The following is a 111,648-nucleotide window of genomic DNA, read 5'->3' as shown; positions in this document are numbered from 1 at the left end:
CGCGCGGACCGACCTCGCCGGCGCCAAGTCGTTGTGCAAGATCCTGCGGACGACGGGCCTCACCGTCCCGCTCCTTGTCATCCTCACCGAAGGCGGCCTCAGCGCGGTCAGTGCCGACTGGGGCGTCGACGACGTCCTCGTCGAGATGGCCGGTCCCGCCGAGATCGACGCCCGTATCCGGCTCGCCATCGGTCGGCAGGCGCTCGAGCAGACGACCACCAAGATCCAGACGTCTGGCGTCGTCATCGACGAGGCGAGCTATTCGGCGAAGGTGCAGGGAAAACCGCTCGACCTGACCTACAAGGAGTTCGAACTCCTCCGGTTCCTCGCCGCCCACCCGTCGCGCGTCTTCACGCGGGAACAACTGCTCAGCGAGGTCTGGGGTTACGACTACTTCGGAGGAACCCGGACGGTGGACGTGCACGTGCGGCGGCTCCGCGCGAAACTCGGCGAACTCGAGCAGCTCATCGGAACAGTGCGCAACGTCGGGTACCGGTTCAACGTCTACGAGGACGACAATGCGCAAGCCGATCCTGCGCGTCCGTGACATCACGGATGCCGCGCCTCGTGCCGCATTCGATCGTCTCATCCGTCGAGCAGTCGCCGGCGACGGGGCGTCCCCGTTCAACGACCAGGCACTGATCGACGCCGAAGCCGGCTCCCGCTCCCTTCTCCTCGCGATTGCTCCACCGGAATCGCCGAGCGCCGCCGAGCTCCTCGTCGGAGCGGCCCTGATCGGTCACGGGGAGCTCGAGTTCGTCGTCGACCCCGAGTGGCGCGGCACCGGTGTCGGCTCGGCGATGCTCAAGGAGATCCTCGCGAACGCTCCCCCCGGCCTGCTGGCCTGGGCCCACGGAGACCACCCGGCGTCCCGGGCCCTCGCCGACCGTTTCGGTTTCGAGAGGATTCGAACGCTTCTCCAGTTGCGGATGCCACTGGAGGCGGCCGCCGCGACTCCGGTGCGCTCCGCGGACATCACGTCGTTCACTCCGGGGACCGACGACGCCGAGTGGGTCGAGCTCAACGCCCGGGTTTTCGCAAGTCACCCGGAACAGGGCCGGATCACCATCGACGACCTCAGGGCCCGCCAGGCCGAGCCATGGTTCGACGCCGGCGACTTCCTGATCGCCCGCGACGGGAGCGGTCGAATGCTCGGCTACAACTGGCTGAAGATCGACGGCGACCACGGCGAGATCTACGTGATCGGCGTCGGCGAACCGGGCCTGGGCCTCGGACGGGCCCTCATGCACGCCGGCCTCGACCGGATGCGACAGCGCGGCGTGCGCACGGCATCGCTCTATGTCGAGGCAGACAATGAGCCGGCCGTCTCCCTCTACCGCTCGCTCGGCTTCACCGACCACACGATCGATGTGCAGTACCGCGGCCGGCTCGCTGTCTGAATTTTCCGCTCGATTCAGGCGAGAAGTCCCCGATTGTTCACCGGCACGGGCCGAACGCCCGGGCCCACCGTGACACGATGCGTGACAAGATGTTGGGATGGAAACTGAGAGCATCGCGCACGACTCCGGACTCGGTGGCGACGACGACGATTTCGACCCGGTTTTCGAGCGGGACGATCCGGCGCTTCCTGAGGGCCGCTACCTCGACCGCGAGGTGAGCTGGCTGGCATTCAACCAGCGTGTGCTCGAACTCGCCGAGGACCCGACCGTCCCGACTCTCGAGCGCGCCAACTTCCTCGCGATCTTCGCCTCCAACCTGGACGAGTTCTTCATGGTCCGCGTGGCCGGGCTCAAACGCCGGGTTCTGACCGGGCTCGCCGTTCCGACGAACGTCGGACGAGCGCCGACCGATGTGCTCGGCGACATCTCCGACAAGGCCCATGAACTGCAGGCGCGTCATGCCCGGGCCTGGTCGGAGCTCGTCAAACCAGATCTCACCGCCGCAGGGGTGAACGTCGTCACCTGGGACTCGCTCAACGAGAAGGATCGCGAACGCCTGCGGGGCTACTTCGGGCAGCAGATCTTTCCCGTGCTCATGCCGCTGGCCGTCGACCCGGCACACCCGTTCCCCTATATTTCAGGCCTCTCGCTCAACCTCGCGGTGCGGGTGCGCAACTCCAAGACCGGCCGGCAGGAGTTCGCGCGGCTCAAGGTTCCGCAGATGCTGCCCCGGTTCGTGTCGGTCGACCCGTCGGCGTCCCTCGACTCGGTGAGGTACATCCCGCTCGAAGATCTCATCGCGAACCATCTCGGCGACCTCTTCCCGGGCATGGAGATCATCGAACACCACGTCTTCCGGGTCACACGGAACGAAGACGTGGAGATCGAGGAGGATGAGACCGAGAACCTCATCCAGGCGCTGGAGAAGGAACTCCTCCGTCGCCGGTTCGGTCCGCCCATCCGGCTCGAGATCACCGAGGACATGGATGACGTGACCCTCGACCTGCTCGTGCGCGAACTCGACGTCACCGATCAGGAGGTGTACCGGCTCCCGGCACCACTCGACCTCGGCGGCCTGTTCAGCCTGTCGGGAATCGACCGCCCCGACCTGCGCTACCCGCCGCGGGTGCCCACGACGGTCGTTCAGTTCCAGCCGGTGGAGCCGAATGCGAAGCCCGACATCTTCCGCGCCATCTCGCAGCAGGACGTTCTCGTCCACCACCCGTACGAATCCTTCGCCACGAGCGTGCAGGCGTTCCTCGAACAGGCCGCAGCGGACCCGCAGGTGCTCGCCATCAAGCAGACCCTCTACCGGACCTCCGGCGACTCACCCATCGTCGAGGCACTCATCGATGCGGCAGAGGCCGGCAAACAGGTTCTCGCCCTCGTCGAAATCAAGGCACGGTTCGACGAACAGGCCAACATCACCTGGGCTCGCAAGCTCGAGAAAGCCGGCGTGCACGTCGTCTACGGCCTGGTCGGGCTCAAAACGCACTGCAAGCTCGCCCTCGTCATCCGCGAGGAAAAGGGAACACTCAAGCACTACAGCCACATCGGAACCGGCAACTACAACCCCAAGACGAGCCGGATCTACGAGGACCTCGGCCTGTTCACCGCGGACGCCCAGGTCGGCAAGGACCTGACCCGGCTGTTCAACGAACTCTCGGGCTACGCCATCGAGAAGAAGTTCAAGCGGCTTCTCGTGGCGCCGCTTCACCTGCGCAAGGGACTGCTCAAGCACATCGACCAGGAACGCAGGAACGCCGAGGCAGGCAAGCCGAGCGGCATCCGGATCAAGGTAAACTCGATGGTGGACGAAGCCATCATCGACGGACTCTACCGGGCCAGCCAGGCCGGGGTGCCCATCGACATCTGGGTGCGCGGCATCTGCGGCCTCAAGCCCGGCCAGGAGGGCATGAGCGAGACCATCCGCGTGCGCTCCATCCTCGGCCGTTTCCTCGAGCACTCGCGAATCTTCTCGTTCGTCAATGACGGAGACCCGCACGTCTTCATCGGCAGCGCCGACATGATGCACCGCAACCTCGACCGTCGGGTTGAAGCGCTGGTGCGACTCGTCGCCCCCGCGCACCTCACCGAGATCAGCAGCCTCTTCGACGTTGCCATGGACGACAACACGTCGACCTGGCACCTGAACGCCGATGGGGACTGGGAGCGTCACTCGACCGACGACTCCGGTGTGCCCCTCGTCGACATCCAGGATCGGCTCATGCTCAAGACGAGTCTCCGGCGCCGACCGAGGGCTCGACGGTGACGACTGCTGTGTATGCCGCAGGCGCAGTGTGCTGGCGGCGAATCGACGGCAAGGTCCACATTCTCGTCATCCACCGCACGAAGTACGCGGATGTCACCCTGCCCAAGGGAAAAGTCGACCCGGGAGAATCGCTGCCGCAGACCGCCGTGCGCGAGATCCTCGAGGAGACCGGCCTGGCCGTGGTGCTCGGCGTGCCGCTCGGGATCTCCCGTTACCCGCTGACGAGCGGCAGGGAAAAAATCGTGCATTACTGGTCGGCGGAGGTTCACGACGGCGCCGTGCACTCGTCGACCTTCGTACCGAACGGCGAAGTCGCCGCCCTTGAGTGGGTCACCCCGCGCAAGGCGCGCACGTACCTGACCCATCCCCCCGACGTCGAGATTCTCGACACCTTCGCGAAGCTGCTCGAAGAGGGTGTCAGCTCCACCTTCGCGATCATCGCCCTGCGTCACGGCAAGGCCCTCCAGGCATCAGCGTGGGCCGGAACGGATTCCTCCCGTCCGCTGACCGCCCGGGGTGTCGAACAGGCGACGAGCATCGTGCCCACCCTGCAGGCGTTCGGTGTCCGGCGGATCGTCTCGAGCACCGCCGTCCGGTGCGTGACGACGGCGGCCCCGCTCGCGGCGGCATCCGGTCTCGACCTGCGCAAGACCGACCTGATCAGCCAGAACGCCTGGGAACGGGGCGAAGCGGATGTGCGTAAGGTCGTCGGCAAGAGGGTCAAGTCGCGCAAGACCGCTGTGCTCTGCAGCCATGGGCCGGTGCTTCCGGAGATCCTGCGCGAAATCGCGCTCGCCACCGGCAGCCTCTCCGGCTCCTACCTGTCCAGCGCCGCCGACCTGGCGACCGGCGCCTTCAGCGTCGTCCACCTCTCAGCGACGAATCCAAGCTCAGGGATCATCTCGATTGAGACCCACGAACCCCGGGCCTGAGCCGCTTCTCCAACGACTCGTCGGATGCCGTTAACCTCCCGTTCACCATTCTGAGGGACTCTCGTTAAGCCGGATGCCTAACGTACTTCGTGGGCCTGCACCGGTCCGTCCCGAGATCACAATGAATGGACACAATTCCGTGAAGTTCACCACGTTCGGCCGCGTCGCGGCCGTTGCCGCACTGGCCGCACTCACCCTGACCTCCTGCGCAGCAAACGAAGGACCGGCAGCAGGAGGCAGCGACGGCGAGAGCGGACTCACCGGCACCCTCGTCGGTGGCGGCGCATCCTCGCAGCAGTCCGCCCAGGAGGCCTGGGTCGCCGCATTCCAGGGCATGCACCCCGACGTCACCGTCGAGTACGACCCCGCCGGTTCCGGTGCAGGGCGCGACACGTTCACCGCGGGCGGCAGCGCGTTCGCCGGCTCCGACCGTGCGTTCAAGGACGAGGAACTCGCCGAAGACAACTTCGCCGCCTGCGTCCCCGGTACCGGCATCGTCGAGCTCCCCGCCTACATCTCGCCGATCGCCGTCATCTTCAACGTCGACGGCGTCGACACCCTCGACCTCGACGCAGCAACCGTCGCCGGTATTTTCGCCGGCAGCATCACCAACTGGAACGACGAGGCCATCGTCTCCCAGAACCCCGACGCCGAGCTGCCTGACCTGGCGATCACCGCCGTCCACCGCGCTGACGACTCGGGTACCACCGAGAACTTCACCGAGTACCTGCACGCAACAGCTCCCGATGTCTGGACGAACGAAGCCGATGGCGTGTGGCCTGACGGCCTGACTCCGGAATCGGCATCGCAGACCTCCGGCATGATCGACGCCGTGACCTCGGGCACCGGAACCATCGGCTACGCCGATGCCTCGCGCGCCGGTGAGCTCGGCACCGTGTCGATCAAGGTCGGCGAGGAGTACGTTCCGTACTCCGCTGAAGCCGCCGCCGCGATCGTCGACGCGTCACCTGCGGCCGAAGGCCGTGGCGAGGCTGACCTCGCTATCGAGCTCGACCGTACGTCGACCGAAGCCGGTGTCTACCCGATCGTCCTGATCAGCTACCTCATCGGTTGCACCGAGTACGAAGACGCTGAATCGGCTGAGCTCGTCAAGGAGTACTTCAGCTATGTTGTGAGTGAAGAGGGGCAGAAGGTCAGTGCGGATGCCGCCGGCTCCGCCCCGATCTCCTCGACCATCGCCGAGAAGTCTGCGGCAGCGATCGAACTCATCAAGTAACACCTCCGATGACCCCGGTTGCCGCCTGAGAAGGCCGCAACCGGGGTCACACCGGTTGCGGCCCTCTGGCCGCCCGTCCACCTCGACCCCCAGGGGGAACCCAGCAGATGTCGTCGCCAGCGGTTGTTCGTACCGAAAGCGCCCCACCCCCCAAACCCGTCCAGCGCCTCGGCGACCGGGTCTTCTCGGGAAGCGCGCTCACCGCGGGCGCACTGATCCTCGCCACCCTCGCCGCCGTCGCCGCCTTCCTCATCGTCCAGAGCGAGCCGGCATTCACGCGGGACCCCGAGGACATCTCCATTTTCACCTCCGGTGAGACCTTCTGGACCTACGTCGGACCCCTCATCTTCGGCACGCTGTGGTCGTCCGCGCTTGCCCTCGTCATGGCCGTGCCTGTCGCCATCGGCATCGCCCTCTTCATCTCGCACTACGCCCCGCGCAAGCTGGCACAGGGCCTCGGTTACGTCGTCGACCTGCTCGCGGCCGTTCCTTCCGTCGTTTTCGGCCTCTGGGGCGCCAACACCCTGGCGCCGCTCGTCCAGCCGTTCTATGCCTGGCTCACCGAGAACTTCGGCTGGTTTCCGCTCTTCGCTCCGCCCGCCTCAGGCACCGGTCGCACGATCCTCACGGCCTCCGTCGTGCTCGCCGTGATGATCCTCCCGATCATCACCGCGCTCTGCCGCGAAGTGTTCCTCCAGACCCCCGTGCTGCACGAAGAAGCGGCACTCGCCCTCGGTGCGACGCGCTGGGAGATGATCCGCATGGCTGTGCTGCCGTTCGGCCGCGCCGGTATCGTGTCTGCCGCCATGCTCGGTCTCGGTCGGGCCCTCGGCGAGACGATGGCCGTTGCGATGGTGCTCTCGTCGTCCAACGCCATCACCTTCGCCGTCCTGACCTCGTCGAACCCGAGCACCATCGCCGCGAACATCGCGCTCAGCTTTCCCGAGGCGTACGGGCTCAACGTCAACGTCCTCATCGCCACCGGCCTGATGTTGTTCGCCATCACCCTCGTGGTGAATGCGATCGCGCGCTACATCATCAACCGCCGCAAGGAATTCTCGGGAGCGAACTAATGGCATCGACAACAACTGCCCCGCCCCGCGTCTCCGGCTCCGGCCCGGGCTCACGCCCGAACCCGAGCGGCGGGCCCGGCGCCATGCCGAACGTCTACGCGAGCGGCCGCCTCGGCAAATCCGCCCCGTGGATCGTTCTCGGTGCCTCGCTCCTCGTGAGCGTCGCGGTCTTCGCGCTGCTCCAGGCGGCATCCGGCGGCGGCTTCAACGTCGCTGGGGCGATCGTCCTCACCGGCATCCTCAACGGCGTGGCCATCTACCTGGTCGCGCTGCTCGTCGAAGGCGTACGCCAGGCCAAGGACCGTCTGGTCACCACCCTCGTGTGCAGCGCGTTCATCATCGCGCTGGCACCGCTGGTCTCCCTCTTCATCACCGTTCTCTCCCGCGGAACGGCACGGTTCGATATCCAGCTGTTCACCGAGTCGATGCGGAACGTCGTCGGCGAGGGCGGCGGGGTGCTGCACGCCATCGTCGGAACCCTCATCATGACCGGAATCGCGGCGCTCATCTCGGTCCCGATCGGCCTGCTCACCTCGATCTACCTCGTGGAATACGGTCGCGGGGCGCTCGCCCGGGCGATCACCTTCTTCGTCGACGTGATGACCGGCATCCCGTCGATCGTCGCCGGCCTGTTCGCCTACGCTCTCTTCGCCCTCTTCTTCGGGCCCGGCATCCGGCTCGGGATCGCGGGAGCCGTGGCGCTCAGCGTGTTGATGATTCCCGTGGTGGTCCGCTCGAGCGAAGAGATGCTGCGCCTCGTCCCCAACGAACTGCGCGAAGCCGCATTCGCCCTCGGAGTTCCGAAGTGGCTCACCATCCTCAAGGTGGTCCTGCCGACCTCGATCGCGGGTATCACCACCGGTGTCATGCTCGCCGTCGCCCGCGTGATCGGTGAGACCGCCCCGCTGCTCGTCGCCGCCGGGTTCACGTCGAACATGAACTACAACCCGTTCGAAGGTCGCATGCAGAGCCTCCCCGTCTTCGTCTACAGCTCCTACGTGAGCCAGGGCACGGACGCTCAGGCGTACCTCGACCGGGCCTGGGCAGCCGCCCTCACCCTCATCCTCATCGTGATGGCACTCAACCTCATCGCGAGACTCATCGCCCGCGCCTTCTCCCCCAAGCTCGGCCGCTAGCACCAAAGGAAACCATGTCCAAGCGCATCGAAGTCAAAGACCTCAACGTCTACTACAGCAAGTTCCTCGCGGTCGAAGGCGTCTCCCTCACGATCGAGCCGAGAAGCGTCACGGCGTTCATCGGACCGTCCGGCTGTGGAAAGTCCACGTTCATCCGCACCCTCAACCGCATGCACGAGGTCATCCCCGGCGCACGCGTCGAGGGCGAAGTCCTCGTCGACGGCGACAACCTCTACGGACCAGGTGTCGACCCGGTGCTCGTTCGCCGCAACATCGGCATGGTGTTCCAGCGGCCGAACCCATTCCCCACGATGTCCATCCGTGAGAACGTCCTCGCCGGCGTATCGCTGAACAACCGCCGCATGTCGAAGTCGACAGCCGACGACCTGGTCGAGAAGTCCCTGCAGGGAGCGAACCTCTGGAAAGAGGTCAAGGACCGCCTCGACAAGCCCGGTTCGAGCCTCTCCGGTGGTCAGCAGCAGCGGCTCTGCATCGCCCGCGCCATCGCCGTCTCGCCGGACGTGCTGCTGATGGACGAGCCGTGTTCGGCGCTGGACCCGATTTCGACGCTCGCGATCGAGGACCTCATCGAGGAGCTCAAGAACGAGTACACCATCGTGATCGTCACCCACAACATGCAGCAGGCCTCGCGGGTCTCGGACCGCACGGCGTTCTTCAACATCGCCGGAACCGGCAAGCCCGGCAAGCTGATCGAATACGACGATACGAACACCATCTTCACTCAGCCGAGCGTGCAGGCGACTGAGGACTACGTCTCGGGCCGGTTCGGATAGCATCCGCGGTTCGAGTTCGGCCGAGGGGCAGACGAAAAGCAGGAGATCCGGTTCGGATCTCCTGCTTTCGTGGTTTACGGGCTACGTGCGGACGACGATGAGCGGGTCGGTTGTGGGCTGCTCGGAGCCACCCTCGGGCTCGATGGTCACACCGACGGCGTCACCGGCCGCCATGGAACCGTCGAGGACCCGCCAGCTGTCGCCAGAACCTGTCGTGTTGAACGTGCCCGCAGAGACGGGGCCGTCCTCACCGATGTACCAGAGCTCGTAGATCTGTTCGTCGGTGAGCGACGCCAGGCCGTCGACGATGAGCACGGACTTGCCGAGCTCACCCGACCAGACGAGGGTGGCGACGACACGCTGGTCGTCGTTCACGTTGGTGAGCCTGACCGTCTCGCGCTGGGCATCGGGCTGGGCGTTGATGTGCGCGAGCTGAAGGGCCTCCGGCAGTCCGTTGCCGTTGTTGAGGGCGGTGGTCAGCCCGTTGACGCCGAGCAGGACAGCGACGAGCGCCGCGGCTGCAACGCCGGCCGCGATCGGCTGGGTGTACCAGCGCCGGGTGGCCTTGCGCTGGGCGGTGCCCGTCGAGGGGCGGGCGGTCGCGGCTTTGGTGGTGGGGGCTGCGGGGAGCGAGGTCGGCCGGACGGGCTGTGACCTGGGGGCGCCTTCGGCGGTCGCTGCGACCGGGGCGGGCGCTGGCGTCTGGCCAGCGGCATCCGGCGTCTCGACCCGGGGAAGCTGGGGCGAGAGCGCGATGGCGTCGAGCACGCTGGCGCGGAGGGCAGGAGACGGCTCGACGGGTTCGGCGTCGAACCCGAGCAGGGCGGCCGCCTGTTCGAGACTGTCGGCCTCACGGCGGGCGTCGGCGGACGACGCCAGGTGGCGCTCGTATTCGGCCTTCTCCTCGGCGTTCAGCGCGTTGAGGGCGTACGCTCCTGCCAGCTCTGCCGGGTCACGGTCTTCCGTCATGATGTCACCCCCATCTCGTCTCGTAGTTTGATCATCCCGTCCCGGAGACGGGTTTTGACGGTTCCGAGAGGAACCGACAGGATGTCGGCTACCTCGCTTTGGCTGTATCCGCCGTAGTAAGCCAGCGACACTGCCTGCCGCTGGATCTCGGTGAGGTTCGCCATGGCCCGGCTCACCCTCTCGTGTTCGATGGAGATCTCGGCAGATTCGGCGACCGAGTCGAATGCGGTCGGGAAATCCCGGATGCCGATTCGCACGTCGCGGTCACGCCCTGCCTGAGAGGCGCGGACCCGGTCGATCGCCCGGCGGTGGGCGATGGTCAGTATCCAGGAGGCGGCTGCTCCCCTGCCCGGTTCGAACCGGGTGGCGTTCTGCCAGATCTCCAGGAACACCTCCTGGGCTACTTCTTCGGACTGTGCCTGGTCGAGGAGCACCTTGCGGATCAACCCGAGCACGCGGGGGGCGACGAGGTCGTACATCGACGCGAAGGCCTGCTGGTCGCCTGTGGCGACACGGCCGAGCAGGTCGTCGAGCGTGAACGGGACAGCGGAAACGTCGCTCTCGGTGCCGGGTGCATTTTCCACAAGAACTAGCATGTCAGGTTAGCCGCCGATGCGCTGACGACGCTCGGGCGGGCGACGGTGTGTTACCGACGCCCGCCCGTGCGATCGTGAGTCGTTACTCGATGTCCTGGTCTTCAGCGATCGCCCCGGCGATGGCCGTTGCGGTCATCGGCATGTGGCCCGCTGCGTCCTTCAGGAGCGTGTAGTAGTTCGGGTCGCCGGCGATGTCAGCGTCGATCGCTGCGATCAGCGAGGTGGCGTGCATTCCGAGCGCCTCTTCGACGGCGTCAGCGGGGAGGGTCGGGACGACCGAGTTCAGCAGTTCCCCGAAGCTCGCCGCATAGGCGGTGAGGTCGGCAACAGCCGTGTCGGACATGGCCTGGTCACCGGTCGCCTCGCCGAGCGTGTAGTTGACGAAGAAGCCGATGTGCTCGCGCCAGGACTCGAGGAACGGCTCCTCGGCTTCCGGGTACACCGATCCGACTGCTGCTGCAATCTCCACCGAGTTGGCGTCGAGCGCGGCGACCGCACCCGCGGTCTTGGCTTCGGTCAGGTCGCCGCCTGCGGCGAGCGCTGAATGAATCGCTGCCCCGGCCAGGTAGACGTGGTCGCTGAACAGGGCGGTGAGCCCGGCTCGGAGACCGGCGCCGTCGCTGTTGACGGTGTCGACCATCTCGGTGCTCGCGGCGGCTTTGTCGTCGGTCGCCATGGAGCCGCTTGCGGCTCCCATGCTGCAGCCGGACAGGAGCAGGGTTGCGGCGAGCGCTGCGCCGACGAGGGTTGTTGCCTTTTTCATGACGTTCTCCTTGGAATGTGCCCTGGTGGGCGGGGTGGAACGGGGTGGTTGGATTCGATCGCCAGCGTCGGCGATCATCCCTCTTCGACAACCACGGTGGCGTTCATGCCGTCGTGGATGTCGCAGAAGTAGTGGTAGGTCCCGGCGGACTCGAAGGTGTACGAAAACGTGCCACCCTCTTCGCCGAGCCTTTCGTCGAACAGACCGTCGGCGGCTTCGCTTCCGCGGAGGCCGGTGGTCGCGTCGACGTCGGAGAAGGTCCCACTCGTGATCGTGTGGGTGATGGGTTCTCCGTTGACCCAGGTGACCGTGTCTCCGGCCGAGACGGTGAGTGTCTCTGGCATGAAGTTGAGGCTCACCAGGGTGACGTCGCTGTCGACAGCCACCTGGCTGCTGGTCGACGCGCGTGGCTCCGTGGGCGCCTCCGCCGAAGCGCAGCCGGTGAGGCTGAGCCCGAGGAGCACGAACGCCGCCGGAAGGGCGAGGCGGGTGCTGGAGCGGTGCGTCGAAGTCATGTAAGCGATTCGGCACGGACGGCGAACCGGTTTGCTTCGGATGTCCGATCCCAGCGAACTGCCAGACTTCCGGTCCCGGCAGTGTTCGCACCATCGATCGGGCCCAAAGGGCGACCCGCCGGATCGATCGGGCCCGAAGGGCGACTCCGCCGCCGGCGCAACGACCCTCTCGGACCACTCGGCGGCCGTCGGACCGCAACCGAGGGGTGAGTTGGCCCAGAGCGTCGTTAAATGAAAGGAGCCGGGCCGCAGAACGCCTCTCGGCGGAAGGCCGCTCGCAGCGGCAAAAATTGGAGCCCGGGGTTATGCGGCCCGGCCTGAATCAGTGTAACAAGTCACCGGCGCAGATGTTCCCTGTTCTCGGGCCGCGAACATCCGCGCAGTGCGGCGCTCCCTCGGCGGACGCTCACGGAGCTCGCACCGCCCCCGCGCGGGTCGATTCGGCTCCCGCGGGAGAAAGAGACCCCGCGCACCGCAAAAACACCCGCGCGGCGGTCGTGGGAGCTACCGGTGCGGCGCGGCGAGGCGGAGCCCGCCCTCGACGATGCGCGGGTCGATTCGGCTCCCGCGGGAGAAAGAGACCCCGCGCACCGCAAAAACACCCGCGCGGCGGTCGTGGGAGTTACCGGTGCGGCGCGTAGACGCGCAGGCCGCCCTCGACGATGCGCACGGTCGAGAGGTAGCCGCCCTGTGGCATCCCGCTGTCGCCCACCTCGCGCTGCACTTCTCCGTCGTGCGCGAAGCCGGGCGCCTGGCCTTCGCGAGGGAGCACGGCGGTGACCAGGTTCTGCGTCGTGAAGGATTCCACCGTCGAGCCGGCGGGCAGCAACCCGAGCCGGGTCAGGATGGCGCTGGTCCGCCGCCCGAAAGACAGCGCGGCGACGGCATGGGCACGGCTCCTGGCGTGAAGGATGCGGACGTCGAGCAGCCCGTCGTCGAGGCGCCGGCGCTGAATCGGGGCAGGAACGAGGGCATGGTTGCGGTTGATGCCGACGAACAGCGACCATACTCGAATCGGCCGACCGTCCAGGACGAGGTCGACGGGTTCTGCCCTGCCGAGCACCCGGATGGCCGACACGATCCCGGACACCCACTTGCCGAGGATGCTCTCCCGCTCTTCACGTTCGGCCACGAAATCCGGGTAGAGACCGACGGATGCCGCGTTGAGCACGGTTTCCGGTTCTCCGGTCCCGAGACTCAGTTCGCCCACGTCGACGAGAAGCCCCTCCCCCGCGGCGAGCGCCCCGACAGCATCCTCAATCGACTCCACTCCCGCGGTGCGGGCGAAGTGGTTGAAGGTGCCGCCCGGTACGAGGAGGAGGGGCATCCCGGCCTCCCGCGCGACGTGCGCCACCGTGGCGGCTGTGCCGTCACCGCTGCAGACGCCGAGGATGTGGGGACGCGGCTCGGCCGCAAGCGCCGCGCGCACCACCGCCGTGACGTCCTCCCCGTCTGCGAGCAGATGAATCCGGGCGTCTGGCAGCAGCCGGGCGAGGATGGGCGCCGGGTCCGGCCGGGTGACTACCGCCTTGCCTGAAGACGGATTACGCACGAGGAAGACGCCGTCGCCGGTCGGCGCGGCGGGAAGGGGAATCTGCGTGCCTCCGTGGCGCTCCGTCGTGCGGCGCGGCACCGGGAGCAGCAGCCGGCCGAGGAGCGCGACCCCCGCGCCGATCGCGATGCCACCGAGCACGTCGGAGAGCCAGTGTGCGCCGGTATGCAGCCGGCTATAGGCGACGGCACCGGCGACCGGAGCGGTGACAGCCCCGATCCGCGGTGATTCGAGGGCGACACCGGTCGCGAAGGCCGCGGCGCTGGCGGAATGACCAGACGGAAACGACCCCGACTCGGGATGCCTCGCCAGGCGGCGTCCGACCGGGATGTCCTTCAGGAGTGGCCTGTCCCCGCCGAAGACCTGCTTGCCGACGAGGTTGGCGATCGCGCTGGCGACGGTCAGCGATGCCACCCCGCGCAGCGCGGCCCGGTAGCGGGTCAGCACCAGGAGAACGGCTGCCGCCGTGAACCACAGGACTCCACGGTCGGCGGAGTGGGACAGCCGCACGAAACTCCGGTCGAGAAGCGGATGCACGTGCCGCGCGTTGATGCGTCGCCCGGCGGAAGCATCCATCCGCCGCACCCACGCCGGCAGGACGGCGACGCGCCGGAGCAGAAGGAAGGGGTGTGCCATTCGGCTCGGGCTCATAACGCAACAGTAGTGAGCGGAACGATCAGGCGGCAGGGTCAGTCGAGCGACTCGTGGCGCCAGAGTCTCGCACAACTGGTCAGCTCGTGGGCCAGCGTGGACAGCCGAAGTGCGCGGGTGGTGAGTTCGGCCGAGCGGGCCGGCTCGGCGGCATCCGCGTCATCGGCGACGCTGGCACTGCCAGCCGCCGACACCCGGCAGAACGCTGCGGCCCTCTCGAGGGCCACCGCGAAGTCGCCTTCGAAAAGGCCGCGGAGGATCTGATCGGCGAGGGTGATGATCTCATCGGGGCCGGTCGGCATCGATGCTCCGGCCACGACCGGGTCGATGGTGCCGATGATCTCGCTCCCGCGCTGGAACAGGAAGCTTGACTCGTGGGGGTCCTCGCGGATCATGAGCCGCAGCAGGTAGATCCGCCACAGTGCGCCCGGCAGGCTGCGCGGTGTCGCCCGGGACCACAGCTCGGCGATGGTGTCGATGCCGTGTTCGTCGGTGAAGGCGATGAGCCGTTCCACCACATCGGGGTCGGGGTCTGTGCGCACCCGGGCCAGCAGCGCCATCGCGGTTTCATGGGCGATGCGGCTCGACTCGGCGGGGTCCATGCCACCCTCGAAGGTCTCGAAGATCTTGCCGGGGAATTTTGTGGGTTTGTGGAAGTCCTCAGCCATGTTCCTCCCCCTCTCGCAATGGGCAACGGTTAACGGTACTCCGCGCTCGATGCGTGTGGTGGTCACATCGTCCAGCTGGAACCGGTAGATTAAGTGTGTTGGGGCCTCTAGCTCAGTTGGTAGAGCATCGGACTTTTAATCCGCGGGTCGCCGGTTCGAGCCCGGCGGGGCCCACCCATATCTCTGGCCGCGATCAGGTCGCCGTTCCCGGCACCACGTGGACACAGCAGTAGCCGTCCGTTCGCGGCTCGAACTCGACGCGGCGATCCCGCTCCCCCGCGCCCTCGGCGGCGCCGCGCAGCAACGCCGCATTGGCACCGCAGATCGTCTGGGTGTGGTTTTGCGCCAGACGGTGGAACGGGCAGTTGCTGAGCAGCAATCCGTCCGCCTCGTCGTCGACCGGTTCGTAACCCGTCGATTCGAGGACGGCGTCGAGGCTGCCTTCCGCTGCCCCGAGTGCCCGGCCGACGTCGGTGGACACGCGCTCGAGCGCCTCACGCACGGGCTGGCCGGTGCGGTCCGATTCCTCGATTGCGGAACTGAGCAGCTCGGCGGCGAGATCGTAGTGGCGTTCGGGAACCGACACGGAGACCTCGGCATCCGTCGGCCGGTACAGCTTCGCCGGGCGCCCGGCGCCTGGCCCCGTCTTGCCGCTGCGTCGCAGGAACTCCGTCTCGAGCAGACCGCTTTCCACCAGTCGCTCGAGGTGAAACGCCGCCGTGCCGCGTGGAATGTCGAGCGCGGATGCTGCCTCGTCGCGCCCGACAGCGCCTGCGCTGCGCGAGACGAACTCGTAGAGGGCGCGTCGGATCGGATCGCTGATGGAGGCGACGGCGGCCAGCTGCTCCGCCCGGGTTCGAGTGGTCATGAGAACATTCTATTCTAAAATAGTGGATCTTGACAAAAGAAATCTGCGGTCCTACGATCAGGGAAAGAGCCGCCGCAGTCGCGCCACAGGAGGTACCGATGTCTGAGGCAGAGAAGTTCATGATCGTGGGAGCCGGACTCACCGGTGCGACAGCGGCGAAGACGCTGCGCGAAGAGGGCTTCCAGGGTCGGATCCAACTGGTCGGCAGGGAACGACACAAGCCATACATCCGCCCGCCGCTGTCCAAGGAGTTCCTGGCGGGTTCGGCCACGCGTGAATCCGCTGACGTCGAGGAGGCCGAGTGGTACCGGGACCACGACGTCGACCTTCTCCTCGGGACCGACGCTGTCGCCATCGACCCGTCTGCTCACCGCGTCGAGCTCGCCGGACGCGGTCCTGTCGGCTACGACACCCTCCTCCTGGCCACCGGCTCCACTCCCCGCCGGCTGGACCTGCCGGGCGCGGATCTTCCCGAGGTGCACTACCTCCGCACCGTCGACCAGGCCGACACCCTCCGCTCCCTCCTCGCCGACGGCGACAAGCGACTGGTCCTGGTCGGATCAGGATGGATCGGGATGGAGGTCGCCTCGGTCGCCAGGACCCTTGGGAACGACGTCACCGTCCTGGAACGCGATCCGATCCCGCTCGCGAACGCCCTGGGCGATGAACTCGGGCAGATGTTCGCCGACCTCCACACCGAGCACGGCGTCCGCCTCCGCCCGTCGGTTCAGGTGGCCGGGATCACCGGACAGAACGGGCATGTCAGCGGCGTGCGCCTCGACGACGGTGAGACCGTCCCGGCTGATCTCGTGCTCATCGGCGTCGGGGCCCTCCCGAATGTCGAGCTGGCGCAGGCCGCCGGGCTCGCCGTCGACAACGGCGTGCTCGTCGACGCGTCCCTCCGCTCAAGCGACCCCCACATCTACGCGGCCGGGGACATCGCGAACGCGATGCATCCTCGAATCGGCCTTCGGCTGCGGAGTGAACACTGGGCGAATGCACTTCACGGCGGGGCGGCTGCCGCACGCTCGATGCTCGGACAGCCCGTCTCCTACGACGGCGTCCCCTACTTCTACACCGACCAGTTCGACCTCGGAATGGAATACTCCGGCTATGGCCCGCTCACCCGTGGCGCCACCGTCGTCTACCGGGGCGACCGGCAGAGGCGCACCTTCATCTCCTTCTGGGTAGCCGAGAACAGGGTCGTCGCCGGCATGAACGTCAACGTCTGGGATGTCAATGAGGCCGTGCAGGGCATCATCCGTCGCGGCAACCCAGTCGACGCCGCCCGGCTCGCTGACGAAACCGTCCCGTTGGAGGAGTTGTGACTCCGGCCGCCTCGACGGGCACCGCGCCGTCGCCGACCGCCGCGCTGTCTGCCCAGGGCGTGAGCATCTGGCTCGACGACCTCTCGAGGGGCCGCATCCTCTCAGGTGGCCTCGAGACGCTCCTCGCCGGGCGGAACGTTGTCGGGATCACCACGAACCCGACGATCTTCGCCAGCGCGGTGTCGACCGGGCACGCGTATGACGCTCAGCTGGCATCCCTCGCCGCCTCGGGGACGTCTTCGTCGGATGCCGTGTTCGCGATCACCACGGCGGACGTCGCCCACGCCGCCGACCTGCTGCGCCCGATCCACGACGCGACGACGGGCCTCGACGGCTGGGTGTCCATCGAGGTTTCCGCGGCGTCGGCGCACGACAGCCACGCCACGATCGAGGAGGCGGAACGGCTCACGGCGGCGATCGCCCGACCGAACGTGTTCGTGAAGATTCCCGCCACGCGTGCGGGCCTCGACGCGATCAGCACCGCCATCGCGCGCGGCATCAGCATCAACGTCACTCTGATCTTCAGCCTCGAGCGGTACCGGGCGGTGATCGACGCCTACCTGAGCGGGCTGGAACAGGCGCATGCCGCCGGCGTCGACCTGCGCGGCATCCGATCGGTGGCGTCGTTCTTCGTCTCCCGGGTCGACACGGAGGTCGACAAGAGGCTCGACGCGATCGGGTCGGATGCCGCACGCTCGCTGAGAGGAAAAGCGGGCGTGGCGAACGCGCGGCTGGCGTACGAAATCTACGAGCAGGCGTTCTCGACTGAGCGGGCGCAACGCCTGGCGGCCCTCGGCGCGCACCCGCAGCGGCCGCTCTGGGCGTCGACCGGGGTCAAGGATCCCGCGCTCCGCGACACCTACTACGTGGAGGAACTCGTCGCTCCGGGCGTCGTCAACACGATGCCGGAGCGGACCCTGCAGGCGACGTTCGACCACGGCGAGATCCGCGGCAACACCGTCGCGGGAACTTATGAACAATCCCGGCGGATTCTCGCGGCGGTCGCCGATCTGGGCATCTCGTTCGACGAGGTGACCCTCGGCCTGGAGAACGCGGGCGTCGCCGCCTTCGCCGCCTCGGGCGAACAGCTCACCGACACGGTCGCGAAAGCGCTCGCGGCGAGTTCGAAGACCGGAGCGTGACCCATGCCCATATTCCCGGCGACCGCACGGCAGGGCTCGGTCACGTTCGAGGTGGAGACGCTCGTGCCCACCGAGTACGGGCCGCTCCGGTTCCGCGCCTATCGGGACGACGACACCGGCACTGAGCATCTCGCCATCGTCTCTGGGGATCCCGCCGGCTCCGCCGCCGTCGTGCGGGTCCACTCCGAGTGCCTCACCGGTGAGGTCTTCGGCTCGCACAAGTGCGAATGCGGTCCTCAACTCGAGGTGGCGCTGGCGCTCATCGCCGAGTTCGGCGGTGTCGTGATCTACTTGCGGGGCCATGAGGGCCGGGGAATCGGCCTCGTCGCGAAACTCCGGGCCTACCGGTTGCAGGAATCGGGGCTCGACACGCTCGACGCCAACCTCGCGCTCGGCCTCGCCGCCGATTCGCGGGAGTACAGCGCCGCTGCCGCGATCCTCACTGACCTGAACGTGAGGTCGGTGCGGCTTCTGACCAACAATCCCGACAAGATCGCGCAGCTGACGGCGTCCGGGATCTCCGTCGCCGAACGGCTCCCGCTCCTCGTCGGGGAGCGCCCGGCGAACCGCGACTACCTCCGCGCGAAGCGTGACCGGATGGGGCACCTGCTGGCTGCCGAGCTGTAACGGTGCGGGGTAGTCTGGGCGGATGCTGACCGCCGGAGTTGATCTCGCCGCGGAGAGCAAGGGCACGGCACTCGCGGTTCTCGACTGGCGGGTGCCAGGTGCCACTCTTGTGGAACTCCGTCTGGGCGTCGACGACACCGTGATCGCCGGGATGGCAGGCGGCGTCGACAAGCTCGGCATCGACTGCGCGCTCGGCTGGCCGGACGAGTTCGTCAGCTTCATTGCCGAGCACGCGAGCCGGAACGTCGGCCCTTTCCGGATCGACGGCGGTATGGACTGGCGCCGCACCCTCGCCTACCGGGAGACGGACCGGGAGGTACGTCGGCTGACCGGTCGCTGGCCGCTCAGCGTCTCCACGGACCGGCTGGGCCTCACCGCCATGCGCTGCGCGGGGCTCCTCGCGCGGCTCCAGGAGGCGGGTGTCGACGTGGATCGCGCCGGCTCAGGAACCGTCGTCGAAGTCTATCCGGGCGCTTCCCTCCGGCTGTGGGGATTCGGAACGACCGGCTACCGCAGGGAGGCAGAGAGCCGTGCCGTGCTCCTGCAGGCGATCCTCGACGAGGCTCCGTGGCTGGATATCGGAGGGTTCGCGGGACAGATGATCGCGTCAGCCGATGCGTTCGACGCTGTCGTCGCCGCGCTCGCTGCGCGGAATGCCGCAGTGGGTGCTTACGATCCGCCGGCTCCCGCGGTCAGCGAGCGAGCGGGTCGTGAGGGCTGGATCGCCCTGCCCAATGGTCGCCTGAACGACCTCGTGAACGAAACGCTCTAACGCCTGGCGAGGACGTGCGCGGGAATGCCGAACGACAACGCCACCGAGAGGATGCCCACGAAGAAGATGATGGCCTGGAAGCTTTCGACGGTGAACGCGAAATAGAACAGGAACATGCCAGCCAGGAACAGCGCGAAGGAGAGGACGAAAGCCATGCGGCCAGTCTATCCAAATTCGGTGAGCTGATGGCCAGCACAGTCCTGCCGTCTGCGGGCGTGTTCGCAGCCCTGTGCCAGAGTGGATCCGTGACCCTCAAACACAGCCTCCTCGCCCTGGTTGTCGCGCTGATCTGGGGACTCAACTTCGTGATCATCGACGAAGGACTCGCCGGCGTACCGCCGCTCGTGTTCGTGGCGATGCGATTCGTGCTCGTGGCGATTCCTGCTGTGTTCTTTCTCCGTCCTCCTGCGATCGGGTGGCGGAACATCCTCGCCGTCGGGGTGTTCCTCAGCCTCGGCCAGTTCTGCCTGCTGTATCTCGCGCTGCACCTCGGCATGCCCGCCGGCCTGGCCTCGCTTCTCCTGCAGACCCAGGTTCTTCTGACCATCCTCATTTCGGCGGGCCTCCTCGGCGAACGCCCGACCCGCCGTCAGCTCATCGGTGTGCTCGTCGGCACCGCCGGTCTCGGCATCGTGGTCGGCGGCCACAGCGTCACCGCACCGTGGGTGCCGCTCGTGATCACGCTCGGTGCCGCGCTGTCGTGGGCGATCGGCAACGTGCTCAGCCGTCGCGCGAAGGCGGCATCCGGGCTGTCCCTCGTGGTCTGGTCTGCGCTCGTCGTCCCGATTCCGAGTTTCGCACTTGCTCTGGTCCTCGACGGCCCCGACACCGTGTTCGGCGCGCTGTCGCAGCTGTCGCTCGTCGCGATCCTCAGCACGGTGTACACGGCGGTCGCCGCATCGCTCATCGGTTACGGAATCTGGAACACGCTCATGGCGCGTTACCCGACGAGCGCCGTCGTTCCGTACACCCTTCTCGTCCCGGTGATCGGCGTCGCCGCCGCCTGGCTGGTGCAGGGCGAAGTGCCGACCGTCAGCGAGATCCTCGGCGGATCGATCATGCTCGCCGGACTGGCCACGGCCGTCCTCCGGCGGGAGCGCCGGTCACTGGAAGTCCCTGGATCGGGTCCGGGCGCTGAGCGAGAGAGGCTCGAGCCGGTCGGCTAACAGGTTGACGATGCCCTCAGGGGATCGCTCCAGGATGCCACGGACGATCATCGCCGGCGCCTCCCGTGCTGTTCTCCGGTAGCGTCCCCACACGCCGACACTGCAGATCACATTGACAAGCCCTGTCTCGTCCTCGAGGTTCACGAACGTGATCCCGCTCGCCGTCGCGGGGCGTTGCCGGTGGGTCACGACACCGCCGACCTCGATGCGCCGCCCTGACTCGGTGGTCTTGAGCTGCTCGGCGCTCTTCACCCCTCTCTCGGCGAGCATGGGCCGAACGTACCGGATCGGATGGTCGTCGGGGGTGACCCCGGTCGACCACAGGTCGTTGATGACCTGCTCCTCTCCGGTGAGCATCGCGAACAGCGGCGGCTGCACGGTGAGGTGGCTGCCCTGCAACTGGTCGGGACGTTCCTGAGACGCCTGCTCGGCGTCCCACAGCGCGCCGCGCCTCGAGAGTCCGAAGGAATCGAAGGCCCCTGCAGCCGCCAGCGCTTCGAGCTGGGCGGAGGTGAGGCCGACCCGACGGGCGAGGTCGCGCATGTCGCGGTAGTCGCCGCCGCTCTGTCTCTCGGCCACGATCTGCTCGGCTTTGCGGGCACCGATCGAGGTGACTTCGGCGAGTCCGAGCCGCACAGCGTACTGCCCGTCACGTCGGTGGTCGGCGGGGTCGAACGGCGCCGTGCGGTCGTAGGCCTGAACCGGGGGCTGGGAGTAGTCGAGGCAGGCGTCGAGGCCGGTTGCTGAGCTTGTCGAAGTGCGATCAGCGGGGTGGGATGCGAGCGGGGCGAGCCCCGCCTCCACCCCGGAGAGCTGGATGTCCGGGCGGAGTGTTTCGACGCCGTGCCGCGTGGCATCCGCGACGAGGGACTGCGGCGAGTAGAAACCCATCGGCTGCGCGCGGAGCAGCGCGGCCAGGAAGGCTGCCGGGTAGTGCAGCCGCATCCACGCGCTGGCGTAGACGAGCAGGGCGAAGCTGATCGAGTGGCTCTCGGCGAAACCGAAGTTCGCGAATGCCTGGATCTTCATATAGATGGTGTCAGCGTCCTCGCCGGTGATGCCGTTGGTGGCCATGCCCTCGTAGAGCTTGGCTTTGAGCGACTCGATCTTCTCCTGCCCGCGTTTGGACCCCATCGCCCGGCGCAGCAGGTCGGCGTCTTCACCGGTGCAGCCGCCGACCACCATGGCCATCTGCATGAGCTGCTCCTGGAACAACGGCACCCCGAGGGTGCGCTTGAGCACCGGTTCGAGGTCGGGGTGCAGGTAGGTGATCGGCTCCCCTCCTGTGCGCCGGCGGATGTACGGGTGTACCGCCCCGCCCTGGATCGGCCCCGGCCGCACCATCGCGATCTGGATCACGAGGTCGTAGAAGCGCCGCGGCTGCAGCCGGGGCAGCATGCCCATCTGCGCCCGGCTCTCGACCTGGAACACCCCGACGGTGTCTGCGCGGCAGAGCTGGTCATAGACGGCCTGTTCCTCCTTCGGCATGGACTGCAGGTCCCACCGTTCGCCGCAGTGCTCGGCGGCGAGGTCGAAGGAGTACTGCAGCGCGGCGAGCATGCCGAGCCCGAGCAGGTCGAACTTGACGAGGCCCATCCAGGCGCAGTCGTCCTTGTCCCACTGCAGCACCGTCCGCCCGTCCATCCGCGCATGCTCGATGGGGCATACTTCACCGACGGGACGGTCGGTGAGCACCATGCCGCCGGAGTGGATGCCGAGGTGGCGCGGGAAGGTGAGTACCTGCTGGGCGAGGTCCACCACCGGCTGGGGGATGTCGTGGTCGTCGCTCGAGGTGATCGCTCCCCAGCGTTCCACCTGCTTCGACCAGGCGTCCTGCTGGCCCGGGCTGTGGCCGAGCGCCTTGGCCATGTCACGCACGGCGAACTTCGGACGGTAGGTGATGACGTTCGCCACCTGGGCGGCGTTGAACCGCCCGTACTTCTCGTAGACGTGCTGGATCACCTCCTCACGCCGGTCGGAGTCGAAGTCGACGTCGATGTCGGGTTCCTCGTCGCGCATGCTCGAGAGGAACCGTTCGAACGGCAGGCCGTAGGCGATCGAGTCGACCGCGGTGATGTCGAGCAGATAGCAGACCGCCGAGTTCGCCGCTGACCCCCGGCCCTGGCAGAGGATGCCACGGCTGCGGGCGAACTGCACGATCTCGTGGACGATGAGGAAGTAGCCGGGAAAGTCCTTCTGCTCGATCACGTCGAGTTCCCGTTCGATCCGTTCGGTGACCGTTGAGTCTGCGCCCGGGTACCGCCGTGCGGCGCCCTGCCAGGTGAGCTCCCTCAGCCAGCTCATCGGTGTGTGGCCCTCCGGGACCTCCTGGAGAGGAAGCCCTGGTTTCACGCTGCGCAGCCGGAACGCCAGCTCGTCGGCGATCTCAACGGTACGCGCGACGGCACCCGGGTAGCGGGCGAACCGGCGTGCCATCTCGGCGCCGCTCCGCAGGTGCGCCGCTCCGGATGCCGGCAGCCAGCCGTCGAGGTCGTCGAGGCTCCGCCGCGCCCTCACCGCGGCGAGCGCCGACGCGAGCGGATGCTGTGCCGGCGTCGCGTAGTGAGCCCCGGTCGTCGCGACGACCGGCAACCCGAGGCCGGCGGCGACGGCCGCGAGGGTGTCGTTGGCCGTGGTGTCCTCCGGGTTGCCGTGGTCGACGAGTTCCACGACGACGTTGCCCTTCCCGAACAGCCGGACGAGTTCGGTGAGTTCGCGGCGGGCACCAGCAGCGCCCTCAGCGACGAGCGCCTTCCGGACCGCCCCCTTACGGCATCCGCTCAGCACCAGCCAGGTGCCGTCCGCGGCGGAAGCCAGGTCGGCGATGTCGTAGCAGGGCTTGCCCTTCTCGGCACCGTGCGCCAGATGCGCGGCGGTGATCGCCCCGGCGAGCCGGTGGTAGCCTTCCTCGCGCCGGGCGAGGACGACGAGGTGGGTGCCCTCCGGGTCGGGTTCGCCGTTCTGCGGTTTGCTCAGGCCGAGCGACAGTTCGGCGCCGAAAATGGTGCGGAGTCCGGGGTGCGCCTCGGCCGCCTCGGCCAGCCGGACGATGCCGTACAGCCCGTCGTGGTCGGTGAGGGCGAGCCCGTCGAGTCCCAGCCGCGCCGCCTCCTCGACGAGCTTCTCGGGTGAGGACGCGCCGTCGAGGAAACTGAAGTTGGAGTGGGCGTGCAGTTCGACGTACGGCACGGCCTCTGCCACGGGTTCCGGGAGACCAGCGGGAACGTAAGCCAGCCGCTTGCGCGACCAGGCCGGGCTGTCGCCGCCATCCGCCCCCGGCGGTGGGGAGCCGGGACGGCTGGCATCCGAGAGCGTGCGTTCGAATTCGGACCACGGTACCGGCGGGTTATGCCAGCCCATCGGCCTGTCCTTCCGTGTGATTCTCAGTCATAGCGGGCCTCCGCCCACCAGCCGGAGTCGTCGAGCACGAGCAGCCAGGCTCCTCCGGCCTCATCGACGAGCTGGAACCGGTTCAGCCGTCGGCCGCCGGCATCCCACCAGCGTTCGGTGACCGGCCACGGCCCTGCCCAGGCGGAGACCGCGCCGGGGGTGCCGCCGGGCCCGGCGAACCGCACAGGCACCGCGGAGAGTTCGCCGCGGTCGTCGACGGCGACCTCTGCCCCGCCGGCGCCCGAGACGACGACCCGCTGGCGTTCGGGAAACACGGTCGCCGGCGGCGGCCCCGGCAGCCGGCCGGGCCACGGCAGCGCCTGCGAGGCGCGAACGGATGCCTCCCCTCCTGGCGGCAGGTCACCCCACGGCACGAGAACCCGCCGGTCGGCAGGCTGTCGCCCCCCGGCGATGCGGGCGGTGAGCACCCCGGTGTGGCCGACCATGCTCTGCACCCGGGACAGGCCGGAGTGGATACGCTCATCGGTCGCTCCGCCGTACAGCCCCGCTTCGTGGTTGCCGGCGGGGTCGACGCTCTCCGGTTCCACCCGGAGTTTCGCGATGGCGCTGTTGAGCCCGCTCTCGGCGAGGCCCGCCCCCTGCACCTGCCAGCGCACCCGGTCGAGAACGTCGCCGGCGGTGAACCAGCGCGGGTGCAGCCAGGTGCGGGACCGGGAGTCTCCGCTTTCGGTGGACACGTCGATCCGGATGGCGGTCGCCACGAGCGATGACGCCTGCAGGCGCGCCACGAACTCTTCAGCGGCGGTGCGGAACGCGAACGCGACCTGGTCGACCCGGTCGAGCGGCGGCTCGAATTCCACGACGCTCGAGTGATCGGCGGGTGGCACCCGTGCGTCGACATCGCTCGGGTCGAATCCGGAGGCGAGCCGGTGGGCGAGCACTCCGTCCGGCCCGAACCGGTCGCGGACCTGCATTTCGTCGAGCTGGGCGAAGTCGCCGAGGGTACGGATGCCGAGCCTCCGCAGCAGGGTGGCCAGGCCAGGCCGCTCGAGCAGTTCGACACCGAACGGGGCGAGGAACTCCGGGGAGCGTCCGGCGGGAACGATGCGGATGGCATCCGGGGTCGACGCGTGCCCTTTCGCGGCCTGCTCGGCGGCGAACGGGCCGTCGGCGATACCGACCCTGGCCCCCGCGACCCCCACCCCGGCCAGGGTGTCGAGGAGCGCCTGGGCGGCCTGCCGCTCTCCGCCGTAGTACCGGCTCGGGCCGCGAGCCCGCATCACGCAGGTGCCCGGCCGGGAGAGCTGCACACCCGGGACGATCTGCTCCACGGCCGCGATGACCGGTTCGAACACCCGATGGTCGAGCACCGGGTCGTACGGTACAGCGACCAGGTCGGTGCAGCGGGACTGTGCCTCCCGCACCCGGAGACCGCGACGGACCCCATCGCCGCGGGCCGCCGCTGAGCAGGCGAACACCTCGCCGCGTTCGATCAGGGCGAGCGGGGTGCCCGGTGGGAGGCCGAGTTCCGCGGCAGCGGCGGTGGTCGGCCAGTCCGGGCACCAGAGCAGGAGGGTCCGCACCGGTGTCGACGCAGACGCCGCTGTTGACGCAGACGCCGCTGGTGAAGCAGGCGCTGTCATGAGACGGCCGCCTCGTCGAATCGCTCGGCGGGTACCGGGCGGGCGTGCACGCCGGCCAGCCCGGCCGGGCGGATGACCTGTTCGGTGTCTGGCAGCCACAGTTGCTTGCGCCGCGGTTTGCCGGTGAGGGTGCGCCCGGTGACCGACACCGTGACCCGGCGGGCGGCCAGGTAACCGGCCCCGTCACCGAGTCCCATCCACCGGTCGTCGGACACCCGCAACGTCGCCTCGCTCTGCGGCCACTCGCCGAGGGCGACCAGGGTGGAGCCGCGCTGGCGCAGCCGGGAACCGAGCCGCGCCACCTCGGCGGCGGAGAGGGATGCCGGCGGGCGGGCGAGCACGACGGTGACGACGTCGGCGAGGGCGGCGGTGACCTGCAGCCACTGCTCCCCCGGGTCGGGCACGAGCACGAGCCGGTCAAGGTCGATGCCCGCCGCTGCCGCGGCTTCGACGCCGAGGGCGGGCAGGCCGACGACGCCGCACCAGGCCCCCGCCGCGCTGGGTCCGGCAAGGAGGGCGAGGGCCAGGCTCGTCGACTCGTGCACCGAATAGGCGGCGCCGGCCCGCAGCACACCGCCCGGCAGCAGTTCGGCGATTCCCGGGGATGTCGGAAGCCCATGCGAATCTATCCGGGTCCGTTGCATCCCCCGGATGCGCGCCTGCAACTCCGCGACCTGGCTCGCGGCTGTCGGCGCAGGAGCGCCGGAAAAAACCGGAGGTCGATGAGTAGCAACGGACAGGGACATGCGTTAATGGTCGAACACATGTTCGATTAAGTCAATCGGGTGACACACCCCGGGAGAGTCGCCCGACGAAGCTTTGCTGCGGCGGTCCTCGGTCACCGTGCGATACTGAAAAACCGACAGCGAACCGGCAGGAATGCCCCGAAAGCAGACAGATGTCCGACAGGACCGGCACCCCAGAAACGACTTCGACGGTCGACCATGCGCGGATTTCCTGGGTCGAGGGCGGATCGCCGCGGTCGGCGCTCTGGCGCTCAGAAAGCGGCTGGCCCGCCCCGGTGAACGTCGTGCTCGGCGACGACGACCTGACCGCCGAGAAGGCGTTCCGGCTCGCCTCCACCGGAACAGCGATGCTCTGGACCGGGGACTTCCACAACGCCCGCCAGCTGCTCAGCGCCATGGGCCGGCGCCTGGCCGACTCCCCCCGGCCGAAAAACGACAACATCACCGCGGCGTTCCACCGCACGCGCGACGACGCCCTCCGCCGGGCGACGATCCTCGGGATGCTCCTCGTCCCGCTCGAGGCGAACGGCACCGTTCCCCTCCGCCGCGCCCCCGACATCCGCCTCGCCGCCGCGCACGCCTGGGGTTCTCTCGACGAGGCATCCGTCCTCTCCCTGCGCGAACTGCTCGGCGTGATCGGCGCCGAGGAATGGCGCGCGACGGGGATTCCCGTGCCGGCACTCGGTGCGCGGATCCACCCGCACTACGGCGTCTTCTCCCCCGTCCGCGGCGAGTACCTCGACCTCGTGGCGACCGCTCCTCTGCCGCAGGATGCCACGACCGCGTTCGACATCGGAACCGGAACCGGCGTGCTGTCGGCGATCCTGGCCTCGCGTGGCATCCGGTCGGTCACCGCCACTGACATGGATAAGCGGGCGATCGCCTGCGCGCGCGAGAATCTTGAGGCCCTCGGCTTCGCGGATACCGTCACCGTGGTCGACGCCGACCTGTTCCCGGAGGGCCGCGCCGACATCGTCGCATGCAACCCGCCGTGGATCCCGGCGACTCCGAGGACCGCCACCGACTTCGCCGTCTACGACGAGGGCGGGCGGATGCTCGCCGGCTTCCTCTCCGGGCTGGCCGGGCACCTCACCCCGGGCGGTGAGGGCTGGCTCGTGATCTCAGACATCGCTGAACGACTCGGCCTCCGCTCCCGCGGCGACCTGCTCGACGCCATCGACGACGCCGGACTCAGCGTGATCGGCCGGATGGATACCCGGCCGACCCACGCTCGGGCAACCGACGCCGCCGATCCGCTGTATGCGGCGCGAGCCGCCGAAGTCACCTCGCTCTGGCGGCTCCGCGTCGCTTAACCCCTGACCGGCTCGAACCCGTCGGCGCGCACGCCCCAGCTGGCTTCCCAGGTGTCGCCGGGCGCGAGCCACCTGAGGCCCTGGCCGGAGTTGAAGGCGTCGGCCGGCGCCGTCATCGGCTCGATGGCCACGGCTTTCGACTGGCCGGGGTACTCCTCTGTGGTGAACACCTGCCAGTACGCGAAGTTCTCGTCACCCCAGACCGTCACGGAGCGGCCATCGGGCGCCGACACGGAGTGCTCCGAGACCCCGTCGCGCAGGACGGCACCGCCGAAACCGTCGTCGAGCGTGAGGTCGCGGAGCAGCACACCGCCGCGCAGGTCGTAGGGGGTGTCGTCCACCGGAACCTCGGCCGTTGGCAATTGCCTGTCGTCGACCTGAATGTGGGTCGTGACGTTCACGGTGACCGTGAGCTCTTCGGGTTCGACGTCGCCGATGGTGAAGAACGGGTGGGCGCCGATCGCGACCGGCGCGGCGGCATCCGATCGGTTGGTGATCGCATGGGTCACCTCCATGCCCGCGTCGACGAGGCGGTAGGTGACGGCGGTTTCGAGAAGGAACGGGTATCCGTTCTGCGGGAACACCTTCGCCTCGAGCCGCAGGGTCGACTCGGTGCGGGCGGCGACGGAATAGGGGCTGAAGCGCAGCAGGCCGTGGCTGGCATTGTTCTTCGCCGGCTCGGTGATCGCGAGCTGTTGCGTCTGGCCGTCGAGCGTCCAGCGACCGTCGCGGATGCGGTTCGGCCACGGCACGAGGACCATCCCGCTTCCCCAGGGCCGCTTCGTGCCGGCGTCGTAGGGCGGGACGATATCGACCCCGTACACGCTCAGCCGGCGGATGCCCGCGGCCACCTGGGTGATCGTCGCCGAGACGACGCCGGACGGCGTCTCCAGGCTGAGGTCGAATTGTTCACCGGTTACTGGGTGCATGGGCATCTGGGCTCCTCCCCGGTCCAACGTGGAAGACACGTCCTCACCGAGCGTAGCGCCTGGGCATGCCGCCGGCGACGGCTAGCCGAAATGCGACGCGGGGAGAAGAATCGGCAGGATTCATTCACGTTCAAGGAGGAAAGCATGAGCTCAGTTGCCCGTATCACCACGATCAGCGCCCGTTCGGAGACCAGTTTCGACGACGCCGTCGCTGTCGGCGTCGCGCGCGCCAGCGAGACCCTGCGCCACGTGTCAGGCGCGTGGATCAAGGACCAGAAGGTCGAAGTGCAGGACGGCAAGATCACCGTATGGCACGTCGTCCTCGAGGTGACGTTCGTCCTCGAATGACCGTTACGCGGTGAGGACCTCGACGCCGGCCGCCGAGAGATCGGCGACCAGCGTCGGGTCCGCTCCGACACTCGTCAGGATCAGGTCGACCTCGTCGAGGGACGCGATGGTGCCCAGGCTGACCCGGCCGAGCTTCGACGCGTCCGCCACGACGATCACGGTCTCGGCGGCGGCGGCCATGAGCTGCTTCACCTCCGCTTCGGGCAGGTTCACGTTCGTGATGCCGTGGCGAACGTCCACCCCGTTGCATCCGAGGATCGCCACGTCGGCGTGCACCTGATCGAGCACCGCTCGCGCAAGCGGCTGCACGAGCGAATGCTGCAACGGCCGGAGCGCGCCGCCGGTCACGATCACCGTGAACCGCGGGATCTCTGACTCCAGCTCGAGCGCAATGTTCAGGCCGTTGGTGATGACGACGATGTCTTCGAGGTCGGCGCGCTCCTTGAGCGCCTGCGCGACCGCGAGCGTCGTCGTTCCGACGTCGAGCAGAATGCTTTGACCCGAGCTGACGAGCGAGGCGGCGAGCCTGCCGATGGCCTGTTTGTCAGGGGCGGACGCCTCCAGCGACTCCTCGAAGCTCGCTTCGCGGGCGGGCGCCTCCCGCGGAACGGCTCCTCCGTGGACCCGGCGGATGACCTTGTCGTCGCCGAGGGCGGCGAGGTCGCTGCGAACGGTGACCTCGCTCACGCCGAAGACCTCCGAAAGTTCGGCGACCCGCACGAAGCCACGCCCGCCGATGAGGTCGGCCATCCGCTCGCGCCTCACGATGGCCGGCACGACGTCGTCGTCGATACCAGGGGTCGGGTCGCGGAGAGAAGCCATACGGGTCAGTTTCATTTACTTTCAATTGCTTGTCAATCGGTCGAGCAATGCCTAGAATCGTTTGCGTATGTGAAACCTACCGGAAAGGCGCTCCGCTCAAATGTCCCTGATCTCCACGCAAACGGATGTGCTCGCCGACGGGCGCGAGATCCTCTACTTCGACGACGCGGACACGACGCTCGGAGCCGAGCGGTCCGCCGACACCCGTGATCTTCCCGACCGGCCCGCGACGGCATCCATGCGCCAGGACCCGCTCACCGGTGAGTGGATCTCGATCGCGTCCGCCCGGCAGAGCCGGGCGTTCCTGCCCCCGGCACACCTCGATCCGCTCGCCCCGCAGACTCCGACGAACCCGTCAGAGGTGCCGAGCAACTATGACGTGGCCGTGTTCGAGAACCGCTCCCCCTCGTTCGGCCCCCTGCTCGAGGACGACAACGCGCCGCGCGGTCTCGACGACCTCGCCGAGGTCGGCATCGGCCGCACCCGCACGTCCGTCGGCCGGTGCGAAGTGGTCTGTTTCAGCCCCGAGCACGAGGGCTCGTTCGGCTCGCTCAGCCGCTCCCGCGCCCGCACGGTCATCGAGGCATGGGCATCCCGCACCGCCGCGTTGAGCGCCCTCCCCGGCATCCAGCAGGTCTTCCCGTTCGAGAACCGCGGCGTCGAAATCGGCGTGACCCTGCTGCACCCGCACGGGCAGATCTACTCCTACCCGTACGTGACGCCGCGCACGACGCGGCTGCTGGCATCCATCGAGAGCTACGGCCCGACCCTCTTCGCCGACGTCCTTGCCAGCGAGCAGTCCGGCGACCGCGTCGTCCTGCAGGGCGAGCACTGGACAGCGTTCGTGCCCTTCGCCGCGCGCTGGCCGATCGAGGTGCACATGCTCCCCCACCGCCACGTGCCCGACTTCAACGCCACCACTGACGAGGAGCGCGACGAGCTCGCCGCGCTGTACCTGCGCCTGCTGCGCGGGATCGACGCGCTCTACGACACTCCCACGCCGTACATCGCCGCCTGGCACCAGGCCCCCGTCGCGACCGGACGCGACGACATCCGCCTGATGCTGCAACTCACGTCTCCGCGTCGTGCGGCTGACAAACTGAAGTACCTGGCCGGATCCGAGGCAGCGATGGGCGCGTGGATCGGCGACATCCCGCCCGAGCAGACCGCGGAACGCGTGCGCGAGGCCATCGCCCGTGCCGACAAGGAGAACCCCGTATGAGCGAGCTGAGCACCCGGGCACGAGCGGGTTTCACCGAGCGGTTCACCCGTGAGCCGGCCGGCGTCTGGCGCGCACCCGGTCGCGTCAACCTCATCGGCGAACACACCGACTACAACGACGGCTTCGTCTTCCCGTTCGCCATCGACAGGTCGACCGTGGTCGCCCTGGCGCCCCGCGAGGATCGCATCATCCAGGTGACCACCGCGTACACCGACGACATCGTGCGGATCGGCCTCGACGAGGTCACCCCTGCTGCCCTCGCCGGCTGGTCGGCTTATCCGCTCGGCGTCGTCTGGGCGCTCGGGGAGTTCGGAGCCGACCTCACGGCTGTGCCCGGTTTCGACGCCCACATCGACTCGGATGTGCCGATCGGCGCCGGGCTGTCGTCGTCAGCGGCCATCGAGTGCGCCGTGTCCGTCGCCCTGACCGAGGTGTGGGGGCTCGGGCTCGACCGCCAGACCCTCGCCCGCGTCGGCCAGCTCGCCGAGAACAAGGCGGTCGGGGCGCCGACAGGCATCATGGACCAGTCCGCGTCCCTGCTCGGAATGAAGGACGCCGCGGTCTTCCTCGACTGCCGCAGCCTCGACGCCGAGGTCATCCCGCTCGGCTTCGAAGCCGCCGGGCTCGTTCTTCTCGTCATCAACACTCATGTCTCCCACGCGCACGCCACTGGCGGGTACGCCGACCGGCGGGCGTCATGCGAACGCGGAGCACGCGAGATGGGTGTCTCCTCGCTCCGTGACCTCGATGTCGACGACCTTGATCGGGCAGCCCGAACGCTCGATGACGTGACCTTCCGGCGCATCCGTCACATCCTCACCGAGAACCAACGCGTGCTCGATACGGTCCGTACGCTGCGTCTCGAGGGCCCCGAGGCCATCGGTGCGTTGCTCACCGCCTCACACCTGTCGATGCGGGACGACTTCGAGATCTCGGTGCCCGAGCTCGACCTTGCCGTCGACACCGCGCTCGCCGCCGGCGCGATCGGTGCCCGGATGACCGGGGGCGGCTTCGGCGGCGCCGCCATCGCGCTCGTGCGGGTGGCTGAGCTCTCTGCGGTGTCGGATGCCGTTCTGGCTGCGTTCGCGGCGCAGAACTTCACCACGCCCGACCTGTTCACAGTGACGGCGGCCGACGGAGCGTCCGGCGCCGATTAGGTGCGCCCTCAACAGGACGATCCGCCAGGATGTGACGCCCAACAGGAGAAAACGCCCGCTTCGGGACCTGTGATCCTGTTGAGCGTCCAGCTATTCGGGCTCCACCGCCGTCGGTGTTCCGCCCGTGAGGCGAACCAGTTCGTCGAAGCTCGTCGGGAACACCGTGTGCGGGTGCCCCGCCGCTGCCCACACCTCCGGGTAGGCGGCGAGCGCGGTGTCGACGAAGGTGCGCACCGGCGCCGGATGCCCGACGGGCGCCACGCCCCCGATCACCTGGCCGGTCGCGGCCCGCACCGTCGCGGCATCCGCTCGTTTGAGCCTGCCGCCGAGCTGCTCCCCGAGCCAGCCCGTGTCGACGCGGTGCGCCCCGGAGGTGAGGACGAGCACCGGTTCACCGTCGAGGGTGAAGACGAGCGAGTTCGCGATCGCACCGACGTCGACGCCGAGCGCTTCGGCGGCGTGCACCGCCGTCGGCGTGGCATCGTCGAACCAGCGCACGTCTCCGCCGACCCCGCCCGCACGGAGTTCGGACAGGACGCGGTCGACAGAGGGATGGTTTGCGGCGTTCTCGCTCATGCGGGAAGCCTAGCGACCCTCATGCAACACCGAGAAGGGCGGAGCGAGACTACGGGTTCAGGCGCTCCGCCGTGTCCACCACGTTCGTGAGCAGTTGCACCCGGGTCATCGGGCCGATCCCGCCGGGGTTCGGTGAGATCCACGCGGCGATCTCGGCCGCCGCCGGGTCAACGTCGCCGACGACCCTGCTCTTGCCGGTCTCCGGGTCGGTTTCGCGGCTCACACCGACGTCGAGCACGATCGCGCCCGGCTTCACCGCGGATGCCTTCACGATCCCCGGAACGCCGGCCGCCGCCACGATCACGTCGGCGGTGCGCAGCAGGTCGTCGAGTCCGGTGGTTCCGGTGTGGGTGAGCGTGACCGTCGCATTGAACTCGCGCCGGGTCAGCAGCGGGCCGATCGCGCGGCCGACGGTGACACCCCGCCCGACGACGACGACGTGCTTGCCGGCGAGCTCGATCCCATGCCGCTGCATCAGTTCGATGGCTCCGCGCGGGGTGCACGGCAGCGGGGTGGAGATGGGCCGGTTGACGTTGAGGATGAGCCGCCCGAGGTTCGTCGGGTGCAGACCGTCAGCATCCTTCTCCGGGTCGACCCGCTCGAGGATCGCGTCGGTGTCGAGGTGGGCGGGCAACGGCAGCTGCACAATGTAGCCCGTGCAGGAGTCGTCGGCGTTGAGCTCGTCGAGGACTGCCTCGAGCTCCTCCTGGCTGATCGACTCGGGCAGGTCGCGGCGGATCGACTCGATGCCGACCTCGGCGCAGTCCCTGTGCTTGCCGGCGACGTACCACTGCGAACCCGAGTCTGAGCCGACGAGGACGGTGCCGAGACCCGGCACGATGCCGCGTTCGCGCAGGGCGGAGACCCGTTCCTTCAACTCCGCCTTGATGACGGATGCGACGGCTTTGCCATCGAGGATCTGTGCGGTCACTGCGCGAGGCCGGGGTACAGCGGGAAGGCGTCGGTGAGCGTCTTCACGCGGGTGCGCAGCCCGGCGATGTCAGCGCCCGGCTTGAGGGCCGTCGCGATGACGTCGGCGACCTCGGTGAACTCGGCGTCGTCGAAGCCGCGCGTGGCAAGCGCAGGCGTTCCGATACGCAGGCCCGAGGTGACCATCGGCGGGCGCGGGTCGAACGGCACCGAGTTGCGGTTCACCGTGATGCCGACCTCGTGGAGGGCGTCCTCGGCCTGCTGGCCGTTGACCTCGGAGTTGCGGAGGTCGGCGAGGACGAGGTGCACGTCGGTTCCGCCGGTGAGCACGTCGACGCCAGCGGCGCGGGAGTCGTCGGCGGTGAGCCGTTCGGCGAGAAGGCGGGCGCCGCGCAGGGTGCGCTCCTGGCGGTCCTTGAACTCCGGCTGAGCGGCGAGGAGGAACGCCGTCGCCTTGGCGGCGATGACGTGCATGAGCGGCCCGCCCTGCTGGCCGGGGAACACGTTCGAGTTGAGCTTCTTGGCAAGGTCCATGTCGCGGCTGAGGATGAACCCGGATCGCGGGCCGGCGAGGGTCTTGTGCACCGTCGACGACACGACGTCGGCGAACGGCACCGGTGACGGGTGCAGCCCGGCGGCGACGAGACCGGCGAAGTGCGCCATGTCGACCCAGAGCTTCGCGCCGACCTCGTCGGCGATGGCACGGAACGCCGCAAAGTCGAGCTGACGCGGGTAGGCGGACCAGCCGGCGATGATGACCTGCGGCTTGTGCTCGAGGGCCTTCTCGCGCACGACGTTCATGTCGACGAGGAAGGTTTCCGGGTCGACGCCGTAGGAGACGGCGTTGTAGAGCTTGCCCGAGAAGTTGAGCTTCATGCCATGCGTGAGGTGGCCACCGTGGGCGAGTTCGAGGCCGAGGATGGTGTCGCCGGGGGTGGCGATGGCCGAGAGCACCGCGGCGTTCGCTGTGGCACCCGAGTGCGGCTGCACGTTGGCGTATGCGGCGCCGAAGAGGCTCTTGGCGCGCTCGATGGCGAGCGACTCGGCCACGTCGACGTACTCGCAGCCGCCGTAGTACCGGCGTCCCGGGTAACCCTCGGCGTACTTGTTGGTGAGCACACTGCCCTGGGACTGGAGGATCGACACGGGGACGAAGTTCTCACTGGCGATCATCTCGAGGTAGTCGCGCTGGCGACCGAGTTCCTGGTCGAGGACGGCGGCGATCTCGGGGTCGACCTCGGAGAGGGGCGCGTTGAACGTTGAGGACAAAAGGGGCTCCTTAGACAGCGGCGGACAAAATGTCAGGTAATCCGTATCAACCCAGGCGTTCGGCCGAATCCGTGTCAGTCGCTCCCTGATGGTGACCATCCGAGACGGGATTTCCTCCCGCCTGCACGCCAGTTACGACAGACCGATCATAGCAGCGGTCGGGATCGGGTCCACTTTCCGGCATTCGCCCGGTCGGCTGGCGGAGCGGATGCCACGGCGAGCGCCGCCCGAAAATTCCCGCTTGTTCAGTGCTGAAAAGCGATTCACACTGTTAGTGACCCCCAAATTGGGAGCCAGCTTGTGGAGGAGTTGGTAGGAATGAAGAAATGGACGCGGTGGCAAGACTGGGCAGTTGTCGCCCTTGGCTTGTACACAGCTCTATCGGTTCTGTGGACCACCCAGGCCGGGTCGTCCATGCCGATCCTGATCACTTTGGGCGTTCTGCTCGCCGCGGCCGGAGTGTGGAGCCTGGCGATGCCTGGCCTCGTCACGATGGAATGGATTCACATCGTCATCGGCGCCCTGCTGGTGATCTCGCCATGGGTCGGTGGCTACGCCTCGCAGATGGGAGTCGCATGGACGTCATGGATCTGCGGCGCCCTGGCGATCGTGGTGGGCGCCCTGGCGATCCAGCCGGCCCGGGAGGCTCACCGGAGCCAGGTAGCCCACTGATCGGAACACCACCTCCGCATCACGGCTGGTGAGAACGTCCCCTGCTCGGCCGGCCGCTGATGCGGAGGCGCTGTGGCTTCCCGACGTTCGCAGGGGTCCCATCCGGTGTCGGCGCATGCTTTGATGGTGGCTGAAACCGACCGAGAGAAGCCCGGATGACAACGCCGATTCTTCCCCTGCCCGCCGACGTGCAGGTCCACGCCAGCGCGCCGCCGTTCGTCCTTCTGGTGTCGTCACGAATTCTGGCGACGGATGCCGCGGCATCCGTCGCCGACTCTCTGGCGCGGATCCTGCGGCCGTCGACCGGGTACCCGCTGCCGGTGGTGAGTTCCGTCGATGGCGAGACGGCCGGCCCGGCCGACATCGCACTGCACCTCGACCTCGCCGATCGCCTGGACCTCGGCGCAGAGGGGTATTCCCTCACCACATCCGAGGCCGGTGCGACCATCACCGCGACGACCCCCGCCGGCCTGTTCTACGGCATCCAGACCCTGCGCCAGCTGTTCCCCGCCGACGTCGAGAAGCACTCGGTGCAGAGCGCCGCGTGGCAGACCGTCGCCGCGACGATCACCGATCGCCCCCGCTTCGCCTGGCGTGGCGCCATGCTCGACGTGGCACGACACTTCTTCGACGTCGCCGCCGTGACCCGGTTCATCGATGAGATCGTGCTGTTCAAGATCAACGTGCTGCACCTGCACCTGACCGATGACCAGGGCTGGCGGATCTCGATCGCCGGCAGGCCTGAGCTCACCGGTGTCGGCGCCTCGACCGCGGTCGGTGGTGGCCCCGGGGGGTTCTACACCGAAGAGGATTACGCCCGGATCGTCCGGTACGCGACGGAGCGGTTCGTCACCGTCGTCCCCGAGATCGACATACCCGGCCACACCCATGCCGCCCTCACCGCCTGCCCCGAACTCAACCCCGACGGGCAGGCGCCGAAGCCGTACACCGGGATCGACGTCGGCTTCTCCAGCCTCGATGTGCACGCGGATGCCACCTGGCAGTTCCTCGACGACGTCTTCCGTTCGGTTGCTGCCCAGACTCCCGGCCCGTACCTGCACATCGGCGGCGACGAATCGCACACGACACCACCCGACGACTTTCCCGGCTTCATCGCCCGGGCCACTGCGCTCGTTGCGGCGCACGGCAAGACGCCCATCGCCTGGCATGAGGCGGGTCGCACGACCGAACTCGCCCCGGGCACGATCGGGCAGTACTGGGACTATGTCACGCCAAGGGCAAACGCCGCCCAGCTGGCCGAATCATTCGTCGAGCAGGGCGGCTCGATCATCCTGTCCCCGGCCGATGTCGCATATCTCGACATCACCTACGACGCGTCCACGCCGATCGGGCAGGCCTGGGCGGGCGGGCCGACGAGCGTGCGTGCGGCGTACGACTGGGAGCCCACCGGGATCCTCCCCGGCGTCGCCGAGGAACGCATCCTCGGCGTCGAGGCGCCGCTGTGGACCGAGACCGTGTCCACGCCCGCCGACATCGACTACCTGGCGTTTCCGCGGTTGGCGGCAATCGCCGAGATCGGCTGGTCCGCCCGGGCAGGCTCGACCGAGCGCGACTGGGCGGGGTTCTCGACCCGGCTCGCGGCCTGGTACCCGCGCTTCCGGGCCCTCGGCATCCGCGCGTGGCGGGAGGGCGACCCGTATCCGGCACCGGCTCCCGGTTCTGGCAGTGCGGGGCAAACTCTGTGATGATCGGAACTGATCGTCGCGCGCACGGTCCCGTACCTGTCCGCCAAAACCTCCGGCCGCAGCGCCAACGAACGCACAGCCGACGAACACAGGAGCAGAATCGATGACCGAATCGCCCGGTGCCTGGATGGACGAAGAACTTCGGAGCCAGCCGGAGGTGTGGGCACGAGCCGCCGAGCTGACCGCCGAACGCGCCCTGCTCCCCGACGCCGGCCAGCGCGTCGCCGTGGTCGGCTGCGGCACCTCCTGGTTCATGGCCCAGTCCTACGCGGCGCTCCGCGAAGCATCCGGACAGGGCACGACAGACGCGTTCGCGGCATCCGAAGCGTTCCTCGACCGCGACTACGACGCCGTCGTCGCGATCACCCGGTCAGGCACCACGTCGGAGGTGCTCGAACTGCTCACCGGGGTGAAAGGCCGCATCCGCACGATCGGTATCGTCGGCGACCTGTCCAGCCCGCTCGTCGACCTCGCCGACGACGTCGTCGGCTTGCCGTTCGCCGACGAGAGAAGCGTCGTGCAGACCCGGTTCGCCACCACCGCGCTCACGTTCCTCCGCGCCTCCACCGGCGCCGACGTCTCCGGCTCGATCCGGGATGCCGAGACGGCGCTCGCCGAGGACCTCCCGGAAGACCTGGCCACCGCGGACCAGGTCACCTTCCTCGGCCGCGGCTGGACCGTCGGCATCGCCCACGAGGCGGCGCTGAAGATGCGCGAGTCCTGCCAGGCCTGGACAGAGTCGTACCCTGCCATGGAGTACCGGCACGGGCCGCTCGCGATTGCCGCGCCCGGCCGCGCTGTCTGGATGTTCGGCGACGCCCCGGCGGGCCTCGCCGCGGACGTCGCCGGCACGGGGGCCCGGTTCGAGGACTCAGCCCTCGACCCTCTGGCCGACCTCGTTCGTGCCCACCGGGTCGCCCTGGAGCGTTCGCTGCGCGCCGGCCTCAACCCCGACGTGCCGCGCAACCTGAGCCGATCCGTCATCCTCGACGCATGACACCCGACCCGATCCTCGGGGACGGTACCCCCGTCCTCGCCTTCGACGTCGGCGGCACCGACATCAAAGCGGGACTCTTCGACGAACGCGGCGCGCTCCGCGACGTGGTCCGTGCCCCCACCCCGTACAGCACGGATGGCAGCGGCGACGCAGTGCTCGCGCAACTCGCCGTCCTCGCCGACGGGTTCGCCGCGCGGCATCCGGCCATCACCCCCCGGGCCGCGGGGCTCATCGTGCCCGGCCTCGTCGACGACGAGAGCGGAGTCGGCGTGTACGCCGAGAACCTGGGCTGGCGGAATGTGCCGTTCCGGGATGCCGCTTCGGCGGTTCTCGGGCTGCCTGTCGCGTTCACCCACGATGTCCGCGCCGCCGGAACCGCCGAGTACCGGCTCGGCGCCGCCGGGAACTACCGCAACGTGCTCGTCGTCGTCATCGGAACCGGAATCGCCAGCGCCATCTTCCTCGACGGCCGGCCGTACTCCGCGTCGGGATTCGCCGGCGAGATCGGTCATTCCGTGGTCGACGTGGGCGGGGTTCCGTGCGCCTGCGGCGGCACTGGCTGTCTCGAGGCGATCGCCTCCGCGGGTGCGATCACCCGGCTGTACAACCGGGCAGCCCCGGTTCCCGTCGCGGGCGCCCGTGAGGTGCTCGACCTCGCCCGGGCAGGCGACGCCGTCGCGGCATCCGTCTGGAACACCGCCACCGACGCGCTCGGCCTCGCCCTCTCCCAGGCCGTCGCCTTGCTGGCGCCGGAGGCGATCGTGCTCGGCGGAGGGCTCGCGCAGGCCGGCGACGCCCTCTTCGCCCCGGTCGAGAAGCGGATGACCTCGTTCCTCACCTTTCACCGCAAGCCCGTGCTCCTCCCGGCAACCGTCGGCGAGAACGCCGGACTCGTCGGTGCGGCTCTCGGCGCCCGCGATCGGTTAGCCGGAGGGCCGGCATGATCCTCACCGTCACGCCGAATCCGGCACTCGACAGCACCGTCACCCTCGACCGGATCGACCTGGGCGAGACCCACCGCGTGACGCCGGCCGTCACCCGCGCCGGGGGCAAGGGCATCAACGTCGCCCGGGTGCTGCGACAGAAGGGTTTCGACACGCTCGCCGTCGCACCGGTCGGCGCCGACGATCTCGCTGAGTTCGAACACGATCTCGGCGGCATCCCGTCCGTTCTCCTCCCCGTTCCCGGTCCCGCCCGCCGGTCGACGGCGATCGTCGAGCGAGGCGGACGAACGACGGTGTTCAACGAATCCGGCAGGACGGTACCCGCCGTCACCTGGGCGCGGGTTGCGGATGCCGTCCGGTCGCGACTCGCGCAGACCGGCTGCCTCGTCGTGTCCGGCAGCATTCCCCCGGCAGCACCGGAGTCGCTCGTGGCCGACCTGCTCGCGCTCGCCTCTGGCGCCGGGATTCCCACGATCGCCGACGCATCGGGCGCGTACCTGCTCAGCGCCGCAGCGGCCGGGGCGACCCTGCTCAAACCGAACCAGCGTGAACTGGCCGAAGCGACCGGGGAGCGCGACCCGCTGGCCGGTGCGCGCGCACTCCAGGCGGCCGGGGCCGGCCTCATCCTCGTCTCGCTCGGCGAAGACGGCATGATGGCGGTGCCGAGGCAGGGTGCGGTGCTGCGTGCCCGACTCGACGCCGTTCTCACCGGCAACCCCACGGGCGCCGGTGACGCAGCGGTGGCGGGAGCGGCGTCCCTCCTCGCCGGCGGGGTCACGGACGTTCGCGCTCTGCTGTCCCGCGCCACGGCGTGGGGCGCCGCGGCCGTTCTGGAACCCCAGGCGGGCAGCGTTCACCCCGACTGCGACGCCCTCGAGCGCCGGCTCACCGTCACCGAGATCCCGACCTGACAAGGACGTCATGCCACGAATTCCCACCGGCGACCTCGTCCGGAACGCAGCAGCCAGGCGCATCGGTGTTGGCGCGTTCAACGTGATCTCCCTGGAGACGGCCGAAGGCTTCGTGTCGGCGGCGGAACGCGCGGGTCTTCCGGTCATCCTGCAGATCTCCGAGAACTGCGTCCGGTACCACGGCGGCCTCGCTCCGCTCGCGGCGGCGGCGCTGGCCCTCGCCGACGCGTCGTCGGCGAGCGTGGCCGTGCACCTCGACCACGCGACGGATGAAAGCCTCGCCATGAGCGCCATCGACCTCGGTTTCGGCTCGGTCATGTACGACGGGGCGACGCTCGACTACGCCGACAACGTCGCGGCCACCCGGCGCGTTGTCGACGCCGCGCACGCGGCCGGTGTCTCGGTCGAGGCGGAACTCGGCGAGATCGGCGGCAAAGACGGGGCACACGCCCCCGGCGTCCGTACCGACCCGGGCGATGCTGCCGCGTTCGTCGCCGACACCGGGGTCGACGCCCTCGCCGTCGCCGTCGGATCGTCGCACGCCATGTCCGACCGCGTCGCGCGCCTCGACCTCGACCTCATCGCCCGGATCGCCGAGGCCGTCCCGGTTCCGCTCGTGCTCCACGGGTCGAGCGGTGTGCCCGACGATGAGATCGTCGCGGCGATCCGGGCCGGAATGACGAAGATCAACGTCTCCACCCACCTCAACGGATTCTTCACTCGCGCCGTTCGCGCCCGCCTCGACAGCGATTCCGCGCTGGTCGACCCCCGCAGGTACCTCGCGGCCGGGCGCGCCGACCTGGCCGTGGAATCAGAACGCCTGCTCGCGCTCTTCGCCACGGGCTCGGCCTGATGCCTGCCACCGGCGCCGTGCCGAGCCGGACCTGTTCTTTCCGGCGAGCGGTTTCGACGTTATCGTGACGACGTGACCTTTCCTCCGCGGCCCGACCTGGTCCTTCACTCTGCCCGGCTCGTCTCAGGAGGAACCGAGGTCGATGACGGCTACGTCGCCTTCACCGGGGCAACCGTCACAGCCACCGGATCGGGAGGCGGCTGGCGGGAGCTGCAGCCGATCGACGCGGTCGACGCGGCCGGTGCCCTGCTCGTTCCCGGCTTCGTCGACATCCACGGCCACGGCGGCGGCGGATGCTCCTTTGACAGCGACGCGGACGGCATCCGCACCGCCCTTGCCGTGCACCGGGCACACGGAACCACGCGGTCCGTGCTCTCCCTCGTCACCGGCACGATCGACGACCTCGTCGACCGCGTGGCCCTCGTCGCCGGGCTGGCCGGCGACGACCCCACGATCCTCGGCTCACACCTGGAGGGCCCGTTCCTCGACGTTGGCCACAAGGGAGCCCACGACCCCGCCCTGCTGCTCTCCCCCGACCCGGCCGTGATCGACCGCCTCCTCGCCGCCGGCCGCGGGACGATCCGCCAGGTCACCCTCGCGCCGGAGCTGCCGGGAGGGATGGAGGCGATCCGCCAGTTCACCGCCGCCGGTGTCGTCGTCGCCGTCGGCCACACCGACACGGACTTCGACGGCGCACGAGCCGCGTTCCAGGCGGGCGCGAGCATCCTGACCCACGCGTTCAATGCGATGAACGGCATCCACCACCGCAACCCCGGTCCGGTCGCCGCGGCGGCGGCGGACCCGTCGGTCACCCTCGAAATCATCAACGACGGCGTGCACGTGCATCCCGAGGTCGTGCGGATCGCGTTCAGCGCGGCGCCCGGGCGGATCGCCCTCGTGACGGATGCCATGGCGGCCGCCGGGTCGACGGACGGCACCTACCAGCTCGGTTCGCTCACCGTCGACGTCGTGGACGGTGTGGCCCGGCTGGCCGGCGGAGGCTCGATCGCCGGGTCGACCCTCACGCAGGACGCCGCCCTGCGCCGTGCGGTCACCGCATCCGGAATCGCGCTGGCCGAAGCGGTGAGGGCGCTCACCGAGACCCCGGCCCGCGCGATCGGTCGCTCCGGCGACCTCGGCCGACTCGATGTCGGCTTCGCCGCCGATGCGCTGCTGCTCGACGCGTCGTTCTCGGTCACCGCGGCCTGGGCCGCCGGGGCACGGATCCGCTAGTCGGGGGTGTCCCGGGGTGCCGTCGCCGGGCTGCCGGCGTTGTCCTCGTCGACCCGGTCGATGCTCTCCGAGAGTTCGTCCCGGATGAGGAAGTCGCGGCGCAGGTGGTCAGACCGGTAGGCCGCCCGAGCGACCATGTGCGCGGTGATCGGCGCGGTCAGTCCCTGGAAGATGATGATGGCCGTGAGCAGCGCGAACGTGCCGATCGTCGCGTTGTTGACGGCGATCGCCGCCGCGACGGCCATCAGCCCGAGGATCTGCGGCTTCGTGGCGGCGTGCAGGCGCGAGAGCACGTCGGGGAACCGGAGAAGCCCGACCCCGGCGGCGAAACACATCAGGGCGGCCACCAGGACCAGGCCCACAGTGACCATCTCGCGGATCTCGTCGCCGGTCATGTCTGGTCCTGTTTCGCCATGAACCGGGCGAAGCTCACCGAACCGACGAAGGCGAAGGCCCCGAGCACGAGCAGCACCGGCAGGGTTTCCGTGTGATGGTTGAACGCCATCTCGGCGCCGAGCACGCACATGATCGTCACGACGAAGACGTCGGATGCGATCACCCGGTCGAGCAGGCTGGGTCCCCGGATCACCCGGTACAGGGCGGCGACGGCGCCCGCTCCGAAGAGCAGGCCGGCGAGAACAATCGCGATCTGCATCAGTTCCTCCCCCGTCGGGACGATCGGGTCAGCTCGTTCGGCTGCTGCACGCGCCACACGTCGTCGGTCGAGCCGATCGCCATCACGAGGCGTTTCTCGGTGGCGAACACGCTCGCGCGGAAGCGTTCGAGGTCGTCGTCGGTTTGAACGTTGATGACGTGCACGTAGAGAACCGACTCCTGCCGGTCGACGTCGACGACGATCGATCCGGGTACGAGCGAGATCGCTTCGGCGGTCCACGTCATGATGAGGTCCGACCGGGTGTCGAGTGCGATGGCGAGGATGGCGCTCGACGGCTTGTATCGCGGGTCGATGACGAGCCACGCAACCTCGAGCGAGGCCCGGCAGATGTCGACGATCAGCCGGACGAAGAAGACCGCGGTGTGCCAGAGGTTGATCCGGCCGCTGAGGTCGATGGCTGGCAGGTAGAAGACGAGCGAGATCACGACCGCGAGCACCATCCCGCTCAAAACGCTCAGCACCGTGAACTGGCCCCAGAGCAGGCACCAGAGGACGACGAGCCCGGCCAGCAGCACGATCTGGCTGCGGACGCTGATGCGGCGGGATTCCGGGCTCACGGTGAAGCCTCCGGGAAGACGGCGTCGACGTAGGTGGTCGGCGAGTCGAAGTCCGCAGCGGTGCGGCTGGCCAGGTTGAAGAGCGGGCCGGCGAAGACCGTGAGGCAGACGGTGAGCACGACCATGCCGGTCGTCGCCGCGAGCATCAGGCGGGGCACGCTCTTGGTGCGGACCGTTCCGCCCGAATCGTCGGGGTTCTCCTTGAGCGAGTCGAGCAACGGCGATGAGTACCCTTCGACATCTCCCCGGGGCCGCCAGAACACCATGTTCCAGACCCTCGCCAGGGCGTACAGGGTGAGGAGCGAGGTCGCGGCGCCGGCGGCGATGAGCAGGTACGACAGCGGCGACCCGAGCGTGACACCCGCGTCGAAGAGGGCGAACTTGCCGAGGAACCCGGAGAACGGCGGGATCCCCCCCAGGTTCATCGCGCCGAGAAAGAAGAGGACCGAGACGAACGGTGACGCCTTGAGGATGCCGCCGACCCGATTGATCGACGTCGTTCCCCCGACCCGTTCGACCAGTCCTGTCGCGAGGAACAGGGTCGTCTGCACGATGATGTGGTGGACGATGTAGAAGATCGTCGCGGCGAGCGCGGCCTGGCTGCCGATGGCGATGCCGAAGATCATGTAGCCGATGTGGCTGACGAGGGTGAACGACAGCAGTCGCTTGATGTCGGCCTGGGCGAGCGCGCCGAGGATCCCGATGATCAGGGTCAGCAGGGCGATCACCATCAGCGGGATGTCGATATTGACGTCCGTGAACATCACCGTATCGGTGCGGATGATGGCGTAGACGCCGACCTTGGTCAGCAAGCCGGCGAACACCGCCGTGACCGGGGCCGGGGCGGTCGGGTAGGAGTCCGGCAGCCAGAACGACATCGGGAACACGGCCGCCTTGATGCAGAAGGCGACGAGCAGCGAGATGCAGAGGATCAGCTGCACGTCGGCGGGAAGGTCCCGGACCCGTTCGGCGATGAGGGCCATCGTCACCGTTCCGGTGGCCGCGTAGATGAACGCGATGGAGGCCAGGAAGATGATCGACGAGGTGAGGCTGACGATGATGTACGTCACGCCGGCCCGGATGCGCGCGCCGGTGCCGGCGAGGGTGAGCAGGACATAGCTAGCCGAGAGCAGCATCTCGAAACCGACGTAGAGGTTGAACAGGTCGCCGGCGATGAAGGCGACGAACAGCCCGGCCGCGAGCACGAGGTAGGTCGGGTGGAAGATCGACACCGGGGTTTCCCGGTCGCCGTCCGCGATGCCCTGCCCCGCAGCGAAGAGCAGAACGCCGAGCAGCATGAGCGCCGCGATGAGCACCATGATCATCGCAAGCCGGTCGGCGACGAGCACGATGCCGAACGGTGCATCCCAGCCGCCCACATCGACGACGACGGGACCGTGGCGGTCGACGTGCACGAGCAGGATCGCGCTCAGGACGGTGACGGCCGTGAGGGTGAGGGTGCTGACGAGGACCTGCGCCCGGCGGTAGGCGCCGAGCACGAGCGCGCCGGCCGCACCGAGCAGGGGAAGCAGGACGAGGAGGGGAACGAGGGCACTCATCGGTTCTCCTCCAATCCTCTGCCGGGCTCATACGGGTGTTCATCGCTGTCGGCCAGGATCTTCTGGAGGGCCGCGTCATCCAGGTCGACCGCGTCGAAGGGGGCCTCTGTCGTCGCTTCGGTCTCGCCGGTGTGCTGGTCGGGTACCACGTCGCCCTGGTCACCGAGCTGCGCCAGCCACCAGGACCGATAGATCAGGGCGAGCACGAACGCCGTGATGCCGAAGTTGATGACGATGGCCGTGAGCATGAGCACCTGCGGCACCGGGTCAGCCATGGCCTCATCGGCGCTGGTGCCGGTGACGATCGGCGCCGTTCCGCTCGGTCCACTCACCAGCAGGATGAGCAGGTTGGTGGCGTTGCCGACGAGCATGAAGCCGATCAGCACGCGGGTGAGGCTGCGTTCGAGCATCACGGTGATGCCGACGGCGTAGAGCACGGCCATGAGCACGATGAGGGTGGCTGAGGCGGTCATCGGGCCACCTCGCTCCCCGAGAAATCGTCCTTCGACTCTTCGCTGAGATCGGCCTGCTCCTGCTGCCTGTCGATTTCCGCGCCGAGGCTGCGGAGGATGTCGAGCACGAGACCCACGACGACGAGGTAGACGCCGAAGTCGAAGATCGTCGACGTTCCGAACGACAGGTGGCCGAGCAGGGGGACATCGGCCTCGAGATACGCCGACGACAACGCTTCGACTCCGAAGAACAGCGAGACGACACCGCAGCCGGCGGCGAGCGCCACGCCGACGCCGAGGATCTTCCCGGCGTCGATCGGGATCGCCTCGGCCAGTTCGTAGCGTCCGCCGGCGAGGTACCGGGCGACGAGCGCGAGTCCCGCGAGAAGACCGCCGGCGAAGCCGCCGCCCGGTGCGTTGTGCCCGACGAACAGGAAGTAGACCGAGACGAGGATCGCCGGGTGGAACAGCAGCCGCACGAGGACCTCGAGCAGGACCGATCGGTGGTCGGGGGCGAGGGTGCGCCCGGCGAGCAGCCAGCTCATCCGGCTGGAACTGGCCTCGGGGCCCGGGGCGAGCGGGTCGACGAGGACCCGTCTGCGGTTCTGCCCCCGGCGCTGCTGCCGGGAACCCACGAGCCTCGGGATCGGACCGGCCCGCCCGGTGACGAAGAGCAGGCTCGCGATTCCGGTGGCGACGACGACGAGCACTGAGATCTCACCCATCGTGTCCCAGGCGCGGATGTCGACGAGGACCGTGTTGACGATGTTGCGCCCGTGCGCTTCTCCGGCGAGCCGGGGCCATTCGGTGCCGATGCTCTCGTCCTGGCGCGCGCCGAGGGCGATCACCGCGACGACGGCCATGGTCGCACCGACCGCGACGCCGATCGATGCCCGTAGCAGCCGTTTCACCGGCTTGTTGCGCTGGGCGATCTTCGTCGGGAGCCGCCGGAGCACGAGCACGAAGACGACGAGGGTGACCATCTCGACGAGGGCCTGGGTGAGCGCCAGGTCGGGCGCACCGTGCATGGCGAACAGGGCGACCATGCCGAACCCGGTCGTCCCCACGAGGAGCACGGCGCTCATCCGCTGCCTTGCCTGGCCGGCGGCGATGGCCCCGATCGCGATGGCGACGGCGACGAAGACCTGTTCCGGGTAGTCCCACGGGCGGATGCTGTCAGGCCAGGTCCGGTTCAGCGCGCTGGCGACTCCGAGGGTGAGCACGTAGACGACGAGGATGGTGCCGAGGTATTGGGGAAGTCCGCCGCGCTGGGCGAAGATCGTCGATCGAGCCGCCAGGCGGTCGACGAGGCGGACGCTGAGCCAGTAACCGCGGGAGGCGTCCAGCGTCGACGGAAGCGCGTCCTGGACCCGGGCGACCCAGGCGCGCCGCCAGAACAGGAGGAGGCCGACGGCGAGCACGAGGGCGGACAGCGCGAGGGCGGGTTCGAAGCCGTGCCAGAGCGCGAGGTGGTAGTCCCCCGGCCCCGGCATCGTTTCCGCGTACGGGCGGAGTGCCGGATCGACCAGAGGCCCGGCTCCGACCCCGAGCACGATCGTGGCCGCGCTGAGGAGGCCGGGAGCGATCAGGATCCCCCAGCCGTGGGAGGAGAGTTCCGAGGGCGCGGCATCCTTCCGGGTGGCGAAGGCTCCCCAGAAGAAGCGGGCGCTGTATGCGACGGTGAGCATGGAGCCCAGGACGGTGCCGACGAGCGCGATCCAGCCCCACGGGTCTCCGGCCAGTCCGGCTTCGAGGAAGGCGGTGAACACCGCCTCCTTGGCGACGAACCCGAGCAGCGGCGGGATGCCGGCCATCGACGCGACGGCGACGAGGGTGATGCCGGCGAGCATCCTCGACTGGCGGCCGACACCCGAGAGTTTGCGCCAGTCCCGGGTGCCGGTGCGGTGATCGATCACGCCGACCACGAGGAAGAGCGCGGCCTTGTACAGGGCGTGGGCGAGAAGGAGCGCGGCGCCGGCCAGAGCGGCGTCGTGGCCCCCGAAACCGACGATCACCATGAGGAAGCCGAGCTGGCTGACCGTGCCGTAGGCGAGGACGAGCTTGAGGTCGTACTGCCGCAGCGAACGCCAGGCGCCGACGAGCATCGCCACCACACCCAGCCCGACGAGCACCGGCGTCCAGCCGGGGGTGTCGGCGTATCCCGGCGCGAACCGGGCGACGAGGTAGATGCCGGCCTTCACCATGGCTGCGGCGTGCAGGTAGGCGCTGACCGGCGTCGGGGCCGCCATCGCGGCCGGAAGCCAGAAGTGGAACGGCACGATGGCCGACTTCGACAGGGCACCGACGAGGAGCAGGAGGATGGCGACCGTGGTGGCCGGCCCTTCGAGCCACTGGTCGATGATCGATGCCATCGACGTCGTCCCCGCCTGAACGGTGATCATCACGACACCGACGAGCATGACGAGCCCGCCGAAGGTGGTGACGAGCAACGCCTGGAGGGCGGCACCACGGCTCTCCTTGCGGTCGACGTAGTGCCCGATGAGCAGGTAGGAGAGAACGCTCGTGATCTCCCAGAACATGAACATCACGACGAGGTCATCGGCCGTGACGAGCCCGTACATGGTGCCGGCGAAAGCCAGAAGCAGTCCGGCGAAGCGGCCGAGGCCGGGCTCGTCCGGCGTGAAATAGCGCGCGCAATAGAGAAGGACGAGTCCGCCGACGCCAGTCACGATGAGGGCGAGCAGCCACGCGAGGGTGTCGACCCGGAACGAGAGCGCGATGCCCAGTTGCGGAATCCAGGGGATGCTTTCGGTCACCGCCCCGCCGGCGAGGACGACCGGCGCCTGCGCGAGCGTGTAGGCGAAGGCCGCGAACGGGAGCACCGAGAGCAGGTAGAAAACCCGAGTGGAGAGCCATCCCGTCAGACCCGTCGCGGCGCACGAAACCACGAGGAAGGCCAGCAGGATGAATACCATGGAGGACTTTCGGATTGTGTCGCGGGTGTTCCCCCAGTTTAACCGTCCACCGTGTGCCGCCGGACCACACGGGAACCCGGGCCCGTCACCGGGCGCGCCGGTTCGTTCCCCGCCTCGTCACCCGTATCGACAGCAGGACGACGATCAGGCCGGCGATCACGAGCACGATCGTCGCGATCGGCAGCGCCTCCAGGCCACGCCAGTCGAGGAGCAGGGCCCCGACGAGCGCCCCTCCGCCGATCCCCACGTTGAATGCCGTCGTGTAGAAGGCGCTGGCCGTGTCGCGGATACGCGAACTTGCCGTGTGCAGCAGGCGCGTCTGCAACAGCGGCGGCACCAGGCCGAAGGCGACGCCCCACAGCACGATGCCGCCGAGCGACACCCACAGCACCTGCGTCGCCACCGCGGCGATGCCGGCGCCAACCGCTGTGACGGCGAGCCCGATCACGAGCCCCGCGCTTGTGTGCCTGCCGAAGACGGTACCGGCGAGGACGAGCCCGAGTGCCCCGGCGGCGCCGATGGCGAAGAGCACGGCGCTGAGGTATTCGGGGGCGACCCCCAGCCGGTCGATCAGGTACGGGGCGATGAACGTGTAGAAGGTGTAGTTGCCGATCATGACGACGGCGACGGTGACGCAGAGCAGACCCACCGCGAGGATCGTCGGGTCGCGGCGGGAGGCGGCATCCGCGTGAACCGGTTTGTCCCGCTCCACCGGCGGCAGCCAGAGGATCACGGCGAGCACGCCGAGGAACAGGGCGAGTGCGATCGCCGCGAACGCCCAGCGCCAGCCGACGGCCTGCCCGAGCGCCGTGCCGAGCGGCACGCCGAGCACCAGTGCGATGGTTCCCCCGGCGAGGGTGATCGACACGGCCCTGGCGAGGTGTTCCCGGTCGACGAGGTGTGCGGAATACGCCGGGACCAGGGCCCAGAACAGGCCGTGCGCGAGCCCGCCGAGCACCCGGGTCATGAGCACGAGCTCATAGGTCGGCGCGAGGGCGGTCAGGAGGTTGCTCACGCCGAGGAGGGTGAGAACCGCGACCATCAGGGCGTGCCGCGGGATCTTTCCGGTCAGCGCCGTGAGCGGTGCGCTCGAGAGCACGACGGTGAAGGCGAACACCGTCACCAGGAGGCCGATCTGCGACGGCGAGACGCCGAGCGACGCGCTCATCTCCGGCAGCAGGCCGGTTGGGATCATCTCGCTGGAGATCGAGAGGAAGACCGTGCCGGAGAGGGCGATCAGTCCGATCCAGGGGAACGGTCCGGTCGGCGGGTGTACTGCGCGGGGAGTGACGGGGATGGGAGAAGTGGTCATCGGGGAATCCAACGACGGCGTTCACTCGGCGACGGCCGAGTTCGTCTACGCGCTGATGTGCGCGCCCAGGGCCGAACGGGCTGCGCCGACCGCCGACCAGTCTAACCGAGGGTGCCTGTCAACGGCGAGGCGGCATCCGGACTGCAATAGCCTAGAGGCGTGACCATCCCCCACCGCGAACACCTCAACCACTGGGTCCTGACCTTCGTCTGTGCCGACCGACCGGGCATCGTGCACGCCATCAGCGGCGCCATCGTCTCCGCGCGCGGCAACATCACCGAAAGCCAGCAGTTCTCCAGCGCCGACACCGGGCGCTTCTTCATGCGCCTCCAGGTCGAGTCCCCCGGCGACCGTGCCGAGTTCGAGGCGGTCATCGCGCCGGTCACCGACACGTACGAGATGACCTGGCGGCTCGACGTCGTCGGCCGCCCCCTGCGCACCCTCGTGCTCGCCTCGACGGCGGCGCACTGCGTTAATGATCTGCTCTTCCGCCAGCGCGCCGGCCAGCTGAGCGTCGAGATCCCGCTCGTGCTGTCGAACCATGGCAGCCTCCGCGACATCGCGGCCTTCTACGGCGTGCCGTTCGAATCGCGTCCGGTGACGGATGCCGCGTCGAAGGCCGCGTTCGAGAACCGCATCCTCGAGGCGGTCGAGGAGTTCGACATCGAACTCGTCGTCCTCGCCCGGTACATGCAGATCCTCTCCCCCGAGCTCTGCGAGCGCCTCGCCGGCCGCGCGATCAACATCCACCACTCCTTCCTGCCCGGATTCAAGGGAGCGAACCCGTACCGGCAGGCCCACGCCCGCGGAGTGAAGCTCATCGGTGCGACGGCGCACTTCGTCACCAGCGACCTCGACGAGGGCCCGATCATCGAGCAGAACGTCGTGCGGGTGGACCACTCCCGCAGCGCGAGCGAACTCGTCGCGATCGGCCAGGACGAAGAGAGCCGCACCCTCACCCAGGCGGTGAAGTGGTTCGCCGAGGATCGCGTGCTGCTCGACGGCGCCAGGACCATCATCTTCAAATGACGAACCTCTACACTGGATCAGTGCCGGATTCCAGCGACAAAGTTGCTCTCACCCCCAACGACATCCTGAGGTTTTTCCTCGAGATCTTCGCCGTGATCAGCCTCGCCATCTGGGGGTTCGCCTCCTGGCCGTTCCCCTGGAACATCGCGGTCGGCATCCTGCTTCCGGCCGTCGCCATCCTGCTCTGGGCCCTGTTCCGCTCGCCGAAGGCCGTGTTCGCGGTCGATGTCTACGGCAAGGCACTCGTCGAGATCGCCGTGATGGGCGCAGCAGCCCTCGCCTGGTGGGACCTCGGCGTGCCGGTCGTCGCCATCGCCTTCGCCGTCGTTGCAACGGTCAGCGGCGTCGTGAACGGGCGCCGGGAACTGGGATGACCACCGTCGTCGAGCAGCTCGTCGACGCGCTCGGCGACGCCGTCTCGACGGATGCCGCCACGCTGTCGATCGCGCAGGCCGACAAATCGGGCCACCGGTCGGCATCCGCCCCGCTCGCCGTCGTCACCGCGCGCACCGTCGCCGACGTCCAGGCGGTGATGCGCATCGCCAGTTCCACCGGAACCGGTGTCGTCACCCGCGGCGCAGGCACCGGGCTCGCGGGAGGCGCCATCGCTTCGGCCGGTGAGATCGTGCTTTCGACGGCGGCGATGGACCGGGTCCTCGAGATCAAAGAGGCCGACCAGCTCGCGGTCGTCGAACCGGGCATCCTCAACGGGCGGCTGAACGAGATCCTCGCGGCGCAGGGGTTCTGGTTCGCCCCCGACCCGGCGTCCCGGGCGATCTCGACCGTCGGCGGCAACATCGCCACCAACGCCGGCGGCCTGCTCTGCGCCAAGTACGGCGTGACCCGCGACGCGGTCCTCGGCCTCAAGGTCGTGCTCGCCGACGGGCGCCTGCTCGACCTCGGGCACCGCAGCGTCAAGGGCGTCACCGGGTTCGACCTGACCGCGCTGATGGTCGGCTCGGAGGGGCTCCTCGGCGTCATCGTCGAGGCGACGGTGCGCATCCGTCGCGCCGTGCCTGGCACGATCGCGACGATCGCCTCCTACTTTCCGAGCGTGACGGATGCTGCGGCGGCGGCAGCAGCGATCACCGCCGCCGGGATCCAGCCGTCGGTGATGGAGCTGATGGACTCCGCTTCCCTCGAGGCGGCGGCCACCCTGCTGGACCTCCCCGGGATCACCACCGGTGAGGCCCACCTCGTCGTGCAGACCGACGGTCCGGCGGCGCAGCAGGAAGCCGATGCCGCCCTCGCGGTGATCCTCTCCGTCGGCGGCCGCGGGGCCCTGTCGACCGACCCGGTCGAAGGAGAACGCCTCCTCGCGGTCCGCCGGTCGATGCACCCCGCGATGGAGCGTCTCGGCACCACTCTCATCGAGGACGTATCAGTGCCCCGGTCGGCGCTGCCGGCGATGTTCGCGGAGATCGTGCGGATCGAGCAGCGGTACGGCATCCGGATCCCGACCGTCGCTCACGCCGGCGACGGCAACCTGCACCCGAACTTCATCTTCGCCGGGCCGGAGGTGCCCGAGCAGATCTGGCTCGCCGCCGACGAGCTGTTCGGGGCCGCGCTCCGGCTCGGCGGCACGCTGACCGGCGAGCACGGCATCGGGATCCTCAAGAAGCGCTGGCTCGGGCTCGAGCTGGGCGACGACCAGCTCGAGCTTCAGCGCCAGATCAAGCAGGTCTTCGACCCGCAGGGCATCCTCAACCCGGGCAAGGTCTTCTGACCCCCCGCGAGTTGCTGACTGTGAGGCGGTTCACGCCGTGCAGAACCCCTGCAACTTCAGCACCTCGCGGCCTCAGCTCGCCTTGAGCACCGGCTCCCGGACCTCAACCTTTTCCGCACGATCCTCGTCCGGCCGACCGGGCGACGCCCGGAACAGCCCGGCAGCAACCAGCAGGAGCCCGATCACAGCCCAGGTAGCGAGCACGGCCAGCGGGAAGCCGACATCTGCCGCAGGGAAGTACGACAGGTTCCTGAGAAGGGTCGCTGCCGCGCCGGGAGGGAACCAGGCCCCGACCGCACCCCACGGTTCGGGCAGGAACTGCGGTGGCGCAGCGGCGGACGCGATCGGGTTCGCGATGAGCACGAAGAGGATGACCCCGACCCCGATCCCGGCGCGCCCGAAGACTGCGGTGAAGCCGAGGAAGGGAGCGGCTATCGCCAGGAGCGCCAGGCCGACCGCAGCCGAGTTCACAAGGAAGTCTCCGTGGAGGACACCCAACCAGGGCTGCAGGATGGCGGCGATGACCACCCCGGCGACGACGACGTAACCGAGCACCGCGCCGATCTGTCGCCAGACACCGACGACCGTGAGCGAGATGGCGATTCCGCCGAGGATCCCGCCGATGAGGAGCGGGAACGTCGCCGATGCGAGGCCGGCTCCTCGCGGATCCGAGTCTGCGAGGGGCACGACATCCGTCACCGGAACAACGATCGGCTCGGGCAGGACAATCCCTTGCGCGGCCGCCGCCTGGTTCGCCATCTCCTGGAGCCGGCCGGCGAGGCCGGTGAGCATCTGTGCTGCGACCGGGCTGGCAGCGGATGACGCGATCACCTCGGGCTGCGACGACAGCAGGATCGCGCCGTAGACGCTGCGATCCTCGATGCGCGCCCTGGCCTCGTCTTCGCTGCCGACCTCGACGAGATCGAGCACGCCTGGCGCGTTTTCATCGAGGGCGGTGCGTGCGCGCTCAACCTGTGCGGCCTCACCCGAGATGGCCACGGGGAGGTTCTTCGGCTCACTCGTCACCGCCGGCCAGGAGAAGGCCAGCAGGATCAGGGCCACGGCCGCAGAGAGCCCCACAATCAGGCCCAGGATGCGGCCGATCGGCGTCGGCCCGGAGGTTGGGATGGTGTGGGCGGACATGGCCCCTCCTAAAAAGAATGTTTGTTCTTAATAGCGAACCACCGGCGTGAAAACTTGTCAAGAACGATCATTCTTTTTAGGCTGGGCGCATGCCCAGAGTCAGCACCGAGTACCGCCAGGCCCGGCGGGATGAGATCGCCGATGCCGCGCTGCGGTGCTTCTCGGAACGCGGATTCCAGGCGACGTCCATGGCCGACATCATCGACGCGTCCGGACTCTCGGCGGGTGCCATCTACGGTCACTACGCGGGCAAGCAGGCGATCGTCGTGGCGGTGGCCGAACGCATCCTCGGACAACGCTCGCTCGAGCTCGAGCGTTTCGCTTCTGCCGGCGTCGTGCCCTCCCCGGCCGAGGTGATCCGGTTGATGGTGACCCGGGTGGCTGATGAGTTCGCGGGCACCCGGGCGCTGCTGCAGGTCTGGGCGGAGGCCGTCGTCACTCCGGAGATCTCGACCCTGGTCGATCGGGTGTTCGCACGGGTGCGCGGCGCTCTTGCGCTGTACCTCGGGGCGTGGGCCGCACAGAACCCGCACCCGTCGCGCCCCCACCCCGCCGAGTGGGCGGAGTCCGTGACACCCGTCCTCCTCGGCATCGGCCAGGGCTACATCGTGCAGTCGACGCTCGTCGCCTCATTCGACGCGGAAAAATACTTCGCCGGCGTGGATGCGCTTTTCACGACCTAGCCCCATCTCGCGACGTGCTGGACTTGCGGTGGTTCCGACCGCGGCCGACCCCTGCAACCTCAGCAACTCGCGGCTAAATGCCCTGCCAGTCCGGCTTGTTCGCCCACGCGTACCGGTAGTACTCGGTGAGCGCCAGCCTCGATGCGGCGGCCTCATCGAGCACGACCGTCGCGTGGGGGTGCAGCTGGATCGCGGAGCCGGGCATTCGCGCGGCGAGCGGGCCCTCGACGGATGCCGCGACGGCATCCGCTTTGCCCTCTCCGAACGCCAGCAGCACGAGGTGCTCGGCACGGAGGATCGTGCCGAGTCCCTGGGTGATGCAGTGCATCGGCACCTCGTCGGGCGAGCCGAAGAAGCGTGCGTTGTCGCGGCGGGTCTGCTCGGTGAGGGTTTTGACCCGGGTGAGCGACGCGAAAGATGAGCCCGGTTCGTTGAAGCCGATGTGGCCGTCGGTTCCGACGCCGAGAAGCTGCAGGTCGATTCCTCCGGCGGCGACGATGGCGCGTTCGTACTCGACTCCGGCGGACTGGATGCTCCCGGTGCTGCCGTTCGGGACGTGGATCCGCTCCGGGTCGAGTCCGAGCGGTTCGACGACCTCGCGGGTGATCACGGAGCGGTAGCTCTGCGGGTGATCGGCCGGAAGCCCGACGTATTCGTCCAGGGCGAAACCGGAGACTCGCCCCAGGTCGAGGGAACCCGCTCGTGCGGCGAGCGCCGAATAGACCGCGAGGGGCGTCGACCCGGTGGCGAGGCCGAGGACGGCATCCGGCTTTCGGGCGATCAGCGCGACCACGGCGTCGGCGACCAGTTCGCCTGCTTCCTCTGCGTTGCCGACGATCACAATCTCAGCCATCCCAGCCTGCTTTCTGTGAGTTCCTTCCAGTCTGGCAGAACCGCCCGCCCGGGTTTCCCTCAGGATTTGCATGTACCGTTCTCGGGTTCCCAACCCGCCAAGCAGAGGACTCTTCGTGCCCCGTACCCGTCTTGCCCGAGCATCAGTTCTCGGTATCGTCACCGTCGCCGCGCTCCTGCTCACCGGCTGCGCCGGAGGCCAGTCCACCGCCGAAGCATGCGCGGTCGTACAGACCACCACTCAGAAAGCCGCGGAAGATTTTATGGAGAGCGTTTCTGAGTTCGATGGCGATCACACTGCCACCGCCGACGCAACAGAAAAGCTTGCGGCATCTTTTGCGGTTGCCCACGACAAGATCACTAATGCCGACGTGAAGAAGACCATCGAAGCTGCGGAGAAGGCGCTCGTGGCCTACGCGGCGGAAGTGCGCACGGCAGCTGACGACCCAGACAATGTGAACCCGGACTCCCTCACTGAGGTACTGGGCAAAACCGAGACCGCACTCTCCGAGGTGTCGACCGCCTGCACGTCCTGACCGGCGCCGTGAACAGCGAATGCCCCCGATCTCGCGATCGGGGGCATTCGTCGTTTCGCCGGGTTAGCCCAGGCGGGTCTTGAGGTTCGTCGTGATCTCAGCGAGGAATTCCTCGGTGGTCTGGTACGACTGTTCGGGACCGACGAGGAGCGCGAGGTCCTTCGTCATCTTGCCGGATTCGACGGTCTTGATGACCACGTCTTCCAGGGTGTGCGCGAACTCGATGAGCTGGTCGTTGCCGTCCAGCTTGCCGCGGTGCTGCAGCCCGCGGGTCCAGGCGAAGATCGACGCGATCGGGTTCGTCGACGTCGGCTTGCCCTGCTGGTGCATCCGGTAGTGACGCGTCACCGTTCCGTGAGCGGCCTCAGCCTCGACGACCTTGCCGTCCGGGGTGGCCAGCACGCTGGTCATGAGGCCGAGCGAGCCGAAGCCCTGCGCGACGGTGTCGGACTGCACGTCGCCGTCGTAGTTTTTGCAGGCCCAGACGTAACCGCCCTCCCACTTCATGGCGGATGCCACCATGTCGTCGATGAGGCGGTGCTCGTAGGTCAGGCCGGCAGCATCGAACTGCTCCTTGAACTCGGCGTCGAAGATCTCCTGGAAGATGTCCTTGAACCGGCCGTCGTAGGCCTTGAGGATCGTGTTCTTCGTAGAGAGGTACACCGGGTAGTTGCGGGTGAGGCCGTAGTTGAGGCTGGCACGGGCGAAGTCACGGATGGACTCGTCGAGGTTGTACTGCACCTGCGCGATGCCGTCCCCAGGCGACTGGTAGACCTCGAACTTCTGCGGCTCAGAGCCGTCCTCCGGGGTGAACTCGACGGTGAGCGTTCCCTTGCCCTTGAACAGGAAGTCGGTGGCACGGTACTGGTCGCCGAACGCGTGGCGGCCGATGATGATCGGCTTGTTCCACCCCGGCACCAGGCGCGGGATGTTCGAGATGATGATCGGCTCACGGAAGATGACGCCGCCGAGGATGTTACGGATGGTGCCGTTCGGGCTCTTCCACATCTTCTTCAGGCCGAATTCCTCGACCCGCGCCTCGTCAGGGGTGATCGTCGCGCACTTGACGCCGACGCCGTGCTTCTGGATGGCGTGCGCCGCGTCGATGGTGATCTGGTCGTTCGTCTCGTCACGCTTCTGGATGCCCAGGTCGTAGTACTCGAGGTCGACGTCGAGATACGGGTGAATCAGGGTGTCCTTGATGGACTGCCAGATGATCCTGGTCATCTCGTCGCCGTCGAGTTCGACGACGGTGCCTTCAACCTTAATTTTTGACAAAAGGAGCTCCTCGTTTGTGGGGCCGTACGGCCGCGTCAAGCTTACCTGAGGCTCACAACTATCTTGATATCGAGAGATACCGGCGTTTGCCGCCCTTCCGTCCACTCCGTCGAATGTGAACATCCGGCGAAATGTGACGACGCCCGCCGTCTCGCTATCGGACTGGCCTCGGTTCCGGATAGCCTTGCACCATGCCTGACCTCAGACTTGAAGAACTGTCCGCCTCAACGATCGTCGCGGTCAACGCGCTGACGCTCAAGCCCGGCCAGGAGCAGTTCGTGGCCCCGGTCTCCTATTCGGTCGCGGCGGCTGTCGTGAACCCGGCTACGACGTGGCAGCGCGTCATCCTCGACGGCAAGGAGGTCGTCGGTTTCGTTCAGGCCAACTTCGATCCCGACTCCAACGACGAGTTCGCCAGCATCCTGTGGCGGATCAACGTCGACGCCGACGACCAGGGCCGCGGCGTCGGCACCTACGCCGTCCAGGCGCTCAGCGACGAAGCGGCCAAGCGCGGCTTCGACCACGTCAACGTCATCTTCGAGCCGGGCGAATCAGGTCCTGAGCAGTTCTTCCTCCACGTCGGCTTCGAACCCGTCGGCGAGACGCAGTATGGCGAAACCGTCGCCGTCCGCAAGCTCTGATCCGCAGCGGCTCTCGCCGGACGACTTCGTCGACGGCGTGCTGGATGTCGTGGCATCCATCCCGCGCGGCCGCGTGATGAGTTACGGGCAGGTCGCTGCCACGATCGGCTCTCGGTCGGCGCGGGGCGTCGGCCGGGTGATGGCGCACCACGGGAGCGACGTCCCGTGGTGGCGTGTCGTTCGCGCCGGCGGCCTGCCGCCGGCCTGCCACGACGACGAAGCCCTCGAGCACTACCGCGCCGAAGCGACCCCGTTGGTGTCGCGGGCCGACGGCACGTACCGGCTGGCGGCATCCGCCTTCGTGTGACCGGGGCGCGCCGACTCTGCTGAGTGGCCCGCGCGGGTCACATTGCCGGGCGCGGGTGAAATACCACCCGCGCGCGGCAGAAACACCCGCGCGAAGTCGACGTGCGGATCGCGGACGAGCGTCCCAGGGCGCGAGCCCTTCCCCGGAGCGCTGGCGTCGCCACACCGTCGCGCGGGCGAAACGGCCCTGCGCGGGCGCCGAAGCACCCGCGCAGGGCCAGCACACCCGCGTGAGACTAGACCAGCGAGTCCCGCCACGCGGCGTGCAACTGGGCGAACCGCCCGGTTCCCGAGATGAGGTCGCGCGGGGTCCCGTCCTCGACGATGGTGCCGTGTTCCATCACGAGCACACGGTCGGCGATTGCCACGGTCGACAACCGGTGCGCGATGATGACGGCGGTGCGTTCGGCCAGGAGCGTCTGCAGGGCTTCCTGCACGAGCCGTTCGCTGGGGATGTCGAGCGACGCCGTCGCCTCGTCGAGGATCAGCACCGCCGGGTCGGCGAGGAACGCCCGCGCGAACGAGATCAGCTGTCGCTGGCCGGCGGAGACCCGTCCGCCCCGTTTGTTCACATCGGTGTCGTAACCGTTCGGGAGGGCGCGGATGAACCCGTCGGCTCCGACCGCCTTCGCCGCCGCCGTGATCTCCTCTGCGGTGGCTTCCGGTTTTCCGATCGCGATGTTGTCGGCGACCGACCCGGAGAACAGGTACGCCTCCTGGGTGACCATGACGATCGCGCGACGGAGGTCCTTCGGGTGCAGCTGCCGGAGGTCGACGCCGTCGAGGGTGACGGTGCCCTCCGTGGGGTCATAGAACCGCGACATGAGCTTGGCCAGCGTCGACTTGCCCGCACCGGTCGAACCGACGAGGGCGACGGTCTGGCCGGCCGGCAGGTCGAGGGTGAAGTGCGGGAGCACGACGGTGTCGCCCTTGTACGCGAAGGTGACGTCCTGGAACTGCACATGGCCCCGCGCGGTCCACAGGTCGACCGGGGCGACCGGGTCAGGGACCGTCGGCTTCTCCTCGAGCACACCCGAGATCTTCTCCAGCGCGGCCGCCGCGGACTGGTAGGAGTTGTAGAACATCGCCATCTCCTCCATCGGGTCGAAGAACCGGCGGGTGTACAGCACGACGGCGAGCAGCGCGCCGATCGCGAGCGACCCGTCGACCACCCGGAACGCACCGAGGAGCAGCACCACGGCAACCGCGACATTGCCGATCAGGACAAGCCCGGGATCGAAGACACCGAACAGCTGGATCACCCGCGCGTTGACGTCGCGGTACTCCTCGACGACCCGGCCGAATTCGTTCTCGTTACGCTTCTCCTTGCGGAACGCCTTCACAGCACGGATGCCGGTCATCGTCTCGACGAACTGCACGATGACCCGGGCGGATGCCACGCGGGACTGACGGAACAGGGTCTGGGACCGTTTCTGGAACCAGCGGGTCAGGACGAACAGCGGAACGAGCGCGCCGAGCAGAACGAGGCCGCTGACCCCGTCCATCAGGAAGAGGGCGATGCCGGTGAACAGCATGTAGAGGAACCCGGAGACGAGCTGGTTGATGCCGGAGTCGAGCAGTTCCTTGATGGCGTCGAGGTCGCTGGTCTGGCGTGAGATGATCCGGCCGGAGGTGTAGCTTTCGTGGAATTCGAGGCTCAGTTTCTGCGTCTGCAGGAACACCCGTTTGCGCAGGTCGATCAGGATCGCCTGGCTGATCCGGGCGCTGAGCACGATGTACCAGGCGATCAGCATGGCACCACCGAGTCCGGTGACGAGGTACACCCCCACGAGAAGGAATGCGGGCATCCAGTCGTTCCGCTCGATCACGGCGGGCAGGCCACGGTCGATGCCGAACGCGATGAGCGCCGGCCCGGCGACCTGGGCGGCCGTCGACACGACAACGACGAGCATGGTGAGCACGACGCGCAGCCGCAGCGGCCGCAGGAGCGAGCCGAGCAGTCGCAGCGAGCGCGCCCGGATCTGGGCGCTCTCCTGCTTGGTGAAGTCGTCGCGCTCCTCGCCCTCGACGCCGTGCACTGACGCGTTCGTCATGCTCCTGCCTCCACGCTTTCCGCATCGAAACTGGGATCGCCCAGCGTCTTGTCGATCTTCTCGGCCGCTTCGCGCTTCTCTTCGTCTTCCAGGCTCGAGATCACGAAGGTGTAGTGCTCGCTCGTGGCGAGGAGGTCGCTGTGCCGGCCGACCGCCGTCACCTTCCCGTCCTCGAGCAGCGCGACCCGGTCGGCGAGCATCACCGTCGACGGCCGGTGGGCGACGATGAGGGCCGTCGTCGACGCGAGGATGCGTCGCAACGCCGCCTCCACGAGCGCTTCGGTGTCGACGTCCAGCGCCGACAGCGGGTCGTCCAGGACGAGAACGGCAGGTTTCGCCGCGACCGCACGGGCGAGCGCGAGGCGCTGTCGCTGGCCGCCGGACAGGCTGAGGCCCTCCTCACCGACCTTCGTCTCGACGCCGTCCGGGAGGTCCCGCACGAACTGCGCCTGCGCGATCTCGAGCGCCTCGTTGAGCACGGCGTCGGCTTCCGGGCTGTGCGGGTCGAGCTCGCCCCGGCCGAGCAGGACGTTGTCGCGAACGGATGCCGAAAACAGCGTCGCGTCCTCGAAAGCCATCGCGATGTGGGTACGCAGCTCTTCCCGGCTGAGGTCGCGGATGTCGACACCGTCCAGCTTCACGGCGCCGCCGGTGACGTCGTAGAGGCGGGTGGTGAGCGCCGTCAGGGTCGATTTGCCCGACCCGGTCAGGCCGACGAGTGCCATCGTCTCCCCCGGCTCGAGGGTGAGATTCACGCCGTCGAGCAGGTCGGGGACGCCGTCGGGCGAGTCCTGGTACCGGAAGTGGGTGTCCTCGAAACTCAGGCGGCCGCGCACGTCCTCGATCGCAATCGGGTGCTCCGGGTCGGTGATCGTGTTGGACGTGTCGAGCACTTCGAAGAACCGGTCGGTGGCCGTGCGGGTGTCGAACGTCATTGCCAGCAGGAACCCGATCGACTCGATCGGGAACCGCAGCACCGTCGCCGTGGCGAAGAAGGCGAACAGCTGGCCGACGGTGATCTCCCCGGTGGAGGCCAGCCAGATGCCGGTGAGCAGGCACAGCGCGAAGGCGACGTCCGGCAGCAGCAGCAGCCACAGCCAGATGCCCGCAATGGCCTTGGCCTTCTCGATCTCGGTGCCGCGCAGGTCCTCCGCCTGGGATTCGAAGTTCCTCAGCGCATGCTTTCCGCGCCCGAACGCCTTCAGCACGCGGATGCCGTGGACCGATTCCTCGACGGCGGTCGCGAGGTCGCCGGCCTGGTCCTGGCTGCGCCGGGCGATGACTGAGTATTTCTTCTCGAAGACGAAGCCGTAGATCCAGATCGGAACGGCGAGCAGGAGGAAGATCGTGCCGAGCAGCCAGTGCCAGTAAAACAGCACGACGGCACCGATCATGACGGTGATCGTGTTGACCACGAGCAGGACGAGCCCGAACGACAGCCAGCGTCGGATCAGGTTGAGGTCGCTCACGGCACGCGACAGCAGCTGCCCGGACTGCCACCGGTCGTGGAACGAGACCGGCAGGTCCTGCAGCCGGGCGTACAGGGCGTTGCGCATCCGCGCTTCGACGTGGGTGCCCGGCTTGAGCACGAACCAGCGGCGCAGCGCGATCATCGCCGCTTCGAGAACACCGAGGCCGAGGACGGCAAGGACCGCAGGCGCGATCTGCGAGGTGTCGCCTGTCGACAGGGGACCGTCGACGAGCTTTTCGAGGACGAGGGGAATGCAGAGTGCGACGAGGCCGGCGCCGAGCGCGGCGCCCATGCCGAGAAGAATGCGCGGCAGCGCGTTCCGCGCGTACGGCAGGATCCGTGCGAGCGCAGCGGCTGTCGACAACTCGGATTTGTGGGAGTCGGACTTGTGGGAGTCGGGGGGACGGGACATGAACGGACTTCTCTTCTCTGCGCCTTCGGCGGCCAGCGCAGTGCAGTGCACGAAAAAAGGGGGGTTGCGTCATGTGGACGCAGAAAACGTCGCCGATTCCGGGTCTACCGGAATCGCGTTCGCGCCGAAGCGCGGTCGAACGGGGCTACGACACCGGGGTGACCGGTCGGCGCCCGGCTGAGGCATAGCGGACCGTGACGCGGTATTCCGTCGACCCGTGTGTCGGCGCGTTGCTGATGTACGTCATGACAGTCCTCCTCAACCGGAATGTCGTCAGCCCGCCTGCAGGGTCGAGCCGCGACAGCCTCACAGCTTATGCCCATCCAGAGGGAACAGGCAAGAACTTTTTCGCGTGATACGCGTCAGCGCACCCGCACGGAGAGGCAGGTGACGCACCCTTCGAGCTTCTCGAACTCACTGATGTCGACGGTCACGACGGTGTAGCCGCGATCCTCGAGCAGCGCGGCGGTCGCGGGCGCCGACGACGACATCAGCACGGTGTCATCCGCGAGGACGACGACGGCGACGCCTTCACGCTCCGGAACGGCGAGGAAGTGTGGGAAGAAGGCGGGGTCGTCCACCAGGTCGGGGTGGCCGAGCAGGGTGCCGTCCGGGAGGGCGGTCATCGTCGTTTTCAGATGCAGCGCCCGCGTCACAGGCACGGCGACGACCGAGTAGCCCAGCGGCGCGGCGATAGCACGCAACTGACGGATGCCGTCGGCGTTGGTCCGGCTGGAACGCCCGACATAGAGGGTGGTGCCGACCTTGAGCACGTCGCCGCCCTCGAGGGTGCCCGGGGTCATGATTCGTTCGATGCGCAGGCCGAGGTCGCTCGCCGTCTCTTCCGCTGCTTCTGCCTCGGCGCGGCGGCTTTCGGTTCCCGCGCGGGTGACCACCGCCGTGTTTCCGAGCAGCACGAGGGTGTCCTCGACGAAGACGGAGTCGGCCATCGACTCGGCGAAACCGACCTCACGGGTGGTCCACCCGTTCTCCTCCAGCGCGGCGATGTACCCGTCCCACTGCTTGTCAGCGAGCTCGGTGTCGACGTCGGTGCGTTCCACGTGCGTGAGCTGTCCTTCGGCGAGGTTCCCCGCCGGCATCCGCACCAGCGCGATCCGGCGCCCGGTGGTGGACTGCGCCGAGCGGAACGCGATCGCACGGTTGTAGACGGCCCGGCCGATCGTCGCGGCGACGATCGAGAGCACGATGACGTACACGCCGTTGAGGCTGAGGAAGGTGCCCCACAGGAACGCGAGCGTCGCGGCGTCGAGCGCGAAGCCACCGATCACCGTGGTGAGCCCGGACCCGGCGAAGCACGCGATGACGCCGGCGACGAAACCGGCGGCGATCGCCGTGTACCAGCGACGGAAGACCCCGAGGAGGGCGAAGGCGAACAGCAGGACGACGCTGAACAGGGTGGCGAAGAAGTAGAACTCACTGACCTGCGTCAGCGTCGCCGCCTGGTACTGCTGCGAGACGAAAAAGAGGAAGATGCTCGCCGCGTGGGTGACGACCGCAACGGTCAGGGCGGTCAGGAAGGAGGAAACGAGCTTGCGCGCCCACGAAACAGTCATGGGTTCGAGCCTATCGGCCCGGGGAGGACGCACGATCCGCGCGCCGCTCCCCCGGCCACCCTGGCGGCGGATTCCCGGCCGGGTCATAGCGGATTCAGTGGAAGAAGTGGCGTTCCCCGGTGAAGTACATGGTCACGCCGGCTGCCTGGGCAGCGGCGATGACCTCGGGGTCCCGCACAGAACCGCCGGGCTGCACGACCGCGCGCACACCGGCGTCGAGCAGAACCTGCAGGCCGTCGGCGAACGGGAAGAAGGCGTCGGATGCCGCGACGGACCCTGCTGCCCGATCTCCGGCCCGCGTGACGGCGAGGTGGCAGGAGTCGACCCGGTTCACCTGGCCCATTCCGACACCGACGGATGCTCCGTGGCTGGCCAGCAGGATGGCGTTGGACTTCACCGACCGGCAGGCCTTCCAGGCGAAGGCGAGGTCGGCGAGCGTTTCGGGGTCGGCCGGCTCGCCGGAGGCCAGGGTCCAGGTGGAGGTGACGGATTCGCGCGGGAACCGGTCAGCCTGCTGCACGAGGATGCCGCCGGAGACCTGCTTCGCTTCGAGCGGCTCGGGGGTGAATCCTTCCGGCAGCTGAAGGATGCGCAGGTTCTTCTTGGTCCTCAGCACGTCGAGCGCATCGTCGTCGAAGCCGGGAGCCACGAGCACCTCGGTGAAGATTTCCTTGACGGTTTCCGCCATCTTCAGGGTGACCATGCGGTTGGCGGCGATCACTCCGCCGAAGGCCGAGACCGGGTCGCAGGCGTGGGCGCGGCTGTGGGCCGACGCGATCGCATCCGGCGCCTTGGGCGCGGCGATGGCGATGCCGCAGGGGTTGGCGTGCTTGATGATGGCGACGGCCGGCTGGATGAAATCGTAGGCGGCGCGCACGGCGGCGTCGGCGTCGACGAAATTGTTGTAACTCATCTCCTTGCCGTTCAGCTGCGCGGCCTGCGCGATGCCCTGCCCGCCCGAGCGGAGATACAGGGCGGCTTCCTGGTGCGAATTCTCGCCGTACCGCAGCACGTGGGCCAGCTCGGCCTGGATCGTGAGCGACGCGCCGAAGCCTTCGGCGGTGTCGGTGAACCAGCCGGCGACGGCGGTGTCGTATGCCGCCGTGTGAGAGAACGCACGGGCGGCGAACTCGCGGCGCTGGGCGAGGGTGGTTCCGCCGGAGTTCACGGCTTCGATGACCTCCCCATAGCTCTCCGGCGACACGACGATGGCGACGTTGGGGTGGTTCTTCGCCGCGGCGCGAACCATGGCGGGGCCGCCGATGTCGATCTGTTCGACGACGTCGTTGTTCTCCGCGCCGCTGGCCACGGTCTCGACGAACGGGTACAGGTTGACGACGACGAGCTGGAACGGCTCCACACCGAGGTCGTCGAGCTGCTGCTCGTGCGACGCCAGCCGGAGGTCGGCAAGCAGGCCGGCGTGCACCGACGGGTGCAGCGTCTTGACCCGGCCGTCGAGCGACTCAGGGAAGCCGGTCACCGAGGCGACGTCGACGACATCGAAGCCGGCGTCCCGGATGGTCTGGGCGGTGGAACCCGTCGACACGATTTCGACGCCGGCGCCGGCAAGCGCCCGCGCCAGGTCGAGAAGACCCGTCTTGTCGCTGACCGAGATCAGTGCGCGGGTGATGGGGACGACGTCGCGTTCCCGGTAGAGGCTCTTGTCGTGACTGGGGCCTGCCATGGTCTACTCCTTGATTGTTGCGGGGAGGCGTCGGGTCGACAGAGCGCCGAGGTCGAGGCCGTTGGCGATGTCGAGCACCGTCTGCACCAGCAGCCGGCGTTCGACGGGTTTGATGCGCTCATGCAGCTCGTGCTCGGTGTCACCCGGCAGCACGGGTATGCGCTCCTGGACGATGATCGGGCCCTGGTCGACACCGTTGTCGACGACGATGATGGATGCCCCGGTCTGTTCGACCCCGGCGCGGATCGCGTCGCGGACTCCATGCGCCCCGGGGAACTCGGGCAGGTACGCCGGGTGCGTGTTGATGATGTTCGGCGTGAGAGCTTCGACGACGTTGGGCGGCAGCAGGCGCATCAGGCCGGAGAGCACGACGAGGTCCGGATTCCAGACCCGGATCTGCTCGAGGAGGGCGGCTCCCCAGGCCTCACGGCTGTCGTACGAGCTGAACGGAACGGTGAAGGAAGGGATGCCGAATTCCTCGGCGTGCGCGAGACCGGGGGCTTCGCGGTCGGCGCCGACGGCGATCACCCGCGCCGGATACTCGGCGTCGGCGGAAGCTTCGAGGAGCGCACGGAGGTTGGACCCCGTGCCCGAGATCAGCACGACGATTGAGAGCACCCGGCAATTCTACCGGTGACGAACGGGTCGGCTCGCCAGATGTCAGCGGCTAGCGGACCCGGTCGGCCGTGCGGAGCGTCGACACCGTTGGAGTCTCCGCCGGCCTGCTGCCCGACGCCATCCCGATCATCGCGGCGATCCCGACCTCGATGGTTGCGAACAGCCCGACCAGCCACGGGTTCGGGCCGACGACGCCGAGGCGGCCGGGGCCGATGGCACCGGCCGAGAACCAGGCCAGCAGTCCGAGGGAGATCCCCGCGACGACGCCGATGCCGGCGGCGGCGACCAGCAGCCGGCCGACGAGGGGCCTGCCGGAGAGCGCGGCGACGAGGCGCGGGCGCACGAGGGACGCCGCGAAGAATCCGACCAGCACCGGCACGAGGAGTCCGAGAAAGCCGAAAGCGAAGTCACCGCTCGGGACCGCGCCGAGGATCGGCAGGCCAGGGATCGGTCCGACGACGGTGTTCACCGGCGAGATGGAGCTGCCTGCGCCGAGGGCGAACCCCGGCCCGACCAGCCACGAAGCCGTCCACACGACGAGGTTCGGCACGAAGGCGATCTGTGCGAGCGTGGTCGCGGCGCCGCCGACGACACCGAGCTGGGCACCCTGGTACAGGCTCGTGACCAGTCCGAAGTTGAGAAACAGCAGCAGCGTGAGGAGCACCGCCGACAGCCCGAGAATTCCGGTCACTGCGGCACCGCCACCGCGAAGAGCGGCCCCGGCCACGGCGCGGTCGAAGCGGTCGAAGCGCTCGTCGAGCCGGTCCTGGAGTCGGGTCAGGAGCCGGCCGATCGTTCCGCCGTGTCCGGCGGGGATGCGGTGACGCCCCCGGAGCACTCCGATGGCCAGGCCGAACGCGTAGACAAGCCCGGGCAGGACGGCGGCTTGCAGCAGCGACGGCCGGAGTGTGTCATCAGTGCTGCTGAGCGCGGCCAGGACATTGAGGACGACCACGGTGACGAGTGCAACAGCGACCGCGGTCTGCCAGTACCGGGTCGCCGAGGCCCGGATGCCGGCACGGGCACCCATGACGACGGCGAACGCGGTGAGCGCGAGAGGCGCGATGGTGACGGGGAACGGATCCGCCGCAGCGGCAAGCCCGGTCGATGCGACCACGGCGGACGGGAGCGTGACCTCGATGTCGACGCCGTTGCCGAGGAGCCAGATGTCGACGGCACCGCGCCAGAAGAGGACCCAGTCGACCGAGAATCCGGATTCGACAGCCCAGAGGATCGTCAACGGGACAAGTGAGATGCCGATGCCGATGGCGACGGCGAGAAGCGCCTCGAGTGCGGCGAGCATGGCGACTGTTGTGCGGTTCATTCGACTCGAAGTTTAGCTGTCAGGCAGGCCTGGTCGTGCCTGCCACGCCAGACACGACGAAGGGCGACAGTTCCCTGTCGCCCTTCGCCTGCAGAATCCGTCTGGTTACAGTCCGGCGATGATCTCGCGCATGAGGCGGGCGGCCTCCGACGGGGTCTTGCCGACCTTGACGCCTGCGGCCTCGAGTGCTTCCTGCTTGGCGGCAGCAGTTCCGGCGGAGCCCGAGACGATGGCGCCGGCGTGGCCCATGGTCTTGCCCTCGGGAGCGGTGAAGCCGGCGACGTACCCGACGACGTGCTTCGTGACGTGGGCCTTGATGTAGTCGGCGGCGCGCTCTTCGGCGTCTCCACCGATTTCACCGATCATGACGATGGCCTTCGTCTCCGGGTCTGCCTCGAACGCCGCGAGGGCGTCGATGTGGGTGGTCCCGATGATCGGGTCCCCGCCGATGCCGATGGCGGTGGAGAACCCGATCTCACGCAGTTCGTACATCATCTGGTAGGTCAGGGTTCCCGACTTCGAGACGAGACCGATCGGTCCCTTTCCGGTGATGTTCGCGGGGGTGATGCCGACGAGCGCCTCACCGGGGGTGATGATGCCGGGGCAGTTCGGACCGATGATCCGGGTCGTGTTGCCCTTCTTCTGCGCGTACGCCCAGAATTCGGCCGAGTCGCCGACGGGGACGCCTTCGGTGATGATGACGAGCAGCGGGATCTCCGCGTCGATGGCCTCGATGACGGCGTCCTTGGTGAAGGCGGGCGGAACGAAAGCGATCGACACGTCGGCGCCGGTCTTCTCGATCGCCTCGGCGACGGTTCCGAAGACGGGCAGTTCGACATCACCGTGGAGCACGGTGGTGCCGGCCTTGCGGGCGTTGACTCCGCCGACGACGTTGGTGCCGGCCTTGAGCATCAGGGCCGTGTGCTTGGTGCCTTCACCGCCGGTGATGCCCTGGACGATGACTTTGGAATCCTTGTTGAGGAAAATTGACATGTTTCGTTTCGTCCTTTTACTTCGAAGCCAGCTCGGCGGCCTTGTCGGCGCCTTCGTCCATGGTTGCGGCGAGGGTGACCAGCGGGTGGTTGGCCTCGTTGAGGATGCGTCGGCCTTCTTCGACGTTGTTGCCGTCGAGGCGCACGACGAGGGGCTTGTTCGCTGCGTGGCCGAGTTCGGCGAGCGCGCCGACGATGCCCTTGGCGACGGCGTCGCAGGCGGTGATGCCGCCGAAGACGTTCACGAAGACGCTCTTGACCTGCGGGTCGCCGAGGATGACGTCGAGGCCGGCTGCCATGACCTCAGCGGATGCTCCGCCGCCGATGTCGAGGAAGTTGGCCGGCTTCACGCCGCCGTGGTTTTCTCCGGCGTACGCGACGACGTCGAGCGTCGACATGACGAGTCCTGCGCCGTTCCCGATGACACCGACTTCACCGTCGAGCTTGACGTAGTTGAGCTCGCTGGCCTTGGCCTTCGCCTCGAGCGGGTCGGCGGCGTCCTTGTCCTCGAGCCTCGCGTGGGCCGCGTGGCGGAAGTCAGCGTTCTCGTCGAGCGTCACCTTGCCGTCGAGGGCGATGATGTCGCCTTCCTCGGTGAGCACGAGCGGGTTGACCTCGACGAGGGTCGCGTCCTCACCCTTGTAGACGTTGTAGAGCTTGACGAAGACATCAGCGACCTTGTCGACGAGCTCGGCGGGGAAGTTCGCGGCGACGGCGATTTCGCGCGCCTTCGCGGTGTCGATGCCTTCGAGCGGGTTGACCTCGATGCGGGCGAGGGCTTCAGGCTTCTCGACAGCGAGGATCTCGATCTCCATTCCACCCTCGACGCTCGTGAGGGAGAGGTACGACCGGTTCGCCCGGTCGAGCAGCACGGAGAAGTAGAACTCCTGGGCGATGCGGGCACCGCCGGCGACCATGACACGCTTGACGATGTGGCCCTTGATGTCGAGGCCGAGGATGGCCTGTGCGGCCTCGAATGCTTCGTCGGGGGTCTTGGCGACCTTGACGCCGCCGGCCTTGCCGCGGCCTCCGACCTTCACCTGCGCCTTGACGACGACGACGCCACCGATCTTCTCAGCGGCGGCGCGAACCTCCTCGGGCGTTTCTGCGACGATACCCGGCAGCACCGGGACCTCGTATTTTTCGAACAGGTCTCGTGCCTGGTATTCGTAAAGATCCACGTGGGTTTCCGTTCCGCTGGGTGCATTTCTGGTTTCGCGTTGGGTGGCACCCCCGGCGTGAGGTATCTCGACACCGAGAGAAAAAGGGCCGCTCCCACTCTACTTCGTCGCGGGAACACGTTTCAGCACGACCCGGCAGGAGCTCGACTACAGTGGCCGGGGTGAGCATTCTGCGCGATATCGGAGGCGACGCGATCCTGATCGCCGGGGGCGGCCGGGCGATCCTGCTCCAGATCGCCAACCCGGCCGTCGGCGCCGGCGTGGCCGCACACAGCGACTTCACCTCCCGTCCGCTCGACCGGCTCCACGGCACCCTGGCGTTCTGTTACGCGCAGGTCTACGGAACCGACGCCGACCGACAGGCGGTGAACCGCCGCGTCAATGCCGCCCACGGTCCGGTCACCGGCAGGGCCAGCGCGGAGGCACCCCGATACTCGGCGTTCGACACGACACTGCAGCTCTGGGTGGCCGCGACCCTGTACGACACCGCCGTCCAGGTGCACGACCTCGTCTTCGGCCCGCTGTCCGAAGCGGACGCCGACGAGGTGTACCGCGGCTACGCCATCCTCGGCACGGCGCTGCAGATGCCGGCGGGGCTGTGGCCCGAGAACCGGGCGGCGTTCCGGTCGTGGTTCGACGCAGAGCTCGAGAAGCTCGAGGTATCCCCCGCCGCCCTCGCCGTCTCCCGCGAGCTCCTCACGGTCCCCGCGGCGCCGTTCTGGGCGCGCGCCGGGCTTCCGACCGTCCGCCTGGTCACGGCCGGGCTCCTTCCCCCGCGCCTGCGGGAAGCGTTCGGCTTCCGCTGGACGCCCCGGCAGCAACGTCGGTTCGACCGGATGCTCCGGGTCGCCCGGGTCGTCTGGCCGGCGGTTCCCCGCGGCATCCGTTTCCTGCCCGTGCGGTACTACCTTCGTCGCGTGCGCTTCTCATCCACCGGCTGATCGCGCGTCCGGTGACGATGGCTGACGTGGTCGGCGGCGACGACGGAGGCGAGAATGAGGTTGGCCAGCCAGCTGAGCGTCAGCGGGTTCACCGAGGAGAAGGTGGCGTAGAGCAGGGCGAGCGCACCCGCGCCGACGAGGTGTGAGAACTGCCAGGGCAGCCCGACGGCACGCTTGAACAGGAAGTTGCCGAGCAGGTAGACCACGCTTGAGCCGCAGATGAGACCCGCCGTCCACCGCTCGACTTCGTCCCCGCCCGCCCCGCCGAGCGGATGGTCAAGAACCATCTCGTCTGCCACAGCGGTCAGGAGGATGCCGATCACGAGCAGCAGCGGAATGTAGGTGTACGCCACCTGTGCGATGACTCCCGATTTCTCCGTCTCGCTGATGTAGTCGCGTCCGCCCTTCTGGCTGTGGTTGAAGTACAGCAGCCACATCAGGACGGTGCTCGTGAACGCGGCCAGGAAGGAGAGCATGTCCAGGGGGCTGAGCGAGCTTTCGGCGAACGACCGGCCGGTGACGAGGATCGATTCCCCGAGAACGATGATGAGAAACAGGCTCACCCGCTCGGCGAAGTGCTCCCCCGAGACGTTCCAGGTCTCGACGTCGGAGCGGCCGAGCCCGGGAACGTGGAATCGGACCCACGGGCCCATCATCGCGATGAGGATCGCGGCGAGCCAGATCCACAGGCGGGCGTCTTCGGACGCGAGCGCCCCGCCCAGCCAGAGCAGGCCGGTGGACGCGTTCCAGATCGCAACACGAACGAAGTTCCTGGCGTTCTCCGGACGGGATCTCCGGAAGGCGATCGCGGTGAAGATGCTCCGCCCGAGCTGGAGTGTGACGAGGCTCCCCGCGAAGAGCAGAGCGTGGTCGCCGAACGCGTCGGGGATGGCGCTCGACATCAGCACGCCCAGCAGCATCAGCACGAAGAGCATCGCGCGCACGCGCGCATTCTCCGGGTTGAGCGCGTTGGTCACCCACGTCGTGTCGACCCAGACCCGCCAGACCGCGGTGATGAGGATGAGGGTCTGGACGAGGGTGACCACGTCGGGGTGGTCGATCAGGGAGTGGGAGATCTGCGTGACGGCGAAGACGAAGACGAGGTCGAAGAACAGCTCGACGTACGTGACGCGCTGGGCCTCGGTCCCCTCATCCGGCCGCAGCAGACTCCCCGGTTGCCTGGCCGTCTTGCTCATGGGGAATCCCGTCCCGCGGGTGCGTTGATGCTCGCTCTCATCATGGCACGCGGCGACCGATCCAGCCTGCGAACAGGGCATGCAGCAGCGGGAGCGCTGAGAGCGCCATCACCAGCGTGCCCACGACGACGTCGTCGTCACGCAGGAGAATTCCGCCGAGAAAGAGCGCGGCGAACAGGACAGCCGAGATCCCGCGCCGTGCGGTGCGCTCGAGACTGCCCATGCGCCTCTCCAGGCGCGGGTTCTGGACCGAAACCCGGCCTTCCTCGATGCGCGTGGTGAGGTCGTCGAGTCTCTGGGGCAGCCGTGCCGCCAGTCCCGCGACCGAGACGGCCTGCGTCGCGAAAGCCTGCACGGCGTTTCCGCTTTCGTCGCGGATCAGCTGCCCGGCATAGGGCTCGACGGCATCCCAGATGTTGAACGCGGGGTTGAGCGAGCTGCACATGCCCGAGACCAGCGACATCGCACGGATGACGAGGAGGAAGTTCTCGGGAAACTGGAACGGGAGCGAGCGCACGACATCGCCGAATTCGAGCGCGAACGCGCGGAACTCACGCGGATCCACTTCGGCAAGCTCGGCGAACCCCATGCCGCCGAATCGCGCGAAGAGCCGGGTCATCGCCCTCTCGAGCTCGACAGTGTCGGCTGAGGGCAGCAGCACGCCGACGTCGCGGATGCCGTCGACCATGCCTTTGCCGTTCCGCGACGCGGCGGCGATGAGCACTCGTCGGAGCCCCGTCCGGAGCGCCGGGGGCACCTCGCCCATCATCCCGAAGTCGACGAACGTGAAGTGCCAGGCACGGTTCGCGCCTGGCCCGGCGCTCCCGGTGTGAGGGGTGACGAAGATGTTGCCGGGGTGCGGGTCCGCGTGGAAGAACCCGTCGGTGAAGAGCTGGTCGAACATGACGGACGCGAAGTCGATCGCGACCTCGGCCGGGTCGATGCCCGCGGACCTCAGCCCGTCGAGATCGTTGATCTTGATCGCAGTGACATCCTCCAGCGTCAGCACGCGCCTGGTGGTGCGCTCCCAGACGATCTCAGGAACGCTGACCCGGGTGTCACCGGCGAAGACCTGGGCGAACCGCTCGGCGTTCGCCGCTTCGTGCAGGTAGTCGATCTCCTCGAAACTCGTGGCCGCGAACTCCTCGACGAGGGCGGGAGCGTCGACGCGGTCAGAGACAAGCCGGATGCGGCTCAGCCAGCCGCCGATACGGCGCAGCGCCCGCAGGTCGACGTCCACGATCGAGTCGATGCCCGGCCGCTGGATCTTGACCACGACATCGCAGAGCCCGGTGTCTTCGGCGTCGGCGTCCGACAGTCTCGCCCGGTGGGCCTGGCCGAGGGATGCCGCCGCCAGCGGCGTCGGGTCGACGAAGGAATACGCGCGCTCGAGCGGCACGCCGAGTTCCGCTTCGGCGGCAGCGCGGATGGCGTCGAAGGGAACGGGCGGGACCTCGTCCTGCAGGCCTTCGAGCTCCTTCGTGATCTCGGGCGGCAGCACGTCGAGGCGTGACGACAGGAACTGCCCGACCTTGATCATCAGGCCGCCGAGGTCGACTGCGAGCAGATGGAAGCGCTCTGCGATCCGCCGCAGCCGTGCCGTCCGGCCGCGGCCCGCGAGCCGGCTCAGACCGAAGCGCGGCAGAACCAATTCGAACCACCACGTCTGCACGAGGTAGCGCGCGGCGAACCACGTGATCCTGCGGTAGCGGGCACGCATGTCGCCGGCGTCTGTCATCGAATCTCCTGAACGCCGACCTGCGGCGGGAACGCGGTCAGTCCTGGGCGAGGATGGAGAAGATCCTGCGGCGCGCGTCCTCGAGGACGGCGACGGCCTCCTTCACCTGTTCCGGACTGCCGGAACGCCCGACCGCCGCAACGGCCTGGGCGAGGTCGATGCCCGCCTTCGGCAGCGCGCCCGTGCGACCGCTGTCACGTGTGCCCGAACCCTCCCACGGTGCGGACTTCTCGGGCGCGGCACCCGCGACCTCGCGTCCTTCCGCGGTGAGCGAGTACGTCTTGCGGCCGTTGGACTCCTCGGCCTGAATGAGACCTTCGTCGGCCAGCAGTTGGAGGGTGGGATATACCGAGCCGGGGCTCGGCTTCCAGCTTCCGCCGCTTCGCTCTTCGATCTGCTGGATGATCTGGTAGCCGTGCATCGGCTTCTCCGCCAGCAGGGCGAGCACGGCCGTGCGCACGTCGCCGCGACCCATGCGGGTGCCGCCCTTCTGCTCGAACTGCCCGCGCAGCTGCTCCATCGCTTCCCACAGCCCGGCGATCGGCCAGCCCTGGCCGGAACCGCGAGAGCTCCCGCCGGCGCCGCCGAACCAGTCGCCCATATTCGATCCACTCATGAGATCCTCCTTCGCGCCGTCGCCCGGTACGGGCTCAGCGATAGTCAACGATATATCGCTGAGGCGGAGCACGGGAGGGTTCCTAGCAGACTCCAAGGCAGCGCGTAGTCGCCGCCGGGATGCCGTTCCGGTCGCGCAAGAGCATCGCTATCCGGCCGCTCGGAGCCATTTGCGCGACCGGAAGCGCTGAGCCAACGGCGGTCCCCGTCGGTGAACCCGAGCGGGAAGGCGCCGCCACGGCTGACGCCGCGGTCGGTCAGAGCGCGAGCGGCGGCTTCGCGAGCCCCTCGGTCAGCGCCTCAGCCGGGTCGCTTCCGAGCGCGACGATGCGGTTGTCCGAATCGACGTGGACGATCCTCGGGACGAACGATCGGGCCTCCTCGGTGGTCATCTGGCCATAGGCGATGAGGATGACCGTGTCGCCGACGTCGACGAGGTGGGCGGCCGCGCCGTTGATCCCGATCACGCCAGTGCCGCGCTCCCCCGCGATCGTGTAGGTCTCGAGACGGCTGCCGTTGGTGACATCGACGATCGAGACGAGCTCGCCTGGAAGGATGTCAGCCGCGTCGAGCAGGTCGGAGTCGATGGTCACCGAGCCGACGTAGTGCAGGTCGGCGTGGGTGACGGTAGCCCGGTGGATCTTGGCCGTGAACAGGGTGCGGAGCATCAGAGCTTCTCGATCGGGGCGATTTTGATGAGCAGTTTTTTGAAACCGGCGGAGTCGAAGGCGACGTGCGCGATCCGTTTCGCGCCCTCGCCGGTGACGCTCTGCACCCGCCCCTCGCCGAAGTCGGTGTGGCGGATGCGATCGCCCGACGCCAGTTCGAGGTCGCCGTTGTTGCGAACCTGGTTGGTGATCCGGTTCGGCCAGTCGCGTTTCTCGGTGAGGGGCTTGTCGGCGAGGGAGTTGCCCGACCCGCCCGACCACTTCGACCGGTTCGCGTTGAGCGCGCGCGGCTGCGTGCCGCCGCGCGAGTTCGCCATGCCAGGCGACTGGCGCCACTCGATGAGCTCGGCCGGGATCTCCTGCAGGTAACGGCTCGGCATGGCGACGGCGGTCTCACCGTACTGGGCCCGGGTCATGGCGAGGGAGAGGAACAGGCGTTTGCGCGCCCGGGTGATTCCGACGTAGAACAGCCGGCGTTCCTCGGCGGGGCCGCCGGGTTCCGACGCGCTCATCCGGTGCGGCAGGAGGTCCTCCTCGATGCCGGTGAGGAAGACGGCGTCGTACTCGAGGCCCTTGGCCGTGTGGAGTGTCATGAGGGAGACGGTTCCGCTCGAGTCGTCGAGGTCATCCGCGGCCGCGACGAGCGAGACCTCGGTGAGGAAGTCGACCAGCTCACCGTCGGGGTTGTTGCGCTCGAACTCCTTCGCGACGGCGACGAGCTCTTCGATGTTCTCGGCGCGTGCTTCGTCCTGGGGGTCGTGGCTGCGGCGCAGCGCCTCGATGAGCCCGCTCTGCGTCACGAGCATCGACAGAACGTCGGCGACCTTGCCCTCGGCGACGAGTTTCTCGCCCTCGTCGAGCAGCGCCGAGAGGGAGAGGATCGCGTTGGTCACCTTGGGGCCGAGACCCAGCCCCGTCGCCTCACGCATCGCCTCACGGAAGCTCAGTCCGTTGTCTTCGGCGAAGCTGAACAGGGCCGTCTCGGTGGCGGGGCCGATGCCGCGCTTCGGGGTGTTGAGGATGCGGCGGAGCGCGAGCATGTCTGCGGGGTTCGCGACGGAGATGAGGTACGCCATGGCATCCTTCACCTCGGCGCGCTCGTAGAACTTGGTGCCGCCCATGATCCGGTAGGGAAGGGCGGACCGAATGAAGATCTCTTCAAGCGCACGGGTCTGCGAGTTGGTGCGGTAGAAGACCGCGACGTCGCTGTACGGGGTTCCTTGCCGGTGGAGTTTCTCGATCTCGTCGGCAACGAACTGGGCCTCGTCGTGACCGGAGTACCCGGTGTACCCGACGATCTTTTCTCCGTCGCCGACGGCGGTCCACAGCTTTTTGTCTTTGCGGTCGAAGTTGTTGGCGATGACCGAGTTCGCGGCGGTGAGGATATTCTGCGTCGACCGGTAGTTCTGCTCGAGCATGATCACCGCCGCGCCCGGGAAGTCACGTTCGAACTCGACGATGTTCCGGATGTCGGCACCGCGGAACGCATAGATCGACTGGTCCGAGTCACCGACGACGGTGAGGGATGCCCCGTTGCCGGCTGCGATGATGGCGCCGTCTTCCACGGCCGGCGGGCGGGTCAGTTCCCGGATCAGGGCGTACTGGGCGTGGTTGGTGTCCTGGTACTCGTCGACGAGCACGTGCTTGAAACGGGTGCGGTACGCGGCCGCGACCAGCGGGAAGGCCCGGAACAGGTACACCGTCTGGCCGATGAGGTCGTCGAAGTCGAAGGCGTTGGCTGCGGTGAGCGCCCGGGTGTATGACCGGAAGATCTGCAGGAACGCTGCTTCGTTCGGGTCGTCCATGTTGGCGTTGCGGGCGTAACTGTCGATGTCGGCCAGCTCGTTCTTGAGCTTCGAGATCTTGGCCGAGACGTTGCCTGGGGTGAACCCGAGAACGTCGGCGCCCTGTTCCTTGATGATCCTCTTGATGAGGACGCGGGAGTCGGACGAGTCGTAAATCGTGAAGTTCTTCGTGAACCCGAAGTTCTCAGCCTCCCGCCGGAGGATCCGCACGCACGCGGAGTGGAAGGTCGAGATCCACATCCCATCGGCGGCCTGCCCGACCAGCGCGCGCACACGGTCGCGCATCTCGGCGGCGGCCTTGTTGGTGAAGGTGATGGCGAGGATCTGGCTCGGCCACGCCTCACGGTTTTCGAGGAGGCTCGCGATCCGGCGGGTGAGAACGCTGGTCTTGCCCGAACCGGCCCCGGCAACGATCAGGAGTGCCTGCCCGCGATACTCGACGGCCTGCCGCTGCTGGGGGTTGAGCCCGTCGAGAAGACGGCTCCCGCCAGCCTGTTTCTCCCGGTTCGCGCCGGGGATGGCAGCCGTCGCCCAGCCGCCGTCCATGATGACCGGGGTTGCTGAGTGTGTGTCTGGGGTAGGGGTGCTCGCCATATCCCTTCCAGTTTAGGCCGGGCATCCGACATCCCTCACCCGGACAGCGCATCCCTCGCCGCGACGCCCAGGTCGGGGTGGTCGCAGAAGACGCCGTCGACGCCGGTTTTCAGGATCGCGTCGAACTCCGCCTGCCAGTTTCCGAATTCCGCCGGTTCGCCGCCGGAGCGGAATGCCCGCGCCAGGAACGCGTTCTCGGGGCGGAGGGTCCAGGTGAACACGGCCAGGTCGCGGTCGTGTGCGCGGTCAACGAGGTCGTTGGTGGAACCGTTGAGATCGTCAGCGAAGAGCAGCGCCTTGTCGACGCTGATCCCGTCGATGCCGTCGGCGGCGAGCGCATCGAGACCCACGGCGGTGAGGCTGTCGGCGTACTTCTTCGCCTTCGAGCCCAGCGCGGCCACCGCATCGTACGGGCGGCCTCTCTTCTCGAGCAGGTACACGTACGACGCCGGCAGGCCGCGATCCGCCAGCTGTCGCAGGACGGTGTGCTCGAACGCCTCGACGACGAGGCCGGCACCGTCGGCGAACCGCGTGCCCGCCAATTCGGATGCCAGCAGGTCGTCGAGAGGAAGTCCCGCGCGCTCGAAATAGGTCGCGTGTTTGATCTCGACCACGATGCCGGGCGGGCGGGTGGTGGTCTCGGCGGCGGAGTCGAGGATGTCGACGAGATCGCTCAGCCGGAGGATTCCGGAGGATCCGTCGAAGCTCGCGCTCGAGGATCTGAGCGCCGGGATCCGTTCCTTCGAGCGCAGCCTCGACAGTTCTTCCCAGGTGAAATCCTCGGTGAACCAGCCCGTCAACTGCTTTCCATCCACGACCTTCGTTGCGCGGCGGTCAGCGAATTCGGGCCGGGAGGCCACGTCGGTCGTGCCGGAGATCTCATTCTCGTGGCGCAGGACCAGGATGCCGTCTTTCGTGGCGACGATATCGGGCTCGACGGCATCCGCACCGAGGGCGAGGGCGAGCTCGTAGGAGGAGCGGGTGTGTTCGGGCCGATAGCCGGGTGCGCCGCGGTGGCCGATGATGAGGGGCCTGACTCGACCCGGGAACGTCATGGTCCGAGCCTAGTTGCGCGAATCCGTATCACAGAACAGTGGCCGCAAAACCCCCGGAATCCTCGGATTTTCACAGCAAACCCCGCTAGATTGGAGGCAGGTTCCGCTCCGCGGTCCGCACACATTCCAGCCGTTACGACTGAGAAGGAATAACACAGACATGGCAACCAACAACCCGGCGTTCAAGAACCCGGCATTCACCCAGCCGAACGCTTCGGCGTTCGCGGTGCAGACGGCCAGCGCGACCGAGCTGCAGGACATGTACGACCGTCCGGCCAGTCCTGTCCAGGCTGACCGGATGACCGTCGAAGACACCATCATGAAGAGCGGCATCGCCTTCGGCGTGCTCGTCGTCGGCGCGCTCGCCGGCTGGGCGCTCGGTGCGACCATGCCTGCCCTCATCTTCGGTGCGGCCATCATCGGCTTCATCCTCGCGATGGTCAACATCTTCAAGAAGGAGCCGTCCGCTCCGCTGGTCCTCGCCTACGCGGCAGCCCAGGGCGTCTTCGTCGGTGGCATCTCGTACATCTTCGAGGCCATGTGGCCCGGCATCGTCATCCAGGCCGTGCTCGCGACCCTCACGGTCGTCGGCGTCACCCTCGCCCTGTTCGCCAGCGGCAAGATCCGCGCGTCGAAGAAGGCGACGAAGATCTTCCTCATCGCGATGGTCGGCTACCTCGTGTTCTCGCTCATCAACGTCGGCATGCAGATGTTCGGCCTGACCGACAACGCTTTCGGCCTCCGCAGCGAAGAGATCTTCGGCATCCCGCTCGGCCTGATCCTCGGTGTGCTCTGCGTCATCATGGGCGCGTACTCGCTCGTCCTCGACTTCGACTTCATCCAGCGGGGCGTGCAGAACCGCGCACCGCGCAAGTTCGGCTGGTCTGGCGCATTCGGCATCATGGTCACCGTCATCTGGCTGTACCTGGAGATCCTGCGGATGATCGCGATCACGCGCGAGTAAGTTCCATCCCTCGAACCCCCGTCGCCCGGCCTGCCGGTGCGGCGGGGGTTTTCTTTCGCCCGCCCGTCATGAGGATTCTCAGTGAAGTCGAAAACCCACCCGCCCCGTATCGACGCGCTCCGCGCCGTCACGCGCACGACCGGCGACGCGGCATCCGTCGACGCTGACGGAGACCTCGAACTCGAGTCGTTCACCGACGTCGACCTGAGTGGCCGAGACCTGACGGGCCTGACCCTGCGGGAGTGCTCGTTCGACGGGGTGGACCTCGACGACGCGAACCTGCGCGGCGCCCGGTTTCTCGAGTCGACGCTGAGCGGGGTGCACGCCCCCGTGCTGCGGATGTCACGCTCGGCCTGGCGGGACGTCGTCGTCGAGCGCTCGCGGCTGGGCTCAGCCGAGCTGTTCGACACGGCCTGGAACGGGGTCCGGATCCGGCAGAGCAAGCTCGGCTACGTGAACCTGCGCGGGTCGACCCTCACCGACGTGATCTTCGAGGACTGCACGATCGACGAACTCGACCTCGGCGGGGTCACCGCCACCCGCGTCGCCTTTCCGGGCACGACGGTGAAGACCCTCGACCTGACGCGGGCCACCCTCAAGCACGTGGACCTGCGCGGGCTCGACTTCCGGGCCGTGCACGGCCTGGAGGGGCTCGCCGGCGCCACGGTCACCGAGGAGCAGGTCGCCGAGCTCGCGCACCTGTTCGCTGCCCAGCTGGGAATCGTCGTCGACGGGCGCGACGCGTAGCGGCGCGAAAGGCGGCAGCCACGACCAAGGCAATCTCGGGACGAGACTGCTATCCCCAGCCATCTCGGTGACCGAGCGGTGACAGCCACGTCATCCTGGCTCTGCGCCGCGCTGCCTCTGTCTGTACGCCGCCACGTTCGCGCGGTTGCCGCAGTTGCCCACGTCGCAGTACCGGCGGGAGCGGTTGCGCGACAGGTCGACGACGACAGCGTCGCAGTCGTCGGCGGCGCACTCGTGCAGCCGCGCCAGCTCTTTCGCACGGACCAGGTCGACCACGGCCATCGCCACCTCCACCTGCGCCCGCTGGGCGACCGGGGCGGTCGCGGGCGTCGCGTGCAGGTGCCAGTCCCAGTTGTCGTGCTTGACCAGCTGCGGCAGCGCGTTCGCCTCCTGCAGCAGCTCGTTGACCAGCTGGACGACGCCGTCCTCGTCACGGGTCCACAACTCGCGCAGCCGGGGGCGCAGCGCGCGCATCTCGGCGAGCTCCGTGGCATCCCCGGTCCGTGAGCCGGTGAATTCGAACCGGTCGAGGAAGGCGACGAGCTGCTCGGGAGTGGAGAGTTCGTCGGTGCCGCTGTTCGACGCCCCGGGCAGCGTGTTGATGAGCGCCGCCGTGGTCGCGAGCGACACCTCGGTGTCATGTGCGAAAAGCATGTTGACTCCTGACGCGGCCCGGTTTATTGTAATGAGCATAACCCCATTTACTCCTTACAGGAAAGCTCCGAGGCGGAGTACACCATGACCGCACACCTCACCGCGACGGATGCCGTCCGGCCCGCATCCCGGACCCAGACGACCGGCATCGCCGTCGCCCTGCTCTCGGCGCTGATGTTCGCCCTGAGCGGGCCGTTCGCCAAGTCGCTCATGGATTCGGGCTGGTCGCCGGGAGCCGCCGTCCTCGTCCGCGTCGGCGGAGCGGCCCTGATCATGCTGGTTCCCACCCTCATTGCGATGCGTGGCCGGTGGGGAACGCTGCGCCGCAGCAGCAAGGTCATTCTCGCCTACGGCGTCGTCGCGATCACGGGCGCGCAGGTCGGCTTCTTCAACGCCGTGTCGTACATGTCGGTCGGTGTTGCCCTGCTCATCGAGTACCTCGCGCCGGTTCTCCTCGTCCTCCTGGTCTGGGCGCGCACCCGCCGGCGCCCCGGGATTCTCACCATCGTCGGCACCATCGTCGCGATCGTCGGCATGGTCTGCGTGCTCGACCTGACCGGCGCGCAGACGGTGCACCCGCTCGGCGTCGCCTGGGCACTCCTCGCGGCGGTGTCGCTCGCCACCTACTTCATCCTGGGAACCAGGATCAGCGACGACCTTCCGCCCCTCGTCCTCGCGGGCGGCGGCCTCGTCGTCGGAACCGTCACCGTCGCCCTCTGCGGCGCGATCGGGCTGCTCCCCCTCGCCTTCTCGACGGCGGACGTCACGATGCTCGGCGTCCAGATGTCGTGGCTCGTTCCGATCCTGGCGCTTGCCCTCTTCTCGACGGCGTTGGCCTACGTCACGGGTATCGTGGCGACGGCCCGCCTCGGCACGCGGCTCGCGTCGTTCGTCGGGCTCTCCGAGGTCGTGTTCGCCGTGCTGGCGTCCTGGCTGCTGCTCGCGGAGCTGCCCGGCCCGCTCCAGCTCGTCGGCGGCCTCGGGATCCTCGCCGGTGTGATCCTGGTCCGGGCGGACAAGTATGCCCTCGACCTGACGCCGCCCCCTGGCCCGCGCCCGAGCCCGAGTCCGAACTAGCCCGGGATAAGGAAAAAGCCCCGGCATAAGGACGCCACGGCCGTGGCATCCTTACCCGGCGCTGTTTTCCTTATCCCACGCTGACCGCAGGCCGGGCGCGACGCGACCGTGCGACCGGCGATCCCGTCGCCGGCCAGCACGGGAAAAGGAAAAAGCCCTGAGCGAAGGACACCACAGCGGTACCGTCCTGAGCTGGCGCCGTTTTCCTTACCCCGCGCTGACGGCAGGCCCACCTCGTGGCGTACTCCCTGCCCTCCGCCCCACGCAAAAGGACCGGCTCAACTGCGCCGGTCCTTCTGTCACACCCCTACTCCCACTCGATGGTGCCCGGTGGCTTCGACGTCACGTCGAGAACGACGCGGTTGACGCCGTCCACCTCGTTGGTGATGCGGTTCGAGATCTTCGCCAGCACGTCGTACGGCAGCCGGGTCCAGTCCGCGGTCATGGCGTCTTCGGAGCTGACCGGGCGGAGGACGATCGGATGCCCGTAGGTGCGTCCGTCGCCCTGCACGCCGACCGAGCGGACATCGGCGAGCAGCACGACCGGGCACTGCCAGATCTCGTTGTCGAGGCCGGCGGCCGACAGTTCGTGCCGGGCGATGGCATCCGCTTTGCGGAGCAGGTCGAGGCGCTCGGCGGTGACCTCTCCGACGATGCGGATCCCGAGGCCGGGGCCGGGGAACGGCTGGCGGCCGACGATGACCTCGGGCAGTCCGAGTTCACGGCCGATTGCGCGGACCTCGTCCTTGAACAGGGTGCGGAGGGGTTCGACGAGCTCGAAGGTCAGGTCGTCGGGGAGCCCGCCGACGTTGTGGTGGCTCTTGATGTTCGCGGTGCCGGTGCCGCCGCCGGACTCGACGACGTCCGGGTACAGGGTGCCCTGCACGAGGAACGCGATCGGGTCGCCGTCGTCTTCGAGCGACTCGGCGATGAGGTCGGCCTGGGCCTTCTCGAAGGTGCGGATGAACTCGCGGCCGATGATCTTGCGCTTCGTCTCCGGGTCGCTCACCCCGGCGAGGGCGTCGAGGAACTGCTTGCGCGCGTCGATGGTGATGAGCCGCACACCGGTCGCGGCGACGTAGTCCTCTTCGACCTGCTTGCGCTCGTCCTGGCGCAGGAGCCCGTGATCGACGAAGACGCAGACGAGCTGGTCCCCGACGGCTTCGTGCACGAGAGCCGCGGCGACGGCGGAGTCGACGCCGCCGGAGAGCCCGCAGATGACCTTGCCGGTGCCGATCTGGGCACGGATGCGGTCGACCTGCTCGGCGATGACGTTGCCCGGGTTCCAGTCGGACGGGATGCCCGCGGCGCGATGGAGGAAGTTCTCGAGCACGGCCTGTCCATAAGCGGAGTGCTTCACCTCGGGGTGCCACTGCACGCCGTAGAGCCGGCGCTCGTCGTTGCCGAAGGCAGCGACCGGGGTGGATGCCGTCGACGCGAGCACGGTGAAACCGTCCGGCGCCTGGGCGACCGAATCACCGTGGCTCATCCAGACGGTCTGGTCGGTGGGCTGACCTCCGAGCAGGACGCCGCCGTCGGTCGACAGGGCGGCATCCGTCGATCCGTACTCGCGGAGCCCGGTGTTCGCCACCGTGCCGCCGAGCGCACGGGCCATGACCTGGAATCCGTAGCAGATGCCGAGCGTCGGAACGTCGAGGTCGAAGATGCCCGAGTCGAGGGAGGGGGCGCCGTCTTCGTACACGCTCGACGGGCCGCCGGAGAGGACGATGCCGACCGGGTTCTTCTCCGCTACTTCGGCGGCGCTGATCGAATGCGGAACGATTTCGGAGTAGACCCCCGCCTCGCGGACGCGTCGTGCAATGAGCTGGGCGTACTGCGCGCCGAAGTCGACGACGAGGACGGGACGCGCGCTTGTGGCCTGCTCGCTAATGGGATGCCTCCACTGATTCGGGGGTGATGTCGGCGGATGCCGCGTGCGAGGCGAGGTACGCCTTCACTTCGCGGACAATGCGCACTTCGAGGAAAAACGACAGGAACGGGATGATGCCGCCGAGGGCGATGAGCAGGAACTTCGGGAACGGCCAGCGCATGAGGCTCCAGATCCGGAAGTCGGCGAAGAGGTACACGACGTATCCCCAGCCGTGGATCATGAGGATGCCGAGCGAGAGGTTGATCGCCTGGAGGCTGTCGCTGGGAACGAAAGCGAGGAATCCGTAGGCGCCGCCGAGCTCCAGTTCGAGCCCGAAGGCGTACTTCATGATCATCTCGCCGCAGAGCAGCAGGAGCAGCGTACCGGTGACGATGGAGGAGATCTTGTAGAAGGTGAGCGCACCGGGGATGCGCGGCAGATCTCTCTCTCGAGGTTGGAGGGGCATGGGCTTATTCTACCCGCCCGGGTTCGGTGCCGGGCCCGGCGGCGGCGAGCGCCCGCTCCTCCTGCTCCCGCTCCCAGGAGTCCTTGACCAGGCGGTACCAGAGGAAGACGGCGAAGCCGGCGAAGACGACCCACTCGATGGCGTAGAACACGTTGAGCCAGTTGACCGTCGTCTGCTGCACGACGGCAGGCGCGTCGATCGTCGTCAGGGATTCGGGAGCATCCGCCGACACGATGTAGCCGTTGTACACTTCCCGGTCCGCCATGTTGGGCCAGATGTTGATCAGGGCGGCGACGGACATCCGGTTCAGCTCGAACGGGTCCTCCCCCTCGTCAGGCACTTCGGGTCCCTCCGAGGCGTTGAGGCGGCCGCTGAGATCGACGACGGATGCCCCGGGGTCGGCGTTCAGTCGCGCCGCGACGAGATCGGCGGTCTCCCGGTCCTGCGCCCAGCCGAGGGCGACAGCGACGCTCTCCGGACCGGTGGACAGGTGCCCGGCCACCCAGTATCCGGTTGTGCCGAGGTTCACGCGTTCGCTGATGACGAGGAAGTCCCCGGGCACCCAGGCCCCCTCGACCTCGACCAGCTGTCCGACGACGACATCGCGGAGCGGCTCGCCGGGGGCAACCACCTCGCTGAGCGGGACGACGGATTCCGTCGGCTTCTCGACCGTTTCCGATGAGGTCACGGCACGAGCGAGCTGCCATTGTCCGAGCCAGGCGAAGACGCCCGAGACGAGCAGGGCGAGCAGGAGCATGGCGATCCAGCGCGGCTGGACCATCGTGCGTGCGAGGGTGGGCTGGGCGCCCGGGGAACTGCTAGAAATCGTCGTCTCGCTTCGTTCTGTCTGCTGGATGTTCGTTGCCGGCCTGTTCGACGATCCTGTCGACGACGCGCGCCGTGTCGGCATCCGACGTCACCGCTTCGACAAGGGCGATCTGCTCGTCGAGCATCGGGTTCCGCACCCGGGGTTTGACCGGGACCTTCTTCGTGCGGAGCACGGAAGCGCCGATCCGCTCGGAGTTCGACGCGAGGAGCGGGCCCATCACGCTCATGACGAGAACGTACAGTCCGGCGAACGGCTGCAGCCGCTCGTCGAGCCCGGCCGTGAGCGCAAGGATCGCGAGGATCAGCGCGAACTCTCCCCGGTTCATCAGGATCGCCGCGGCGTTGATGCCGGCCTGGGTGCTGAATCCGTAGAGCCTGGCCATGAATTGCCCGGCGACGACGTTGAGGACGAGGGTGAGGATCACGGCGAAGACGACGGGCCAGATCACCAGGGGGAACTGGCTCGGGTCGAGCGTCAGCCCGAAGTTGAGGAAGAAGAACGCGCCGAAGACGTCGCGGAGCGGCACGGCGACGTGTTCGATCTTCGCGCTGTACCGGGTGGCACCGAGGACGAGGCCGATGAGGAACGCGCCGATGGCGTCGCTGACCCCGAGTACCTCGCCGAGCCCGCCGAACAACACGGCAAGCCCGAAGAAGAGGATGGTGAAGAGCTCGTCGTCCTTGGTGCGGAAGAGCCGGCTGACATAGGCCCCGCCCCAGCGCGCGATGCTGAACATGACGACGAGGAAGGTGAACGCGATGGCGAGCTTTCCGACGACCAGCCACGGGTCGGACTCGCCGCTGAGCACGACGGAGACGATGGCGAGGTAGACGGCGAGGAAGATGTCCTGCACCACGGTCACGCCGAGGATCATCGGCGTCTCCCGGTTGGCCAGCCGGTTCAGTTCGATCAGGAGCTTCGTGACGATCGCGCTCGACGACGTCCCGATGATGCCGGCGACGATGAGGGCTTCGGGGGTGCCCCAGCCGAGGACGAACCCGAAGATCAGGCCGGCGCCCATCAGCAGGACGAGGTAGGACCCGCCGGAGATGAGGAGCTTTCCGGCGTTGCCGAAGAACTCGTCCTGGTCGAATTCGAGGCCCAGGTTGAACAGGAGCAGGATGAGCCCGAAGACGGCGATGAGCTCGATGTAGGAGCTCTCGAAGTTGAGCGGGAACCAGCCGTTGTGCGGGCTGGCCAGGAAGCCGACGATCATGTAGATCGGGATCGCCGGGAGTCCGATCAGTTTGCCGAGGCGACCGAAGATGTAGGCGACGATGAGCAGGGTTCCGAGAACGATGAGATCTGTTCCCAGCGAGCCTTCAGCTGCAGCGGCGGCGAACATCACTAGCTTCCCGGCGGAGATTCGGCCGCGCCGGTCAGGCGAGACTCCCCAGTGCGGAAGAAAGCGAAGGCTTTGGCGACCTTCTCCGGGCTGCCGGCCACGACGAGGGTGTCACCGGGGAACACCCGGAAATCCTTCGACGGTGCCGGGTTGGCCGACTCACCGCGCACGACAGCGACGACGGTGAGTCCGACGATGCCACGATCGGCCGGGTCGCCGAGCGGCTGGCCGGCGATGTGATCCTCGTAGTCGACGCGGAACCAGTCGATGGAGAGACCGGGGATCGCATCGAGCGCGGTCAGCGACTCGGTGATCTGCGTTCCGCCGAGGAGCTCAGCGAGGGTGTGGGCCTCGTCTTCGCTCAGCCGGAGCGATACCTTGCTGGCATCCGATCCGTCCTCGTCGTCGGCGAACGTGATCAGGTCGCTGTGGCCGGAGCGGTGGGCGATGACACCCACCTTTCCGCCGTCGTCGGTCACGAAGGTGTGCAGGACGCCGACTCCTGGGAGCTTGACCCGCCGAACATCGACCATCGCCGGACTCCTCAAACTTGGGGGCAGTTATTCCCAGTCTAACGGAGCCCGATTTGCCCTCCCGCCCGCTGCCCGGGCGGGAGGTACCGGTTATTTCGCTGCCACGATGTCCGGCGCTTCGAGGCGGATCCGGTCGGCCGATTCGTCGTCAGGCTGTTCCTGCGACGCGCGCTCCGCGGCGACACGCTTGAGGTAGGTCGCCACCTCGCGTTCGGTGCGTTCATCGTCCCAGCCGAGGACCCCCGCCATGAGCCGGGCGGCGACCGGGGCGGCGGACACGCCGCGGTCCCAGGCCTCGATCGAGATCCGGGTGCGCCGGGCGAGGACGTCCTCGAGGTGGAGGGCTCCTTCGTGCGAGGCGGCATAGACGATCTCAGCGCCGATGTAGTCGTCGGCACCGGGGAGAGCCTCGTTCAACTCCGGGCGTGCGCGCATCAGGTCGAGGAGTTCGTCGGTGAGGACCCCGTACCGGTTGAGCAGGTGCTCGATCCTGACCTTGTGCACACCGAAGGCGCGGGCGATCTTGCCGCGTTTGTTCCAGGCGGCCTGGTAGCCCTCCGCACCGAGCAGCGCGATGTTCTCGGTGATCGACTGGGGCACCTTGCCGTCGAGGGCGTCCGCGGCCGCGTCGATCGCATCCTTCGCCATCACCCGGTAGGTGGTCCACTTGCCGCCGGCGATGACGACGAGACCGGGCACGGAGTGGGCAACGAGGTGCTCACGGGAGAGCTTCGAGGTCTGGTCGGATTCACCGGCGAGCAGCGGCCGGAGCCCGGCGTAGACACCCTCGACGTCGTCGCGGGTGAGCGGCACGGCGAGCACCTTGTTGACGTGTTCGAGCAGGTAGTCGATGTCCGCGGCGGTCGCAGCCGGATGCGCCTTGTCAAGGTTCCAGTCCGTATCGGTGGTGCCGATGATCCAGTGCCGGCCCCACGGGATGACGAAGAGCACGCTCTTCTCGGTGCGCAGGAGGAGACCCATCGTCGACTGGAACCGGTCGCGCGGCACCAGCAGGTGGATGCCCTTCGACGCGCGCACCTTGAACTGGCCGCGTTCGCCGACCATCGCCTGGGTGTCGTCGGTCCACACACCCGTCGCGTTGACGACCTGCCGCGCGCGGACCTCGAAGCGTTCTCCGGTTTCCAGGTCGTGCGCCTTGACGCCGACGACCCGCTGGCCGACCTTGAGGAATCCCTCCACCCGGACCCGGCTGGCCGCGTGGGCGCCGTAGAACGAGGCGGTCCTCACGAGGGATGCGACGTAACGGGCGTCATCGACCTGGGCGTCGTAGTAGGTGAGCCCGCCGACGAAGGCGTTGTTGCGCAGCGACGGGATCGACTTCTGCACCTGACGCTTCGAGAGGTGCCGATGGTGCGGAACACCGGGCGGGCGGCCACCGGTGTAACTGAACAGGTCGTAGAGCAGCATGCCGGCACCGATGTAGACGCGTTCGAAGACGGGGCGGTTCAGCGGGTAGAGGAACTTCACCGGCTTCACCAGGTGCGGCGCGATCCGCTGCAGCAGCAGTCCCCGTTCGATGAGTGCTTCGCGCACCAGCCGGAAGTCCAGCTGCTCGAGGTAGCGGATGCCGCCGTGCACCAGTTTCGAAGACCGGCTCGACGTGCCGCTGGCCCAGTCCCGCGCCTCGAGGATGCCGGTCGACAGGCCGCGGGTGACGGAGTCCAGCGCACTCCCGGCGCCGACGATACCGCCGCCGACGACGAGGACGTCGAGTTCCTTCGTCTTGAGAGCCTCGATCGCGTCGCGGCGTTCCTCCAGACCGAGCTTGGTTGAACGCGAAACAGTGTTGCGATTGGCCATTCTTGCCTCCACCGGGATCGAACCTGCCGCGATTCCCGGGCTGCCGCTCGAGGTGGCCCCGACAGGCTACGCCACCACATGTTCTTCGACGCTAACGCACCGGCTCTCGGCTCACAACTGCCTTGCGCCAACCCTCAGCGCTCTGACATTCGCGCGCGAACCGCGACGGACGACCGCGATCAGTGGGAACGGTACGGGGCGAGAACGACCTCGACCCGCTGGAACTCCTTGATGTCCGAGTAGCCCGTGGTGGCCATCGACCGGCGCAGTGCGCCGACGAGGTTCGCCTTGCCGTCGGCGACCGTCGCGGGGCCGTAGAGAACTTCTTCGAGCGTGCCGATCTGGCCCACCTCGACCCGGCGGCCGCGCGGCAGCTCCGAGTGGTACGCCTCGGTTCCCCAGTGGTAGCCGCCGCCGGGGGCATCCGTTGCCCGTGCCAGCGTGGTGCCGAGCATGACGGCATCGGCGCCGCAGGCGATGGCCTTGACGATGTCGCCGGCCGTTCCGAGGCCGCCGTCGGCGATGACGTGCACGTACCGCCCACCCGACTCGTCCATGTAGTCACGACGAGCGCCGGCGATGTCGGCGACCGCGGTGGCCATCGGTGCGTGGATGCCGAGGGTGGCACGGGTGGTCGACGCGGCTCCCCCGCCGAAACCGACGAGGACGCCGGCCGCTCCGGTGCGCATCAGGTGCAGGGCGGCGGTGTAGGTCGCAGCTCCCCCGACGATGACGGGAACGTCGAGTTCGTAGATGAACTTCTTGAGGTTGAGCGGTTCCTGGTTCTTCGACACGTGCTCGGCCGAGACGGTGGTGCCGCGGATGACGAACAGGTCGACACCGGCGGCGACGACGGTCTCGTAGAGCTCCTGGGTGCGCTGGGGCGAGAGCGCACCGGCGACGGTGACGCCGGCCGCCCGGATCTCCGCCAGGCGTGCCGTGACGAGTTCCGGCTTGATCGGCTCGGAGTAGATCTCCTGCATCCGCGGCGTCGCCTGGTCGTCTGACAGGCTGCGGATCTCGGCGAGCAGCGGTTCCGGGTCCTCGTACCGGGTCCACAGGCCCTCGAGGTCGAGAACGCCGAGGGCACCGTGCTTGCCCAACGCGATCGCCGTCGCCGGGGAGACGACCGAGTCCATGGGAGCAGCGAGGAATGGGATGTCGAACTGGTAGGCGTCAATACCCCAGCTGACGGAGACGTCTTCGGGGTCGCGGGTTCGACGCGACGGCACGATGGCGATGTCGTCGAAGGCGTACGCGCGGCGTGCGCGCTTGGACGCACCGATCTCAGTTTCCATACTCACTCCCCCAGCCTACCGTTCTCGGTCATGGGCTCCGGGCTGGCCGCAGCGCGCACCGAGCGCGGGTGTTCTTGCCGTGGGGGGGGGGGGGCGCCCCCCCCCCCCCCCCCGGGGCCCCCCCCCCCCCCCCCCCGGGGGGGGGGGGGGGGGGGGGGGGGGGGGGGGGGCGGCGGGGGGCCGGGGGGGGGGGGGGGGGGGGGGGGCGCGCCCCCCCCCCCCCCCCCCCACGGCAAGGTGACCCGCGCAACCGCTGCGGGACGGGTATGGGAACGCGAAGGCAAAACGCCCGGCCGGAGCAGAGGCTCGGGCCGGGCGTTCGAGAGCAGTGCCCTAGCGGCGGTAGTTCGGCGCCTCGACGACGATCTGCACGTCGTGCGGGTGCGACTCCTTGAGCCCGGCCGGGGTGATCCGGACGAACTTGCCCTTGTCCTTGAGCTCGTCGATCGTGCGCGCACCGACATAGAACATCGACTGGCGCAGGCCGCCGATCAGCTGGTACGCGACGGCCGAGAGCGGTCCGCGGTACGGAACCTGGCCTTCGATGCCTTCAGGGATGAGCTTGTCGTCGCTGGGCACGTCGTTCTGGAAGTAACGGTCCTTCGAGTACGAGGTCTTCTCGCCCCGGGTCTGCAGGGCGCCGAGCGACCCCATACCCCGGTAGGTCTTGAACTGCTTGCCGTTGACGAAGACGAGCTCCCCCGGGCTCTCGTCGCAACCGGCGAGGAGCGACCCGAGCATGACGGTGTCGGCACCGGCGACGAGCGCCTTGGCGATGTCCCCTGAGTACTGGAGCCCGCCGTCCGCGATGACCGGAACGCCGTATTCGCGGGCGGCGAGGGATGCCTCGTACACGGCCGTGATCTGGGGCACGCCGACGCCGGCGACGACACGGGTGGTGCAGATCGAACCGGGTCCAACACCCACCTTCACGGCATCGGCACCCGCGTCGGCGATCGCCTTGGCGCCCGAACGGGTCGCGACGTTGCCGCCGATCACGTCGACGCCGGCGAACGCCTTGTCGCCCTTGAGCTTCCGAATGATGTCAAGCACACCGGCGGAGTCGCCGTTCGCGGTGTCGACCACGAGCACGTCGACCCCGGCGTCGACGAGCGCTCCGGCCCGCTGCCAGGCGTCCCCGAAGAAGCCGATCGCCGCACCGACGCGGAGCCGGCCTTCATCGTCCTTCGTGGCGTTCGGGTATTTCTCGCTCTTGTCGAAGTCCTTGACCGTGATGAGGCCCTTGAGCTTGCCCGCGGCGTCGATGAGGGGCAGCTTCTCGATGCGGTGCTCGGCGAGGATCGCGATCGCGTTCTCGGGGTCGATGCCGACCGGGGCGGTGATGAGGGGCATCCGGCTCATGACATCACGGACCGGCGTCGTCGCCTTCTCGAACGGGGCGACGAAGCGCATGTCACGGTTTGTGATGATGCCGACGAGAACACCCTCACCGTCGATGACGGGCAGGCCCGAGACACGGAACTGGCCGCACAGGGCGTCGACTTCCGCCACCGTGGCATCCGCCGTGGTGGTCACGGGGTTGGTGATCATGCCGGACTCGCTGCGCTTGACCAGGTCGACCTGCTCCGCCTGGTCGCCGATCGACAGGTTGCGGTGCAGGATGCCGATTCCGCCCTGGCGCGCCATGGCGATGGCCATGCGCGACTCGGTGACGGTGTCCATGGCGCTGGACAGGAGAGGTGTCGCGACCGTGATGCGCTTGGTGAGGCGCGAGAACGTCTCCGCTTCGCTCGGGATGACGTCGGTGTGCCCGGGCAACAGGAGAACGTCGTCGTAGGTCAGTCCGATAAAGCCGAACGGGTCTGAGGTTTCCATTGCTTCCCTTCACGGTGGCGTTACCGGCGTCAGCAGGGCGTGACGGATGCCAGAAACACTGCGCATGGGGACCGGTAGTTAATGCTAACCGCAGAAAGGTAACGATTATGCCCTGAAGGTGGGCACTTTGAGCTGAGGAATACCCATGTTCGAAACATGTAGGTCATAATCGGGTCGTATCGTCAAACAGAGCCGTTAGGCGAAATTAACTCAGGTGCCCTCGCGGCCCCTGCTGAAGGGACCTGGCGGTCCCGCACTGGAGGTGCAGTGAGTTCCCCTCATTCAGTCCAAGCCCCGCGCCGCGCGCAAATGGTCCTGCTCTTCTTCGCGCTGCTTTTCGGCGCGCTGATTGCGCAGACCGCGTCAGCGGCACCCGCTCAGGCTGATGAGGTCGGCGCCGAATACGACTACTACTTCGCCGGGAACGTCAAGTTCGAGAGCAAGCCGCTCGAAGACGTCAACATCACGGTCGAAGGAAACGGCTACGAAGCCAACGTCGACACCGACGCCGAAGGAAAGTGGAAGATCGGCGTGCCCGAGAAGGGCACGTACACGGTGACCCTCGACGAGGAAACCCTCCCCGAGGGCGTCATCGTCGCCGAGGGCTCCGCGTCGGTCGAGTCGGAGATCGCGCTGACCAACTCGAAGATCGTGAACTATTTCATCGGCGAGGGCGTGCGGGTGACGACCAGCTTCTTCGACCAGTTCATCGAGCGCACGGTCAACGGCCTGAACTTCGGCCTCCTGCTCGCCCTGGCCGCCGTCGGCGCGTCGCTCGTCTTCGGAACGACCGGGCTCTCCAACTTCGCCCACGGTGAAATGGTCACCTTCGGTGCTGTGATGGCGCTGATGTTCACGAACCTCCAGGTTCCCCTCTGGGCGGCGTTGCCTGCCGCAGTGGTGATGAGCGGGGTGTTCGGCTATCTGCTCGACTCGGGACTGTGGAGACCCTTGCGCCGCAAGGGAATCGGAATCGTCCAGGTGATGATCGTCTCCATCGGCCTCTCCCTTCTCATCCGTTACGTCTTCCTCTACTTCATCGGTGGAGGCACCTACCAGCTGCCAGGCGCGGGAGAGGCAGGAATCAAGCTGTTCGGCTCGGTCACCCTCTCCATCACCGACATGATCAGCATGGCGACCTCGATGATCGTCCTCCTCGCGGTCGCGTGGTGGCTCGTCCGCACCCGCACAGGCAAGGCGACCCGCGCCATTTCGGACAACCCGTCGCTGGCCGCCGCGAGCGGCATCGACGTCGACAAAGTGGTCCGCATCGTCTGGATCCTGGCCGGTGCCCTCGCCGGTCTCGCCGGTATCCTCTGGGCGTATTTCCGCCCGGGCATCAAGTGGGACATGGGAACCCAGATCCTGCTGCTCGTCTTCGGTGCCATCGTGCTCGGTGGGCTGGGAACGGCGTTCGGAGCGCTTCTCGGCTCGATCATCGTCGGTCTGCTCGTGGAGCTGTCCACCCTGTGGATTCCGTCTGACATCAAGTACGTGGGAGCCCTCGTTGTGCTGATCGGTGTGCTGCTCGTGAAACCACAAGGCCTGCTGGGCCGCAAAGAGAGAATCGGTTAGGAGGACGCCATGGACTGGGAAGCAATTCTGTCAAACACCGCCTCCTGGCTGATCAGCCCGGAGACAATCGCCTACGCGCTGGCCGCCCTCGGACTCGCCGTCCACTTCGGTTACGGTGGACTGCTGAACTTCGGTATGGCCGGCTTCATGGCGCTCGGCGCCTACGGCTACGCCATCTCGATCCTCACCTTCGGTCTACCGTGGTGGGCCGGAATTATCGTCGGCTGTCTGGCATCCGTCGTCTTCGCGTTCATCCTCGGTATCCCCACGCTGAGGCTTCGAGCGGACTACCTCGCAATCGTCACCATCGCCGCGGCTGAAATCGTGCGCCTGTTGTTCACGACGCAGCTCTTCGATGACGTGACCAACTCCGCTGACGGCCTCGGCAATTACCACGAGGGTTTCCGCGCGGCGAACCCGATCCCAGCGGGCGTTTACGGCTTCGGCCCGTGGACGTATAACGCGAACGGCTGGTGGGTGCGGATCTTCGGCATCGCCCTGCTCATCGTTGCCGCGCTCCTGGTCTGGCTGCTCATGCGCAGCCCGTGGGGCCGGGTCCTCAAGGGAATCCGTGAAGACGAGGATGCCGTTCGCGCCCTCGGCAAGAACGTCTTCGCCTACAAGATGCAGGCGCTCATCGTCGGTGGTGTCTTCGGCGCCCTCGGTGGCGTGGTCTTCGCACTGCCGTCCGCTGTGGTGCCGAGCGTGTACGTGACGAGCCTGACCTTCTTCATCTGGACGATCCTCCTCCTCGGTGGAGCGGCCACGGTCTTCGGGCCGATCCTCGGCGCGGTCATCTTCTGGGTGATCATGGGATTCCTGTCGAACGTGCTGCCCGCGATGGCATCCAGCGGGTTGCTGCCGTTCATGTCGACGACGCAGGCCGCCACACTTCGCTTCATCCTCGTAGGACTGGCCCTGATGCTGATCGTCATCTTCAGACCCCAGGGAATCCTCGGCAACAAGAAGGAGCTGACCTTTGTCAAGCAATAGCTCTTCGCAGTCCCCCGTCAAGACCACCGGCTTGCACATCGGCGACGCCGTTCCCGGGGTGGCCAAGGTCGACCCGATCGTCATCGCCGACAACGTGACGCGGACGTTCGGCGGCCTGAAAGCCGTCGACGTCGAACACGTCGAGATCCCACGCGGGGCCATCACCGCCCTGATCGGCCCCAACGGTGCTGGGAAGACGACGCTCTTCAACCTGCTCACCGGGTTCGACAAGCCCGACACCGGGAGCTGGACGTTCGACGGCCGACGCCTCAACGGGGTGCCGGCGTTCAAGGTGGCGCGGATGGGGCAGGTCCGGACCTTCCAGCTGACGAAGGCGCTCGGCCTGCTCACCGTCCTCGAGAACATGAAGCTCGGTGCCCAGCAACAGACCGGCGAGAACATGTTCTCGAGCCTGATCAAACCGCTCTGGCGCAAGCAGGAGGGCGAGATCGAGGAACGCGCGATGGAGATCCTCGCGCGGTTCAAGCTCGACACCAAGAAGGACGACTTCGCCGCGAGTCTCTCCGGCGGCCAGCGCAAACTGCTCGAGATGGCGCGGGCCCTGATGAGCTCACCGAAACTCGTCATGCTCGACGAGCCGATGGCCGGCGTGAACCCGGCCCTCACCCAGTCGCTGCTCGATCACATCCTCAACCTCAAGAAGGAGGGCATGAGCGTGCTGTTCGTCGAGCACGACATGCAGATGGTTCGGCACATCGCCGACTGGGTCATCGTGATGGCTGAGGGCCGCATCGTCGCCGAGGGTGACCCCGAGAGCGTCATGCAGGACGCCGCCGTGATCGACGCCTACCTCGGGAGTCACCAGGACGTCGACCTCGGCGTCGTGACCGGCCGGATCTCCGGAGTGAAGACCGCCGAGGTCGAGGATCTCCTTGCCGAGATCGACGCCGAGGTGGGACTGACGGACTCGTCGGCGTACGTCGCGAACCCGAAGACCGAGGACAGCGCGCCCACCGACACCGCGAAAGACGAGGACACCAAGTGACCGCCGCCACACTCGCCCCCGAGACCGTCGTCGAGGTCAAGAACCTGACCGCCGGCTACCTCCCCGGCGTCAACATCCTCAACGAGACGAACCTCGTCGCCACCAAAGGCGAACTGATCGGCATCATCGGCCCCAACGGGGCCGGGAAGTCGACACTGCTCAAGGCGATCTTCGGGCAGGTCAAGATCCGCGGAGGCGAGATCCGCCTCAACGGTGAAGACATCACCGGATTGAAGGCCGACAAGCTCGTTGCGCGCGGCGTCGGGTTCGTCCCGCAGACGAACAACGTCTTCCCGAGCCTGACGATCGAGGAGAACTTGCAAATGGGCCTCTTCCAGAATCCGAAGATTTACGCGGAGAGACTCGACTTCGTCACCGGGATCTTCGCCGAACTCGGCAAACGACTTAAGCAGCGAGCCGGCTCGTTGTCGGGTGGGGAACGCCAGATGGTCGCCATGTCGCGTGCGCTCATGATGGACCCCCACGTCCTCCTGCTCGACGAGCCGAGCGCCGGGCTCTCCCCCGTCCGGCAGGACGACGCTTTCATCCGCGTCTCCGACATCAACAAGGCGGGCGTGACCACGATCATGGTCGAGCAGAACGCACGACGCTGCCTGCAGATCTGTGACCGCGGATACGTCCTCGACCAGGGCAAGGATGCGTACACCGGCACCGGGCGGGAACTGCTCACCGACAAGAAGGTCATCGGCCTCTACCTCGGGACCCTCGGCGAAGACGAGAAGTAGAGCCGAAGAAAGAGAACGCACACAAAGCCCCGCAGACGGTGTCTGCGGGGCTTTGCTGTCGCCCGGGGTCACAGGCCTGCCGCAGGCGGCTCGTGCCGCCAGGCAGCCCTGCAGCGAGACAAAACGGTGGCCGCGGGTTTCCCCGCGGCCACCGCCTCAGCGTTCGTGCGTCTTAGTTGGTGCGCTCGATGCTGTTGTCTTCCTTGTACTCGTAGATGCCGATGGTCGCCTCGGTCGGGTCACCGTTCTCGTCGAAGGTGATCGGTCCGGAGTAACCGTCGTAGTCGGCGGCCTCTCCGTCGTTGATCAGTGCGGCACACTCTTCGAATGTGGTGCACTTCTCACCCGGCTCGTCGCCGCCGCCAGAGACATTCTGGAGTTCGGCCGCGATGTCGGCGCCTTCGACGGAACCCGCCTGGAGAGCGGCCAGTGCCAGCAGCACGACGGCGTCGTACGACTCAGCGGCGTAGCTGTAGTCCTTCAGCTCTTCCTGGCCCTCGTCCTCCTGCCAGTAGGCCTGCAGGCGGTCGGTGAAGTCACCGAGGCCGGCGGTGTCGAGGCCCGGGATGGTGCCCTTCGCTCCGGTCAGGATGCCTGCGGGCAGATCGGCGGAGTAGTCGGCGGTGTTACCGTCGGCCAGGTACAGCTTCGTCGGGTCGTATGCCAGGGCGGGAACGATCGTCTTGGTCTCCTCGAACGCGATCAGGGCGATCGCGTCGGGGTTCGCCGCCTTTAGCGAGCTGACCTGGGCGTCGAACGACGTGTCACCGGCGTTGTATGAGACTTCCTCGACGACTTCGCCTCCTGCTGCCTCGAAGTTCTCCTTGACGAAGCCGGCGAGGCCGGTTCCGTAGGCGTCGTTCAGGTAGAGGATGCCGAGGGTTTCGTTGCCGTCTTCGGCGATCAGGTTGCCGAGGACCTCGCCCTGGAGCACGTCGCTGGGTGCTGTCCGCCAGAACAGCCCGTTGTCGTCCCACGTGGTGAAGTCGGCCGAGGTGTTCGCCGGCGAGAACTGGATGACCCCAGCGCCGGTGACCTCGTCGATGACGAGCTTGGTCACGCCGCTGGATGCAGCGCCGACGATGGCTGAGACGTCTTCTCCGAGGAGGTTGGGGACGGTCGTCGCGAATGCCTTGTTGTCGGGGTCGCCCGAGTCACCGTACGTGACGTCGAGCTGGATGCCGAGGTCTGCGTCGTTGATTTCCTTGGCTGCGAGGCCGACACCCGCTTCTTCGGGTGGGCCCAGGAAGGCCAGCTGTCCGGTCTGCGGCAGAAGCGTTCCGATCTTGAGGGAAAGGTCGCCTGCCGGCTGATCGTCGTTCGCCTCGCCGCCTCCGCCTGAGGCTGAACATCCCGAGAGGACCAGCGCGCTGGCTCCGAGTAATGCAAGCCCACTGAGGGTGGCTGTGCGGGTGCGTGAGCGGGAGGCCGTGGCCCGGGTGAAGACGCCCATGTTGCTCCTTGCTGTCGTGTCCGATTGACAGAGCTGTGTGCTGTCGTTGTGCCAACCTATTCGAGCAATCGTCAGGGGACAATACAAAGTGATTACATCCGTGTAACGACGGCCACAATCGTTACCTTTCGTGATCAATTCCTGCGGTCAGCGGGACATTTTCACATTTTTGTTGCGCTGGACGGCTGTTCGCCGCGCGGCTGCCGCCGTGTCCGCGGTGAGGATGACGAGTGCGAGCCAGACCAGGCTGAACCCCACCCAGCGTTCGACCGGCATCTCTTCGTGCAGGACGAGAACCCCGACCAGGAACTGGATCACCGGCGCGAGGAACTGGATGAACCCCATCCACACCAGGGGCAGGCGCCGCGACGCGGCCGCGAAGAAGAGAAGCGGCACCGCGGTGATCACGCCGGTCCCGGCGAGGAGAATGGTGTGCAGTGGACTGACCGTGCCGATGGTCAGCCCGGTGGTCGCCCCGACGATGAGAAGCTGGACGACGGCGACCGGCAGCAGCCAGGTCGTTTCGAGCGTGAGTCCGGCGACGGCATCCACCCGGGGTCCGACCCGTTTCTTGATGTACCCGTAGAACCCGAAACTGAAGGCGAGGGTGAGCGCGATCCATGGCACCCCGCTTCCGCCGACAGCGAGCACGAGGACGGCGAGAATGCTGATCCCGACCGAGATCCACTGGATCACCCGCAACCGTTCATGGAGGAAGAAGACGCCGAGGAACACCGTGACGATGGGGTTGATGAAGTAGCCGAGCGCCGTCTCGACTACTTGCCCGCTGAAGACGCCGAACACATAGGTCTCCCAGTTCACGAAGATCAGTGCCCCGGCGAGCGCCATCGTCAGACTGATCCGCGGAGTGACCAGCAGTGCGGCGAATGGCCTCCAGGCCCGGGTCAGGGTGAGGAGCAGGGCACAGAAGACGAGGGAGAAGATCACCCGCGCGGCGACGAGTTCGAAGGATCCCGTCGGTGCGAGCAGGAGGAAGTACAGCGGGAGGATGCCCCAGAGAACGTATGCCGCCACAGCCGAAAGGATGCCGGAGCGGCTCAGTCGATCGGTCGACTCAGGAGAAGCGGCGGAGGGTGGGCCGGTCGCGACGCCCCTGTGTCGGGGTTCGGGCGCTGTTGGCATCCCTCGATGCTACTCGCGGAGGGCCCGGTCGTCGGTCGGGGCGGTCGTTAACAGACGAAATCCCGGATGGCTGGAGCCATCCGGGATTCGTTTAGAGAGCGGTGCGGTACTAGCGAACCACCACGGCGAGCACGTCGCGGGCCGAGAGGACCAGGTAGTCCTGGCCGTCGAACTTCACTTCGGTTCCGCCGTACTTGGAGTAGATGACCTTGTCGCCGACGGCAACGTCGAGCGGGACGCGGTTGCCGTTGTCGTCGATGCGGCCGGGGCCTACTGCTTCGACGATGCCCTCCTGGGGCTTCTCCTTGGCGGTGTCAGGGATGACAAGACCGGAAGCAGTTGTCTGCTCGGCATCGACCTGCTTGATGACGATGCGATCTTCGAGCGGCTTGATGGAGACCGACACGGTTGACCTCTTTCTGAAACTAAGACTATGAGTTAGCACCCTCACATCGAGAGTGCTAACGCCAGTCTAGGGATCCGCTGGCACTCTCGCAACGTGAGTGCCAACCGGGGGCGTAAGTTCACCGGATCCGCTTGGTAGGTTTGCGGGATGGAAAGAGCCGAGCTTGTCGAGTTGCTGACGCCGGAAGGCCTGACATTGCTCGACGAGGTGGCGAAGGCGGATGCCGCCGGCGACGTCGTTTCCGCGGTGTCGCGGTTGCGGGCAGCCGGCCACTCCCCCTCCCTCGTGGCCACCGTGCTCACCCAGGCCCGGTTGCGCCTTAAGGCGAAGGCGAAGTTCGGAGAGTTCGCGGCACGGATGCTCTTCACGGAGGCGGGGCTGGAGCAAGCCACGCGCCTCCGGGTCGCTTCGCTGCACGCCGGCCGGTTCGAGGCCGCTGGGTTGTCGCGGGTCGCGGACCTCGGCTGCGGAATCGGCGGGGATGCCATCGCTTTCGCCGGCCTCGATCTGGAGGTGACCGCCGTCGACGTCGATGAGGTGACCGCGACGGTGGCCAGCTACAACCTCGCCCCGTTCGCATCCGCCCGGGTCGAGCACGCGTCGGCCGAAGACGTCGACCTCGACCGCTTCGACGCGCTCTACTTCGATCCGGCACGGCGCACCGCCGGTCATTCGAACACCGCACGCCTCACCCAGCCGTCCGATTACACCCCGTCCCTGGACTTCGTGTTCACGGCCGCCGCCGACCGGCCGACCGGAGTGAAGCTGGGCCCCGGGTTCGACCGGGCCCTGATCCCGAACGACGCGGAGGCCCAATGGGTCAGCGTCGACGGCCAGGTGGTGGAACTCGGGCTGTGGTTCGGGAGTCTCGCACGCGACGGCATCCGCCGTTCTGCCCTTGTCCTCGACTCAGACGGCAGCCACGAACTGCACGCGGGGGCTGACAGTGAGGATGTCGACGTCGCGCCCCTGGGCGAGTATCTCTGGGAGCCCGACGGCGCCGTCATCCGGGCCCGCCTGATCGGCGACGTCGCACGCTCGCTGGGCGCCGGGATGCTGAGCGACGGGATCGCCTACCTGACCGGGGACAGCGCCGGGACGAGCCCGTTCGCGAGCGGGTTCCGGGTTCTCGAGCGTTTTCCACTCGATGAGCGCACCCTCAAGCGCGAGCTGAAGACGCGCGGGATCGGCACGCTCGAGGTGAAGAAGCGGGGCGCCGACATCGATCCTGCCGCGTTCCGCACGCGGATGAACCTCAAAGGCCCGAACAGCGCCACACTGATCCTCACCCGCGTGGCCGGGAGGCATGCCGCGCTTCTCTGCGAACGCCTGTAGCCGTCGCATCCGTCGCTTGGCACGGTGTGGGGGCCGCTCGCAACCCCCTCGACAGTGGATCGGACGGCATGGTGTCCTGAGGTATCCACCGAGAAGAGAGAAGGATGCCCCATGGCAACTGTCAAATCGGATATCGACGTTTCCGTCCCCATTTCCACCGTGTACAACCAGTGGACCCAATTCGAATCGTTCCCGCAGTTCCTCAGCGGAGTGGACGAGGTCGTGCAGAAGACGGACACCTCGACGCACTGGAAGGTCTCGATCGCCGGCGTCACCCGTGAGTTCGATGCGGAGATCACCGAGCAGCACCCTGATGAGCGGATCGCTTGGAAGAGCACCAGCGGCGAGGACCACGCCGGAGTCGTCACCTTCCACCGCCTCAGCGACGCCGAGACCCGCATCTCGCTGCAGCTCGACTGGACGCCGCAGGGCCTCGTCGAGAAGGCTGGCGCCCTGCTCCAGGTCGACGACATCCAGATCGGCCACGACCTGAAGAAGTTCAAGGAACTCATCGAGTCGAACGGTTTCGAGACCGGCGCCTGGCGCGGTTCGGTCGACCGGGAAGCCGACGCCACCGGGCGCTAGGGCACCCGCAACGCCTCAGACCGGGTCGACCGCTTTCGCGGGAGAATCCCATCCGGTCTGGGGCGTTGCGCATGTCCCCCGGAAGACGTACTGCGACGGGAGCTTGCGTTCGTGGCTCGACCAGTCGATGGCCGGACGCCGCTGCTCCTGGGGCAGGTAGCCGAGGCGGTAGACGGCCATGAGCTCCAGGTCGTCGGGTACCTGCAGGAGGGACTCGATCTTCGCCCAGTTGCCCGGGACCTCCATCGGGAACGACACGAACTGGATGCCCATTCCCAGCTCGACGGTGGCCAGCCACACGTTCTCCATCGCCGCACCCATGCTGAACACCGAGTAGAACGACGACAGCTCCCCCGGCCGGTACTCCGACCGGTCCAGCATGACCCCGAGGAGCATCGGCGAACCCGCGACGAGCTTGCGGTTCTCCTCGCCGAGCTTCTGGGGCACGCGCATCGTGTTCATCAGTTTCTGGCCGCGAGCCGTGAAGACCTGGCTCGTGAACGGCCGAAGCGCCGCCGGGAGCTTGTCGAACAGCATCCCGTCCCGCCTCGTCGCCATCTCTTCGGCGCTGAACCGGAAGTAGGGCTTGTACCGTTCGAAGAACGTGCCGTTCGACATCGCCTCGGTCATGCTGTCGCCGCTGATCGTCGCGATCTGTTCGATCGTCGGGCGGTCCTCGACGATCACGAACCGCCAGGGCTGGCTGTTGAGTTGCGACGGCGCTCGGCCGGCAAGCTCCATCAGGAGTCGCTGGTGATCCTCGCTGACCGGGTCAGGCAGGAACGGCCCGTTCGTTGTCTTCCTCCGGCGTACGACGTCGAGAAACTCCATGCTGTTACCTCCAGGCCTTGTAGAGGCTCGCCACGAAGAACGGCGCTGCGGCGAGCGCCGTGACGATGTGCCTGCGTGAGTGCGAACTGATCGCGGGGATGAGAACGAGAGGAACCGCGGCCGGCAGAAGCAGGAGGCCCGCACGGTTGCGGCTCCACAGCAGCGAACTCGCTGCGACGCCGGCGAGACTGGCCGTCGAAATGTACAGGGCGTGGTGCACCCAGTGCGCACGACCGGTCCTCAGGGCGCCGGTGGCCACCGCCACACCGAGGGCGCAGTTGGCCAGGTAGCTGGTCGTCGCTGCGGTGAAGAGCACGGCGGGGTTCACGGGAGGATCCTTTCGCTATGACGCCGTCAGCGCCAGCCAGGTGAGGATGCTGTAGGTCAGCCAGCCGAGCGACAGCAACAACCCGACGACGCCGGTGACGATCGCACCGAGTGCGATGCCGCGTGCGTGCGGCTCCCTGGACCGGGCGAGGAAACCGAGGATAACGGCGGCGACGGACAACAACAGGGTCCAACCGAAGAAGATGCCACCGATCACCCCGAGAACGCCGAGGACGAGGCCCGTGGTGGCGCGCCGTGAGGCCGGCCCCTTCGGTTTCGCCGGCTGCGCGGGCAGCGGTGCCCCGTATGGCTGGACCGGGGCGCCCGGCGGGTAGGCGGGCGAGTCGTAGCCGGGCTGGAGGTACTGCTGCGCTGGGGGTGCCTGCTGTCCGTACTGTTGCGGAGCCTGACCATACTGGGGCGCCGGCGCCTGCTGTCCGTGCGGCGGCTGCCCGTACGGCGGCTGCCCGGAACCCGGCAGGGTGGGCGCTGATACGCCATAACCTGTCGGAGCGGGAAGAACCGGTGCGCCGAACCCGGGGGCGCTGGGGGGTGCGAACCCGTACGGCTGCTCCGGCGAAGCGTACGAGGGGCCGCTCGGCGTCGGGGCGTGCCGGGCCGGAGTGACGGGCTGCCCGAAAGGGTTCGGCGGCGGTGCCTGCACTCCCTGGTATGCCGGAGCGGGTGCCGCCGTCTGGGCGCTATCGTCGGACGGTACCTGTGGCGCTCCGCCGGGCGCAACGGGCGGGGCGGGCTGCGGACGTGCCCCCCGCGGGCGCTTGAGCGGTGCCTCTGCCTCAGACCCCGGCTGCTGCTCACCCGGAGGCGTCGCCCGCTCAGGAAGCGGAGGCCGCGCAGGCAGGTTCTCGGGAGGCTGTGGGTCTGACAAAGCTCTTCTCCTGTCGCCGAAGCACGAGGTCGGTGGGTGCCTGGAAGGCGGGCACCGGCATCCAGAATGCCACCATACCGCGATGGGTCGCGCGCGAGCTGGAACGCCACCGGGACCTGAATCGCCACGAACTGCTGTGAACCGCATCGAATGGCCACACTCTGCTGCCCCACCTCGCCGCGAAGAGCGTTGTGCGTCAGCTCGAAGGCGCCAACGTCGTGACCGCACCGCCGGCGTCGAATCGCCACAAACTGCTGTGAACAGCATCGAATGGCCACACTCTGCAGCCCCGCCTCGCCGCGAAGAGCGATGTGCGTCAACTCGAGGGCGCCAACGTCGCGACCGCACCGCCGGCGTCGAATCGCCACAATCTGCTGTGAACCGTATCGAATGGCCACACTCTGCTGCCCGACCTCGCCGCGAAGAGCGATGTGCGTCAACTCGAGGGCATCGATGCCCCGCGAGCGCGTCAACTCGAGGGCGCCGGGGCCCCGCCCGCACCCGGTCGATCGGGCCCAAAGGGTCGCCCACCCGATCGATCGGTCCACAAAGGGCGTTCCCCGGGCGAGGAAGGACCCTCCGGGACCGATCGAATGCATCGACGCGCCGTCGGGCTCAGCGCACCTGGATCTGGGTCACCGGCAGCGTCGAGTCGGCCGGGAAGTCGAGGGTCGACGGCGCGTGCCCGGCCATGATCAGCTGGGCCCCGAGCTCGGCGATCATCGCACCGTTGTCGGTGCACAGCGACAACGGCGGGATGCGAAGGGCGACGCCCGCCGCGGCCGCCCGCTCGATGGCCAGTTCGCGCACCCGGGCGTTGGCGACGACACCGCCGCCGAGGAGGAGCCGCGGCACGTCGTGATCGACGCAGGCTGCGATCGCCTTGGAGAGGAGCACGTCAGCGACCGCCTCGCGGAAGCTGGCCGCGACATCCGCGACTGGAACCTCGATACCGAGGTCCTGCTGCTTCTCGACCCAGCGGGCAACGGCCGTCTTGAGCCCCGAAAAGGAGAAGTTGTAGCGGTGCTTCGCCATGTCCTTGGGCAGGGTGAGTCCGCGCGGAAAACGAATCGCCTTCGGGTCCCCGAGGGCGGCGAGCCTGTCGATCTCCGGGCCGCCGGGATAGGGCAGGCCGAGGAGGCGCGCGACTTTGTCGAAGGCCTCCCCCGCCGCATCGTCGATGGTCTCGCCGAGAAGTTCGACGTCGCTCACCAGGTCGTGGACGAGAAGCAGGGAGGTGTGCCCGCCCGACACGAGCAGGGCGATGGTCGGGTAGTCGAACGGCGTTCCCGACTCGTCGAGGATGTCTGCACCGACGTGACCGACGAGGTGGTTCACCGCGTAGATCGGTTTGTCGAGTGCCACAGCGAGGGCTTTGGCCGCACCGACCCCGACCATGAGCGCGCCAGAGAGCCCGGGGCCGGATGTCACGGCGATCGCGTCGAGGTCGTCGAGGGTGATGCCTGCCTCGGCGACCGCTGCGGTCAGGGCGGGCACGAGCTCCTCGAGGTGAGCCCGCGCGGCCACCTCCGGCACGACGCCGCCGTAGCGGGCGTGTTCCTCCATCGAGGACGCGATGGTGTTGCTCAGCAGGTGCCGCCCGCGCACGATCCCGATGCCGGTCTCATCGCACGACGTTTCGATCCCGAGGACGAGCGGCGCGTCCCGGTTCAGGGTCCGACCGCTCACGAGGCACCGACAGCCGTCGCCGGGCGGGTCAGTTCGAGTTTCATCACGATCGCGTCGACGTCGTCCGGCTGGTAGTAGCCGGGGCGCACGCCGATGCCGACGAAGCCGAGGTCGTCGTAGAGGGCCTGCGCGCCGGTGTTGTCGGCGCGAACCTCGAGGAACACGTCGCGGACTCCCGCGGACCGTGCCTCCCTGAGAAGGGCGTGCATGAGCGCACGGCCGAGACCCATCCTGCGCACGTCGGGGGCGACCGCGATCGTCTGCACGTCCGCTTCGGTCGCTCCCGGGGGGACCATCAGTCCGGCGTAGCCCTGGACGACATCCGGGGCGCCGAGCGCGGTCGCCACGACATAGACCGTGTTGTCCGATTCCAGTTCGGCCCGCATGGTGGGCTCCGACCAGGCGTCGGTGACGAACACGGACCGCTCGATCTCCATGATGTGGTGGAGGTCGGCGACGGATGCCCGGCGCAGCTTCCAGGTCATGCGGTCACCCGCTTGCGTGAAGACAGGGTGACGTCGGGAGACCGGAGGTACAGCGGTTCATCGGCGGCGAAGTCGGCGCCGGCCGCCCAGGTGAGTTCGGCGAGCATGCCGAGCGAGCCGGCCGAGACCGAGACCGCATCGAGCCGGATGCCGCCGGACGGCACCTCCCCGGGCGTCGCCAGCCCGGGGCCGGAGGCGCGCACAGGCAACCCGGCCGCGGTCGCTCCGGCGTAGGTCGACCAGTAGAGTTCGCCGCGCCGCGCGTCGGTGGCGACGAGGAGGTCGCCACTGTTGCCCGCCGAATACCAGGCGAAAGCGACGGCGTCGTGGCTGACGAGGGGCACGATCGGCTTGCCGGCCCCGAACGCGAACGCGCGCGCGGCGGCGATGCCGATCCGGAGGCCGGTGAACGGCCCCGGTCCCATGCCGCAGGCGACGGCCGAGAGGTCGGCCGCACGGACGCCGGCCTCGGCGAGGGTGTCGCGGAGAAGCGCGCCGACGACTTCGGCGTGCCGCATGGTGTCGGTGAGGGCGTTCTCGGCCAGGATTCCGCCGTCGCGGTCCACGACGGCGACCGAAGTGCCGGTGGAGGAGTCGATGGCGAGAAGCACGCGTCCAGCCTACGCGTTCGCGACGCTCGTCAGGCGGGGGTGGCGTGATGCCGGGTGATCCGGATGCGACGGGGCTCGTCTCCGGGATCGGCGTCGTCCCCGGTGTCGGCCGCCCCGGTCGGGCGTTCGATCTCGATGTCCACCCAGCGGGATGCGACGGCGTGGATGAGCCCCCGGCCCCACTCGACGAGGACGACGCTCCCGGCGAAGTCGATGTCGAGGTCGTCGAGCTCGATCGGCTCGCTGAGCCGGTACGCGTCGACGTGCACCAGCGGAGGACCCCCGACAAGGCTCGGGTGGGTCCGCGCGAGCACGAACGTCGGGCTCGTCACCGGGCCGCGCACGCCGAGCCCCTCACCGATGCCCCGGGCCAGCGTGGTCTTGCCTGCGCCGAGGGGTCCGGTGAGCACGAGAAGGTCGCCCGCAGCGAGTGAGCGCCCGAGCCGCACCCCGAACGCGTGCATCTCGCCGGTGGTGCTGACAATGCTTTCCGAGTCCAGCTCGATCATGCGGAGTACCGTCGTGTCACCCGTGCACCGACCCGGGTCACGATGTCGTAGTTGATCGTCCCGGCGGCTGTCGCCCATTCCGACGCGCTCGGCACCCCGGCCTCAGGGTCGCCGAACAGGATGACGTCATCGCCCACGGCGACCTCGGCGTCGCCCACATCGACGACGAACTGGTCCATCGCGACGCGCCCGGCGACGCGAAACCGGTTCCCGGCGATCGAAACCTGGCCGCTGCCAGACGCCTGGCGGGGCACGCCGTCCGCGTACCCCAGCGGGACGAGGGCAAGCGTCGATTCGTCGGTGGTGCGGTAGGTGTAGCTGTAGGAGACACCCCGTCCGGCGGGGACGCGACGGACCGCGGCGATCCTCCCGCGCAGGGTCATCACGGGCCTCAGTCCCAGGTCCGCCGAGCTGCGGTCGTCGAACGGTGACAGACCGTACATGCCGATGCCGATTCTCACGGTGTTGAACCGTGTCTCGGGAAGGTCGATCGCAGCCGCCGTCGCGGCGAGGTGCACGAGGTCGGGGCTCAGCCCGGCGCGGCGTGCCAGGGCGAGCCCGCGCGTGAACACAGCCAGCGCGGCACGGTCGTCGGCGGCTGACGTGTTGGACAGGTGGGAGAAGATGCCGCGCACCCGCAGGACACCGGACAGCTCCAGGTCGCGCGCTCGCTGGAACACGGGCTCCCACTCGGCTTCGGCGATGCCGTTGCGGCTGAGACCGGTGTCGAGTTTTAGGTGGACCTGCGCGACGCCGCTTCCCGCGGCATCCGCGATTTCGTCGAGCTGGGCGGCCGACGACACCCCGAGGTCGATGCCGGCCCTGATGGCGGCGGCAAAGTCCGCTCCGTGCGGATGCAGCCAGCAGAGCAGCGGCGCATCGATCCCGGCGGCACGCAGGGCGAGCGCCTCCGGGATGTCCGCCGTCCCCAGCCAGTCGGCCCCGCCGGCGAGCGCAGCGCGTGCGACCGGGACGGCGCCGTGACCGTAACCGTCCGCCTTGACCACGGCGACGAGATGGGGCGTGCCGATGACCTGACGGAGCGACCGGATGTTCGCGGTCACCGCGTCGAGGTCGATCACTGCCTCGCGAAACCCGGTCATGCGTCGCCTGTTCCTGAAGGGGCCGGCCGGGGATCTGCCCGCTCGGCGATGACGAAGGCGACGGCCGCGCCGGCGTCGTGGCTCATCGAGAGGTGAAGCGACGTGATGCCGCGACCGGCGACGACCGCCGCCGTCTCCCCCGACAGCTCGAAGCGCGGGTCCCCCTGCGCGTCGTTGGTCACCGTGATCTCAAGCCAGTGCACGCCGTCAGAGCTGCCGAGCGCCTTGATGAGTGCTTCCTTGGCGGCGAAACGGCCCGCGAGGGAACGAAGCGGCTTGTCCAGCTCGTTGGCGGCGAACAGGCGATCGCGCAACCGCGGCGTCCTGTCGACGGCGCGTTCGAACCGCGCCAGGTCGACCAGGTCGACGCCGATACCGACGATCACTCTGTTCCCCTCCGGCCTCGACGGCCCTGCTGCTTATTCGACGGTGACGGACTTGGCCAGGTTGCGCGGCTGGTCGACGTCGAGGCCCTTGGCGCTGGCCAGTTCCATGGCGAAGATCTGCATCGGGATGACGGCGAGGAGCGGCTCGAACAGCGGGGCCGCCAGCGGAATCCGGATGACGACATCGGTGAACGGCAGCACCGAGGCGTCGCCCTCTTCGGCAATCGCGATGACCTTGGCTCCGCGGGCGCGGATCTCCTGGATGTTCGACACGACCTTGGAGTGGATCGTCGCGGATGCCCGCGGGCTGGGAACGACGACGAAGACGGGCTGGCCGGGCTCGATCAGGGCGATCGGGCCGTGCTTGAGCTCGCCGGCGGCGAAGCCTTCAGCGTGGATGTAGGCGAGTTCCTTGAGCTTGAGCGCCCCCTCGAGGGCGATCGGGAACCCGACGTGGCGGCCGAGGAACAGCACGGCGCGTGAGTCGCTCATCCAGCGTGCGAGCTGGACGATGACATCCTGTTCGCCGAGGATCGTGCGGATCTTCGCCGGGATGGCCTGAAGTTCGGCCGACTGCTCGGCCAGGACCTCCGACGACTGGCTGCCGCGCACCCGGGCGAGGTGCAGGGCGAACAGGTAGAGGGCGGTGATCTGCGCGACGAACGCCTTGGTCGAGGCGACGGCGACCTCGGGGCCTGCGTGGGTGTAGACGACGGCGTCCGACTCGCGGGGAATCGTCGCGCCCTGCGTGTTGCAGATCGAGAGTGTCTTCGCTCCGGCCTCGCTGGCGTACTTCACGGCCATGAGCGTGTCCATGGTCTCACCGGACTGGCTGATCGAGACGACGAGCGTCTGCGGGGTGATGACGGGTTCGCGGTAGCGGAATTCGTGGCTGAGTTCCACGTCGACCGGGATGCCTGCCCACTTCTCGAGCGCGTACTTGCCGACCTGGCCGGCGTATGCGGCGGTTCCGCAGGCGATGACGACGATCCGGTTGATGTCGGTGAACAGTTCGTCGAGCCCGTTCAGTTCCGGGATGACCACCTGCCCGTCTTCGTCGATGCGGCCGCGCAGGGTGTTGGCGACGGCATCCGGCTCTTCGTCGATCTCCTTGGCCATGAAGCTGGACCAGCCACCCTTCTCGGCGGCTGACGCGTCCCACTGGATCTCGAACGGTTCGACCTCGACGCTGTCGCCGAAGAAGTCGGTGACCTCGACCTTGTCCGGGGTGATCGAGACGATCTGGTCCTGGCCGATGGCGAGGGCGCTCTGGGTGTATTCGACGAAGGCGGCGACGTCGGAGGCGAGGAAGTTCTCGCCCTCGCCGAGGCCGATGACGAGCGGCGAGTTGCGGCGGGCGCCGACGACGAGCCCTGGCTCTTCCTCGTGGACGGCCAGCAGGGTGAACGCACCCTCGAGCTGGGCGACGACGTTCTGGAACGCCTCGCGGAGGTCCTTGGTCTTGCGGTACTCGCGGCCGAGGAGCACGGCGGCGACTTCGGAGTCGGTTTCGCTGATGAAGCTGAAGCCGTCGGCGAGCAGTTCCTTCTTGAGCGGCGCGAAGTTCTCGATGATCCCGTTGTGGATGAGGGCGAGCTTGCCGTCGTCACCGAGGTGCGGGTGAGCGTTCTGGTCGGTCGGGGCGCCATGGGTCGCCCAGCGGGTGTGTCCGATGCCGGTGTGGCTCACCTGCATGGCGCTGTTCTTGACGTCACCGGCGAGGACGGCGAGCTTTCCCGCCCGCTTTCGCGTGCGGATTGCTCCCGTCTCGTCGATCACGGCGACGCCCGCGGAGTCGTACCCGCGGTACTCCAGTCGGCCCAGGCCACTGAGAAGGACATTGATGCTGTCGTTGCTGCCAACGTAACCGACGATTCCACACATGGGCTCAACGATACCGGCAATAGACTGGGAGCCTATGTCGGACCCTTCGCACGGCTCAGCCTCGAACGCCCAGTCGACCCCTTTCGTCGAAATCGACCGTTCGGACTGGGCGAGACTCGCCCCGACCACCGAGTCCCCGCTGACCGACGCTGAGATCTTCCAGCTGAGGGGGCTCGGGGACCGGCTCGACCTCGATGAGGTCGCGGAGGTGTACCTGCCGCTCAGCCGGCTGCTGAGCCTGTACGTCGCCAACGCGAAGCGGCTCCACGAGTCGACGAGCGCGTTCCTCGGCGAGAAGACCGAACGGACCCCGTTCGTCATCGGTGTGGCCGGTTCCGTCGCCGTCGGCAAGTCGACGGTCGCGCGGCTCCTGCGCGAGCTGATGTCGCGCTGGCCCGACACGCCCCGGGTGGAGCTGATCACCACCGACGGCTTCCTGTACCCCAATGCGGAGCTCGAACGCCGCGGCATCATGGCGCGGAAGGGGTTCCCGGAGTCGTACGACCGGCGCGCCCTCCTCCGTTTCGTCAGCGCCGTCAAGAGCGGAGCGCGCGAGGTTCGGGCGCCGTTCTATTCGCACCTCAAGTACGACATCATCCCGGACGCCCAGGTCGTCGTGCGCCGCCCGGACGTGCTCATCGTCGAGGGACTCAACGTGCTGCAGCCGGCGGGGAACGGCAACCGGCTCACCGTCAGCGACCTGTTCGACTTCAGCGTGTACGTCGACGCGCGGGTCTCCGACATCGCCACCTGGTACGAGGAACGGTTCATGGCGCTCCAGCGCGGCGCGTTCACGAACCCGAACTCGTTCTTCAACGTCTACGCCTCGCTCACCGAAGAAGAGGCGCGGGAGAAAGCCCGGTTCTACTGGCGCGAGGTCAACGAACCGAACCTGCTCGAGAACATCAGGCCCACCCGCGCGCGGGCGAAGCTCGTGCTCCGGAAGGCGTCTGACCACACCGTCAGCCAGGTCCTGCTCCGTAAGGTCTGACGCGCACGCGTAAAAGGCCCTGCCGCCCCAGGAGGGACAACAGGGCCTTTTCAGCGGTGTCAGACGGTGAGGCGTTCCCGCACCACATCGGCGAGGGCGTGCGCGAGCCGGTCCGCGGTGGGCTGATCGGCTGCTTCGACCATGACCCGGACGAGCTGTTCGGTTCCGCTGGGGCGCAGGAGAACGCGCCCGGTGTCACCGAGCTCCTTCTCCGCCGACAGCACAGCGGCCGCAAGGATCTCGTCGGTGTGGATGCCGTTGCGATCGACGTCCTTCACGTTGACGAGGATCTGCGGGTACACGTCCATCACCGAAGCGAGCTCCGCGGCGGTCTTGCCGGTGCGCGCCATCTCGCTGACGAGGTGAAGGCCGGTGAGGATGCCGTCACCCGTCGTCGCGAATTCGCTCATGATGACGTGCCCGGACTGTTCCCCGCCGAGGGCGAAGCCGTGCTCGTTCATCTCTTCGAGAACGTACCGGTCGCCGACCTTGGTCTGAACGATGGTGATGCCGTGTTCGTCCATGGCGACGCGGAGGCCCAGGTTGCTCATCACCGTGGCGACGAGGGTGTCGTCGGTGAGGTGGCCGCGCTCTTTCATCGAGACAGCGAGGATCGCCATGATCTGGTCGCCGTTGATCACGTTCCCGTCGGCGTCGACGGCGAGGCAGCGGTCGGCGTCGCCGTCGTGCGCGATGCCGATGTCGGCACCGTGCTCGAGAACCGCCTGTGCGAGCAGGTCCAGGTGGGTCGACCCGACGCCGTCGTTGATGTTCATGCCGTCGGGGTCGTTGCCGATGATCGTGAGGGTCGCACCGGCATCCCGGAAGACCTCAGGGGAGACGCCTGCGGCGGCGCCGTGGGCGCAGTCGAGGACGACGTGGATGCCGTCGAGCCGGTGCGGGAGGCTCGCCAGCAGGTGCACGACGTACCGGTCCTCGGCGTCGGCGAAGCGGCGGATCCGGCCGACGCCTGCGCCGGTCGGCGCGAGGTTCGGTTCGGTGAGGTAGTGCTCGATGCGCGCTTCGACCTCATCGGGGAGCTTGCGGCCGCCGCGGGCGAAGATCTTGATGCCGTTGTCGGGGGCCGGGTTGTGGCTCGCTGAGATCATGACGCCGAAGTCGGCGTCGATGTCGGCGATGAGGAAGGCGGCAGCGGGGGTCGGGATCACACCGGCGTCGAGCACGTCGACGCCGCTGGAGGCGAGGCCGGAGGCCACAGCCGCGGCGAGGAAGTCGCCCGACACACGAGGGTCGCGGGCGAGCACGGCGACGGGGCGTTTCCCGGCCGCACGGCGGGCCTCAGCACTACGGCCCTGCCCAAGCACCACTGCGGTGGCTTGGGCAAGGCCGAGAGCGAGATCTGCCGTCAGGTCAACGTTCGCGAGACCGCGAACGCCGTCAGTACCAAACAGGCGAGCCATAAGGAGCAGTCCAGGACCGAGGCGCGATTAGCGCTTCGAGAACTGGGGTGCCTTACGTGCCTTCTTGAGTCCAGCCTTCTTGCGCTCCTTGACGCGAGCGTCCCGTGACAGGAAGCCGGCCTTCTTCAGGGTTGCGCGGTTGTTCTCTT

The 111,648-nt window shown here is 67.9% G+C and carries 105 protein-coding genes, 1 tRNA gene, 1 pseudogene and 1 riboswitch (2 of these 108 cut by a window edge); of the genes and pseudogenes, 43 read left to right on the top strand and 64 right to left on the bottom strand.

What is annotated here, in order from left to right; genetic code table 11:
* From ABIE24_RS10150 to pstB, 8 genes are all read left to right on the top strand, one after another.
* Positions 1-547: the 3' portion of a response regulator transcription factor gene (locus ABIE24_RS10150; protein ID WP_354499272.1), read on the top strand. Its footprint begins 143 nt before the window's first position; the window shows 547 of its 690 coding nt (coding positions 144-690); its start codon lies off the left edge, out of view; the stop codon is at positions 545-547.
* Positions 519-1,400: a mycothiol synthase gene (gene mshD, locus ABIE24_RS10145; protein ID WP_354499270.1), complete on the top strand. Its 882-nt coding sequence runs from the start codon at positions 519-521 to the stop codon at positions 1,398-1,400. The genes ABIE24_RS10150 and mshD overlap by 29 nt, the downstream gene beginning before the upstream one ends.
* A gap of 97 nt (positions 1,401-1,497) precedes the next feature.
* On the top strand, positions 1,498-3,672 hold the full coding sequence (locus ABIE24_RS10140) for an RNA degradosome polyphosphate kinase (protein ID WP_354499268.1): 2,175 nt from the start codon (positions 1,498-1,500) through the stop codon (positions 3,670-3,672).
* The gene (locus ABIE24_RS10135; RefSeq protein ID WP_354499266.1) at positions 3,669-4,604 is read left to right on the top strand and encodes an NUDIX hydrolase; all 936 of its coding nucleotides are present in this window, start codon (positions 3,669-3,671) and stop codon (positions 4,602-4,604) included. The genes ABIE24_RS10140 and ABIE24_RS10135 overlap by 4 nt, the downstream gene beginning before the upstream one ends.
* 139 nt (positions 4,605-4,743) lie before the next feature.
* Positions 4,744-5,841, top strand: coding sequence for a phosphate ABC transporter substrate-binding protein PstS (locus ABIE24_RS10130; protein ID WP_354499264.1), 1,098 nt, complete (start codon positions 4,744-4,746; stop codon positions 5,839-5,841).
* A 107-nt stretch (positions 5,842-5,948) separates the two neighbouring features.
* On the top strand, positions 5,949-6,914 hold the full coding sequence (gene pstC, locus ABIE24_RS10125; protein ID WP_354499262.1) for a phosphate ABC transporter permease subunit PstC: 966 nt from the start codon (positions 5,949-5,951) through the stop codon (positions 6,912-6,914).
* Positions 6,914-8,050, top strand: coding sequence for a phosphate ABC transporter permease PstA (pstA, locus tag ABIE24_RS10120; protein ID WP_502916265.1), 1,137 nt, complete (start codon positions 6,914-6,916; stop codon positions 8,048-8,050). Before pstC ends, pstA begins: the two co-directional genes overlap by 1 nt.
* A 14-nt stretch (positions 8,051-8,064) precedes the next feature.
* Positions 8,065-8,844, top strand: a complete 780-nt coding sequence (gene pstB, locus ABIE24_RS10115; RefSeq protein WP_354499260.1) for a phosphate ABC transporter ATP-binding protein PstB — start codon at positions 8,065-8,067, stop codon at positions 8,842-8,844.
* A gap of 81 nt (positions 8,845-8,925) precedes the next feature.
* On the opposite strand, the gene ABIE24_RS10110 is transcribed toward pstB, so the two are convergent.
* From ABIE24_RS10110 to ABIE24_RS10085, 6 genes are all read right to left on the bottom strand, one after another.
* Positions 8,926-9,813: an anti-sigma factor gene (locus tag ABIE24_RS10110; protein WP_354499259.1), complete on the bottom strand. Its 888-nt coding sequence runs from the start codon at positions 9,811-9,813 to the stop codon at positions 8,926-8,928.
* Positions 9,810-10,409, bottom strand: coding sequence for a sigma-70 family RNA polymerase sigma factor (locus tag ABIE24_RS10105; protein WP_502916264.1), 600 nt, complete (start codon positions 10,407-10,409; stop codon positions 9,810-9,812). Before ABIE24_RS10105 ends, ABIE24_RS10110 begins: the two co-directional genes overlap by 4 nt.
* Before the next feature lie 82 nt (positions 10,410-10,491).
* Entirely contained in the window at positions 10,492-11,172 is a 681-nt protein-coding gene (locus tag ABIE24_RS10100) for a hypothetical protein (protein ID WP_354499255.1), read from the bottom strand.
* A gap of 74 nt (positions 11,173-11,246) precedes the next feature.
* Positions 11,247-11,687, bottom strand: coding sequence for a cupredoxin domain-containing protein (locus ABIE24_RS10095; protein WP_354499253.1), 441 nt, complete (start codon positions 11,685-11,687; stop codon positions 11,247-11,249).
* Positions 11,688-12,309: 622 nt separating this feature from the next.
* Positions 12,310-13,890, bottom strand: coding sequence for a bifunctional phosphatase PAP2/diacylglycerol kinase family protein (locus tag ABIE24_RS10090; RefSeq protein ID WP_354499252.1), 1,581 nt, complete (start codon positions 13,888-13,890; stop codon positions 12,310-12,312).
* A gap of 38 nt (positions 13,891-13,928) precedes the next feature.
* On the bottom strand, positions 13,929-14,558 hold the full coding sequence (locus ABIE24_RS10085) for a DNA-directed RNA polymerase subunit beta (RefSeq protein WP_354499250.1): 630 nt from the start codon (positions 14,556-14,558) through the stop codon (positions 13,929-13,931).
* A 101-nt stretch (positions 14,559-14,659) separates the two neighbouring features.
* Between ABIE24_RS10085 and ABIE24_RS10080 the strand changes: the two genes are divergently transcribed.
* A tRNA-Lys gene (locus tag ABIE24_RS10080) sits at positions 14,660-14,732 on the top strand.
* A gap of 19 nt (positions 14,733-14,751) precedes the next feature.
* Here ABIE24_RS10080 and ABIE24_RS10075 read toward each other — a convergent pair.
* Positions 14,752-15,426 (bottom strand): helix-turn-helix transcriptional regulator, encoded by a 675-nt coding sequence (locus ABIE24_RS10075; protein ID WP_354499249.1) that lies wholly within the window; start codon positions 15,424-15,426, stop codon positions 14,752-14,754.
* 98 nt (positions 15,427-15,524) lie between these two features.
* Between ABIE24_RS10075 and ABIE24_RS10070 the strand changes: the two genes are divergently transcribed.
* The 4 genes and pseudogenes from ABIE24_RS10070 (at position 15,525) to ABIE24_RS10055 (ending at position 19,295) form a co-directional block, all read left to right on the top strand.
* A complete protein-coding gene (locus ABIE24_RS10070; protein WP_354499248.1) occupies positions 15,525-16,754 on the top strand; it encodes an NAD(P)/FAD-dependent oxidoreductase in 1,230 nt (409 codons plus the stop codon).
* A complete protein-coding gene (gene tal / locus ABIE24_RS10065; protein ID WP_354499246.1) occupies positions 16,751-17,896 on the top strand; it encodes a transaldolase in 1,146 nt (381 codons plus the stop codon). Before ABIE24_RS10070 ends, tal begins: the two co-directional genes overlap by 4 nt.
* 6 nt (positions 17,897-17,902) lie before the next feature.
* A pseudogene (gene ribA / locus ABIE24_RS10060) lies at positions 17,903-18,523 on the top strand (GTP cyclohydrolase II); the annotation flags it as partial.
* 22 nt (positions 18,524-18,545) lie between these two features.
* Positions 18,546-19,295, top strand: a complete 750-nt coding sequence (locus tag ABIE24_RS10055) for a DUF429 domain-containing protein (RefSeq protein WP_354499245.1) — start codon at positions 18,546-18,548, stop codon at positions 19,293-19,295.
* Here ABIE24_RS10055 and ABIE24_RS10050 read toward each other — a convergent pair.
* Entirely contained in the window at positions 19,292-19,450 is a 159-nt protein-coding gene (locus ABIE24_RS10050; protein ID WP_354499243.1) for a hypothetical protein, read from the bottom strand. The two genes, ABIE24_RS10055 and ABIE24_RS10050, sit on opposite strands and share 4 nt — an antisense overlap.
* A 90-nt stretch (positions 19,451-19,540) precedes the next feature.
* Between ABIE24_RS10050 and ABIE24_RS10045 the strand changes: the two genes are divergently transcribed.
* Positions 19,541-20,461, top strand: a complete 921-nt coding sequence (locus tag ABIE24_RS10045) for an EamA family transporter (RefSeq protein WP_354499241.1) — start codon at positions 19,541-19,543, stop codon at positions 20,459-20,461.
* On the opposite strand, the gene ABIE24_RS10040 is transcribed toward ABIE24_RS10045, so the two are convergent.
* From ABIE24_RS10040 to imuA', 3 genes are read right to left on the bottom strand one after another with little or no spacing between them, the layout of a single operon-like run.
* Positions 20,399-23,821 (bottom strand): error-prone DNA polymerase, encoded by a 3,423-nt coding sequence (locus ABIE24_RS10040; protein WP_354499239.1) that lies wholly within the window; start codon positions 23,819-23,821, stop codon positions 20,399-20,401. The two genes, ABIE24_RS10045 and ABIE24_RS10040, sit on opposite strands and share 63 nt — an antisense overlap.
* 23 nt (positions 23,822-23,844) lie before the next feature.
* The gene (locus tag ABIE24_RS10035; protein WP_354499237.1) at positions 23,845-25,455 is read right to left on the bottom strand and encodes a DNA polymerase Y family protein; all 1,611 of its coding nucleotides are present in this window, start codon (positions 25,453-25,455) and stop codon (positions 23,845-23,847) included.
* Positions 25,452-26,201: a DnaE2-dependent mutagenesis accessory factor ImuA' gene (gene imuA' / locus ABIE24_RS10030; RefSeq protein ID WP_354499235.1), complete on the bottom strand. Its 750-nt coding sequence runs from the start codon at positions 26,199-26,201 to the stop codon at positions 25,452-25,454. The genes ABIE24_RS10035 and imuA' overlap by 4 nt, the downstream gene beginning before the upstream one ends.
* Before the next feature lie 152 nt (positions 26,202-26,353).
* Between imuA' and ABIE24_RS10025 the strand changes: the two genes are divergently transcribed.
* On the top strand, positions 26,354-27,514 hold the full coding sequence (locus ABIE24_RS10025; RefSeq protein ID WP_354499233.1) for a methyltransferase: 1,161 nt from the start codon (positions 26,354-26,356) through the stop codon (positions 27,512-27,514).
* Here the strand turns inward: ABIE24_RS10025 and ABIE24_RS10020 are convergent.
* Positions 27,511-28,449, bottom strand: a complete 939-nt coding sequence (locus tag ABIE24_RS10020; protein WP_354499230.1) for an aldose 1-epimerase family protein — start codon at positions 28,447-28,449, stop codon at positions 27,511-27,513. The two genes, ABIE24_RS10025 and ABIE24_RS10020, sit on opposite strands and share 4 nt — an antisense overlap.
* Before the next feature lie 138 nt (positions 28,450-28,587).
* On the opposite strand from ABIE24_RS10020, the gene ABIE24_RS10015 reads away from it, so the two are divergent.
* Positions 28,588-28,791: a dodecin family protein gene (locus ABIE24_RS10015; protein WP_354499228.1), complete on the top strand. Its 204-nt coding sequence runs from the start codon at positions 28,588-28,590 to the stop codon at positions 28,789-28,791.
* Positions 28,792-28,794: 3 nt separating this feature from the next.
* On the opposite strand, the gene ABIE24_RS10010 is transcribed toward ABIE24_RS10015, so the two are convergent.
* A complete protein-coding gene (locus ABIE24_RS10010; RefSeq protein ID WP_354499226.1) occupies positions 28,795-29,613 on the bottom strand; it encodes a DeoR/GlpR family DNA-binding transcription regulator in 819 nt (272 codons plus the stop codon).
* Positions 29,614-29,713: 100 nt separating this feature from the next.
* Here ABIE24_RS10010 and galT point away from each other — a divergent pair, with 100 nt between their 5' ends.
* Both galT and galK read left to right on the top strand, forming a co-directional pair.
* Positions 29,714-30,835, top strand: a complete 1,122-nt coding sequence (gene galT, locus ABIE24_RS10005; protein WP_354499224.1) for a galactose-1-phosphate uridylyltransferase — start codon at positions 29,714-29,716, stop codon at positions 30,833-30,835.
* Complete coding sequence (gene galK, locus ABIE24_RS10000; RefSeq protein WP_354499223.1) at positions 30,832-31,992, top strand: galactokinase; 1,161 nt, start codon at positions 30,832-30,834, stop codon at positions 31,990-31,992. The genes galT and galK overlap by 4 nt, the downstream gene beginning before the upstream one ends.
* A 90-nt stretch (positions 31,993-32,082) precedes the next feature.
* Here galK and ABIE24_RS09995 read toward each other — a convergent pair whose 3' ends face one another.
* The 3 genes from ABIE24_RS09995 to glyA are packed head-to-tail and all read right to left on the bottom strand — an operon-like array spanning position 32,083 to position 34,767.
* Positions 32,083-32,568 carry a YbaK/EbsC family protein gene (locus tag ABIE24_RS09995; protein ID WP_354499221.1) on the bottom strand — a complete coding sequence of 162 codons (486 nt, stop codon included), beginning with the start codon at positions 32,566-32,568 and terminating at the stop codon, positions 32,083-32,085.
* A 49-nt stretch (positions 32,569-32,617) separates the two neighbouring features.
* Positions 32,618-33,499, bottom strand: coding sequence for a bifunctional methylenetetrahydrofolate dehydrogenase/methenyltetrahydrofolate cyclohydrolase (locus ABIE24_RS09990; protein WP_354499219.1), 882 nt, complete (start codon positions 33,497-33,499; stop codon positions 32,618-32,620).
* Complete coding sequence (gene glyA / locus ABIE24_RS09985; protein WP_354499217.1) at positions 33,496-34,767, bottom strand: serine hydroxymethyltransferase; 1,272 nt, start codon at positions 34,765-34,767, stop codon at positions 33,496-33,498. The genes ABIE24_RS09990 and glyA overlap by 4 nt, the downstream gene beginning before the upstream one ends.
* Before the next feature lie 42 nt (positions 34,768-34,809).
* Positions 34,810-34,913, bottom strand: a riboswitch (ZMP/ZTP riboswitch).
* A 172-nt stretch (positions 34,914-35,085) separates the two neighbouring features.
* On the opposite strand from glyA, the gene ABIE24_RS09980 reads away from it, so the two are divergent.
* The 7 genes from ABIE24_RS09980 to nagA all read left to right on the top strand — a co-directional run bounded on the left by ABIE24_RS09980 (position 35,086) and on the right by nagA (position 42,083).
* The gene (locus ABIE24_RS09980) at positions 35,086-35,439 is read left to right on the top strand and encodes an SPW repeat protein (protein WP_354499215.1); all 354 of its coding nucleotides are present in this window, start codon (positions 35,086-35,088) and stop codon (positions 35,437-35,439) included.
* A 155-nt stretch (positions 35,440-35,594) separates the two neighbouring features.
* Positions 35,595-37,145: a beta-N-acetylhexosaminidase gene (locus ABIE24_RS09975; protein ID WP_354499213.1), complete on the top strand. Its 1,551-nt coding sequence runs from the start codon at positions 35,595-35,597 to the stop codon at positions 37,143-37,145.
* Between the two features lie 103 nt (positions 37,146-37,248).
* Positions 37,249-38,142, top strand: a complete 894-nt coding sequence (locus ABIE24_RS09970; protein WP_354499211.1) for an SIS domain-containing protein — start codon at positions 37,249-37,251, stop codon at positions 38,140-38,142.
* Positions 38,139-39,086, top strand: a complete 948-nt coding sequence (locus ABIE24_RS09965) for an ROK family protein (RefSeq protein WP_354499209.1) — start codon at positions 38,139-38,141, stop codon at positions 39,084-39,086. Before ABIE24_RS09970 ends, ABIE24_RS09965 begins: the two co-directional genes overlap by 4 nt.
* Positions 39,083-39,997: a 1-phosphofructokinase family hexose kinase gene (locus ABIE24_RS09960; protein ID WP_354499207.1), complete on the top strand. Its 915-nt coding sequence runs from the start codon at positions 39,083-39,085 to the stop codon at positions 39,995-39,997. Before ABIE24_RS09965 ends, ABIE24_RS09960 begins: the two co-directional genes overlap by 4 nt.
* Positions 39,998-40,007: 10 nt before the next feature.
* Positions 40,008-40,850 (top strand): class II fructose-bisphosphate aldolase, encoded by an 843-nt coding sequence (locus ABIE24_RS09955; protein ID WP_354499205.1) that lies wholly within the window; start codon positions 40,008-40,010, stop codon positions 40,848-40,850.
* A gap of 72 nt (positions 40,851-40,922) precedes the next feature.
* Entirely contained in the window at positions 40,923-42,083 is a 1,161-nt protein-coding gene (gene nagA, locus ABIE24_RS09950; protein WP_354499203.1) for an N-acetylglucosamine-6-phosphate deacetylase, read from the top strand.
* Here the strand turns inward: nagA and mnhG are convergent.
* The 7 genes from mnhG to ABIE24_RS09915 all read right to left on the bottom strand — a co-directional run bounded on the left by mnhG (position 42,080) and on the right by ABIE24_RS09915 (position 49,575).
* Positions 42,080-42,478, bottom strand: a complete 399-nt coding sequence (gene mnhG / locus ABIE24_RS09945; protein ID WP_354499201.1) for a monovalent cation/H(+) antiporter subunit G — start codon at positions 42,476-42,478, stop codon at positions 42,080-42,082. The two genes, nagA and mnhG, sit on opposite strands and share 4 nt — an antisense overlap.
* Complete coding sequence (locus tag ABIE24_RS09940; RefSeq protein ID WP_354499199.1) at positions 42,475-42,738, bottom strand: MrpF/PhaF family protein; 264 nt, start codon at positions 42,736-42,738, stop codon at positions 42,475-42,477. Before ABIE24_RS09940 ends, mnhG begins: the two co-directional genes overlap by 4 nt.
* Positions 42,738-43,316, bottom strand: coding sequence for a Na+/H+ antiporter subunit E (locus ABIE24_RS09935; protein WP_354499197.1), 579 nt, complete (start codon positions 43,314-43,316; stop codon positions 42,738-42,740). The genes ABIE24_RS09940 and ABIE24_RS09935 overlap by 1 nt, the downstream gene beginning before the upstream one ends.
* Positions 43,313-44,875, bottom strand: a complete 1,563-nt coding sequence (locus ABIE24_RS09930) for a Na+/H+ antiporter subunit D (protein WP_354499195.1) — start codon at positions 44,873-44,875, stop codon at positions 43,313-43,315. The genes ABIE24_RS09935 and ABIE24_RS09930 overlap by 4 nt, the downstream gene beginning before the upstream one ends.
* Entirely contained in the window at positions 44,872-45,348 is a 477-nt protein-coding gene (locus ABIE24_RS09925) for an NADH-quinone oxidoreductase subunit K (RefSeq protein ID WP_354499193.1), read from the bottom strand. Before ABIE24_RS09925 ends, ABIE24_RS09930 begins: the two co-directional genes overlap by 4 nt.
* Positions 45,345-48,263: a Na+/H+ antiporter subunit A gene (locus ABIE24_RS09920; protein WP_354499192.1), complete on the bottom strand. Its 2,919-nt coding sequence runs from the start codon at positions 48,261-48,263 to the stop codon at positions 45,345-45,347. Before ABIE24_RS09920 ends, ABIE24_RS09925 begins: the two co-directional genes overlap by 4 nt.
* A gap of 85 nt (positions 48,264-48,348) precedes the next feature.
* Positions 48,349-49,575, bottom strand: coding sequence for an MFS transporter (locus ABIE24_RS09915; protein ID WP_354499191.1), 1,227 nt, complete (start codon positions 49,573-49,575; stop codon positions 48,349-48,351).
* Positions 49,576-49,734: 159 nt separating this feature from the next.
* Between ABIE24_RS09915 and purU the strand changes: the two genes are divergently transcribed.
* The 3 genes from purU to ABIE24_RS09900 are packed head-to-tail and all read left to right on the top strand — an operon-like array spanning position 49,735 to position 52,330.
* A complete protein-coding gene (gene purU / locus ABIE24_RS09910) occupies positions 49,735-50,604 on the top strand; it encodes a formyltetrahydrofolate deformylase (RefSeq protein WP_354499190.1) in 870 nt (289 codons plus the stop codon).
* Entirely contained in the window at positions 50,601-50,978 is a 378-nt protein-coding gene (locus ABIE24_RS09905) for a YrdB family protein (protein WP_354499188.1), read from the top strand. Before purU ends, ABIE24_RS09905 begins: the two co-directional genes overlap by 4 nt.
* Positions 50,975-52,330, top strand: coding sequence for an FAD-binding oxidoreductase (locus ABIE24_RS09900; RefSeq protein ID WP_354499186.1), 1,356 nt, complete (start codon positions 50,975-50,977; stop codon positions 52,328-52,330). The genes ABIE24_RS09905 and ABIE24_RS09900 overlap by 4 nt, the downstream gene beginning before the upstream one ends.
* Positions 52,331-52,402: 72 nt before the next feature.
* Here the strand turns inward: ABIE24_RS09900 and ABIE24_RS09895 are convergent, their stop codons facing one another.
* Positions 52,403-53,473, bottom strand: coding sequence for a hypothetical protein (locus ABIE24_RS09895; RefSeq protein WP_354499184.1), 1,071 nt, complete (start codon positions 53,471-53,473; stop codon positions 52,403-52,405).
* 89 nt (positions 53,474-53,562) lie between these two features.
* Between ABIE24_RS09895 and ABIE24_RS09890 the strand changes: the two genes are divergently transcribed.
* Positions 53,563-54,156, top strand: a complete 594-nt coding sequence (locus tag ABIE24_RS09890) for a TetR/AcrR family transcriptional regulator (RefSeq protein WP_354499182.1) — start codon at positions 53,563-53,565, stop codon at positions 54,154-54,156.
* A 73-nt stretch (positions 54,157-54,229) separates the two neighbouring features.
* Here ABIE24_RS09890 and nagB read toward each other — a convergent pair whose 3' ends face one another.
* On the bottom strand, positions 54,230-55,009 hold the full coding sequence (gene nagB, locus ABIE24_RS09885) for a glucosamine-6-phosphate deaminase (RefSeq protein ID WP_354499180.1): 780 nt from the start codon (positions 55,007-55,009) through the stop codon (positions 54,230-54,232).
* A 115-nt stretch (positions 55,010-55,124) separates the two neighbouring features.
* Here nagB and ABIE24_RS09880 point away from each other — a divergent pair, with 115 nt between their 5' ends.
* On the top strand, positions 55,125-55,544 hold the full coding sequence (locus tag ABIE24_RS09880) for a hypothetical protein (protein WP_354499178.1): 420 nt from the start codon (positions 55,125-55,127) through the stop codon (positions 55,542-55,544).
* Between the two features lie 63 nt (positions 55,545-55,607).
* Here ABIE24_RS09880 and ABIE24_RS09875 read toward each other — a convergent pair whose 3' ends face one another.
* A complete protein-coding gene (locus ABIE24_RS09875) occupies positions 55,608-56,822 on the bottom strand; it encodes an NADP-dependent isocitrate dehydrogenase (protein WP_354499176.1) in 1,215 nt (404 codons plus the stop codon).
* Positions 56,823-57,013: 191 nt separating this feature from the next.
* Here ABIE24_RS09875 and ABIE24_RS09870 point away from each other — a divergent pair, with 191 nt between their 5' ends.
* Together ABIE24_RS09870 and ABIE24_RS09865 are read left to right on the top strand one after the other, a co-directional pair.
* Positions 57,014-57,463 carry a GNAT family N-acetyltransferase gene (locus ABIE24_RS09870; RefSeq protein WP_354499174.1) on the top strand — a complete coding sequence of 150 codons (450 nt, stop codon included), beginning with the start codon at positions 57,014-57,016 and terminating at the stop codon, positions 57,461-57,463.
* Positions 57,432-57,770: an MGMT family protein gene (locus tag ABIE24_RS09865; RefSeq protein WP_354499172.1), complete on the top strand. Its 339-nt coding sequence runs from the start codon at positions 57,432-57,434 to the stop codon at positions 57,768-57,770. Before ABIE24_RS09870 ends, ABIE24_RS09865 begins: the two co-directional genes overlap by 32 nt.
* A gap of 235 nt (positions 57,771-58,005) precedes the next feature.
* On the opposite strand, the gene ABIE24_RS09860 is transcribed toward ABIE24_RS09865, so the two are convergent.
* From ABIE24_RS09860 to sucC, 8 genes are all read right to left on the bottom strand, one after another.
* Complete coding sequence (locus tag ABIE24_RS09860) at positions 58,006-59,823, bottom strand: ABC transporter ATP-binding protein (RefSeq protein WP_354499170.1); 1,818 nt, start codon at positions 59,821-59,823, stop codon at positions 58,006-58,008.
* Positions 59,820-61,706: an ABC transporter ATP-binding protein gene (locus tag ABIE24_RS09855; RefSeq protein WP_354499169.1), complete on the bottom strand. Its 1,887-nt coding sequence runs from the start codon at positions 61,704-61,706 to the stop codon at positions 59,820-59,822. The genes ABIE24_RS09860 and ABIE24_RS09855 overlap by 4 nt, the downstream gene beginning before the upstream one ends.
* A 362-nt stretch (positions 61,707-62,068) precedes the next feature.
* The gene (gene ddaH / locus ABIE24_RS09850) at positions 62,069-63,280 is read right to left on the bottom strand and encodes a dimethylargininase (protein WP_354499167.1); all 1,212 of its coding nucleotides are present in this window, start codon (positions 63,278-63,280) and stop codon (positions 62,069-62,071) included.
* Between the two features lie 94 nt (positions 63,281-63,374).
* Positions 63,375-64,964: a bifunctional phosphoribosylaminoimidazolecarboxamide formyltransferase/IMP cyclohydrolase gene (purH, locus tag ABIE24_RS09845; RefSeq protein ID WP_354499165.1), complete on the bottom strand. Its 1,590-nt coding sequence runs from the start codon at positions 64,962-64,964 to the stop codon at positions 63,375-63,377.
* Positions 64,965-64,967: 3 nt separating this feature from the next.
* A complete protein-coding gene (gene purN / locus ABIE24_RS09840) occupies positions 64,968-65,582 on the bottom strand; it encodes a phosphoribosylglycinamide formyltransferase (protein ID WP_354499163.1) in 615 nt (204 codons plus the stop codon).
* Between the two features lie 49 nt (positions 65,583-65,631).
* Entirely contained in the window at positions 65,632-66,906 is a 1,275-nt protein-coding gene (locus ABIE24_RS09835) for a cell division protein PerM (RefSeq protein ID WP_354499161.1), read from the bottom strand.
* Between the two features lie 105 nt (positions 66,907-67,011).
* On the bottom strand, positions 67,012-67,899 hold the full coding sequence (gene sucD / locus ABIE24_RS09830; protein ID WP_354499159.1) for a succinate--CoA ligase subunit alpha: 888 nt from the start codon (positions 67,897-67,899) through the stop codon (positions 67,012-67,014).
* 16 nt (positions 67,900-67,915) lie between these two features.
* Positions 67,916-69,079 carry an ADP-forming succinate--CoA ligase subunit beta gene (gene sucC / locus ABIE24_RS09825; protein WP_354499157.1) on the bottom strand — a complete coding sequence of 388 codons (1,164 nt, stop codon included), beginning with the start codon at positions 69,077-69,079 and terminating at the stop codon, positions 67,916-67,918.
* A gap of 161 nt (positions 69,080-69,240) precedes the next feature.
* On the opposite strand from sucC, the gene ABIE24_RS09820 reads away from it, so the two are divergent.
* Positions 69,241-70,020: an oxygenase MpaB family protein gene (locus ABIE24_RS09820; RefSeq protein WP_354499156.1), complete on the top strand. Its 780-nt coding sequence runs from the start codon at positions 69,241-69,243 to the stop codon at positions 70,018-70,020.
* On the opposite strand, the gene ABIE24_RS09815 is transcribed toward ABIE24_RS09820, so the two are convergent.
* The 6 genes from ABIE24_RS09815 to ABIE24_RS09790 all read right to left on the bottom strand — a co-directional run bounded on the left by ABIE24_RS09815 (position 69,984) and on the right by ABIE24_RS09790 (position 77,691).
* The gene (locus ABIE24_RS09815; protein WP_354499154.1) at positions 69,984-71,216 is read right to left on the bottom strand and encodes a low temperature requirement protein A; all 1,233 of its coding nucleotides are present in this window, start codon (positions 71,214-71,216) and stop codon (positions 69,984-69,986) included. The two genes, ABIE24_RS09820 and ABIE24_RS09815, sit on opposite strands and share 37 nt — an antisense overlap.
* A 40-nt stretch (positions 71,217-71,256) precedes the next feature.
* The gene (locus tag ABIE24_RS09810; protein ID WP_354499151.1) at positions 71,257-72,954 is read right to left on the bottom strand and encodes an ABC1 kinase family protein; all 1,698 of its coding nucleotides are present in this window, start codon (positions 72,952-72,954) and stop codon (positions 71,257-71,259) included.
* 37 nt (positions 72,955-72,991) lie between these two features.
* The gene (locus tag ABIE24_RS09805; protein WP_354499149.1) at positions 72,992-73,570 is read right to left on the bottom strand and encodes a PadR family transcriptional regulator; all 579 of its coding nucleotides are present in this window, start codon (positions 73,568-73,570) and stop codon (positions 72,992-72,994) included.
* A gap of 256 nt (positions 73,571-73,826) precedes the next feature.
* Positions 73,827-74,237, bottom strand: a complete 411-nt coding sequence (gene panD, locus ABIE24_RS09800) for an aspartate 1-decarboxylase (RefSeq protein ID WP_354499147.1) — start codon at positions 74,235-74,237, stop codon at positions 73,827-73,829.
* Positions 74,237-76,636, bottom strand: coding sequence for an ATP-dependent helicase (locus ABIE24_RS09795; RefSeq protein ID WP_354499145.1), 2,400 nt, complete (start codon positions 76,634-76,636; stop codon positions 74,237-74,239). Before ABIE24_RS09795 ends, panD begins: the two co-directional genes overlap by 1 nt.
* Before the next feature lie 35 nt (positions 76,637-76,671).
* Positions 76,672-77,691: a glycerophosphodiester phosphodiesterase family protein gene (locus tag ABIE24_RS09790; RefSeq protein WP_354499143.1), complete on the bottom strand. Its 1,020-nt coding sequence runs from the start codon at positions 77,689-77,691 to the stop codon at positions 76,672-76,674.
* A 160-nt stretch (positions 77,692-77,851) separates the two neighbouring features.
* On the opposite strand from ABIE24_RS09790, the gene ABIE24_RS09785 reads away from it, so the two are divergent.
* Both ABIE24_RS09785 and ABIE24_RS09780 read left to right on the top strand, forming a co-directional pair.
* Complete coding sequence (locus tag ABIE24_RS09785) at positions 77,852-78,655, top strand: Bax inhibitor-1/YccA family protein (protein ID WP_354499141.1); 804 nt, start codon at positions 77,852-77,854, stop codon at positions 78,653-78,655.
* Positions 78,656-78,736: 81 nt separating this feature from the next.
* Positions 78,737-79,402, top strand: a complete 666-nt coding sequence (locus ABIE24_RS09780; RefSeq protein WP_354499139.1) for a pentapeptide repeat-containing protein — start codon at positions 78,737-78,739, stop codon at positions 79,400-79,402.
* A gap of 90 nt (positions 79,403-79,492) precedes the next feature.
* Here ABIE24_RS09780 and ABIE24_RS09775 read toward each other — a convergent pair whose 3' ends face one another.
* Positions 79,493-80,056, bottom strand: coding sequence for a CGNR zinc finger domain-containing protein (locus tag ABIE24_RS09775; RefSeq protein WP_354499137.1), 564 nt, complete (start codon positions 80,054-80,056; stop codon positions 79,493-79,495).
* 84 nt (positions 80,057-80,140) lie between these two features.
* Here ABIE24_RS09775 and ABIE24_RS09770 point away from each other — a divergent pair, with 84 nt between their 5' ends.
* Positions 80,141-81,133: an EamA family transporter gene (locus ABIE24_RS09770; RefSeq protein WP_354499135.1), complete on the top strand. Its 993-nt coding sequence runs from the start codon at positions 80,141-80,143 to the stop codon at positions 81,131-81,133.
* 307 nt (positions 81,134-81,440) lie between these two features.
* Here ABIE24_RS09770 and guaA read toward each other — a convergent pair whose 3' ends face one another.
* From guaA to guaB, 8 genes are all read right to left on the bottom strand, one after another.
* Positions 81,441-83,024, bottom strand: a complete 1,584-nt coding sequence (gene guaA, locus ABIE24_RS09765) for a glutamine-hydrolyzing GMP synthase (RefSeq protein WP_354499289.1) — start codon at positions 83,022-83,024, stop codon at positions 81,441-81,443.
* Positions 83,020-83,469: a DUF3817 domain-containing protein gene (locus tag ABIE24_RS09760; protein WP_354499132.1), complete on the bottom strand. Its 450-nt coding sequence runs from the start codon at positions 83,467-83,469 to the stop codon at positions 83,020-83,022. The genes guaA and ABIE24_RS09760 overlap by 5 nt, the downstream gene beginning before the upstream one ends.
* 4 nt (positions 83,470-83,473) lie before the next feature.
* Complete coding sequence (locus tag ABIE24_RS09755; RefSeq protein WP_354499131.1) at positions 83,474-84,250, bottom strand: SURF1 family protein; 777 nt, start codon at positions 84,248-84,250, stop codon at positions 83,474-83,476.
* A 37-nt stretch (positions 84,251-84,287) separates the two neighbouring features.
* Entirely contained in the window at positions 84,288-85,643 is a 1,356-nt protein-coding gene (locus ABIE24_RS09750; protein WP_354499129.1) for a cation:proton antiporter, read from the bottom strand.
* A gap of 2 nt (positions 85,644-85,645) precedes the next feature.
* Positions 85,646-86,176 carry a cation:proton antiporter regulatory subunit gene (locus tag ABIE24_RS09745; protein ID WP_354499127.1) on the bottom strand — a complete coding sequence of 177 codons (531 nt, stop codon included), beginning with the start codon at positions 86,174-86,176 and terminating at the stop codon, positions 85,646-85,648.
* A 90-nt stretch (positions 86,177-86,266) separates the two neighbouring features.
* The gene (locus tag ABIE24_RS09740) at positions 86,267-87,997 is read right to left on the bottom strand and encodes a glycerol-3-phosphate dehydrogenase/oxidase (RefSeq protein ID WP_354499126.1); all 1,731 of its coding nucleotides are present in this window, start codon (positions 87,995-87,997) and stop codon (positions 86,267-86,269) included.
* A gap of 179 nt (positions 87,998-88,176) precedes the next feature.
* Positions 88,177-89,295, bottom strand: coding sequence for a GuaB3 family IMP dehydrogenase-related protein (locus tag ABIE24_RS09735; RefSeq protein WP_354499287.1), 1,119 nt, complete (start codon positions 89,293-89,295; stop codon positions 88,177-88,179).
* Between the two features lie 333 nt (positions 89,296-89,628).
* On the bottom strand, positions 89,629-91,131 hold the full coding sequence (guaB, locus tag ABIE24_RS09730; protein WP_354499124.1) for an IMP dehydrogenase: 1,503 nt from the start codon (positions 91,129-91,131) through the stop codon (positions 89,629-89,631).
* A gap of 309 nt (positions 91,132-91,440) precedes the next feature.
* Here guaB and ABIE24_RS09725 point away from each other — a divergent pair, with 309 nt between their 5' ends.
* The 4 genes from ABIE24_RS09725 to ABIE24_RS09710 are packed head-to-tail and all read left to right on the top strand — an operon-like array spanning position 91,441 to position 95,451.
* A complete protein-coding gene (locus ABIE24_RS09725) occupies positions 91,441-92,706 on the top strand; it encodes an ABC transporter permease subunit (RefSeq protein ID WP_354499122.1) in 1,266 nt (421 codons plus the stop codon).
* 9 nt (positions 92,707-92,715) lie between these two features.
* Positions 92,716-93,699, top strand: a complete 984-nt coding sequence (locus ABIE24_RS09720; protein WP_354499120.1) for a branched-chain amino acid ABC transporter permease — start codon at positions 92,716-92,718, stop codon at positions 93,697-93,699.
* Positions 93,686-94,705 (top strand): ABC transporter ATP-binding protein, encoded by a 1,020-nt coding sequence (locus ABIE24_RS09715; RefSeq protein WP_354499118.1) that lies wholly within the window; start codon positions 93,686-93,688, stop codon positions 94,703-94,705. Before ABIE24_RS09720 ends, ABIE24_RS09715 begins: the two co-directional genes overlap by 14 nt.
* Positions 94,702-95,451, top strand: a complete 750-nt coding sequence (locus tag ABIE24_RS09710) for an ABC transporter ATP-binding protein (RefSeq protein ID WP_354499116.1) — start codon at positions 94,702-94,704, stop codon at positions 95,449-95,451. Before ABIE24_RS09715 ends, ABIE24_RS09710 begins: the two co-directional genes overlap by 4 nt.
* Before the next feature lie 172 nt (positions 95,452-95,623).
* Here the strand turns inward: ABIE24_RS09710 and ABIE24_RS09705 are convergent, their stop codons facing one another.
* The 3 genes from ABIE24_RS09705 to groES form a co-directional block, all read right to left on the bottom strand.
* Positions 95,624-96,904 (bottom strand): ABC transporter substrate-binding protein, encoded by a 1,281-nt coding sequence (locus tag ABIE24_RS09705; protein ID WP_354499114.1) that lies wholly within the window; start codon positions 96,902-96,904, stop codon positions 95,624-95,626.
* A gap of 147 nt (positions 96,905-97,051) precedes the next feature.
* Positions 97,052-98,047, bottom strand: coding sequence for an EamA family transporter RarD (gene rarD / locus ABIE24_RS09700; protein WP_354499112.1), 996 nt, complete (start codon positions 98,045-98,047; stop codon positions 97,052-97,054).
* A 109-nt stretch (positions 98,048-98,156) separates the two neighbouring features.
* The gene (groES, locus tag ABIE24_RS09695) at positions 98,157-98,453 is read right to left on the bottom strand and encodes a co-chaperone GroES (protein ID WP_354499110.1); all 297 of its coding nucleotides are present in this window, start codon (positions 98,451-98,453) and stop codon (positions 98,157-98,159) included.
* Between the two features lie 147 nt (positions 98,454-98,600).
* Between groES and ABIE24_RS09690 the strand changes: the two genes are divergently transcribed.
* A complete protein-coding gene (locus ABIE24_RS09690) occupies positions 98,601-99,788 on the top strand; it encodes a class I SAM-dependent methyltransferase (protein ID WP_354499108.1) in 1,188 nt (395 codons plus the stop codon).
* Between the two features lie 111 nt (positions 99,789-99,899).
* A complete protein-coding gene (locus ABIE24_RS09685) occupies positions 99,900-100,373 on the top strand; it encodes an SRPBCC family protein (protein ID WP_354499106.1) in 474 nt (157 codons plus the stop codon).
* A gap of 15 nt (positions 100,374-100,388) precedes the next feature.
* On the opposite strand, the gene ABIE24_RS09680 is transcribed toward ABIE24_RS09685, so the two are convergent.
* From ABIE24_RS09680 to glmS, 10 genes are all read right to left on the bottom strand, one after another.
* Positions 100,389-101,204, bottom strand: a complete 816-nt coding sequence (locus ABIE24_RS09680) for a nitroreductase family protein (protein WP_354499104.1) — start codon at positions 101,202-101,204, stop codon at positions 100,389-100,391.
* Between the two features lie 4 nt (positions 101,205-101,208).
* Complete coding sequence (locus tag ABIE24_RS09675) at positions 101,209-101,532, bottom strand: hypothetical protein (RefSeq protein WP_354499103.1); 324 nt, start codon at positions 101,530-101,532, stop codon at positions 101,209-101,211.
* A 15-nt stretch (positions 101,533-101,547) separates the two neighbouring features.
* On the bottom strand, positions 101,548-102,420 hold the full coding sequence (locus tag ABIE24_RS09670; RefSeq protein WP_354499101.1) for a DUF4190 domain-containing protein: 873 nt from the start codon (positions 102,418-102,420) through the stop codon (positions 101,548-101,550).
* Between the two features lie 615 nt (positions 102,421-103,035).
* On the bottom strand, positions 103,036-104,109 hold the full coding sequence (gene tsaD, locus ABIE24_RS09665) for a tRNA (adenosine(37)-N6)-threonylcarbamoyltransferase complex transferase subunit TsaD (protein ID WP_354499099.1): 1,074 nt from the start codon (positions 104,107-104,109) through the stop codon (positions 103,036-103,038).
* Complete coding sequence (gene rimI / locus ABIE24_RS09660) at positions 104,106-104,594, bottom strand: ribosomal protein S18-alanine N-acetyltransferase (protein ID WP_354499097.1); 489 nt, start codon at positions 104,592-104,594, stop codon at positions 104,106-104,108. Before rimI ends, tsaD begins: the two co-directional genes overlap by 4 nt.
* Positions 104,591-105,205, bottom strand: coding sequence for a tRNA (adenosine(37)-N6)-threonylcarbamoyltransferase complex dimerization subunit type 1 TsaB (gene tsaB, locus ABIE24_RS09655; RefSeq protein WP_354499095.1), 615 nt, complete (start codon positions 105,203-105,205; stop codon positions 104,591-104,593). The genes rimI and tsaB overlap by 4 nt, the downstream gene beginning before the upstream one ends.
* 29 nt (positions 105,206-105,234) lie before the next feature.
* A complete protein-coding gene (gene tsaE / locus ABIE24_RS09650; RefSeq protein ID WP_354499093.1) occupies positions 105,235-105,714 on the bottom strand; it encodes a tRNA (adenosine(37)-N6)-threonylcarbamoyltransferase complex ATPase subunit type 1 TsaE in 480 nt (159 codons plus the stop codon).
* The gene (gene alr / locus ABIE24_RS09645) at positions 105,711-106,817 is read right to left on the bottom strand and encodes an alanine racemase (RefSeq protein ID WP_354499091.1); all 1,107 of its coding nucleotides are present in this window, start codon (positions 106,815-106,817) and stop codon (positions 105,711-105,713) included. Before alr ends, tsaE begins: the two co-directional genes overlap by 4 nt.
* Complete coding sequence (locus ABIE24_RS09640) at positions 106,814-107,203, bottom strand: holo-ACP synthase (RefSeq protein ID WP_354499089.1); 390 nt, start codon at positions 107,201-107,203, stop codon at positions 106,814-106,816. Before ABIE24_RS09640 ends, alr begins: the two co-directional genes overlap by 4 nt.
* A 33-nt stretch (positions 107,204-107,236) precedes the next feature.
* Positions 107,237-109,087: a glutamine--fructose-6-phosphate transaminase (isomerizing) gene (gene glmS / locus ABIE24_RS09635; RefSeq protein ID WP_354499088.1), complete on the bottom strand. Its 1,851-nt coding sequence runs from the start codon at positions 109,085-109,087 to the stop codon at positions 107,237-107,239.
* Between the two features lie 34 nt (positions 109,088-109,121).
* Between glmS and coaA the strand changes: the two genes are divergently transcribed.
* A complete protein-coding gene (coaA, locus tag ABIE24_RS09630; protein WP_354499086.1) occupies positions 109,122-110,078 on the top strand; it encodes a type I pantothenate kinase in 957 nt (318 codons plus the stop codon).
* A 59-nt stretch (positions 110,079-110,137) separates the two neighbouring features.
* Here coaA and glmM read toward each other — a convergent pair whose 3' ends face one another.
* Both glmM and rpsI read right to left on the bottom strand, forming a co-directional pair.
* Entirely contained in the window at positions 110,138-111,499 is a 1,362-nt protein-coding gene (glmM, locus tag ABIE24_RS09625) for a phosphoglucosamine mutase (RefSeq protein WP_354499084.1), read from the bottom strand.
* Between the two features lie 27 nt (positions 111,500-111,526).
* Positions 111,527-111,648 carry the 3' end of a 30S ribosomal protein S9 gene (gene rpsI / locus ABIE24_RS09620; RefSeq protein WP_354499082.1) on the bottom strand. It continues 364 nt past the right edge of the window, so the window shows 122 of its 486 coding nt (coding positions 365-486); its start codon lies beyond the right edge, outside the window; its stop codon occupies positions 111,527-111,529.

The sequence above is a fragment of the Mycetocola sp. 2940 genome (assembly GCF_040548835.1).
GTDB lineage: Bacteria > Actinomycetota > Actinomycetes > Actinomycetales > Microbacteriaceae > Mycetocola_A.
The sequence above is the reverse complement of the archived record's forward strand: the minus strand, read 5'-3'. Positions and strand labels throughout refer to the sequence as shown.

What these genes read in the sequence shown, in the direction of transcription:
- mshD (WP_354499270.1), top strand. Translation starts at nt 519, where the DNA reads ATGCGCAAGCCGATCCTGCGCGTCCGTGACATCACGGATGCCGCGCCT.
- ABIE24_RS10140 (WP_354499268.1), top strand. Translation starts at nt 1,498, where the DNA reads ATGGAAACTGAGAGCATCGCGCACGACTCCGGACTCGGTGGCGACGAC.
- pstC (WP_354499262.1), top strand. Translation starts at nt 5,949, where the DNA reads ATGTCGTCGCCAGCGGTTGTTCGTACCGAAAGCGCCCCACCCCCCAAA.
- pstA (WP_502916265.1), top strand. Translation starts at nt 6,914, where the DNA reads ATGGCATCGACAACAACTGCCCCGCCCCGCGTCTCCGGCTCCGGCCCG.
- pstB (WP_354499260.1), top strand. Translation starts at nt 8,065, where the DNA reads ATGTCCAAGCGCATCGAAGTCAAAGACCTCAACGTCTACTACAGCAAG.
- ABIE24_RS10110 (WP_354499259.1), bottom strand. Translation starts at nt 9,813, where the DNA reads ATGACGGAAGACCGTGACCCGGCAGAGCTGGCAGGAGCGTACGCCCTC.
- ABIE24_RS10105 (WP_502916264.1), bottom strand. Translation starts at nt 10,409, where the DNA reads ATGCTAGTTCTTGTGGAAAATGCACCCGGCACCGAGAGCGACGTTTCC.
- ABIE24_RS10100 (WP_354499255.1), bottom strand. Translation starts at nt 11,172, where the DNA reads ATGAAAAAGGCAACAACCCTCGTCGGCGCAGCGCTCGCCGCAACCCTG.
- ABIE24_RS10095 (WP_354499253.1), bottom strand. Translation starts at nt 11,687, where the DNA reads ATGACTTCGACGCACCGCTCCAGCACCCGCCTCGCCCTTCCGGCGGCG.
- ABIE24_RS10090 (WP_354499252.1), bottom strand. Translation starts at nt 13,890, where the DNA reads ATGAGCCCGAGCCGAATGGCACACCCCTTCCTTCTGCTCCGGCGCGTC.
- ABIE24_RS10085 (WP_354499250.1), bottom strand. Translation starts at nt 14,558, where the DNA reads ATGGCTGAGGACTTCCACAAACCCACAAAATTCCCCGGCAAGATCTTC.
- ABIE24_RS10075 (WP_354499249.1), bottom strand. Translation starts at nt 15,426, where the DNA reads ATGACCACTCGAACCCGGGCGGAGCAGCTGGCCGCCGTCGCCTCCATC.
- ABIE24_RS10070 (WP_354499248.1), top strand. Translation starts at nt 15,525, where the DNA reads ATGTCTGAGGCAGAGAAGTTCATGATCGTGGGAGCCGGACTCACCGGT.
- ABIE24_RS10055 (WP_354499245.1), top strand. Translation starts at nt 18,546, where the DNA reads ATGCTGACCGCCGGAGTTGATCTCGCCGCGGAGAGCAAGGGCACGGCA.
- ABIE24_RS10050 (WP_354499243.1), bottom strand. Translation starts at nt 19,450, where the DNA reads ATGGCTTTCGTCCTCTCCTTCGCGCTGTTCCTGGCTGGCATGTTCCTG.
- ABIE24_RS10040 (WP_354499239.1), bottom strand. Translation starts at nt 23,821, where the DNA reads ATGGGCTGGCATAACCCGCCGGTACCGTGGTCCGAATTCGAACGCACG.
- ABIE24_RS10035 (WP_354499237.1), bottom strand. Translation starts at nt 25,455, where the DNA reads ATGACAGCGCCTGCTTCACCAGCGGCGTCTGCGTCAACAGCGGCGTCT.
- imuA' (WP_354499235.1), bottom strand. Translation starts at nt 26,201, where the DNA reads ATGTCCCTGTCCGTTGCTACTCATCGACCTCCGGTTTTTTCCGGCGCT.
- ABIE24_RS10025 (WP_354499233.1), top strand. Translation starts at nt 26,354, where the DNA reads ATGTCCGACAGGACCGGCACCCCAGAAACGACTTCGACGGTCGACCAT.
- ABIE24_RS10020 (WP_354499230.1), bottom strand. Translation starts at nt 28,449, where the DNA reads ATGCCCATGCACCCAGTAACCGGTGAACAATTCGACCTCAGCCTGGAG.
- ABIE24_RS10015 (WP_354499228.1), top strand. Translation starts at nt 28,588, where the DNA reads ATGAGCTCAGTTGCCCGTATCACCACGATCAGCGCCCGTTCGGAGACC.
- ABIE24_RS10010 (WP_354499226.1), bottom strand. Translation starts at nt 29,613, where the DNA reads ATGGCTTCTCTCCGCGACCCGACCCCTGGTATCGACGACGACGTCGTG.
- galT (WP_354499224.1), top strand. Translation starts at nt 29,714, where the DNA reads ATGTCCCTGATCTCCACGCAAACGGATGTGCTCGCCGACGGGCGCGAG.
- galK (WP_354499223.1), top strand. Translation starts at nt 30,832, where the DNA reads ATGAGCGAGCTGAGCACCCGGGCACGAGCGGGTTTCACCGAGCGGTTC.
- ABIE24_RS09995 (WP_354499221.1), bottom strand. Translation starts at nt 32,568, where the DNA reads ATGAGCGAGAACGCCGCAAACCATCCCTCTGTCGACCGCGTCCTGTCC.
- ABIE24_RS09980 (WP_354499215.1), top strand. Translation starts at nt 35,086, where the DNA reads ATGAAGAAATGGACGCGGTGGCAAGACTGGGCAGTTGTCGCCCTTGGC.
- ABIE24_RS09975 (WP_354499213.1), top strand. Translation starts at nt 35,595, where the DNA reads ATGACAACGCCGATTCTTCCCCTGCCCGCCGACGTGCAGGTCCACGCC.
- ABIE24_RS09970 (WP_354499211.1), top strand. Translation starts at nt 37,249, where the DNA reads ATGACCGAATCGCCCGGTGCCTGGATGGACGAAGAACTTCGGAGCCAG.
- ABIE24_RS09965 (WP_354499209.1), top strand. Translation starts at nt 38,139, where the DNA reads ATGACACCCGACCCGATCCTCGGGGACGGTACCCCCGTCCTCGCCTTC.
- ABIE24_RS09960 (WP_354499207.1), top strand. Translation starts at nt 39,083, where the DNA reads ATGATCCTCACCGTCACGCCGAATCCGGCACTCGACAGCACCGTCACC.
- ABIE24_RS09955 (WP_354499205.1), top strand. Translation starts at nt 40,008, where the DNA reads ATGCCACGAATTCCCACCGGCGACCTCGTCCGGAACGCAGCAGCCAGG.
- mnhG (WP_354499201.1), bottom strand. Translation starts at nt 42,478, where the DNA reads ATGACCGGCGACGAGATCCGCGAGATGGTCACTGTGGGCCTGGTCCTG.
- ABIE24_RS09940 (WP_354499199.1), bottom strand. Translation starts at nt 42,738, where the DNA reads ATGCAGATCGCGATTGTTCTCGCCGGCCTGCTCTTCGGAGCGGGCGCC.
- ABIE24_RS09930 (WP_354499195.1), bottom strand. Translation starts at nt 44,875, where the DNA reads ATGAGTGCCCTCGTTCCCCTCCTCGTCCTGCTTCCCCTGCTCGGTGCG.
- ABIE24_RS09925 (WP_354499193.1), bottom strand. Translation starts at nt 45,348, where the DNA reads ATGACCGCCTCAGCCACCCTCATCGTGCTCATGGCCGTGCTCTACGCC.
- ABIE24_RS09920 (WP_354499192.1), bottom strand. Translation starts at nt 48,263, where the DNA reads ATGGTATTCATCCTGCTGGCCTTCCTCGTGGTTTCGTGCGCCGCGACG.
- ABIE24_RS09915 (WP_354499191.1), bottom strand. Translation starts at nt 49,575, where the DNA reads ATGACCACTTCTCCCATCCCCGTCACTCCCCGCGCAGTACACCCGCCG.
- ABIE24_RS09905 (WP_354499188.1), top strand. Translation starts at nt 50,601, where the DNA reads ATGACGAACCTCTACACTGGATCAGTGCCGGATTCCAGCGACAAAGTT.
- ABIE24_RS09900 (WP_354499186.1), top strand. Translation starts at nt 50,975, where the DNA reads ATGACCACCGTCGTCGAGCAGCTCGTCGACGCGCTCGGCGACGCCGTC.
- ABIE24_RS09895 (WP_354499184.1), bottom strand. Translation starts at nt 53,473, where the DNA reads ATGTCCGCCCACACCATCCCAACCTCCGGGCCGACGCCGATCGGCCGC.
- ABIE24_RS09890 (WP_354499182.1), top strand. Translation starts at nt 53,563, where the DNA reads ATGCCCAGAGTCAGCACCGAGTACCGCCAGGCCCGGCGGGATGAGATC.
- nagB (WP_354499180.1), bottom strand. Translation starts at nt 55,009, where the DNA reads ATGGCTGAGATTGTGATCGTCGGCAACGCAGAGGAAGCAGGCGAACTG.
- ABIE24_RS09870 (WP_354499174.1), top strand. Translation starts at nt 57,014, where the DNA reads ATGCCTGACCTCAGACTTGAAGAACTGTCCGCCTCAACGATCGTCGCG.
- ABIE24_RS09865 (WP_354499172.1), top strand. Translation starts at nt 57,432, where the DNA reads ATGGCGAAACCGTCGCCGTCCGCAAGCTCTGATCCGCAGCGGCTCTCG.
- ABIE24_RS09860 (WP_354499170.1), bottom strand. Translation starts at nt 59,823, where the DNA reads ATGACGAACGCGTCAGTGCACGGCGTCGAGGGCGAGGAGCGCGACGAC.
- ABIE24_RS09855 (WP_354499169.1), bottom strand. Translation starts at nt 61,706, where the DNA reads ATGTCCCGTCCCCCCGACTCCCACAAGTCCGACTCCCACAAATCCGAG.
- ddaH (WP_354499167.1), bottom strand. Translation starts at nt 63,280, where the DNA reads ATGACTGTTTCGTGGGCGCGCAAGCTCGTTTCCTCCTTCCTGACCGCC.
- purH (WP_354499165.1), bottom strand. Translation starts at nt 64,964, where the DNA reads ATGGCAGGCCCCAGTCACGACAAGAGCCTCTACCGGGAACGCGACGTC.
- ABIE24_RS09835 (WP_354499161.1), bottom strand. Translation starts at nt 66,906, where the DNA reads ATGAACCGCACAACAGTCGCCATGCTCGCCGCACTCGAGGCGCTTCTC.
- sucD (WP_354499159.1), bottom strand. Translation starts at nt 67,899, where the DNA reads ATGTCAATTTTCCTCAACAAGGATTCCAAAGTCATCGTCCAGGGCATC.
- ABIE24_RS09815 (WP_354499154.1), bottom strand. Translation starts at nt 71,216, where the DNA reads ATGAGCAAGACGGCCAGGCAACCGGGGAGTCTGCTGCGGCCGGATGAG.
- ABIE24_RS09810 (WP_354499151.1), bottom strand. Translation starts at nt 72,954, where the DNA reads ATGACAGACGCCGGCGACATGCGTGCCCGCTACCGCAGGATCACGTGG.
- ABIE24_RS09805 (WP_354499149.1), bottom strand. Translation starts at nt 73,570, where the DNA reads ATGAGTGGATCGAATATGGGCGACTGGTTCGGCGGCGCCGGCGGGAGC.
- panD (WP_354499147.1), bottom strand. Translation starts at nt 74,237, where the DNA reads ATGCTCCGCACCCTGTTCACGGCCAAGATCCACCGGGCTACCGTCACC.
- ABIE24_RS09795 (WP_354499145.1), bottom strand. Translation starts at nt 76,636, where the DNA reads ATGGCGAGCACCCCTACCCCAGACACACACTCAGCAACCCCGGTCATC.
- ABIE24_RS09790 (WP_354499143.1), bottom strand. Translation starts at nt 77,691, where the DNA reads ATGACGTTCCCGGGTCGAGTCAGGCCCCTCATCATCGGCCACCGCGGC.
- ABIE24_RS09785 (WP_354499141.1), top strand. Translation starts at nt 77,852, where the DNA reads ATGGCAACCAACAACCCGGCGTTCAAGAACCCGGCATTCACCCAGCCG.
- ABIE24_RS09775 (WP_354499137.1), bottom strand. Translation starts at nt 80,056, where the DNA reads ATGCTTTTCGCACATGACACCGAGGTGTCGCTCGCGACCACGGCGGCG.
- ABIE24_RS09770 (WP_354499135.1), top strand. Translation starts at nt 80,141, where the DNA reads ATGACCGCACACCTCACCGCGACGGATGCCGTCCGGCCCGCATCCCGG.
- ABIE24_RS09760 (WP_354499132.1), bottom strand. Translation starts at nt 83,469, where the DNA reads ATGCCCCTCCAACCTCGAGAGAGAGATCTGCCGCGCATCCCCGGTGCG.
- ABIE24_RS09755 (WP_354499131.1), bottom strand. Translation starts at nt 84,250, where the DNA reads ATGGTCCAGCCGCGCTGGATCGCCATGCTCCTGCTCGCCCTGCTCGTC.
- ABIE24_RS09750 (WP_354499129.1), bottom strand. Translation starts at nt 85,643, where the DNA reads ATGTTCGCCGCCGCTGCAGCTGAAGGCTCGCTGGGAACAGATCTCATC.
- ABIE24_RS09745 (WP_354499127.1), bottom strand. Translation starts at nt 86,176, where the DNA reads ATGGTCGATGTTCGGCGGGTCAAGCTCCCAGGAGTCGGCGTCCTGCAC.
- ABIE24_RS09740 (WP_354499126.1), bottom strand. Translation starts at nt 87,997, where the DNA reads ATGGCCAATCGCAACACTGTTTCGCGTTCAACCAAGCTCGGTCTGGAG.
- ABIE24_RS09735 (WP_354499287.1), bottom strand. Translation starts at nt 89,295, where the DNA reads ATGGAAACTGAGATCGGTGCGTCCAAGCGCGCACGCCGCGCGTACGCC.
- guaB (WP_354499124.1), bottom strand. Translation starts at nt 91,131, where the DNA reads ATGGAAACCTCAGACCCGTTCGGCTTTATCGGACTGACCTACGACGAC.
- ABIE24_RS09725 (WP_354499122.1), top strand. Translation starts at nt 91,441, where the DNA reads ATGGTCCTGCTCTTCTTCGCGCTGCTTTTCGGCGCGCTGATTGCGCAG.
- ABIE24_RS09720 (WP_354499120.1), top strand. Translation starts at nt 92,716, where the DNA reads ATGGACTGGGAAGCAATTCTGTCAAACACCGCCTCCTGGCTGATCAGC.
- ABIE24_RS09705 (WP_354499114.1), bottom strand. Translation starts at nt 96,904, where the DNA reads ATGGGCGTCTTCACCCGGGCCACGGCCTCCCGCTCACGCACCCGCACA.
- rarD (WP_354499112.1), bottom strand. Translation starts at nt 98,047, where the DNA reads ATGCCAACAGCGCCCGAACCCCGACACAGGGGCGTCGCGACCGGCCCA.
- ABIE24_RS09690 (WP_354499108.1), top strand. Translation starts at nt 98,601, where the DNA reads ATGGAAAGAGCCGAGCTTGTCGAGTTGCTGACGCCGGAAGGCCTGACA.
- ABIE24_RS09685 (WP_354499106.1), top strand. Translation starts at nt 99,900, where the DNA reads ATGGCAACTGTCAAATCGGATATCGACGTTTCCGTCCCCATTTCCACC.
- ABIE24_RS09680 (WP_354499104.1), bottom strand. Translation starts at nt 101,204, where the DNA reads ATGGAGTTTCTCGACGTCGTACGCCGGAGGAAGACAACGAACGGGCCG.
- rimI (WP_354499097.1), bottom strand. Translation starts at nt 104,594, where the DNA reads ATGACCTGGAAGCTGCGCCGGGCATCCGTCGCCGACCTCCACCACATC.
- tsaE (WP_354499093.1), bottom strand. Translation starts at nt 105,714, where the DNA reads ATGATCGAGCTGGACTCGGAAAGCATTGTCAGCACCACCGGCGAGATG.
- alr (WP_354499091.1), bottom strand. Translation starts at nt 106,817, where the DNA reads ATGACCGGGTTTCGCGAGGCAGTGATCGACCTCGACGCGGTGACCGCG.
- glmS (WP_354499088.1), bottom strand. Translation starts at nt 109,087, where the DNA reads ATGTGTGGAATCGTCGGTTACGTTGGCAGCAACGACAGCATCAATGTC.
- coaA (WP_354499086.1), top strand. Translation starts at nt 109,122, where the DNA reads ATGTCGGACCCTTCGCACGGCTCAGCCTCGAACGCCCAGTCGACCCCT.
- glmM (WP_354499084.1), bottom strand. Translation starts at nt 111,499, where the DNA reads ATGGCTCGCCTGTTTGGTACTGACGGCGTTCGCGGTCTCGCGAACGTT.